Source organism: Caldanaerobacter subterraneus, from assembly GCF_004345675.1.
Classification (GTDB): Bacteria; Bacillota; Thermoanaerobacteria; order Thermoanaerobacterales; family Thermoanaerobacteraceae; genus Thermoanaerobacter; species Thermoanaerobacter subterraneus.
Genome location: NZ_SLWU01000002.1, coordinates 1 through 115343 on the forward strand (window position 1 = coordinate 1; position 115343 = coordinate 115343).

The 115343-nt window shown below is 37.9% G+C and carries 118 protein-coding genes, 1 other RNA gene, 8 pseudogenes and 1 other annotated feature (1 of these 128 running past the window's edge); of the genes and pseudogenes, 118 read left to right on the plus strand and 9 right to left on the minus strand.

Going from position 1 to position 115343, the window contains the following annotated elements; all coding sequences use genetic code 11:
- The 15 genes and pseudogenes from EV203_RS00730 to EV203_RS00805 form a co-directional block, all read left to right on the plus strand.
- Window positions 1-155 (plus strand): annotated as a pseudogene (locus EV203_RS00730) (IS200/IS605 family accessory protein TnpB-related protein); the annotation flags it as partial.
- A 139-nt stretch (window positions 156-294) separates the two neighbouring features.
- A pseudogene (mnmE, locus tag EV203_RS00735) lies at window positions 295-1399 on the plus strand (tRNA uridine-5-carboxymethylaminomethyl(34) synthesis GTPase MnmE); the annotation flags it as partial.
- 9 nt (window positions 1400-1408) lie between these two features.
- Window positions 1409-3310 (plus strand): tRNA uridine-5-carboxymethylaminomethyl(34) synthesis enzyme MnmG, encoded by a 1902-nt coding sequence (gene mnmG / locus EV203_RS00740; RefSeq protein WP_011025458.1) that lies wholly within the window; start codon window positions 1409-1411, stop codon window positions 3308-3310.
- 116 nt (window positions 3311-3426) lie between these two features.
- Entirely contained in the window at window positions 3427-4020 is a 594-nt protein-coding gene (locus EV203_RS00745; protein WP_011025462.1) for an IS607 family transposase, read from the plus strand.
- Window positions 4001-5438: pseudogene (locus EV203_RS00750) on the plus strand (IS200/IS605 family accessory protein TnpB-related protein). The gene EV203_RS00745 and the pseudogene EV203_RS00750 overlap by 20 nt, the downstream one beginning before the upstream one ends.
- A 131-nt stretch (window positions 5439-5569) precedes the next feature.
- Window positions 5570-5808 (plus strand): annotated as a pseudogene (locus EV203_RS00755) (RsmG family class I SAM-dependent methyltransferase); the annotation flags it as partial.
- Between the two features lie 171 nt (window positions 5809-5979).
- A complete protein-coding gene (locus tag EV203_RS13650; RefSeq protein WP_022587753.1) occupies window positions 5980-6120 on the plus strand; it encodes a hypothetical protein in 141 nt (46 codons plus the stop codon).
- Between the two features lie 226 nt (window positions 6121-6346).
- Window positions 6347-7597: a 2-hydroxyacyl-CoA dehydratase subunit D gene (locus tag EV203_RS00765; protein WP_132038877.1), complete on the plus strand. Its 1251-nt coding sequence runs from the start codon at window positions 6347-6349 to the stop codon at window positions 7595-7597.
- A 22-nt stretch (window positions 7598-7619) separates the two neighbouring features.
- A complete protein-coding gene (locus EV203_RS00770) occupies window positions 7620-9242 on the plus strand; it encodes an acyl-CoA dehydratase activase (RefSeq protein ID WP_132038878.1) in 1623 nt (540 codons plus the stop codon).
- Window positions 9243-9610: 368 nt separating this feature from the next.
- Window positions 9611-10204, plus strand: coding sequence for an IS607 family transposase (locus EV203_RS00780; protein ID WP_132038879.1), 594 nt, complete (start codon window positions 9611-9613; stop codon window positions 10202-10204).
- Window positions 10185-11620, plus strand: a pseudogene (locus tag EV203_RS00785) (IS200/IS605 family accessory protein TnpB-related protein). The gene EV203_RS00780 and the pseudogene EV203_RS00785 overlap by 20 nt, the downstream one beginning before the upstream one ends.
- Window positions 11621-11762: 142 nt before the next feature.
- Window positions 11763-12629, plus strand: coding sequence for a DUF1002 domain-containing protein (locus tag EV203_RS00790; RefSeq protein ID WP_132038880.1), 867 nt, complete (start codon window positions 11763-11765; stop codon window positions 12627-12629).
- A gap of 727 nt (window positions 12630-13356) precedes the next feature.
- Window positions 13357-13683 carry a UPF0236 family protein gene (locus EV203_RS13655; RefSeq protein ID WP_243700546.1) on the plus strand — a complete coding sequence of 109 codons (327 nt, stop codon included), beginning with the start codon at window positions 13357-13359 and terminating at the stop codon, window positions 13681-13683.
- A gap of 184 nt (window positions 13684-13867) precedes the next feature.
- Window positions 13868-15526, plus strand: coding sequence for a hydantoinase/oxoprolinase family protein (locus EV203_RS00800; protein ID WP_243700548.1), 1659 nt, complete (start codon window positions 13868-13870; stop codon window positions 15524-15526).
- 18 nt (window positions 15527-15544) lie between these two features.
- Complete coding sequence (locus EV203_RS00805; RefSeq protein WP_132038882.1) at window positions 15545-16852, plus strand: histone deacetylase family protein; 1308 nt, start codon at window positions 15545-15547, stop codon at window positions 16850-16852.
- A 126-nt stretch (window positions 16853-16978) separates the two neighbouring features.
- Here the strand turns inward: EV203_RS00805 and EV203_RS00810 are convergent, their stop codons facing one another.
- Window positions 16979-19057 carry a phospholipase D-like domain-containing protein gene (locus tag EV203_RS00810; RefSeq protein ID WP_132038883.1) on the minus strand — a complete coding sequence of 693 codons (2079 nt, stop codon included), beginning with the start codon at window positions 19055-19057 and terminating at the stop codon, window positions 16979-16981.
- Window positions 19058-19347: 290 nt separating this feature from the next.
- Here EV203_RS00810 and EV203_RS14390 point away from each other — a divergent pair.
- The 4 genes and pseudogenes from EV203_RS14390 to hflX form a co-directional block, all read left to right on the plus strand.
- A pseudogene (locus tag EV203_RS14390) lies at window positions 19348-20430 on the plus strand (peptidoglycan-binding domain-containing protein); the annotation flags it as partial.
- Window positions 20431-20499: 69 nt separating this feature from the next.
- Window positions 20500-20619, plus strand: a pseudogene (locus EV203_RS14395) (stage II sporulation protein D); the annotation flags it as partial.
- A gap of 354 nt (window positions 20620-20973) precedes the next feature.
- Window positions 20974-21594: pseudogene (locus EV203_RS14400) on the plus strand (SpoIID/LytB domain-containing protein); the annotation flags it as partial.
- Between the two features lie 96 nt (window positions 21595-21690).
- Window positions 21691-22926, plus strand: coding sequence for a GTPase HflX (gene hflX / locus EV203_RS00820; RefSeq protein WP_132038950.1), 1236 nt, complete (start codon window positions 21691-21693; stop codon window positions 22924-22926).
- Here the strand turns inward: hflX and EV203_RS00825 are convergent.
- A complete protein-coding gene (locus EV203_RS00825) occupies window positions 22916-23398 on the minus strand; it encodes a DUF3189 family protein (RefSeq protein ID WP_022587762.1) in 483 nt (160 codons plus the stop codon). The two genes, hflX and EV203_RS00825, sit on opposite strands and share 11 nt — an antisense overlap.
- Window positions 23399-23592: 194 nt before the next feature.
- Between EV203_RS00825 and EV203_RS00830 the strand changes: the two genes are divergently transcribed.
- From EV203_RS00830 to EV203_RS00840, 3 genes are all read left to right on the plus strand, one after another.
- Window positions 23593-24021, plus strand: a complete 429-nt coding sequence (locus tag EV203_RS00830; RefSeq protein WP_022587764.1) for an NUDIX hydrolase — start codon at window positions 23593-23595, stop codon at window positions 24019-24021.
- A gap of 92 nt (window positions 24022-24113) precedes the next feature.
- Window positions 24114-24761 (plus strand): YigZ family protein, encoded by a 648-nt coding sequence (locus EV203_RS00835; RefSeq protein WP_022587765.1) that lies wholly within the window; start codon window positions 24114-24116, stop codon window positions 24759-24761.
- Between the two features lie 32 nt (window positions 24762-24793).
- Window positions 24794-25189, plus strand: a complete 396-nt coding sequence (locus tag EV203_RS00840; RefSeq protein ID WP_132038885.1) for a CoA-binding protein — start codon at window positions 24794-24796, stop codon at window positions 25187-25189.
- Window positions 25190-25211: 22 nt separating this feature from the next.
- On the opposite strand, the gene EV203_RS00845 is transcribed toward EV203_RS00840, so the two are convergent.
- Both EV203_RS00845 and EV203_RS00850 read right to left on the minus strand, forming a co-directional pair.
- A complete protein-coding gene (locus EV203_RS00845) occupies window positions 25212-25565 on the minus strand; it encodes a sulfite exporter TauE/SafE family protein (protein ID WP_132038886.1) in 354 nt (117 codons plus the stop codon).
- Window positions 25562-25918: a sulfite exporter TauE/SafE family protein gene (locus tag EV203_RS00850; protein WP_132038887.1), complete on the minus strand. Its 357-nt coding sequence runs from the start codon at window positions 25916-25918 to the stop codon at window positions 25562-25564. The genes EV203_RS00845 and EV203_RS00850 overlap by 4 nt, the downstream gene beginning before the upstream one ends.
- Window positions 25919-26047: 129 nt before the next feature.
- Between EV203_RS00850 and cysK the strand changes: the two genes are divergently transcribed.
- Window positions 26048-26968 (plus strand): cysteine synthase A, encoded by a 921-nt coding sequence (gene cysK / locus EV203_RS00855; RefSeq protein WP_132038888.1) that lies wholly within the window; start codon window positions 26048-26050, stop codon window positions 26966-26968.
- Between the two features lie 12 nt (window positions 26969-26980).
- Window positions 26981-27718 (plus strand): YebC/PmpR family DNA-binding transcriptional regulator, encoded by a 738-nt coding sequence (locus tag EV203_RS00860; RefSeq protein WP_132038889.1) that lies wholly within the window; start codon window positions 26981-26983, stop codon window positions 27716-27718.
- A gap of 18 nt (window positions 27719-27736) precedes the next feature.
- Here EV203_RS00860 and EV203_RS00865 read toward each other — a convergent pair whose 3' ends face one another.
- A complete protein-coding gene (locus tag EV203_RS00865) occupies window positions 27737-28183 on the minus strand; it encodes a chemotaxis protein CheW (RefSeq protein ID WP_132038890.1) in 447 nt (148 codons plus the stop codon).
- Window positions 28184-28292: 109 nt separating this feature from the next.
- On the opposite strand from EV203_RS00865, the gene EV203_RS00870 reads away from it, so the two are divergent.
- The 20 genes from EV203_RS00870 to EV203_RS00965 all read left to right on the plus strand — a co-directional run bounded on the left by EV203_RS00870 (window position 28293) and on the right by EV203_RS00965 (window position 46749).
- Window positions 28293-28859, plus strand: a complete 567-nt coding sequence (locus EV203_RS00870; RefSeq protein ID WP_132038891.1) for a hypothetical protein — start codon at window positions 28293-28295, stop codon at window positions 28857-28859.
- Window positions 28860-29053: 194 nt separating this feature from the next.
- A complete protein-coding gene (ruvC, locus tag EV203_RS00875; protein WP_022587778.1) occupies window positions 29054-29551 on the plus strand; it encodes a crossover junction endodeoxyribonuclease RuvC in 498 nt (165 codons plus the stop codon).
- Window positions 29548-30111, plus strand: a complete 564-nt coding sequence (gene ruvA, locus EV203_RS00880; protein ID WP_011025515.1) for a Holliday junction branch migration protein RuvA — start codon at window positions 29548-29550, stop codon at window positions 30109-30111. Before ruvC ends, ruvA begins: the two co-directional genes overlap by 4 nt.
- A gap of 10 nt (window positions 30112-30121) precedes the next feature.
- Window positions 30122-31138, plus strand: a complete 1017-nt coding sequence (gene ruvB / locus EV203_RS00885) for a Holliday junction branch migration DNA helicase RuvB (RefSeq protein WP_132038892.1) — start codon at window positions 30122-30124, stop codon at window positions 31136-31138.
- Entirely contained in the window at window positions 31131-31343 is a 213-nt protein-coding gene (locus EV203_RS00890; RefSeq protein ID WP_132038893.1) for a DUF2905 domain-containing protein, read from the plus strand. The genes ruvB and EV203_RS00890 overlap by 8 nt, the downstream gene beginning before the upstream one ends.
- A 68-nt stretch (window positions 31344-31411) precedes the next feature.
- The gene (gene queA / locus EV203_RS00895; RefSeq protein WP_132038894.1) at window positions 31412-32437 is read left to right on the plus strand and encodes a tRNA preQ1(34) S-adenosylmethionine ribosyltransferase-isomerase QueA; all 1026 of its coding nucleotides are present in this window, start codon (window positions 31412-31414) and stop codon (window positions 32435-32437) included.
- Window positions 32438-32453: 16 nt separating this feature from the next.
- The gene (gene tgt / locus EV203_RS00900) at window positions 32454-33581 is read left to right on the plus strand and encodes a tRNA guanosine(34) transglycosylase Tgt (RefSeq protein WP_132038895.1); all 1128 of its coding nucleotides are present in this window, start codon (window positions 32454-32456) and stop codon (window positions 33579-33581) included.
- 3 nt (window positions 33582-33584) lie between these two features.
- Window positions 33585-33890, plus strand: a complete 306-nt coding sequence (gene yajC / locus EV203_RS00905; protein ID WP_011025519.1) for a preprotein translocase subunit YajC — start codon at window positions 33585-33587, stop codon at window positions 33888-33890.
- Window positions 33891-33991: 101 nt separating this feature from the next.
- A complete protein-coding gene (locus EV203_RS00910; protein ID WP_407636727.1) occupies window positions 33992-34366 on the plus strand; it encodes a TIGR04086 family membrane protein in 375 nt (124 codons plus the stop codon).
- Window positions 34367-34418: 52 nt separating this feature from the next.
- Window positions 34419-34559, plus strand: coding sequence for a six-cysteine ranthipeptide SCIFF (scfA, locus tag EV203_RS00915; protein ID WP_022587783.1), 141 nt, complete (start codon window positions 34419-34421; stop codon window positions 34557-34559).
- 72 nt (window positions 34560-34631) lie between these two features.
- Window positions 34632-36041, plus strand: coding sequence for a thioether cross-link-forming SCIFF peptide maturase (scfB, locus tag EV203_RS00920; RefSeq protein WP_132038896.1), 1410 nt, complete (start codon window positions 34632-34634; stop codon window positions 36039-36041).
- Entirely contained in the window at window positions 35998-36555 is a 558-nt protein-coding gene (locus EV203_RS00925) for a gamma carbonic anhydrase family protein (RefSeq protein WP_011025522.1), read from the plus strand. Before scfB ends, EV203_RS00925 begins: the two co-directional genes overlap by 44 nt.
- A 23-nt stretch (window positions 36556-36578) precedes the next feature.
- On the plus strand, window positions 36579-37814 hold the full coding sequence (gene secD, locus EV203_RS00930; protein ID WP_132038897.1) for a protein translocase subunit SecD: 1236 nt from the start codon (window positions 36579-36581) through the stop codon (window positions 37812-37814).
- A gap of 12 nt (window positions 37815-37826) precedes the next feature.
- On the plus strand, window positions 37827-38738 hold the full coding sequence (gene secF, locus EV203_RS00935; RefSeq protein WP_132038898.1) for a protein translocase subunit SecF: 912 nt from the start codon (window positions 37827-37829) through the stop codon (window positions 38736-38738).
- Between the two features lie 52 nt (window positions 38739-38790).
- The gene (ubiB, locus tag EV203_RS00940; protein WP_132038899.1) at window positions 38791-40458 is read left to right on the plus strand and encodes a 2-polyprenylphenol 6-hydroxylase; all 1668 of its coding nucleotides are present in this window, start codon (window positions 38791-38793) and stop codon (window positions 40456-40458) included.
- Between the two features lie 19 nt (window positions 40459-40477).
- Window positions 40478-42919 carry a single-stranded-DNA-specific exonuclease RecJ gene (recJ, locus tag EV203_RS00945; RefSeq protein WP_132038900.1) on the plus strand — a complete coding sequence of 814 codons (2442 nt, stop codon included), beginning with the start codon at window positions 40478-40480 and terminating at the stop codon, window positions 42917-42919.
- On the plus strand, window positions 42916-43437 hold the full coding sequence (locus tag EV203_RS00950) for an adenine phosphoribosyltransferase (protein ID WP_132038901.1): 522 nt from the start codon (window positions 42916-42918) through the stop codon (window positions 43435-43437). The genes recJ and EV203_RS00950 overlap by 4 nt, the downstream gene beginning before the upstream one ends.
- 50 nt (window positions 43438-43487) lie before the next feature.
- Window positions 43488-45644 carry a RelA/SpoT family protein gene (locus EV203_RS00955; RefSeq protein ID WP_132038902.1) on the plus strand — a complete coding sequence of 719 codons (2157 nt, stop codon included), beginning with the start codon at window positions 43488-43490 and terminating at the stop codon, window positions 45642-45644.
- A 10-nt stretch (window positions 45645-45654) separates the two neighbouring features.
- On the plus strand, window positions 45655-46104 hold the full coding sequence (dtd, locus tag EV203_RS00960) for a D-aminoacyl-tRNA deacylase (protein WP_043884177.1): 450 nt from the start codon (window positions 45655-45657) through the stop codon (window positions 46102-46104).
- A gap of 15 nt (window positions 46105-46119) precedes the next feature.
- Window positions 46120-46749, plus strand: coding sequence for an MBL fold metallo-hydrolase (locus tag EV203_RS00965; RefSeq protein ID WP_009610923.1), 630 nt, complete (start codon window positions 46120-46122; stop codon window positions 46747-46749).
- Between the two features lie 29 nt (window positions 46750-46778).
- Here EV203_RS00965 and EV203_RS00970 read toward each other — a convergent pair whose 3' ends face one another.
- The 4 genes from EV203_RS00970 to EV203_RS00985 are packed head-to-tail and all read right to left on the minus strand — an operon-like array spanning window position 46779 to window position 50323.
- Entirely contained in the window at window positions 46779-47987 is a 1209-nt protein-coding gene (locus tag EV203_RS00970) for an ABC transporter permease (protein WP_009610930.1), read from the minus strand.
- A gap of 12 nt (window positions 47988-47999) precedes the next feature.
- On the minus strand, window positions 48000-48695 hold the full coding sequence (locus tag EV203_RS00975) for an ABC transporter ATP-binding protein (protein ID WP_438838072.1): 696 nt from the start codon (window positions 48693-48695) through the stop codon (window positions 48000-48002).
- Window positions 48692-49864: an efflux RND transporter periplasmic adaptor subunit gene (locus EV203_RS00980; protein ID WP_132038903.1), complete on the minus strand. Its 1173-nt coding sequence runs from the start codon at window positions 49862-49864 to the stop codon at window positions 48692-48694. The genes EV203_RS00975 and EV203_RS00980 overlap by 4 nt, the downstream gene beginning before the upstream one ends.
- A gap of 18 nt (window positions 49865-49882) precedes the next feature.
- Window positions 49883-50323 (minus strand): MarR family winged helix-turn-helix transcriptional regulator, encoded by a 441-nt coding sequence (locus tag EV203_RS00985; protein ID WP_011025531.1) that lies wholly within the window; start codon window positions 50321-50323, stop codon window positions 49883-49885.
- Window positions 50324-50445: 122 nt separating this feature from the next.
- Window positions 50446-50646, plus strand: a binding site (T-box leader).
- Between the two features lie 52 nt (window positions 50647-50698).
- On the opposite strand from EV203_RS00985, the gene hisS reads away from it, so the two are divergent.
- The 74 genes from hisS to steA form a co-directional block, all read left to right on the plus strand.
- Window positions 50699-51952, plus strand: coding sequence for a histidine--tRNA ligase (gene hisS / locus EV203_RS00990; RefSeq protein WP_132038904.1), 1254 nt, complete (start codon window positions 50699-50701; stop codon window positions 51950-51952).
- 14 nt (window positions 51953-51966) lie between these two features.
- On the plus strand, window positions 51967-53745 hold the full coding sequence (aspS, locus tag EV203_RS00995) for an aspartate--tRNA ligase (RefSeq protein WP_132038905.1): 1779 nt from the start codon (window positions 51967-51969) through the stop codon (window positions 53743-53745).
- A gap of 66 nt (window positions 53746-53811) precedes the next feature.
- A non-coding RNA gene (ssrS, locus tag EV203_RS01000) (6S RNA) lies at window positions 53812-53994 on the plus strand.
- A gap of 94 nt (window positions 53995-54088) precedes the next feature.
- Window positions 54089-54355, plus strand: coding sequence for a metal-sensitive transcriptional regulator (locus EV203_RS01005; protein ID WP_132038906.1), 267 nt, complete (start codon window positions 54089-54091; stop codon window positions 54353-54355).
- A gap of 86 nt (window positions 54356-54441) precedes the next feature.
- On the plus strand, window positions 54442-55113 hold the full coding sequence (trxA, locus tag EV203_RS14405; protein WP_132038907.1) for a thioredoxin: 672 nt from the start codon (window positions 54442-54444) through the stop codon (window positions 55111-55113).
- Between the two features lie 237 nt (window positions 55114-55350).
- On the plus strand, window positions 55351-56391 hold the full coding sequence (ord, locus tag EV203_RS01015; protein WP_132038908.1) for a 2,4-diaminopentanoate dehydrogenase: 1041 nt from the start codon (window positions 55351-55353) through the stop codon (window positions 56389-56391).
- Window position 56392: 1 nt separating this feature from the next.
- The gene (ortA, locus tag EV203_RS01020) at window positions 56393-56704 is read left to right on the plus strand and encodes a 2-amino-4-oxopentanoate thiolase subunit OrtA (RefSeq protein ID WP_011025561.1); all 312 of its coding nucleotides are present in this window, start codon (window positions 56393-56395) and stop codon (window positions 56702-56704) included.
- Complete coding sequence (ortB, locus tag EV203_RS01025) at window positions 56691-58100, plus strand: 2-amino-4-oxopentanoate thiolase subunit OrtB (RefSeq protein ID WP_041587151.1); 1410 nt, start codon at window positions 56691-56693, stop codon at window positions 58098-58100. Before ortA ends, ortB begins: the two co-directional genes overlap by 14 nt.
- Window positions 58097-58480 (plus strand): ornithine aminomutase subunit alpha, encoded by a 384-nt coding sequence (locus tag EV203_RS01030; protein ID WP_011025563.1) that lies wholly within the window; start codon window positions 58097-58099, stop codon window positions 58478-58480. Before ortB ends, EV203_RS01030 begins: the two co-directional genes overlap by 4 nt.
- A complete protein-coding gene (gene oraE, locus EV203_RS01035) occupies window positions 58461-60665 on the plus strand; it encodes a D-ornithine 4,5-aminomutase subunit OraE (RefSeq protein ID WP_132038909.1) in 2205 nt (734 codons plus the stop codon). Before EV203_RS01030 ends, oraE begins: the two co-directional genes overlap by 20 nt.
- Window positions 60649-61992, plus strand: coding sequence for a GlmL-related ornithine degradation protein (locus tag EV203_RS01040; RefSeq protein ID WP_132038910.1), 1344 nt, complete (start codon window positions 60649-60651; stop codon window positions 61990-61992). Before oraE ends, EV203_RS01040 begins: the two co-directional genes overlap by 17 nt.
- A 16-nt stretch (window positions 61993-62008) precedes the next feature.
- Entirely contained in the window at window positions 62009-63073 is a 1065-nt protein-coding gene (orr, locus tag EV203_RS01045) for an ornithine racemase Orr (RefSeq protein ID WP_132038911.1), read from the plus strand.
- A 90-nt stretch (window positions 63074-63163) separates the two neighbouring features.
- Complete coding sequence (locus EV203_RS01050) at window positions 63164-63613, plus strand: RrF2 family transcriptional regulator (protein WP_011025566.1); 450 nt, start codon at window positions 63164-63166, stop codon at window positions 63611-63613.
- 29 nt (window positions 63614-63642) lie between these two features.
- Window positions 63643-64737, plus strand: coding sequence for a tRNA 2-thiouridine(34) synthase MnmA (gene mnmA / locus EV203_RS01055; RefSeq protein ID WP_132038952.1), 1095 nt, complete (start codon window positions 63643-63645; stop codon window positions 64735-64737).
- A gap of 83 nt (window positions 64738-64820) precedes the next feature.
- On the plus strand, window positions 64821-64985 hold the full coding sequence (locus EV203_RS13355; protein WP_162828797.1) for a hypothetical protein: 165 nt from the start codon (window positions 64821-64823) through the stop codon (window positions 64983-64985).
- Window positions 64976-66001, plus strand: a complete 1026-nt coding sequence (locus EV203_RS01060; protein WP_132038912.1) for an AI-2E family transporter — start codon at window positions 64976-64978, stop codon at window positions 65999-66001. The genes EV203_RS13355 and EV203_RS01060 overlap by 10 nt, the downstream gene beginning before the upstream one ends.
- Window positions 66002-66117: 116 nt before the next feature.
- The gene (gene alaS, locus EV203_RS01065; protein WP_132038913.1) at window positions 66118-68754 is read left to right on the plus strand and encodes an alanine--tRNA ligase; all 2637 of its coding nucleotides are present in this window, start codon (window positions 66118-66120) and stop codon (window positions 68752-68754) included.
- A 45-nt stretch (window positions 68755-68799) separates the two neighbouring features.
- Window positions 68800-69054, plus strand: coding sequence for an IreB family regulatory phosphoprotein (locus EV203_RS01070; RefSeq protein WP_031314153.1), 255 nt, complete (start codon window positions 68800-68802; stop codon window positions 69052-69054).
- A 45-nt stretch (window positions 69055-69099) separates the two neighbouring features.
- Entirely contained in the window at window positions 69100-69519 is a 420-nt protein-coding gene (gene ruvX, locus EV203_RS01075; protein WP_011025572.1) for a Holliday junction resolvase RuvX, read from the plus strand.
- A 68-nt stretch (window positions 69520-69587) separates the two neighbouring features.
- Window positions 69588-69878, plus strand: coding sequence for a DUF1292 domain-containing protein (locus EV203_RS01080; RefSeq protein WP_132038914.1), 291 nt, complete (start codon window positions 69588-69590; stop codon window positions 69876-69878).
- Window positions 69879-70072: 194 nt separating this feature from the next.
- Window positions 70073-70510, plus strand: coding sequence for a Fur family transcriptional regulator (locus tag EV203_RS01085; protein ID WP_011025574.1), 438 nt, complete (start codon window positions 70073-70075; stop codon window positions 70508-70510).
- 86 nt (window positions 70511-70596) lie between these two features.
- A complete protein-coding gene (locus tag EV203_RS01090; RefSeq protein ID WP_011025575.1) occupies window positions 70597-72261 on the plus strand; it encodes a ribonuclease J in 1665 nt (554 codons plus the stop codon).
- 23 nt (window positions 72262-72284) lie between these two features.
- Window positions 72285-72755 (plus strand): QueT transporter family protein, encoded by a 471-nt coding sequence (locus EV203_RS01095; RefSeq protein ID WP_011025576.1) that lies wholly within the window; start codon window positions 72285-72287, stop codon window positions 72753-72755.
- 81 nt (window positions 72756-72836) lie between these two features.
- Window positions 72837-73883, plus strand: a complete 1047-nt coding sequence (mltG, locus tag EV203_RS01100) for an endolytic transglycosylase MltG (RefSeq protein ID WP_132038915.1) — start codon at window positions 72837-72839, stop codon at window positions 73881-73883.
- A 12-nt stretch (window positions 73884-73895) separates the two neighbouring features.
- Window positions 73896-74534, plus strand: coding sequence for an O-methyltransferase (locus EV203_RS01105; protein ID WP_132038916.1), 639 nt, complete (start codon window positions 73896-73898; stop codon window positions 74532-74534).
- Between the two features lie 3 nt (window positions 74535-74537).
- Window positions 74538-75761: a peptidase U32 family protein gene (locus EV203_RS01110; RefSeq protein WP_009610701.1), complete on the plus strand. Its 1224-nt coding sequence runs from the start codon at window positions 74538-74540 to the stop codon at window positions 75759-75761.
- A gap of 45 nt (window positions 75762-75806) precedes the next feature.
- The gene (locus EV203_RS01115) at window positions 75807-77405 is read left to right on the plus strand and encodes a peptidoglycan D,D-transpeptidase FtsI family protein (RefSeq protein WP_132038917.1); all 1599 of its coding nucleotides are present in this window, start codon (window positions 75807-75809) and stop codon (window positions 77403-77405) included.
- Between the two features lie 72 nt (window positions 77406-77477).
- Window positions 77478-78173 (plus strand): RNA polymerase sporulation sigma factor SigK, encoded by a 696-nt coding sequence (gene sigK / locus EV203_RS01120; protein WP_011025579.1) that lies wholly within the window; start codon window positions 77478-77480, stop codon window positions 78171-78173.
- Between the two features lie 61 nt (window positions 78174-78234).
- A complete protein-coding gene (locus EV203_RS01125; protein ID WP_011025580.1) occupies window positions 78235-78735 on the plus strand; it encodes a YqeG family HAD IIIA-type phosphatase in 501 nt (166 codons plus the stop codon).
- Window positions 78725-79567, plus strand: a complete 843-nt coding sequence (gene aroE, locus EV203_RS01130) for a shikimate dehydrogenase (protein ID WP_022588220.1) — start codon at window positions 78725-78727, stop codon at window positions 79565-79567. The genes EV203_RS01125 and aroE overlap by 11 nt, the downstream gene beginning before the upstream one ends.
- A gap of 17 nt (window positions 79568-79584) precedes the next feature.
- Window positions 79585-81255 carry a type II secretion system ATPase GspE gene (gene gspE, locus EV203_RS01135; protein ID WP_011025581.1) on the plus strand — a complete coding sequence of 557 codons (1671 nt, stop codon included), beginning with the start codon at window positions 79585-79587 and terminating at the stop codon, window positions 81253-81255.
- A 5-nt stretch (window positions 81256-81260) separates the two neighbouring features.
- Window positions 81261-82310 (plus strand): type IV pilus twitching motility protein PilT, encoded by a 1050-nt coding sequence (locus EV203_RS01140; RefSeq protein WP_132038953.1) that lies wholly within the window; start codon window positions 81261-81263, stop codon window positions 82308-82310.
- Window positions 82311-82320: 10 nt separating this feature from the next.
- On the plus strand, window positions 82321-83532 hold the full coding sequence (locus EV203_RS01145; protein WP_132038918.1) for a type II secretion system F family protein: 1212 nt from the start codon (window positions 82321-82323) through the stop codon (window positions 83530-83532).
- Between the two features lie 30 nt (window positions 83533-83562).
- Window positions 83563-83889 carry a competence type IV pilus major pilin ComGC gene (locus tag EV203_RS01150; protein ID WP_132038919.1) on the plus strand — a complete coding sequence of 109 codons (327 nt, stop codon included), beginning with the start codon at window positions 83563-83565 and terminating at the stop codon, window positions 83887-83889.
- Between the two features lie 55 nt (window positions 83890-83944).
- Window positions 83945-84703: a prepilin peptidase gene (locus EV203_RS01155; RefSeq protein ID WP_132038920.1), complete on the plus strand. Its 759-nt coding sequence runs from the start codon at window positions 83945-83947 to the stop codon at window positions 84701-84703.
- Window positions 84704-84707: 4 nt separating this feature from the next.
- The gene (locus tag EV203_RS01160; RefSeq protein WP_132038921.1) at window positions 84708-85166 is read left to right on the plus strand and encodes a pilus assembly FimT family protein; all 459 of its coding nucleotides are present in this window, start codon (window positions 84708-84710) and stop codon (window positions 85164-85166) included.
- Between the two features lie 10 nt (window positions 85167-85176).
- Window positions 85177-85848 (plus strand): type IV pilus modification PilV family protein, encoded by a 672-nt coding sequence (locus tag EV203_RS01165; protein WP_132038922.1) that lies wholly within the window; start codon window positions 85177-85179, stop codon window positions 85846-85848.
- On the plus strand, window positions 85839-86348 hold the full coding sequence (locus EV203_RS01170; protein WP_022588228.1) for a PilW family protein: 510 nt from the start codon (window positions 85839-85841) through the stop codon (window positions 86346-86348). The genes EV203_RS01165 and EV203_RS01170 overlap by 10 nt, the downstream gene beginning before the upstream one ends.
- On the plus strand, window positions 86338-86988 hold the full coding sequence (locus EV203_RS01175) for a pilus assembly PilX N-terminal domain-containing protein (protein WP_132038923.1): 651 nt from the start codon (window positions 86338-86340) through the stop codon (window positions 86986-86988). Before EV203_RS01170 ends, EV203_RS01175 begins: the two co-directional genes overlap by 11 nt.
- Window positions 86989-87013: 25 nt before the next feature.
- A complete protein-coding gene (locus tag EV203_RS01180; protein ID WP_011025589.1) occupies window positions 87014-87274 on the plus strand; it encodes a late competence development ComFB family protein in 261 nt (86 codons plus the stop codon).
- 10 nt (window positions 87275-87284) lie between these two features.
- Entirely contained in the window at window positions 87285-88226 is a 942-nt protein-coding gene (pilM, locus tag EV203_RS01185) for a type IV pilus assembly protein PilM (RefSeq protein ID WP_009610695.1), read from the plus strand.
- Window position 88227: 1 nt separating this feature from the next.
- Window positions 88228-88761, plus strand: a complete 534-nt coding sequence (locus tag EV203_RS01190) for a PilN domain-containing protein (protein ID WP_132038924.1) — start codon at window positions 88228-88230, stop codon at window positions 88759-88761.
- Window positions 88762-89487, plus strand: a complete 726-nt coding sequence (locus EV203_RS01195) for a type IV pilus inner membrane component PilO (protein WP_132038925.1) — start codon at window positions 88762-88764, stop codon at window positions 89485-89487.
- Window positions 89488-89501: 14 nt separating this feature from the next.
- Window positions 89502-90017, plus strand: a complete 516-nt coding sequence (locus EV203_RS01200; protein WP_011025591.1) for a shikimate kinase — start codon at window positions 89502-89504, stop codon at window positions 90015-90017.
- Window positions 90018-90023: 6 nt separating this feature from the next.
- The gene (locus EV203_RS01205) at window positions 90024-90890 is read left to right on the plus strand and encodes a TIM barrel protein (RefSeq protein ID WP_132038926.1); all 867 of its coding nucleotides are present in this window, start codon (window positions 90024-90026) and stop codon (window positions 90888-90890) included.
- A complete protein-coding gene (proB, locus tag EV203_RS01210) occupies window positions 90887-92005 on the plus strand; it encodes a glutamate 5-kinase (RefSeq protein WP_009610697.1) in 1119 nt (372 codons plus the stop codon). The genes EV203_RS01205 and proB overlap by 4 nt, the downstream gene beginning before the upstream one ends.
- Window positions 91995-93239, plus strand: a complete 1245-nt coding sequence (locus tag EV203_RS01215; RefSeq protein ID WP_011025593.1) for a glutamate-5-semialdehyde dehydrogenase — start codon at window positions 91995-91997, stop codon at window positions 93237-93239. Before proB ends, EV203_RS01215 begins: the two co-directional genes overlap by 11 nt.
- Window positions 93240-93268: 29 nt before the next feature.
- Window positions 93269-93715, plus strand: coding sequence for a type II 3-dehydroquinate dehydratase (aroQ, locus tag EV203_RS01220; protein WP_011025594.1), 447 nt, complete (start codon window positions 93269-93271; stop codon window positions 93713-93715).
- Between the two features lie 4 nt (window positions 93716-93719).
- Complete coding sequence (locus EV203_RS01225) at window positions 93720-94787, plus strand: M24 family metallopeptidase (protein WP_011025595.1); 1068 nt, start codon at window positions 93720-93722, stop codon at window positions 94785-94787.
- An 18-nt stretch (window positions 94788-94805) separates the two neighbouring features.
- Window positions 94806-95363 (plus strand): elongation factor P, encoded by a 558-nt coding sequence (gene efp / locus EV203_RS01230; protein WP_011025596.1) that lies wholly within the window; start codon window positions 94806-94808, stop codon window positions 95361-95363.
- Window positions 95364-95410: 47 nt separating this feature from the next.
- Entirely contained in the window at window positions 95411-95887 is a 477-nt protein-coding gene (locus EV203_RS01235; protein ID WP_132038927.1) for a CD1247 N-terminal domain-containing protein, read from the plus strand.
- Window positions 95888-95981: 94 nt separating this feature from the next.
- On the plus strand, window positions 95982-96974 hold the full coding sequence (gene spoIIIAA, locus EV203_RS01240) for a stage III sporulation protein AA (protein WP_132038928.1): 993 nt from the start codon (window positions 95982-95984) through the stop codon (window positions 96972-96974).
- On the plus strand, window positions 96971-97483 hold the full coding sequence (gene spoIIIAB / locus EV203_RS01245) for a stage III sporulation protein SpoIIIAB (RefSeq protein WP_132038929.1): 513 nt from the start codon (window positions 96971-96973) through the stop codon (window positions 97481-97483). Before spoIIIAA ends, spoIIIAB begins: the two co-directional genes overlap by 4 nt.
- 12 nt (window positions 97484-97495) lie before the next feature.
- On the plus strand, window positions 97496-97693 hold the full coding sequence (gene spoIIIAC, locus EV203_RS01250; protein ID WP_011025599.1) for a stage III sporulation protein AC: 198 nt from the start codon (window positions 97496-97498) through the stop codon (window positions 97691-97693).
- Window positions 97694-97701: 8 nt separating this feature from the next.
- Window positions 97702-98088 (plus strand): stage III sporulation protein AD, encoded by a 387-nt coding sequence (spoIIIAD, locus tag EV203_RS01255; RefSeq protein WP_011025600.1) that lies wholly within the window; start codon window positions 97702-97704, stop codon window positions 98086-98088.
- 10 nt (window positions 98089-98098) lie between these two features.
- Complete coding sequence (spoIIIAE, locus tag EV203_RS01260; protein ID WP_132038930.1) at window positions 98099-99253, plus strand: stage III sporulation protein AE; 1155 nt, start codon at window positions 98099-98101, stop codon at window positions 99251-99253.
- A gap of 10 nt (window positions 99254-99263) precedes the next feature.
- Window positions 99264-99782 (plus strand): stage III sporulation protein AF, encoded by a 519-nt coding sequence (spoIIIAF, locus tag EV203_RS01265; RefSeq protein ID WP_132038931.1) that lies wholly within the window; start codon window positions 99264-99266, stop codon window positions 99780-99782.
- A gap of 17 nt (window positions 99783-99799) precedes the next feature.
- Window positions 99800-100375 carry a stage III sporulation protein AG gene (gene spoIIIAG / locus EV203_RS01270; protein WP_011025603.1) on the plus strand — a complete coding sequence of 192 codons (576 nt, stop codon included), beginning with the start codon at window positions 99800-99802 and terminating at the stop codon, window positions 100373-100375.
- Between the two features lie 12 nt (window positions 100376-100387).
- A complete protein-coding gene (locus EV203_RS01275; protein ID WP_132038932.1) occupies window positions 100388-100921 on the plus strand; it encodes a SpoIIIAH-like family protein in 534 nt (177 codons plus the stop codon).
- Window positions 100922-100993: 72 nt separating this feature from the next.
- On the plus strand, window positions 100994-101404 hold the full coding sequence (locus tag EV203_RS01280; protein WP_132038933.1) for an Asp23/Gls24 family envelope stress response protein: 411 nt from the start codon (window positions 100994-100996) through the stop codon (window positions 101402-101404).
- Between the two features lie 98 nt (window positions 101405-101502).
- Window positions 101503-101925, plus strand: coding sequence for a transcription antitermination factor NusB (nusB, locus tag EV203_RS01285; protein WP_011025606.1), 423 nt, complete (start codon window positions 101503-101505; stop codon window positions 101923-101925).
- Entirely contained in the window at window positions 101915-102748 is an 834-nt protein-coding gene (locus tag EV203_RS01290; RefSeq protein ID WP_132038934.1) for a bifunctional 5,10-methylenetetrahydrofolate dehydrogenase/5,10-methenyltetrahydrofolate cyclohydrolase, read from the plus strand. The genes nusB and EV203_RS01290 overlap by 11 nt, the downstream gene beginning before the upstream one ends.
- Complete coding sequence (xseA, locus tag EV203_RS01295; protein ID WP_011025608.1) at window positions 102729-103943, plus strand: exodeoxyribonuclease VII large subunit; 1215 nt, start codon at window positions 102729-102731, stop codon at window positions 103941-103943. The genes EV203_RS01290 and xseA overlap by 20 nt, the downstream gene beginning before the upstream one ends.
- Window positions 103927-104154, plus strand: a complete 228-nt coding sequence (gene xseB / locus EV203_RS01300; protein ID WP_011025609.1) for an exodeoxyribonuclease VII small subunit — start codon at window positions 103927-103929, stop codon at window positions 104152-104154. Before xseA ends, xseB begins: the two co-directional genes overlap by 17 nt.
- Window positions 104147-105031 (plus strand): polyprenyl synthetase family protein, encoded by an 885-nt coding sequence (locus EV203_RS01305; RefSeq protein ID WP_132038935.1) that lies wholly within the window; start codon window positions 104147-104149, stop codon window positions 105029-105031. The genes xseB and EV203_RS01305 overlap by 8 nt, the downstream gene beginning before the upstream one ends.
- Before the next feature lie 716 nt (window positions 105032-105747).
- Window positions 105748-106335, plus strand: coding sequence for a hypothetical protein (locus EV203_RS01310; protein ID WP_009610259.1), 588 nt, complete (start codon window positions 105748-105750; stop codon window positions 106333-106335).
- A 9-nt stretch (window positions 106336-106344) separates the two neighbouring features.
- The gene (gene dxs / locus EV203_RS01315) at window positions 106345-108213 is read left to right on the plus strand and encodes a 1-deoxy-D-xylulose-5-phosphate synthase (protein WP_132038936.1); all 1869 of its coding nucleotides are present in this window, start codon (window positions 106345-106347) and stop codon (window positions 108211-108213) included.
- Window positions 108210-109007 carry a TlyA family RNA methyltransferase gene (locus tag EV203_RS01320; RefSeq protein WP_009610256.1) on the plus strand — a complete coding sequence of 266 codons (798 nt, stop codon included), beginning with the start codon at window positions 108210-108212 and terminating at the stop codon, window positions 109005-109007. Before dxs ends, EV203_RS01320 begins: the two co-directional genes overlap by 4 nt.
- A 38-nt stretch (window positions 109008-109045) precedes the next feature.
- A complete protein-coding gene (locus EV203_RS01325) occupies window positions 109046-109897 on the plus strand; it encodes an NAD(+)/NADH kinase (protein ID WP_009610251.1) in 852 nt (283 codons plus the stop codon).
- Between the two features lie 18 nt (window positions 109898-109915).
- Entirely contained in the window at window positions 109916-110371 is a 456-nt protein-coding gene (locus EV203_RS01330) for an arginine repressor (protein WP_011025613.1), read from the plus strand.
- Window positions 110372-110387: 16 nt separating this feature from the next.
- Window positions 110388-112088, plus strand: coding sequence for a DNA repair protein RecN (gene recN / locus EV203_RS01335; protein ID WP_009610246.1), 1701 nt, complete (start codon window positions 110388-110390; stop codon window positions 112086-112088).
- A gap of 119 nt (window positions 112089-112207) precedes the next feature.
- Window positions 112208-113494: a SpoIVB peptidase gene (spoIVB, locus tag EV203_RS01340; RefSeq protein WP_132038937.1), complete on the plus strand. Its 1287-nt coding sequence runs from the start codon at window positions 112208-112210 to the stop codon at window positions 113492-113494.
- Between the two features lie 84 nt (window positions 113495-113578).
- Window positions 113579-114361 carry a sporulation transcription factor Spo0A gene (gene spo0A, locus EV203_RS01345; protein WP_009610257.1) on the plus strand — a complete coding sequence of 261 codons (783 nt, stop codon included), beginning with the start codon at window positions 113579-113581 and terminating at the stop codon, window positions 114359-114361.
- A 96-nt stretch (window positions 114362-114457) separates the two neighbouring features.
- A protein-coding gene (steA, locus tag EV203_RS01350) for a putative cytokinetic ring protein SteA (RefSeq protein ID WP_009610243.1) crosses the window boundary here: on the plus strand, window positions 114458-115343 show its 5' portion. The gene runs 236 nt beyond the window's last position; 886 of the gene's 1122 nt are visible here — the first part of the coding sequence; it begins with the start codon at window positions 114458-114460; the stop codon falls past the right edge of the window.

A 115343-nucleotide genomic window follows, 5' to 3' on the forward strand; every position in this document is an offset into this window, starting at 1 on the left:
TGCTAGAACCTCTGGATGGAACAAGTTTTAGTGCCTATGATTTCTGGCGAGTTCTCAAGGTAGCGGTGGTGACTCCACTCTCTCCTGAGAAGGTAAAAAGAGACTTCTCTGTCCTGAAGGAGTTACTAATTCAGGGCAAGTGGGGAGGCCCGTAAGGGCGCGAGTTCCTGCTTCTTGGGGCAGGGGCTATGGCTTTCCCAAATACCGCCTGCTGGGGATGGGGAAAGCCTGAAGGGCGGACTACAAATACCCCAGCTATCTAAACTGTGCATTTTTGTACAGTTTGGGTAACCAGGTATAGTGGTTACCTCAAAAATTCTGGAATTGGTGTTAAAGCAGGGAGCTCGCTTGGCTGAGCCAGGGGAGTTTACTAAGAGGGCTTTTTTAAATGGAAGAATAGACCTTTCCCAAGCAGAGGCGGTAATTGACATAATTACTGCAAAGACAATGCTGGCAAACAAATACGCCCAAAAGCAATTGTCTGGATACCTAGGACAAAAGATGAGAAAATTAAAGGATAGAATGATGGAATTGCTTGCTCATCTTTTAGCTTTAATCGATTTTCCTGAAGATGATGTGGATAAGCTGGAAAGGTGGCAGATGTTAGAAAGTGCTAAAGAGATATTGAAAGAGATAGAAAAATTAATTGCTTCTGCCGAAAGTGGAAGAATAATAAGAGAAGGGCTTAAAACAGCTATTATTGGCAAGCCTAATGTAGGGAAGTCTTCACTTCTAAATGCCCTTTTAAAAGAAAATAGGGCGATTGTGACAGATATTCCCAGCACTACAAGGGACATCATCGAGGAGTATCTAAATGTGAAGGGGATCCCTATAAGACTAATTGACACAGCGGGGATTAGAGACACTGATGAGTTGGTGGAAAAAATAGGAGTTGAAAGGAGTAAGGAAGTTCTAGGGGCGGCGGATTTAGTTTTATTTGTAATTGATGCCTCTAGAGAACTTTCAAAAGAAGATTATGAGATTTTTGATATTTTGACCGGAAAAATATTATCTTTGTTCTCAATAAGATTGACCTGCCAAAAAAAATTGCTGAAGAAGAATTAAAAAATCTTACCAAAGATGGTATAATAGTAGAGGTTTCTACTGTTAAAAAATTGGGTTGGAAAAATTAGAAGAAACCATTTATAATTTAGTATTTAAAGGAAATGTTACAATAGGGAATGAAGAAATAATTACCAATGCAAGGCATAAAGAGGCTCTCATAAATGCCAAAAAATACATGGAAAGCGTGGTAGAAGCCATTGAAAAAGGCTACAGTGAGGACCTCATCACAATTGATTTAAACAGCGCATTGAATGAAATTGGAAAAATCACCGGTGAGACAGCTACAGAGGATGTAATAGACCAAATCTTTGAGAGATTTTGTGTAGGAAAGTAGGTGGTGTTTATGAGGTTTGTTGCTGGAGAATACGATGTTTGTGTAGTTGGTTTGGGACATGCTGGCAGTGAAGCTGCCTTGGCCTCTGCTAGACTTGGACTTAGTACTGTGGGGTTTGCCACAAATCTGGATGCGATAGCTCTCATGGCCTGTAATCCTTCCATTGGAGGTCCTGCAAAGGCTCAGCTAGTGAGGGAAATTGACGCTTTGGGAGGCCAGATGGCCATAAACACTGACAAGTCTCTTTTGCAGATGAGGACATTAAATACCAGTAAAGGGCCGGCTGTTCGCTCTTTAAGGGCCCAGGTTGACAAAAAGCTTTATCAGATGAATATGAAACACACCCTTGAAAGGCAGGAAAATCTCGATATTAAGCAGGCAGAGATTGTGGACATATTGGTGGAAGACAATAAAGTTACGGGGGTTGTTACAAAATTAGGTGCCATTTACAAATGTAAAGCCTGCATTATAACTACAGGTACTTTCCTAAAAGGAAGAGTGATAATTGGAGAAGTGGACTTTGAAAGTGGTCCCAGCGGTCTTTTCCCGGCAAGCGAGTTATCTGAGGCTTTAAAAAGATTGGGATTTAAATTGATGAGATTTAAGACAGGGACTCCTCCAAGAGTGGACAAGAGAAGTATTGACTTTTCTAAGATGGAAATACAGCCGGGAGATGAGGTTATAACTCCCTTTTCTTTCATGCACGATAAAATAGAAATTGAACAAATGCCCTGCTGGCTCACTTATACCAATGAGAAGACTCACAAAATAATAAGAGATAACATTCACAGAGCTCCTCTTTTTACGGGGGCCATAACGGGAGTTGGAGTCAGGTATTGTCCCTCCATTGAAGATAAAGTTGTGAAGTTTCCTCACAGAGAAAGACATCAGATTTTTATTGAGCCAGAAGGCAGGGATACCTATGAAATGTACGTGCAGGGAATGTCCTCCAGCCTTCCTGAGGATGTCCAGTTAGAATTTTTGAGGACAGTTCCAGGGCTTGAAAATGTGAGGGTAATGAGACCTGCTTATGCCATAGAGTATGACTGCATAGACCCAACTCAATTAAAAGCTACTTTAGAGTCTAAGTGGATAGAGGGCCTTTATTTTGCTGGTCAAGTAAATGGGACATCTGGATATGAAGAGGCGGCGGCTCAAGGGTTGATGGCAGGAATAAACGCTGCCATGAAAATTTTAAACAAACCTCCTGTAGTTTTGGACCGCTCTCAAGCCTATATAGGCATTCTCATTGATGACTTAGTCACAAAAGGTACAAATGAACCCTACAGAATGCTAACCTCAAGGGCAGAATACAGATTGTTATTAAGACAGGACAATGCAGATTTTAGATTGACTGAGATAGGAAAAGAAATAGGGCTTGTGACAGAAGAAAGGTATGAGAAATTTTTGAGGAAGAAAATACAGTTAGAAAAAGAGATGAGAAGGCTTTCCACAGTCATGGTGAGGCCGACAGAAGAAGTCAACAACTTTTTAATTTCCAGAGGAAGCACTCCTTTAGTTTCGGGTGTAGACCTGTACACTTTATTGAAGAGACCCGAAGTTGACTACAAATCTACTAAATTTTTAGATCCAGATAGACCCGATGACATTTTAGATAGCGTTGCAGAGCAAATCGACATAAACATAAAATATGAAGGGTATATTTTGAAGCAGTTGAGACAAGTGGAACAGTTTAAGGCGATGGAGAATAAAAAAATTCCAGAGGACATAGATTACTACCAGATCAGTGGACTCAGCAATGAAGCTAAAGAAAAACTGTCAAAGATAAGACCTACTTCTGTTGGACAGGCATCCCGTATTTCAGGAGTTTCACCTGCAGATATTTCTGTACTTTTAATATATTTACAACAGATGAGAAAAAAGAAGTCCAATGAATCCAGAATCAGTTGAAATGCTATTGAAATGGAATCAAAAGATGAACTTGGCGGCGAGTACTGAGGAAGAGGAGGTTAAAACAGTTGAAATTAATAGCAAAAAATGATATAATTTTAATTAGGTGATGATAAATGTTATTAACTATAAAAAAGGTTAAAGAGCTGTATGATATAAGCAGAATTACATTAATAAACTGGGAAAAGGAAGGATTAATAACCCCAGTTAGAACACCAAAAGGAAGAAGAAGGTACAAAAAAGAAGATATAGAGAAGTTATTAGGCATGCTGGAAGAAAAACCGAAACCTAAAGTAGTTTTGTATGCAAGAGTGTCCACAAAGAAACAGGAAGAATATCTTAAGAATCAAATTAGAAGGCTTGAAGAGTATGCTAATTCTCAAGGGTGGCAGTATGAAGTTATATCCGAAATAGCAAGTGGGGTAAATGAAAACAGGAGAGGTTTATTAAAGCTTCTAAACAAAATCAAAAGAGGGGAAGTTGAAAAAGTTGTAATAGAATATCCTGATAGACTAGCGAGATTTGGCTTTGAATATCTCAAATTTTTCATGGAAAGCTTTGGGGTGGAACTTATAGTTTTAAACGGAAAAGAAAACGAGGAAGATGCAAATAAGGAACTAGCAGAGGACTTAATAGCAATAGTAACATCTTTTGCGGCAAGAATTTACGGACAAAAAGGCGGTAAAAAACATGGTAGTAATACAGGCTGAACTTGTGTTTTTAAGTCAAGAAGACAAACAAATAGTATTAGACTTAATGAGAAGATGGTCTTCATGCATGAGATTTGCATACAAAAGACTTTTAGAAGGTTATGATAGAAACACATTAAAAAGAAACCTTCAAGAAATGTTTGATTTAAACTCGAGATATGTAGATGACGCAATAATGAAAGCAAGAAGCATATTAGAATCTGCCAGTGAATTAGGAAGAAGCCCAAAGAAAGTCATTTTTGGTGGAAAAAAGCTGTTTAAAAAACTCCAAAAACGCCATATAAATGGAAAAGCATATGAAAAATTAAAAATTAGGTGGCAGGAGAAGAGAAAAGGAAACCTTTATTCAAGAGGGGATAAAAGCAAAAAAGGAAATCTCAATACAAGGATGGAAATAAATGAGAATGGCACTTTCTTAAGGATAAATGTAGGAGAAAGAAAATATGTATATGCAAGAATACAGGCAGGATGGAAGAAGAATAAAAACAAGGAAGAGATCCTGCAGGGAATTTCCAAATCGAATATACCATACTCCGTAGAGCTAAAACTTAAAAATGGCAGCATATACGCTTATTTTACTATTGAAGAAGAGTATCCGGAAATAATGATAAAAAAAGACAAAGGAGTTATAGGTATAGACACCAATGCATATCCAGACAACATATCATGGGCAGAGACAGATGAAAAGGGGAATCTAATAAGCTATGGCAGTATACCAATGCCAGAGCTTGCAAGCGGAAATAAAAACAAAAGAGAATATTTCAGATGGCAGTATGCTCATGAAATAGTAAAAATAGCAAAAGAAAAAGGAAAAGCAATTGTAATTGAAGAATTAGAAATAAAAGACAAAGGTAAAAGAGGAGACTTTTCAGGGAGAAAATCAAGAAGGATAAGGCATAACTTTAGCTACAAATCACTTTTAAAAAAGATAAAAGTTTTAGCAAAACGAGAAGGAATAGAAGTTATAGAAGTTAATCCTGCTTATACATCAATAATAGGCATGTTAAAATATGCACCGCAGTACATGATAACAAAAGATGTGGCAGCAGCCTATGTAATAGCTAGAAAAGGATTGGGACTGCAAGAAAAGATACCGGATAATTACATAAAGTTTCTCAACAAATTAACTACAAAAGAATTAGAAGAATTAGAAGACCATGTAGAAAAAACAGTTAAAAATAAGCATTTAAAGAAAAAACATTTAAAGGAGATAAGAAAAGCAATAAAAATGATACAAAGCCTTGAGAGTGAGCCAGGAAGGGTGCTAGAACCTCTGGATGGAACAAGTTTTAGTGCCCATGATTTCTGGCAAGTTCTCAAGGTAGCGGTGGTAACGCCACTCTCCCCTGAGAGGGTATTAAGAGATGTCTCTGCCCTGAAGGGTGTATTACATTCGGGGCAAGTGGGGAGACCCGTAAGGGCGTGAGTTCCTGCTTCTTGGGGCAGGGGCTATGGCTTTCCCAAATACCGCCTGCTGGGGATGGGGAAAGCCTGAAGGGCGGACTACAAATACCCCAGCTGTCTAAACTGTACACTTTTGTACAGTTTAGATAACCAGGTAGTGATAAAACATTTTTTAGGCAGTTTATCTTTGGTAAGATATAATAAGATAAAACGCCAAGAAAAGGTTATAGATACAGGGACAGGAGCTGGATTTCCGGGAATTCCTTTAAAAATAGTTTTTCCTGAAATTAGACTTACTCTCTTCTTGAAGCATCTAAGAAGAAAGTCAATTTTTTGAATGTCGTTTCAAAAACGCTCTTTTTTAAGGATGTTGACATAGTCCATTTGATTGTAGTAAAAAAGTTGATGTTCTGTCTCCAAAGTATTCTCGAAGAGAAAAAGTCATAAGGACAAAGCCTTTGTAGTATGAGCGCTTATTTTTTAAATTTGGTAGGCGCTTTATTTTTTATCTTAAGTCTGATAGTGTAAAATTTCAGTAGGTAACGAAGCAGGAAAATGAGGTATAGATATAAAAAAGACCTCACTGGGGAAAAATTAAAAATCAAAACAAAGGAAAGTGAGGTCGGGGATGAAATAAAAAAGATAATACAGCCAGTGCAACAGGAGAAAAAAGAAAATACAAAGAAGAAGACATAGGAGAGTGGTTAAGAGTTTCATTACCGATACTGGAAGGTCCATTTGTGAGTAAGCCATGGATAAGATGCGTTTTTAAAAGTTATTAGCGGTGAGGTCGGCTACAAAAATTTTTACTTACAAAATCTTGACACGCACTTTTGTATTTGACGCGGCTACAAAATTTTATAAAAATGTGGTAACATTAATTAAAAGATCAAAAAAGAAGAGTTTACGGGGCAGTGATAAAATGGATACAGTAAAGATTTATGCCAATATTATAAAAGAGAATATGGACAGTCCGGAAAAAGTAAATAAGCTGATAAACCTTGGTCTTACCACTGCTTATTATTATGTGAGCTTTTTCAAAGACAGGAGGATTCCCAAATCTCTTCATTACCTAAATAAATACTGTATAAAAAGCATAAAAGACTCTCTAGCAAATCCTCAAAATTCTGCTTGGGTAAACCTCTTTGCACCCTCTGAATTTTTGATTGCCATGGACATAAAACCCTTATTTATTGAAGCATATTCTTCTTTCATGTCAGGCTTCTTCATTGAAGATTATCTTATTGATACTGCCGAATCGAGAGGCATGTCAAATACTTTATGCAGTTACCATAAAACTTTTATAGGAGCCAGTGAGCTTAATATTCTCAAAAAACCTAAATTTATGATGACTACTTCTATGATCTGTGATGCGAATATACCTACTTTCAAGTATCTTTCAAAAAAACACGGGGTTCCACTGTACATTATTGATATTCCCTACAAATATTCTAAAAACGCCGTAATGTATGTAAAAAAACAGCTTTTGGAAGTGGCGGAAAAGCTTGGGGAAATTTTTAATAGAAAGCTTGATATTGATAAATTGAGGGAAGTTGTAAAAACGGAAAATAAAACAAGAGCACTTATGAGAGAATATTTAAATTATGCGGGAGAAAAAAGATTTATACCTACTATGACCTTTGAAATGTATATGCTCTTTGCATCCCATGTATTCATTGGAAGCAAGGAAGTATTACATTTTTATGAGATGTTAGTGGAGGATATAAAAAGAGCTCCTGAAAGAAGTGGAAAAAACATATTTTTTATACACCTTCTTCCTATATTTGAGAAAAATTTTAAAGATTACTTTAACTTCAGCGATAAATTTCACATTGCTGGTAGTGACTTAAATTATGATTTTCTTGATGAAATTGATGAAAACGACCCTTTCAAGGGAATTGCTGAAAAGCTTATCTTAAACTCTTTTAATGGTGAAATAAATAGAAGAGTTGCAAGAATCAAAGAACTGATAGAAAAAATAAAACCGGACGGCATTATACAGTTTTGTCATTTGGGCTGTAAACAGTCGATGGGTGGAACGTTTATAATTAAAAATCTTGCTTCAGAATTGGGTATTCCATTTCTTTATTTAGATGGGGATTGTGTAGACAAAAGAAATAATCAAGAGGGACAGAATAGGACAAGGCTCGAAGCCTTTCTTGAAATGCTTTAGCAATCTTTCTGGAGGTGAAAAATTGATAGGGTACATTTGTAAATACACACCTGTAGAAATAATCGAAGCCTTTGGAGAAGAACCGGTAAGACTTGAGTCAGGATATAAGTCTCATGAGCGTGCTGAAGCACTGATTCATTCAAATATGTGCAGTTTTGCAAAAGGGGTTTTGGAAAATATAATTGAAAATAATATTGAAGAGGTTATATTAACTGCGTGTTGTGATAGTATAAAAAGGCTTTATGATGTATTAAAAGATAAAGTAAAATTTATCCATCTTCTGGACCTGCCTAGAAAAAAAGATCCTCTCGCAATAGATCTTTTTTACAATGAAATAATTGAATTTATAGAAGCGTATCAGGCCTTTAAAAACAAGAATTTTGCTGAAGAGAATTTGCTAAAAATTCTAGAAAGCAAGTCTTTTAATAAAGAAAAACAATCTGCTGAAAGCATTGCTATATTAGGTGCGAGGCTTAAAGATGATGTTATAGAAAAAATCAGAAATTCTTGTACAGCAAAGGTAATAAATTTTACCTGCACAGGTGAAGAAAGAGTATTCAATATCGAAGCAAAAGATAATTTATTAAAAAGCTACGCGGAATCGCTTCTTAATTTAACACCTTGTATGAGAATGGCAGAAGATCGAAGCAAGTTAATCAATAAAGAATTCAAGGGGATAATATACAACACCATAAAGTTCTGTGATTTTTATTCCTATGAGTATGCTGAGCTCAAAAGCAAAGCAGACCTCCCACTTTTAAAAATTGAAACTGACTATAACGATTCAAATAGCGGACAGATTTTAACAAGAATAGATGCTTTTTTGGAATCAACCGGTATTAAAAAGATGGAAAAACAGAAAGCCAAGAAAGGGTATTTTGTAGGAGTGGATAGTGGCTCTACTTCTACAAATGTAGTCATAATCGACGAAAACAAAAACATAATATCATATTCTATTATTCCAACAGGTCCTAAAGCTCTAGAAAGTGCTTTTAAAGCTTTTGAAATTGCTTTAAAAAATGCAGGACTTCAAGAAAAGGATATTACATCAATAGTAGCAACAGGGTATGGAAGAGTAAGCATTCCCTTTGCAGATAGAATTGTAACTGAAATTACCTGTCACGGAAAAGGCGCGTTTTTTATAGACAATACTGTTAGAACTGTTATAGATATAGGCGGACAGGATAGCAAAGTGATAAGGTTAGATGACAGCGGCAATGTCATTGATTTTGTAATGAATGACAAATGTTCAGCAGGGACAGGTCGGTTTCTTGAAGTAATGGCGAGAACATTAGGCATTTCAATAGAAGAAATGGCAAAAGTGCATAAGGAAGTAAAAGAAAATATCACGATTACCAGTATGTGTACTGTATTTGCAGAATCAGAAGTAATATCTCTTATTGCGCAAAATAAGGATCAAAGGGATATAATACATGCCCTCAATAAAGCCGTTGCTTCAAAAGCTATTTCCCTGGTCGACAGAATAGGGAGAAAAGGAAAATACATGATGACAGGGGGCGTTGCCAAAAATCAGGGAGTAGTTTATGCCATCGAAAGCAGGCTGGGCGAAAAACTTATAATTCCATTTGAACCTCAGATTATCGGAGCGCTTGGAGCAGCGCTAATTTCACTTGAAGGTAAATGAGGGTATCACTATAGGCTTTACTCATGTATTTATAGAGATTGAATTTTTAAAATTTGATCAAGTCCAAATTTTTGCGTAGAATCCCTATGGTTAGAATACGAACTTTTAGTTAGGTTTTTGGTTCGTTTCTATTTCTACTCTAACCAGAAGGTGAGGAATGGCTCAACCCCTTTTTACACAATTATATAAACTTAACTGGCTTCTTTTCCAGGGAGACTCATTCTATATTCTACAACAGAAGACTTTTTAAAGTATTTTTGGCATTACTTCCTTAAAAAATTGCCTGAAATTAAAGTGACGCTATAGGGAGGTCAAAACAGTTGAAATTAGTAGTAAAAAATGATATAATTTTAATTGGGTGATGATGAATGTTATTAACTATAAAAAAGGTTAAAGAGCTGTATGATATAAGCAGAATTACATTAATAAACTGGGAAAAGGAAGGATTAATAACCCCAATTAGAACACCAAAAGGAAGAAGAAGGTACAAAAAAGAAGATATAGAGAAGTTATTAGGCATGCTGGAAGAAAAACCAAAACCTAAAGTAGTTTTGTATGCAAGAGTGTCCACAAAGAAACAAGAAGAATATCTTAAGAATCAAATTAGAAGGCTTGAAGAGTATGCTAATTCCCAAGGATGGCAGTATGAAGTCATATCCGAAATAGCAAGCGGAGTAAATGAAAATGGAAGAGGCTTATTAAAGCTTTTGAACAAGATAAAAAGAGGAGAAGTTGAAAAAGTTGTAATAGAATATCCTGATAGACTAGCGAGATTTGGCTTTGAATATCTTAAATTTTTCATGGAAAGCTTTGGGGTAGAGCTTATAGTTTTAAACGGGAAAGAAAACGAAGAAGACGCAAATAAAGAACTGGCAGAAGACTTAATAGCAATAGTAACATCTTTTGCGGCAAGAATTTATGGACAAAAGGGTGGCAAAAAACATGATAGTAATCCAGGCTAAACTCATTTTTCTAAATCAAGAAGACAAACAAACAGTATTAGACTTAATGAGAAGATGGTCTTCTTGTATGAGATTTGCATATAACAGACTTTTAGAAGGAGAAAAAAGAGCAGATTTAAAAAGAAAGTTACCCCAGGTATTCAATTTAAACTCAAGGTATGTAGATGATGCAATAATGAAAGCAAGGAGTACACTGGAATCTGCGAAAGAACTAGGTAAAAGTCCAAGAAAAGTCATTTTTGGCGGAAAAAAACTGTTTAGAAAACTTCAAAAACATCATTTAAATGGTAAAGCATATGAAAAATTAAAAATTAGGTGGCAGGAGAAGAGAAAAGGAAATCTATATTCAAGAGGGGATAAAAGCAAAAAAGGAAATCTCAACACAAGAATAGAAGTAAATGAAAATGGTACTTTCTTAAGGATAAATGTAGGAGAAAGAAAGTATGTATATACAAAGATACAGGCGGGATGGAAGAAGAATAAAAACAGAGGAGAGATGCTTCAAGAAATCTCCAAATCAAATATACCATACTCTGTGGAGCTAAAACTCAAAAATGGCAGCATATACGCCTATTTTGCTATTGAAGAAAAATATCCAGAAATAAAGATAACAAAGGACAAAGGAGTTATAGGTATAGACGCCAATGCATATCCAGACAACATATCATGGGCAGAAACAGATGAAAAGGGGAATCTAATAAGCTATGGGAGTATGCCAATGCCAGAGCTTGCAAGCGGAAATAAAAACAAAAGAGAATATTTCAGATGGCAGTATGCTCATGAAATAGTAAAAATAGCAAAAGAAAAAGGAAAAGCAATTGTAATTGAAGAATTAGAAATAAAAGACAAAGGTAAAAGAGGAGACTTTTCAGGAAGAAAATCAAGAAGAATAAGACACAATTTTAGCTATAAATCACTTTTAAAAAAGATAAAAGTTTTAGCAAAACGAGAAGGGATAGAAGTAATAGAAGTCAATCCTTCTTACACCTCAATAATGGGGATGTTAAAATATGCACCGCAGTACATGATAACAAAAGATGTAGCAGCAGCCTATGTAATAGCAAGAAGAGGATTAGGACTGCAAGAAAAGATACCAGATAATTATATAAAGTTTCTCAACGCATTGACTGTAGATGAATTAGAAGAATTAAAAGAGCTGTAAAGAAAACAGTCAGAAACAAGCAGTTGAAGAAAAAACACTTAAAAGAAATAAATAAAGCAATAGAAATTTTACAAAGCCTTGAGAGCAAGCCAGGAAGGGTGCTAGAACCTCTGGATGGAACAAGTTTTAGTGCCTATGATTTCTGGCGAGTTCTCAAGGTAGCGGTGGTGACTCCACTCTCTCCTGAGAAGGTAAAAAGAGACTTCTCTACCCTGAAAGGATTACTAATTCAGGGTAAGTGGAGAGACCCGTAAGGGCGCAAGTTCCTGCTTCTTGAGGCAGGGGCTATGGCTTTCCCAAATACCGCCTGCTGGGGCTGGGAAAGTCTGAAGGGCGGACTACAAATACCCCAGCTATCTAAACTGTACAGTTTTGTACAGTTTGGGTAACCAGGGTATGAGAAAAGTAGTAAGCTTGTTCTTAATAATACTTTTTTCTACACTTGCTTTAATTAATCCTATCTATGCCACTGAAAGAGAAATAGTAACTTTAGGTTCAGATCTTACGCCTTCTCAACAACAGGAAATGTTAAAATATTTTGGTGTTGAGGGCAAGCAAGTAAAAATTATAAAAGTCACAAATGAAGAGGAGAGGAAATATTTAGAAGGTTTAGTGCCAGGTAGGGAAATAGGGACTCGTGCTATTTCTTCTGCTTATTTGCAGCTATTACCGGAAGGGGAAGGAATTTTAGTTGATACCCACAACATAACATGGGTTTCTAAAGAAATGTACGCAAATGCAATGATAACTGCAGGAATTAAAGATGCAAGGGTTGTGGTAGCTGCTCCTTTTAAGGTATCAGGAACCGCAGCCCTTACCGGAATAATGAAAGCATTTGAGGAAGCCACAGGTAAAAAGTTAAGTGAAGAGGCGAAAAAGACTGCTAATGAGGAGTTAGTGATTACGGGTAAATTAGCAGAAAAAGTGGGTGAAGAGAAGGCAGCTGAACTTCTTGAAAAAGTGAAAAAAGAAGTAATTGAGAAGAGGTTGACGAATGAAAATGAAATTGCCAATGTGATAAAGGAAGTTGCCAGTAAGCTCAATATTAACCTAACAGAAGACCAAATATCTCAAATTGTTCAGCTTATGAAAAAAATAAATCAGCTTAATTTAGATATTGAAACAGTAAAAAAGCAATTAGAAAAAATCGGTGCAGATGTGGAGAAGATAAAAAAAACAGTTGAAGAAAATAAAGGCATATTACAAAAGATTTTAAAGGCTATTCAGGGTTTTTTGGATTGGCTCTTTTCACTATTTAGGTAAAGGGAAGTTAAACTGTATTGAGGTGAAATAATGAAATATCTTATGTTTCCTTTCCCTATTTTTTATTTTTTAGCTTTTTAATATATTTTTCACCTCTTAGAATTAAGCTTGAAACCAAAAAAGATGAAGAAGTTATTTCCCTGAAAATAAAAACTAATATATTTTTTGTAAAATTGCTGAACTTTAAATTGTAAGTGGATTCAGAAGCTAAAAAGATTTGGATAAAGGTTTTAAGGATAAATTTTGCCAGAAGTGAAGGATAGAAAAGAGAGAGAGTCTCTACAAAAAAGCCTAGACTTCCACTGTTTGATGTAAGAAAAGTGGATTTTTTTGAAATTTTAAGAGTTTTGAAAGATATGCTTAAAGGCACTGTGGTTTATAGATTATACTTAAATATAAAAATTGGCTTAGAGAATACAGCGTGTACTGCTATTTTGACTGGATCTTTATGGGGATGGCAATACAGCCCTTACGTCCATATACAATAGTGCAAATTTTGTTACTGTTCCGCAAGTTTATATTACCCCTTGTTATGGGGAAAGCAAAATAAATGTAAGATAGTGTAAAATTTCAGCAGTAACAAAGCAGGAAAATGAGGTATAGATGATGTTGAAAAAAGACCTCACCGGGGAAAAATCAAAAATCAAAACATAGAAAAGGTGAGGTCTAATATGTTATTAGATGTTCGACACAAGTGGGTATAATCCTGCTTTTTGTTCAAGGCTTAATGAAAATAATAAGGGAGAGTAAAGATGTTTATGAATTGGAGAGAAGGATACATGAACTTACACAAAAAGTATCAAGACAACTTCTTGAGTGGGCAGCAGAGGAGATGGATAAAAAGTTGATGGAGGACCGAGGCAAAAGAGTGTGGGAAGTAGTGGGATTTAGAGCAAAGCAGAAGGAAAAAAGAAAGTACACGGAAGAAGACATAGAAGAATGGTTAAAAGTTTCGTTACCGATACTGGAAGGCCCATTTGCGAGCAAGTCATGGATAAAATACGTTTTAAAGGTTATTAGCGGTGAGGTCGGCTATAAAAATTTTACCTCATAAAATCTTGATACGGACTTTAAAACATCTTTTATTGCATGGATAAGTAAATGTATAGTATAATGAAGGCAAGAGACGGAAAAATTTTCTCTGGGAGAATACAAAATACAAAAAACATTAAAATATAAAATGGCGTGATATTATTATTCCAAAGAAAGGAGGTTTTTAATTGATCATCGGCCTTGATATGGGAGGAACTAATATAGACGGAGTTATCGTAGAAAAAGGCAAGATTATAAAAACCATAAAAAAACCTACAAATAGAGAGAATTTATTTAACTCCATCTGGACTGCCCTTAAAGAACTGCTTTCAGGATATGATAACACTAAAATAGAAAGGATAAATTTAAGCACCACTGTATCTACCAACGCCATAGTTGAAAATAAACTTTCTCCTGTAGGAATGATTATTCAACCTGGTCCAGGTTTGCCTTATGATTTTTTAGCCTGCGGTGATGAAAACGTATTTATATCTGGATATATTGATCACAGAGGTGAAATAATTAAAGATTTTAATTTGTTTGAAATAGAAAATGCCATTAAATTATTCAAAGAAAAAAATATTAAAGCTTATGCTGTAGTCACTAAATTTTCTATTAGAAATCCTAGCATTGAAATAAAAATAAAAGAAATTTTGGAAAATGAAATACCCAACTCTTTTGTTACCATGGGACATACTATATCAGGCAAGTTAAATTTCCCTCGCAGAGTGTATACTTCTTATTTAAATTCAGCAGTGCACAGTATTTTTAATGAATTTTTAAATAATATTAAAAAATCCCTAGAAAAAGAAGGAATAAATGCACCAGTATTTATATTAAAAGCCGACGGCGGCACTATGAATATCTCTACAGCAGAGAAAAAACCAGTAGAAACTATCCTATCTGGTCCTGCTGCCAGCCTTATGGGAATTAATGCTATGCTTCCTACCAATGAAGATGCAATATTACTAGATATTGGAGGTACTACTACAGACATATTTTTCCTTGCCGATGGAGTTCCTTTATTTGAACCGTGGGGAATAAGAATAGGTAAATATAAAACTTTAATAAGAGCAATTTATAGTGTTTCCATAGGTTTAGGTGGAGATAGTAGTATTTGTGTTAGAAATGGCAGGATAAAAATAGGCCCCCAAAGAGAAGGAGTGCCTTACGCTTTTGGTGGTCCCAAACCTACTCCTACAGATGCCATGATAACCTTAGAGTTGATAGATGAAAATGCATTTCGCCTCACTCACGATAATGTTAAAAAAGCTTATGAAGCAATGACTTTATTGGGAAGAGAGTTAAATTTATCAGCAAAAGATATGGCAAAATTAATTCTCAGCACTATGGGAGATATTATTAAAAATAAAGTAGATGAACTTTTACATGAAATAAATAGCCGTCCCGTTTATACTGTAAAAGAATTATTGTACGGGAAAAAAATTAAACCTAAGCTGATAAATATAATTGGTGGTCCTTCTAAAGTATTAGCCCCTGTACTTGAAGAAAAGTTTAATTTACCTTGCTATTACCCTAAAAACTATTCTGTAGCCAACGCTATAGGTGCAGCTTTAGCACGACCAACTACCGAAATTACAATGTTCGTTGATACTTCTAAAAAAACACTTTCTGTACCTGAATTAGGATTATATGAAAAAATAAGTGGAAATTATACTCTTGATAAAGCAAAAGAAAAAGCTTTAGAATTAGTCAAAAAATCTGCTCTATCTCTGGGCGCTTCTATTGAGGAAATAGAAGCTGAAATAGTAGAAGAAAGTAGCTTCAATATGGTAAGAGGATTTTATACTATCGGAAAGAACATGCGAATTAAAGCTCAGGTAAAACCAGGACTTATCCAATAAATTGAGAGGTGAATGAGAATGATTAAAGCTAAAAATAGATTGGGCATTGTATTCTTTCCTGCTTTTGACTGGGCTATTAGTCCTACTCATCCAGAAAGAGAAGAAAGACTCCTTTATACTCAAGATCAAATTTTTGAAGAAGGAATTGAAGACATTGAAGGAGTTAAATTTTATAATCCAATTATTGCTGAAGAAAAAGATATTAACAGAGTACATTTTGTAGTGCCAGATGTAAAATCTGTAGTTACTCAATCTCACCTCATATCCGCCGGTGGAGCTATTAAAGCCCTTCAAGCAGTGATGGAAAAAGAAGTAGATAAAGCCTTTGCTTTAGTTCGTCCCCCAGGGCATCATGCTCAGAGAGTAGTTTATGGAGACAGAGGTTTTTGTATAATCAATGTGGAAGCAGTAATGCTAGAAAGAATAAGGCAAGAATATGGAAATTTAAGAGTCGCCATTGTAGATACAGACTGTCACCACGGTGATGGCACTCAAGATATCTATTGGAACGACAAAGATACTTTGTTTATTTCTCTCCATCAAGACGGAAGAACTCTCTATCCTGGAACAGGATTTATAGAAGAATTTGGAGGCCCAGCTGCTTATGGGTACAATATAAATATCCCCTTACCTCCTGGAACAGGAGAAGAAGGTTTTCTATACGTATTAGATAATGTGGTAATACCTATTTTAGAGGAATATAAACCTGATATAATAATAAACTCTGCTGGCCAAGACAACCATTATACAGACCCGCTTACCAATATGAACTTTACAGCTCAAGGATATGCAAAATTAAACGAACGACTAAATCCTGATGTTGCAGTTCTTGAAGGAGGCTATTCTATTGAAGGAGCTTTGCCTTATGTTAATTTGGGAATAATATTAGCTATGGCAGGTATTGACTACTCTAGAGTGCGTGAACCAGATTATGATGAAGAGAAATTAAAACAGCCAAAAGATATTACAGAATATATCAAAAAATTGTCAGAAATAGTATATAACCGCTGGAAAAATAAAGATGACTTGCGATTAAAAGAATTTAAAGATGTGAATTATGTAAAAAGACCTAGACGAGTGTATTATGATACAGATGGTATATTAGAAACACAAGTTCAAAATTTTAAAATATGTAACAAGTGCTCTGGAGTAAATACAATTGAGTCAAAAAGTGATAGAGGATATCATATATTTGCTATAACTATTCCTAGAGATGCCTGCCCTAATTGTATTGATGAAGGATACAAACTGTATAAAAATGCTTCTTCTCATTATACAAATGTGTATTTACAAGATAGAGTAAATGACGAATATTATTCTAAATAAAAACACTATCTGGTGTTAGTATATTATTGTAATAATAAGTCTCAAAAAAGTTCAAAGACTAAAAAAATCAATAAAAGCGCTAAAAATTAACTCAAAAAGCGCCCAAGGAGATTATGGGCGCTTTTTTCAAGATTTTACTAATCCTTTTATCAACCTTATGACAGGATTTAGCTTTTTCTTTTCTCCGATGTATTCAAAAAATTCTTTTTCGTTTAGTATAAGGATATGGCTGGATTCGTTTATGCAGCCGGGGCCCAGCATATTTAGAGCGAAGTCTTTTTCTTTAGGATCTTTGAAAAGCTCGTTTATTTCTACGTAGATTGTGCCATCAGGCCTTATTTGAAAGAGTTCTTTGTGATGTTTATATTTTTCCTGCCACCATCTTTTTCCTCTCTCTTCGTAGTCGTTAAAAGGCTTTTTGGGGAACCATTCGGGGAGGTCCATTTTGCATTCTCTGTAGTATTCTTCAAAAATTTTTCTAGCCGCGTATAGGTAATCATTTCGCAAATACAGAGGTTCTCCCTCTCGTATTAGTTCTCCCATTCTATAAGTAAAATCTTTGAAAAGGGTACTATTTATTCCTCTTCTAATTTTAGTGAGATGCTCCTGTGATTCTAAATTGTATCTTTTGTCAAACTCGCTATCTATCTGCAAATAGTAAATTCTTCTTAAGATTTGCTGGGGTACATTGAATTCGTTCATATTAGTAGTGCAGATCATTACAGGATGCTTGCCTTTCGCATTGTTACTTACATTTTTTATGATATTTTCACCAGTTCTACCTGTAAAAAAGGAAATTGGCATTTCATCAACTAAAATTGGGGCCAGATATTCACTGCCAAAAAATCCTTCTAAAAGTTCTCTGTCTGCTACATTTCCTTTTCTTATGGTGTCGTATGAGATGAAATAGGGTGGGTAGTTTCCTAAAAGCATTCCTATTATTTCTAAGGCAGTGGTTTTTCCAGAATAAGCCCTTCCTCCGAGGACTAAGAAAATAGGCACATTGGCTCTGTAACTCTCTCCTCCATATTGTATAACTAAATCTTCTCTAATCTTCCACAAATAGACAGACATAAAGGCGTAAAGTATAGCTTCCATAACTTTCCCCAGGTGTTTATCTTCTTTTGTAACGGTGAATTTTCTATAAGCTTCAACAAATTCTGTTATTAAAGAAATGTGAGTTTTGATTTCGTCTTTTTCAGCTTTTTGGGAAAATTCTGCTGTTTTATTGTCTTCTGATACAATATAGATTAGGTCATTTTTGTCCCAATATATTAACTTTTGGCAAACTTGCAATTGGTCTTCTTTTAGTGAGTTTGACACCAGAGTATCTACTACTATATTCATTTTTCTTATCTCTTGAGGGGGTTTAAGTCTATAGACTTTTCCATCTTTTTTTGTGATTGCGGCGATGATTTGGGTCTTTTGCCTTACTTCATTTGCCTGAAGTTCAGCTTGATACTGGATATTCTGAGGGGATGCCTTCCATTCTTCAAAAATTTCTTGAGAAAGAGGAACGATGTGGTAAAGGTTTCTTGCGATTTCATTGGTAACTATATTTGCTTTTTCTTCTTTATCCAATACAATTGTTTGGGCTTTTTCCTGCTTTATCTTTTTCTTTATCTCCTCTGGTACAAAGTCAAAGCTATTTGAAAAAAGCTTCTTAAACCACTCTAAATATATTTTAAAAATCTCAGGCTGGTTATCAAATATTGCTATGTTTTCATACTGTTTTTCTCCACTAAAGGCTCTTTCAGTGAGATTGGCAGATCCTATTATCACGCGAGTATTGCCAGTATCAGGATTTTCTAAAAGATAAAGCTTTGTATGTATTGGCAAATTAGTATTGCAATACCTTATTTTTACTTTATCTTCCGAGACTTTGGTTTGCAACTCAGCATCAAATTCTTTGATGAAGTCAATTCTTTTATTTACATCTATTAAAAGGGAATAAACGCTGTTAAAATTTATTGCCTGTTCTGCTGAATCAATGCCGAGTATAAATTCTACTTCTTCAAATCCTTTTACAACTTTAGCGAAGAACTTGGGGGAGGAAACGTATGAAATTGCCATAAACTTTTTAAATCTATGGGAATCAAAAATTTCCTCAATCGATAGATTTGCTTGTTCACCGTTGAGCACTATAAAAAGGGTGCTTTCCTTTCCCTTTACGGAGCCTATATCTAAAGTCATCTGTTCTGCCATTAAGATACCCCCTAACCTTTGCTTCACAGTCTATTTTATCATAATTTTGAGATAATTGCTCAATTTTTTAAAAAATATTTGGAAATTCTACAAGAAAAGAAGGATTTAGGCTTTTGTTGTAGAATTATTAAAATACAGAAGAAAAATGTCGAATATTCTAATCGAAGAGTTCATTAAAGAGAGGAGAAATTGTGATGGAAAAGAAAAAAGTAGCAGTTTTCTTGCTCTCTTCCTCCTTGGTATTATCTATGGCTAATAATGCTTATGCTGCTACAATACTGAAGTATGGGATGAGATCTCCTGAGGTGAGAAAGCTTCAGGAAAATTTGAATAGACTGGGATACTTCGTAACTTCTACTCCTACAGACTATTTTGGACCGGCTACTTTAAATGCTCTTATAAAATTCCAGAAGGATTCTAATTTGGTGCCTGATGGAATATACGGACCTTCTACAGAGAAAGTTCTTTTGGAAAAACTGAATGCTTTTTCTGGTAAAAATGTAAGTAGTCCTCCTCAAACTTCTAATACATCTAATTCATCAGCTACTCAAACAGTCGCACAAGCTACATTTTCAAGGACATTGAGATATGGGATGCAGGGAGAGGATGTAAAGTTTCTGCAGAGTATTTTAAACAAGCTGGGCTTTGATGTAGGGACACCTGATGGCATATTTGGTTTTAAGACTCAAAATGCTGTGGTGCAATTTCAGAAGGCGAATGGATTAGTGGCAGATGGAATTGTAGGGCCCGCAACTCAAAAAGTGTTATTGCAAAAAGTTAATGCCCCTTCTCCTTCAAGAGGAGATGAAAAAAGGGAAGAGGTTCAGACGACATTGCCCTCTAGCTCTAATGGAAGTGGAAAAGGTATTTCTAATGGAGATGGAAATGCTATTTTCAATAAGGTATTGAAATACGGAATGATAGGAGAAGAAGTGAAGCTTTTACAGCAGTATCTGAATAAATTGGGATTTGATGCTGGTGTCCCTGATGGAATATTTGGTGGAAAGACGAGACAGGCAGTTATAAATTTTCAGAAGTCAGCAAATCTTGAGGCAGACGGGATAGTAGGTCCTATGACATGGCAGGCACTTATTTCGAGGTTGAATGTGACACTTCCTTCCAGAGGAGATGTAAATAGAGATAATCCCCAAAATCAAAAAGAAGACCAGATACAATTTCCTACTCCTTTTACAAGGGAATTAAAGGGAGGACTCCAGGGAGATGATGTGAAGCTATTGCAAGGAATGCTTTCAGAACTTAAATATTATGATGGAGATGTAACTGGTACATATGACGATGTCACTTCAAATGCAGTAAGATCTTTCCAACAGTATTATTCTTTAAATCCTACGGGAATTGCGGATGTCGACACGTTAAAAAAACTGTTAGAAGTGGATGCGCAAGTGAAGGCGGTCAAGGGATTTTATGTTCAAGGGAAAGGCGGATATGGCCACGGTGTTGGAATGACGCAGTTTGGCGCAAAGGGGATGGCAGAACAGGGATTTAAGTATGACGAGATAATAAAATACTATTACACAGGAGTGGATATAAATAAGGTAGACACTTCCAATGTCAATGTGAAAGTAAAAATTAGCTTGGATGTTACAAGTCAGGATATAAAGATTACAAGCAGTCAGCCATACAATGTCATATACAAAGTAAAGGACGATAGCACAGGTCAGATAATTGAAAAACAGGAGACTTTTTTGCCTGATTCTGTAACTTCTATAAATTACCTAGATGGCAATATTTTAATTGCAAATTCACAATCTCCTGAAATAAGAACTTCAGTAGATATGGTCAAAATTGTACCTACTAACGATGGGGTGCTATTTTACGTTAACAAGGCAAGGCCTTATGAGGGAGAATTTAGGATATATCCAAATCCAAACTCTATCCCTTCTGGTTTGGACTTAATAAATGTGCTTCCGATTGAGGAGTATTTGAGGGGAGTAGTGCCAGCAGAGATGTCGCCTTCTTGGCCTGAAGAGGCGTTAAAAGCTCAAATTCTTGCAGCTAGAACTTATGCCTTAGTGAGGATAAAAGATGAGAATATTTTTGACGTTTACGACACAACTCTTTCGCAAGTTTACAAGGGTATTTCTATTGCTGACCCCAAGATTGACCAGCTGATTGAGTCTACAAAAGGGGAGGTAGTTACATACGGCGGAAAATTGGCGGATACTGTTTACAGCGCTTCTGCAGGGGGCTATACAGTAGATTCATTTTTTGCCTGGAAAAAAGATGTTCCGTATTTGAAGGGCAAACCTGACCCTTATGATACTTCTAAATACGCTACTTATTGGTGGAATGTGAGCATTTCTAGAAGTCAAATAGAAAAAGCATATCCTCAAATTGGCGCTGTTTTAAATGTTGAGATTACTAAGAAGATGTTTGACAGACCTGTGGAGATTAAAATCACAGGGACCAAAGGAATTATCACGGTAGGAAATGATGATTTTAGGAAGGCTATTGAAGATGCAGCAGGGCAGAAGCTTTTTGCTTCAGAGTATTTTGATATTGTGATTCAGAATTAAGTCAAGGAGCCTCCGAAGAGGAGGTTTTTTATATAAGTTGCTTTTTTGCAAAAGATAGAATATATTATAATTACAAAACTTTGGGTTGGTGATTGTATGGAAGAACTTACAAGAGATAAGGAAAGAGCTATTTTAGTCGCTATTATTTCTTCTCCTGAGGATGAAGAAACGCTTAATGAATTAAAAGAGCTTGCAGTGACTGCCGGAGCTGAAGTGATTGGGATACTGACCCAAAAAAAGAAGGGGATAAACAAGGCTCATTACATTGGCAAAGGCAAACTGGAAGAATTGAAGATGTTTGTGGAGAATCAGCAGGCTGATTTGGTGATTGTAAATGACGAACTCACAGGGACCCAGATAAAAAATCTTGAGGATGCTTTAGGCGTCAAAATCGTAGATAGAACTAACCTCATATTGGATATATTTGCCAAAAGAGCTCGCTCAAAAGAGGGAATGCTTCAAGTAGAGTTGGCTCAGCTAAAATATCGTTTGCCAAGACTTGTAGGCTTAGGAGGGCAGCTTTCCAGGCTGGGAGGAGGAATAGGGACAAGAGGGCCGGGGGAGACAAAATTAGAAGTTGATAGAAGACATATCAGGAATAGGATAAAGGCTATAGAGGAGAAGTTAGAAGAATTAGAGAAACATAGAAATTTGCAGAGGCAAAGAAGAAAGAAAAATCAAATTCCCGTTGTGGCAATTGTGGGTTACACCAATGCAGGAAAATCGACTTTGTTAAATGCTTTGACAGGTGCTGATGCTTATGTGGAAGATAAATTATTTGCCACATTAGATCCAACTGCTAGAAAGCTTGTACTTCCTTCAGGCAGAGAAGCCATTTTGACCGATACAGTTGGGTTTATAAGAAAACTTCCGCATGATCTGGTGGAGGCCTTTAAATCTACCTTGGAAGAAGTGAAGTATGCGGATTTGCTGCTGCATGTGATTGATGTAACATCTCCTGACATGGAAGAAAAGATAAAAGTTGTGGAGAAGGTGCTTTCTGATTTGGGAGCAATTGAAACTCCCAGGATAAATGTCTATAACAAGATAGACCTTTTAGAAATTGTACCTTCAGGGAATAACAGAGATATTTACATATCTGCAAAAAATAAAATAGGGCTTGACAGGCTTTTAGAGGCTATTGAAAGAGAGCTTTTTAAAGAGACAGAGGTGGTGAGTTTTTTATTCCCCTACGAAAAAACGAGAGAGTATAATTATTTAAAAGAGAGAGGGAAGGTGATTGAGGAAAAATTTGATGAAAAAGGGATATCAGTAAAAGCTGAGGTTACGGGTGAGATAAAAGAAAGGCTTAGGAATTTTATTATCTCTTGATGGCGTTGTATTCTGCTTTTTCCTGTGCTTTAACGTTTTTTACTATTTGTACAATTTTTTTGTAAGATTTTTGTGTTCCGTAAGTTACAAGAGGCCTTCCCAGCACAGGAAATTTTAGTGCGATTGAGAGGAATCCTCCAATTTTCATCAACCAATTTGTAGCGGCAGTTGTGTCTACTAATAAAAGACCTTCGTTGGTGTTAAAAAGATGGTAGTATAGGTCTTTTAAAGCTGGTTCTATGAGCTTTTTTGCATTTTTTACTCCCATGGAGTATACATTATTGCCGTATTCGTCAGTTCCAATTAAGACTATATGACCTGGGTCGTTTTGTCCGTTTAATTTATCAAAAAGAGGTATGCCTTCTATCTGCTCTCTAGATGGGGTCTTGTCTTCGGGCAGTTGACCTGTGTGGATATAAGCTGCTATGACAGAAGTATGTGTGCCTCCATAACAGTGATAGATTATGTGCATATAAAACTCTCCTTCCTTTCTCTTGCAGTACTTATTGTCTGTGATTTTTGCTTTTTTATACTGGAAAAAAGTAATTTTAAATGTATAATTATGGTGACCGGTGGAAAAATAAAAATAAAATTAAAAATTAAGCAGGAATTTGAGAGTTTTTAAAGAATATTATAATAAAAGAAAATGTTTTAGGGGGCTTGAAAATGTTAATAAGAGAGTGCGCTGGAGGAGTTGTATTCAAAGGAGACAGTGTATTTATCCTCAAAAATGAAAAGGGGGAATGGGTGTTACCCAAAGGGGTCATTAGAAATAATGAACTCCCCATTGACGTGGCCATAAGGAGAGTGTGTGCTGAAACAGGTCTTAAGTCAGTTGAAGTCCTTTCTACTGCTGGTGAGACCAGCTATGAGTTCTATTCTGTAACCCGTCAGCGTCCCGTCTTTAATAAAATCACCTGGTATCTCATGACGACGAGTGAAGAGGAATTTAATATAAGCAAGGAGGACGGCTTTGTTGATGGAGGATTTTTCCCCATAGACAAGGCATTGGAGATGATTACCTACAGTCAAGATAAATCGCTTGTAAACGTTTCTTACTTTAAATACAAAACTCTCACAAAAGCGCTGGCTTAAGGTTGTAAAATAGGAAGGACTTTGATTTTTAAAGCCGGCAACGGCTTTATTTTTTGGCTATAATTTGGTATAATGACAAACGGGGTGTTAATTTGGGCAAAATTTATAAGACTCTTCTTGGATACGGAGTTGCAGAAGTTGAGATAAAAAAGTCAAAATTTATAGGGCATGCAAGTCCTGTAGCCTCTGAGGAGGAGGCTATAAAATTTATAGAGAAAATAAGGGCTGAACACAGACTTGCTACGCACAATGTGTACGCCTACGTAGTAGGGGAAAATGATGAAATACAGCGGTTTAGCGACGATGGTGAGCCTTCGGGAACAGCTGGTATGCCTGTCTTAAACGTGATAAAAAAACAGGAACTGAAGAATGTAGTTGTTGTGGTTACAAGATATTTTGGAGGAATATTGTTGGGAGCAGGTGGTTTAGTCAGGGCATACACAAAAGCAGCTAAGATGGGGATCGATGCGGCGGGAATAGTAGAAAAGATTCCGGCTAAGGAGATTGAACTCACTTTTGATTATAATCTGCTTGGGAAAATTCAGAATGAACTTTTAAGAAGAGATTATTTGATAAAGGATATCTCTTATGCGGATAAGGTTATTATTACATTGCCTGTCGTAGAAGAGAAAGTTTCAGAGTTTAAGAATTTTATCACTGACTTGACTGCCAGTCGCTGCGATATAAGAGTAAAAGAAGATGTGTACCTTTTTAAAAAGGATGGAAAATACATTTTGTAAGGGGAGATGGAGAAGGTTAGGAGGTATTGAAAATGGATTGGGACTATGTAGAGGACGCTATGAAGAGAAAAGTATGGGCAGTTGTAGGTGCGCTTCCTCGCGAGACAAAGTACGGTTTTCAGATTTATAAAACCCTCAAATTAAATGGATATACTGCTTATCCTGTAAATCCTAAGTTTGAAGAAGTAGATGGAGACAAGTGTTATGATTCTCTTTCTAGTTTACCTGTAGTTCCAGAGGTCGTGGATATGGTTGTTCCACCTACAAGAGGAGAAAAATACGTAGAAGAGGCTGCTAAGTTAGGAGTAGAATTTATATGGTTTCAGCCGGGATCTGAAAGTGAAGAATTGATTGAAAAGGCTAAAGATCTAGGATTAAAGGTTATACACAATACTTGCGTGATGTTAGAAACTGACAAGAGAAAATAAGAGGGGATTTCTCCTCTTATTTTCATTTTCGTGGCTTTGAGAGGATTTCATATGTGCCTATTAAAAATAGCAAAATTGCAAATATTTTCTTAAGAAGAATTGCTTTAGTTACAATAGCTATATTGGCACCTACTAGGCTACCTATTATTCCACCTGTGATTATGAGTGGAAGTATGGAGTATTTTATGTTTCTCTTTTTTAAGTGATATATAAGGGCAATTACAGCTGTGGGAATAAAGGAGAGTAAATTTACGCTCTGAGCTGTATGCTGTTCTACGCCCATTATTATAGTGAGAGCAGGAATAAGTATTGTGCCTCCTCCTATCCCCATTCCACCAATAATTCCTGAAAAAAGGCCAATTAAAAATAGCTTCATTGTACCCACATCCTGAAGGCGGCGGTTATCATTATTACACCGAAGATTTTCCTTAAAAATGGAATTGAAATTTTGTTGAGAAAATATGCTCCTATAATTCCACCAAAAGTTTCTCCTATGGCTACATTGAGTGTGAGGGGGAGGTCTATTATTTTGCTTTGAAGGTAGATGAAGCTACTTATTACTGTTAAGGGAAGGATTATGGAAATTGCTGTGGCATGAGCCTTATGGTCCTCTATGCCTAGCAAAAATACCAGGGCAGGGACTATCAATGTTCCTCCACCAGCTCCCAAAAGCCCGTTTATGAAGCCTGTTGCAGTTCCTATGAGAAAAAGTTTTTTGTTTTTTGACATTCTATCACCTTGCCATCTTTTTGCTATTAGTTTTCCTCTAAAAATTTTAACTATTCGAATTTCCATTTGACAGATTAAGTTTTGTCAGTTTAAAATGGGTATAGCAATGTATGTATGGAGGTCTTTAAAATGGTGGCAAACAATATTCTTGATTTGATAGGGAAAACCCCTGTGGTAAAGTTAAATAAGGTGCCTGATAAAAATAGCGCTGAAGTGTACTTGAAGCTTGAGTTTTTTAACCCTGCCGGCAGCGTCAAAGACAGAATTGCCCTTGCTATGATAGAAAAGGCAGAAAAAGAAGGGATATTAAAAAAAGACAGTGTGATTGTGGAACCCACCAGTGGAAATACAGGAATAGGGCTGGCAATGGTGGGGGCTGCAAAAGGATATAAAGTTATAATAATCATGCCTGACACCATGAGCATGGAAAGGCGGATGCTTTTGGCTGCTTACGGGGCAGAGGTGATTTTGACTCCTGGAAAACTGGGCATGGAGGGAGCTATTAGAAAAGCGGAAGAGTTAGTTAAGCAGAACAAGAACTATTTCATGCCCCAGCAGTTTGAGAATTTGGCAAATCCTTTAATTCATGAAGAGACTACTGCAAAGGAAATAATAGAGGATTTTAAGGAAGGTTTAGATGCTTTTGTAGCGGGTATAGGTACAGGAGGGACTATTACAGGAGTTGGTAGAGCCCTTAAAAAAGTTTTTCCAGATATAAAGATTGTGGGGGTAGAACCTTACTCTGCCGCAGTTTTATCTGGAAGAGAACCGGGTCCCCACAAGATTCAGGGAATTGGAGCAGGCTTTATACCCAAAGTCTTGGATAGAGAAGTGCTAGATGAAGTGATACCAGTGAAAGATGAAGATGCCTTTGAAATGACTAGAATTTTGGCCAAAAAAGAAGGTGTTTTGGCAGGGATTTCTACTGGTGCTTTTTTGTGGGCAGCGCTTAATGTAGCTAAGAAATTAGGAAAAGGGAAGAAAGTCCTTGCAATAGCGGCAGACAGCGGAGAGAGGTATTTAAGTACGCAGATTTTCAGAGAATATTAAGGAGGGATGTTTATGGCTGGACATTCCAAATGGGCTAATATAAAGCACAAAAAAGAAAAAATGGACGCTAAAAAAGGGAGAATCTTTACTAAACTTACAAAAGATATCATAAAGGCGGCAAAAGAAGGAGGGGGAGACCCCGAGACTAACAGTAAACTGAAATTAGCAATTGAAAGGGCAAAAGCCTTTAATTTGCCCGGTGAAAATATTCAAAGGGCTATTAAAAAGGGTACTGGTGAATTAGGAGGAGCAAAGCTTGAAGAGGTAATTTACGAAGGATATGGCCCGGCAGGTACAGCTATAATTGTTGAGGCTTTAACCGACAACAAGAACCGCACAGCAGGTGAAATAAGGCATATTTTTGACAGAAATGGCGGCACTCTAGGGGCTGCTGGATCTGTCACATGGATGTTTGACAAAGTAGGGGTTATAGTAGTGGAAAAAACTGATTCCGTAAATGAAGAGGACTTGATGATGGTGGCGATAGAGGCCGGAGCAGAAGATTTTTCGGCGGACGAGGGAGAATTTGAGATTATAACTGACCCTTCTAATTTCCAAGAAGTAAGGGAGGCTATAGAAAAAGCAGGATATAAAATTTCTGAGGCAGAAATTACAATGCTTCCTAAAAACACCATTAAGCTAAGTCCTGAAGACTATGAGAAATTCGAGAAATTGATTGACAAACTTGAGGACAATGACGATGTTCAGAATGTTTACCACAATGTAGAATTAGAAGATGAGGAGGAATAAAAAGAAAGAGATAGAAAGCTAAATATGCTCTATCTCTTTCTTTTCTTTTTCTGTAAGTATTTTATGTAAGTCAAGGTTGATAATCAACCTTCCGTTTAGGTTGATGATAGAAGTTATGTACTCTCTTCCAATTCCTTTTATTATGTCTGGCGCTTCTTGTATTGTGGAATCTTCAACTCTTAAAACTTCTGTCACTGAGTCTACTATGAACCCTACAGGCCTTTCTGTGACATTTACCACAATTATTCTGTTGTTTTCATTTTTTTCTGATGTGGGCAGATTAAATCTTTTCTTGAGATCTATTATGGGGATTACTGTGCCCCTTAAATTGGTTATGCCTTCTACAAAAGAAGGTGCATCTGGCACTTTGATGATGGTCTGAAGCCTTATGATTTCTACCACCTGATTGATGTCTACACAAAAGTCCTCGTTGTTTAATTTAAATACTACAATCTGTTTTGGCATTTCCCATCTCCTCCTTCCTAGATATTATTCGATATTTTTTGACAAAATCCTGCAAGAAGAATAAATTTTTTAAAATTGGTTATAATTACATAAAACAGGAGGAGATGTTATGAAAAAGATAATTTCCTATAAGATGGTTGCTATATATATTTTTGCTATATTTTTGGGAGCGATGACAGGATATTTCATAAGCGTTAAACAGAATGAAAAGGAAAGGGAAGCGAAAAGCGCAAAGTATGAAAAACCATTTCCCATTCAGCAGGAAGCTCTTGCTAAAAGAGCAGATTTTTATAAAAAGTTAATTTTTGAGACCAGGTATCTTGAAAATGGTGAAGTTGTACGAGAAGAGCAAAAGCTTACTCCTTCCCTTTACGGCAAGTCAAAAGAGGAATTGGAAAAGATATATTCTGGATGGAGGGTTATAAAATTTGACGATGAAGAGATAGTCTTATGTAGGGAAAAAGAAGGTTTGCCGCCAGATTATTACATAATTTCTGTGCTTGACGGTTATGTGGTTTTGCTCAAAAGCGATGGAAATGGACATAAAGAAGTTGTAGAAAAGACGGACATTTCTATTGAAAGTTTGACGCCTTTTGACAGGGAAAGAGTTATGGAGAATATAGTTACAAAAGATAAGGATGAAGCTTATCAGATACTGGCAAATTTAAGCTCTTAAAGGAGTTTTCCTTCGGGAGACTTCAGAGCGAAGTTTAAAAAAACTCTATCTAGATTTATAAAAAAGTCCCTGTTTTTGAAGGTAGGAAACAGGGACTTAATTTTGTCTTTGAAAGGTCGATTTCTCCTTCGGGAGAACTTTTTCTTGTTTATAAACTCTATTGATGTTAAAATAAATAAAAGGAGAGGAGAAGAATGAGGGTATTGGGAATAGATCCGGGAATTGCCACATTGGGATATGGAGTCGTTGAGTATAAGAACAACAAATTTTTTCCCATAGCTTATGGAGCCATCACTACAGATGTGGGAGTTGACAAGGCGTTTCGTCTTTACACTCTATATAAAGGACTTGAAGATATTATAAAGCTTTATCGTCCAGAGATTGTAGCGATTGAAGAGCTTTTCTACAATAAAAATTCTAAGACGGTAATTACAATTGGAGAAGTTAGAGGGATTTCAATACTGGCTGCTGTAAATTCAGGAGTAAAAGTGTATGAGTATACCCCCCTACAGGTGAAACAGGCAGTAGTTGGGTATGGGAGAGCGGAAAAACAGCAGGTTCAGCAGATGGTAAAGGTGCTTTTAAATCTTGATGAGATACCAAAGCCAGATGATGTGGCTGATGCGCTGGCCGTTGCCATTTGCCACTGCCACAGCAATAATATGTTGGAAAGACTGGGGTATGGGCGATGATTGAGTACATAAGGGGAATTATTGAAGACATAGGACCAGATCATGTGATAATCGACCTTATGGGCATAGGTATAAAAATTTTTGTGCCCTTTTCTACTATGAAGGAGTTGCCTCCCAAAGGAAATATAACAAAGCTTTACACATACCTTTACGTCAGGGAAGATGGATTTCAGATTTTTGGCTTTAAGAGAAAAGAAGAGCTAGAACTTTTTGAGAAATTACTTTCTGTGAGCGGCGTAGGACCTAAAGGTGCTCTTTCTATTCTCTCTGTTGTGCCAATAGAAAGCTTTATAAAGGCAGTAAACAGCGGTGATTACAAAATTTTAACAGCAGCTCCTGGCATAGGAAAGAAGACAGCAGAGAGGATCATATTAGAGCTCAAGGATAAAGTGCCCAAAGAGGTTGTAGTCCCGAAAGAGGACAGCCTGTTAAATGAGGCTTTAGAGGCTTTGCTAGCATTGGGTTATACTAAAAGTGAGGCTATTTACGCTCTTTCTGATGTAAACTGTGAAAGTGTGGAACAGGCTGTCAAAGAGGCGCTGAAAAAATTGGCGAAATAGGGTGAAGTAAATGGAAGAAAGGATATTGACTCAAAATTTTACTCAAGAGGATGCGACGGAATACAGTCTCCGTCCCAGGTGGCTTTCTGAGTACATAGGACAGGAGAAAATAAAACAGGAGCTAAAAATCTATATAGAAGCAGCTAAAAAAAGAGGAGAACCACTAGACCATGTGCTACTTTACGGCCCTCCTGGGCTTGGGAAGACTACTTTAGCTACAGTTATTTCCAATGAAATGGGAGTAGGCATAAAAATAACTTCAGGACCTGCTATAGAGAGGTCTGGGGATTTGGCGGCAATTCTGACAAATTTGCAGGAGAACGACATACTCTTTATAGACGAGATTCACAGATTAAACAGAAGCGTTGAGGAGATTTTGTATCCTGCTATGGAAGATTTTGAGCTTGACATAGTAATAGGGAAGGGACCAAGTGCTAGGTCTATAAGGCTTAGCCTTCCTAAATTTACGCTTATTGGAGCTACTACAAGGGCAGCTCTCATGACTTCTCCTTTAAGGAGTAGATTTGGAGTCATAAATCGCCTTGATTATTATTCAGTAGAGGAATTAAAGGAAATTATAAAAAGGTCAGCTAATATTTTGAATATTGGTATTGACGAAGATGCAGCTTTTGAGATAGCTAGAAGGTCCAGAGGAACTCCCAGAATAGCTAACAGGCTTTTAAAAAGGGTGAGAGATTTCGCAGAAGTGAAAGGAAATGGCTATATTGATTACAATACGGCAAATATAGCTTTAAACATGCTTGGGGTCGATGAAATGGGCTTAGAGGAAATTGATAGAAAGATCTTGATTGCAATAATAGAGAAGTTTGGCGGAGGACCTGTTGGAATTGATGCTATTGCTGCATCAGTTGGTGAAGATGTGGATACAATAGAAGATATGTACGAGCCTTATCTCATGCAGATAGGATTTTTAAATAGAACTCCAAGAGGGAGAGTAGTTACAAAACTGGCCTATCAGTATCTTAAGTACCCTTATGTTGAGCAGAGGAGGATTGAGGATGTTTGACAACTTTGGCAAAATGTTAATATTTATGGGAGCAATTTTAATCGCCATAGGACTTCTTTTTTCAGCAGGTTCAAAAATTGGTTTGGGCCGTTTGCCAGGAGATATAGTTTATCACAGGGGAAATTTTACTTTTTATTTTCCATTGATGACAAGCCTTTTATTAAGCGTATTTTTAACACTTCTTTTCTGGCTTTTTAGAAGGTAAGTATTGAAAATTTTTTGATTTAACGGTATAATCACCATATGCATTCTTGAAAAGGGATGGAGTAGGGTATGAAGCGAAGTGAATTCTACTTTGATTTGCCGGAGGAGTTAATTGCTCAAGAGCCATTAGAAGATAGGGCAAGTTCCAGATTGATGATTTTAGATAGAAGGACAGGGGAGATAAAGCACGACATTTTTAAAAACATAACTAAATATCTAAAAGAAGGGGATTGTCTGGTTTTAAATGACACAAAAGTAATTCCTGCAAGGCTCATTGGACAGAGGGAGGATTCTGGAGGAAAGGTAGAGCTTTTGCTTTTGAGAAGGACTTCAATGAATGAGTGGGAGGTTTTAGTGAAACCAGGCAAAAGGGCAAAGGTGGGCAAAAGGGTGGTATTTGGAAATGGAGAGCTTGTGGCAGAAATAATCGATACCACAGAGGCGGGAGGGCGCATAGTAAGATTTTACTACGATGGGGTGTTCGAAGAGGTATTGGACAGGTTGGGTGAGATGCCTGTTCCTCCTTATATAAAGAAAAAGCTAAAGGACAAGAATAGGTATCAAACGGTATACGCCAAGTATGAAGGCTCGGCTGCAGCACCTACAGCAGGTCTTCATTTCACAGAGGAATTGCTGGATGAAATTCGAAATATGGGAGTAAAGACGGTTTTCATAACTCTTCACGTGGGGTTGGGCACTTTCAGGCCTGTTAAAGAGGAAATAATAGAGAACCACAAGATGCACGAGGAGTTTTACATTGTTACAGAAGAAGCCGCAAAAGCCATAAATGAAGCTCGAAAAAATGGAGGCCGCATAATAGCTGTAGGGACTACTTCTACTCGCACTTTAGAGACGGTTGCAGATGAGAGCGGATATATTCATCCAAAAAGCGGATGGACAGATATTTTTATATATCCTGGATATAAGTTTAAAGCGATAGACGGGATGATTACAAATTTCCATCTGCCTGAATCTACCCTCATAATGATGGTTTCTGCTTTTGCAGGAAAAGAGAATATAATGAGGGCGTATAAAGTGGCTATTGAGAATAAATACAGGTTCTTTAGCTTTGGAGATGCAATGCTTATCATATAAAGGACAGGAGGTAAAAATGGCTGCGATAAAGTACAGAGTTATAAAAAAAGATGCAAGGACCAAGGCAAGATTGGGAATTCTTGAAACCCCCCATGGAGTTATAGAGACGCCAGTTTTTATGCCTGTAGGTACGCAGGCTACAGTGAAAGCGATGACCCCTGATGAGCTAAAAGAAATGGGCGCTACAATTATTTTAGGAAACACCTACCATCTTTATTTAAGGCCAGGCCACAAGATTATTGAAAAAGCAGGTGGTCTTCACAAATTCATGAACTGGGATAGGGCTATTTTAACAGATAGCGGCGGATTTCAAGTTTTTAGTTTAAGCTCTTTGAGAAAAATTACAGAAGATGGCGTGGAATTTAGGTCTCACATTGACGGGTCAAAACATTTTTTTACTCCTGAAAAAGTGATAGAGATACAGAATTCGCTGGGGTCTGATATAATCATGTCTTTTGATGAATGTGCCCCTTATCCTGCTGACTATGACTATGTAAAAAGGTCTATGGAACTTACAATAAAGTGGGCGGAGAGGGGGAAAAAAGCCCATAAAAATACGGATAGACAGGCTCTTTTTGGCATTGTGCAAGGGGGAACTTATAAAGATTTAAGAAGAGAATGCGCAGAAAGGTTAGTTGATATGGATTTTCCCGGATATGCTATTGGGGGTTTAAGTGTTGGTGAGCCAAAAGACCTTATGTACGAAATTATAGATTTTACTACTGATTATTTGCCTCACGATAAACCGAGATATCTGATGGGGGTGGGAACGCCCGAAGACCTTATAGAAGGTGTGATAAGAGGGGTTGACATGTTTGACTGTGTATTGCCTACGCGAATTGCCAGAAATGGAACTGTATTTACAAGCAGAGGCAAATTGATAGTGAGAGATGCGCCGTATGCTGAAGACTTTTCGCCACTGGATGAGGAATGCGACTGTTACACCTGCAAGAATTATTCTAGAGCTTATTTAAGGCATCTTTTTAAGGCGAAGGAAATTTTGGCGGCGAGGCTTGCTACCTACCACAATCTCTATTTTTTAATTAAATTGATGGAGAAAATAAGGGAGGCCATAAGGCAAGATCGCCTGCTGGAATTCAAAGAAGAGTTTTTAAGAAAATACTATGGGAACAGGGAGGAATAGTGAATGAACGAAACTACTTATGTACTCATTCAATTTGCGATTTTAATTGCAATTTTTTACTTTTTACTTATTTTGCCACAGCAGAGAAGGCAGAAAAAAGAGAGAGAAATGCTGGATTCTTTGAGGCCTGGAGATGAAATTATAACTAAAAGCGGTTTTTATGGAAAGATACTCAATATAAAGGACGATGTGATAACTCTTGAAATGGGAGCAGACAAGGTAAGATTAAAGATTGCTAAATGGGCAGTAGGTGGAGTTGTGAGCAGAGCAGAATCTAACAACAATAAAGGAGATAAGGAATCAAAGTAGGGTGCGGCTAGTCCGCATCTTTTTTGTACTATGTTTTTGTTTTTTGGCATAGATATTAGTGAGAAGTGAAAGGGGGTAGGAGGTTGAGAAGGCACTTTGTGATGGATAAAAGGAGTGGAATCAATTTTTCAGGCATTTTAATTGGAGTTTTAGTCTCTTACATAATTACACTTCTTTTTTTCATAATCTACGCCCTTCTTTTAACTTTTACTTCTGTTTCGGAGATGGCTTTGCCTAAATTCACAATCTTCGTCACTATTACAGGAGTGGTATTGGCAGGAGCCCTATCTGCAAGGAATACTGCCAGCAAAGGCTGGTTAAATGGCGGAATTGCAGGAATTTTGTACATTGCAGTGATGGCACTTTTAGGAACTTTTTTGGTGAAGGAATTTGGACCCTCATCTTCGCTGGCTGTAAAGTTTTTATGGGGAGCTTTTCTGGGCTCTTTGGGAGGGATGATAGGCATCAATTTATAACTTTCCTTCCTTCTTTTTATGTGTTATAATAAAGCGGGAGGAGGGAAGGAAGATGAGGAGAATTATAACAATTAACAAGCCCACATTGAGAGAGAGCCTTAAAAAACCTGGTTGTGGAGAATGCCAGGCATCCTGTCAGTCTGCTTGTAAGACTTCCTGCACTGTAGGTAATCAAGAGTGCCAGTATAACTAACTTTAATACATAACCACCTTAAAATGGCAGTAAGTATTTACTGCCATTTAAACTTGCAATGGAGGTTTAAAAATGGCTGCGACAATGCATAAATTTAAAAGATTGGGACTTAACATAGTGGTTGACCCAGTAAGTGGTGCCATACATGTGGTGGATGATGTAGTGTATGATGTATTAGATTATTACGAAAACCATTCTCGCGAGGAAATTGTAAATTTGCTAAAAGATAAGTACAAAGAAGAAGATATTTTAGAGGCGATTTCAGAAGTCGATGAGTTAAAGGAAAACGGACTTCTTTTTACTGAGGATATATACAAAGATATAGCAATTTCAAGAGCGGATTCTGTGATAAAGGCAATGTGTTTGAATGTAGCTCATGACTGTAATTTGAGGTGCAAGTATTGTTTTGCTTCTACTGGAGATTTTAAAGGTGGAAGAAAATTGATGGACTTTGAGACGGGGAGAAAAGCCATAGATTTTTTGATAAAGAGTTCTGGTAAGAGGAGAAATATTGAAATTGACTTTTTTGGCGGTGAACCCCTTTTAAATTTTGAAGTTGTTAAGCAATTAGTGGAGTATGGCAAACAGAAGGCAAAAGAGAACAAGAAAAATATCAAGTTTACAATAACTACAAATGCAGTTCTTTTAGACGATGAAAAGATAGAGTACTTCAATGAAAATTTTTCAAATGTGGTCTTAAGTTTAGATGGCAGGAAAGAAGTAAACGACCGGATGAGAGTAAGGGCTGATGGAAGCGGCACCTATGATGTTATTGTGCCAAAAATTCAAAAGTTTGTTAAGACACGGGGTAAAAAGGAATACTATGTTAGAGGGACTTTTACTGCTAAAAATCTGGACTTTGTGGAGGATGTGCTTCATATAGCCGATTTGGGAGTGTATGAAATTTCAGTAGAACCTGTTGTAGAAAAAGAGGACAGGGACTACACTTTGAAGGAAGAGCACTTAGATAGAATTTTTGAAGAATACGACAGATTAGCAGAAGAGTATATAAGGCGCTATGAGGAAGGGAGACCTTTTGCTTTTTATCATTTTAAGATAGACTTAAAAGGTGGGCCCTGCATAAAGAAAAGATTACAGGGTTGTGGTGCGGGATTTGAATATATAGCTGTAACTCCTGATGGGGAGATTTACCCATGTCACCAGTTTGTAGGGATTGAGGAATTTAAATTGGGAACTTTAGATGAAGGAATTACAAATATAGAGTTGCAGAGAAAATTCATGGAAAGTGATATTTACAAAAGGGAAGAATGCGCTAATTGCTGGGCGAGATTTTATTGCAGCGGTGGGTGCTTTGCAAATAATTATAATATTAACGGAGATATTAACAAACCTTATAAACTTGCCTGTGAAATGCAAAAAAGGCGCATTGAAAATGCCATTGCCATAAAGGCTTACCTTACATTGAGGGGTGAAAAAGGTGATTATCAAAGAGTACAAAGGGATAAAGCCGCAAATAGATGAAGAGGCTTATATAGCCGAGACTGCTGAGATTATTGGGGATGTGGAAATAAAAAAGAACGTAAATATCTGGTATGGAGCGGTTTTAAGAGGGGATGTTGATAAGATAGTGGTGGAGGAAGGGACAAATATACAGGACAACTGTGTAGTGCATGTGACAGATGGACATCCCTGCTATATAGGAAAATACTGCACAATAGGGCACGGAGCAATTGTCCACGCTTGTAAAGTGGGGAATAACGTGTTGATAGGAATGGGAGCAATTATTCTGGATGATGCAGAGATAGGGGATAATTGCATAATTGGAGCTGGTGCTTTAGTGACAGGAGGCAAGAAAATTCCTCCAGGGAGCCTCGTCATAGGAAGCCCTGCTAAAGTAGTGAGGCAGCTCACAGAAGAGGAGATAGAAAGCATCCATAAGTCCTACGAACACTATGTAGAATTAGCAAAATTGCATTTTTCTGAGTTTGGGCAATTGACCGTTTACAATAAAAGTAATATAATAGAAAATAGTTAGTCAAACGACAAAGGAGGATTTAGATGAGAAGTCGAGGCTTTATTAAATTTTTTTCTGTAATTTTGGTCTCAGCAATGGTGGCGTATGTGGCTTTTTTTGGAATTAAAGCGGGTAATTACTCTATTTCACCAATTCAGGATCGCATACGACTGGGACTTGATTTAAGAGGAGGCGTATATGTATTAGAAGAAGCTCAGGGAAATGTGACACAAGATGCTATAAATAAGGCTATTGCTGTTATAAGAAATAGAGTAGATGCTTTAGGAGTGACGCAGCCTGTCATAGCGCAGCAAGGTTCTAACAGAATCCGTGTGGAGTTGCCAGGTATGAAAGACCCAGATAAAGCGATAGAGATAATTGGTAAGACTGCGCAGTTAAAGTTTGTGGGCCCAGATGGGAAGGTTATCTTGACAGGAGCAAATGTAAAAGATTCTAAAGCAGTGTATGCTCATACTGAAACAGGAATACAGCAACCACAAGTTACGTTAGTACTTGATGCAGAGGGCACGAAAAAGTTTGCAGAAGCAACACAGAAGTTTTTGGGACAACCTATTGCAATACTGTTAGATGATAAAGTTATCTCAGCACCTACTGTCAAAGATGTGATAACGACAGGAAATGCAGTAATTACTGGCTTGAAAGATTTCCAAGAAGCATCTGAATTGGCTACTCTTATAAGAGCTGGTTCTTTGCCTGTAACGCTAAAACCTATAGCTTATAGTTCAGTAGGTGCAACATTAGGGCCCAATGCTTATAATGCCAGTGTAAAAGCTGGTATATACGGCGTGCTACTTATTTTACTATTTATGGCAGCTTTTTATAGATTGCCAGGAGTAATGGCAGATATAGCCCTTTTAATATACATATTGATAAATCTAATAATTTACTCTTTACTTAATATAACTTTAGACTTACCTGGTATTGCAGGCTTCCTATTGTCAATTGGGATGGCTGTTGATGCTAATGTTTTAATTTTTGAAAGATTTAAAGAAGAATTAAGAGCTGGTAAAAGCATACGAGCTGCTTTAGATGCAGGTTTTGCAAGGGCCTTCAGAGCCATTTTTGATGCTAATATGACTACTATTATTGGTACTATTATACTTTTTTACATGGGCTCTGGAAATGTGAAAGGTTTTGCTTTAACACTTCTAATAGGTGTCATATCCAGCTTATTCACAGCTATAACTGTAACGAGATTTTTGTTACATGCGCTCCTTGATATGGATCTGACAAAGAATATAAAACTTTATGGAGCATAGGAGGGGAATTAAGTGAACCAACACGGATTTCATATAGATGTCATTGGCAAAACGAAGATTTGGTTTGCAATATCAGGGATCATAATTTTAATCGGCGTAATAGCCATGCTTGTAGATGGATTTAATTGGGGAATAGATTTTACTGGTGGAACAATAATGGAATTTAAAATTGGCAAACCTTTTGACACAAAGGATATAATTAAAATTTTAAATGAATATAAAGTCAAAGACTACCAAATACAAAAAGTAGGGACAAAAGGTGATCATGTTTCAATAAAGACGAGCCCTATTTCTCATGAAACGCAGCTTTCAATAATAAAAGATATCGAAAAAAAGTACAACTTAACAGAAGATGACATAATAATGTCACAGCAGGTGGGACCTTCTTTAGGGAGAGAAATAAAATTGGGAATGATAGGAGCTGTATTGCTGGCTTCTATTGCAATGTTTGTCTATTTAGGATTTAGATTTGAATTTACAATGAGTGTGGCGGCAGTGATTGGTTTACTCCACGATGTGCTTATACTAATTTCTGTATATACTATTTTTAACATAACGATGAATGCCCCTTTTATAGCAGCAGTTTTAACTGTATTTGGCTATTCTGTTAATGATACTGTTGTAATTTTTGACAGAATAAGGGATAACTTAAAAATCATGAGAAGATCGGATTATGCAAAAATTGCAAATGACAGTGTAAATCAGACTCTTACAAGGTCAATAAATACAACTTTGACTACGTTAATTATGCTTATTTTAATGTATTTCTTAGGACCTAAGGCATTGAAAGATTTCGCATTGCCTTTGCTTATTGGGATAACTTCGGGAACGTATTCTTCGATATTTATCTCTACTCCTCTTTGGGTATTAATTAAGAATAGAGAAAAGAGGAGAAAAACCTCTAATAAACCTATAAAAGCCTAAGTTTTAAATAATACCAAAAACGTAGTGGCATAATATCTCTTGAGGTGAAAAAATGAATTTGCTTTTTGTTTTTAGAAATAAAAATATTACCAAAAGGTATAAAGAGATATTAAAGATTTTAACTAAAAATGGTTTTGGTTTTATTTCTGATATTTTATTAAAAGGTAGACATATACCTTTTTATATACTGAAAAGTCATGATTACATGGGAGCTGGAGAGAGAATTCGGAAAACATTAGAAGAATTGGGGCCAACTTTTATAAAATTGGGGCAACTTTTAAGTACAAGAGCAGACCTTATACCTCACGACATTTTATTGGAACTGGCAAAACTCCAGGACAAAGTCGCACCTGAAAATTTTAATTCTATTAGAGGAGTTTTGGAAAGTGAGTTAAAAGGAGATATTAAAGAATTTTTTAGCTATTTTGAGGAAGAACCTATTGCTTCTGCTTCTATCGGACAAGTGTACAGAGCAAGGACGAGAGAAGGAAAAGAGGTAGTTGTCAAAGTTCAAAGGCCAGAAGTTGCAGAAAAGGTCAATGCTGATGTTGTAATCCTTAAGAGTATTGCTAAAGTCTTAAACGACCGAATAATTGATTCTCCAATAGATTTTGTAGAAATAGTAGAGGAGCTGACAGATTCTTTATTGAATGAATTGGATTACACCCAAGAAGGAAATAATGCAGATAGGTTTAGAGAAAATTTTAAGAATGAAAATTATATATATATCCCTAAAGTGTATTGGGAATACACCACAAAGAGAGTACTTACAATGGAATATGTAGAAGGGATAAGTGTTAAAAATAAAGATCTGTTAATTAAAATGGGATATGACCTTAAACGAATAGCAAGAAATGGTGTGTGGGCTATTTTTTTACAAGTATATAAGTATGGCCTTTTTCACGGTGACCCTCATCCAGGGAATATCTTAATAACGAAAGAGGGAAAGATATCTTATATAGATTTTGGAATTGTTGGATATCTTGATAAGTCGTCACGGGAAGTTCTCATAGAACTCTTTAAAGCCTTTGCAGAAAATGATACAGAAGAAGTCATAGAGATTTTGTCAGATATTGGTGCTATAAGGTCTGACACAAATCTGAGAAGCTTAAAAGCCGATTTAGGCCGGATAATAAATTATTTTTACAATACTCCTTTGCGCAACATAAGTGTGAATGATTCTATGAAAAAAATTATGGCTATTGTTCATAGACATAAATTGATGTTGCCACCAGGATTTACTCTCTTTCTAAAGTCATTAGCTACGGTTGAGGGGGTAGGGAGAGACTTAGATCCGGACTTTAGCATTTCAGATGTGGCAAAAGACTTCGTCAAACAGATGTACCTTCAAAAAATTGATGTAAAGGAAATAATCAAAGAAAACTCTAAGGAATTGCACAAAGCTTTAGTAATACTTAGAAAACTTCCTTTTAGATTGCAGAGCATAATGACAAAGCTTATAAAGGACGATATTAAAGTTAGGATAAATATAGATGAAAGTGAGAGCTTAAGATATGATTTGAATATCATGATAAACAAAGTAATTGTGAGTATAATAGCTTCAGCTTTGATTGTTGGTTCATCACTCGTTTTGACTTATGGTGGTGGATACAAAATTTTTGGATATAATGCCATTGGTTTTTTTGGATATATGATTGCCACTCTGTTGTGTCTATGGGTATTTTATCGCATTTTTATAGTAGACAGAAGAAAAAAATGAAAACTTATGGGTGAGTTGGATGACCAAAATTTATAAGTGGGTTATAAAAGAAAATGACCCTCAAAAGGTGGAGGAGATAACAAGAAAATACTCTTTATCGAGAGTTGTTTCAGAAGTACTTGTTTCTAGGGGAATTACAGAGGTAAAAAATTTTTTAGAACCCCAATTAAGTGATTTGTTATCTCCTTTTTTGTTAAAAGGGATAAAAGAAGCCAGAGAATTGATAAATAAACATCTCCAAGAGGGCAATTTAATTACGATTTATGGAGACTACGATGTAGATGGGATTACTGCTACTTCTCTTATGTACCTTACTCTTAAAAAGTTGGGAGGGAAGGTCGATTTTTATATTCCTGAAAGAATATCAGAGGGTTATGGAATAAACGAAGAGGCTATAGAAAAAATTGTCCAAAAAGGGACAAAACTTGTAATCACTGTTGATTGTGGAATTACTGCTGTTAATGAGGTAAAAAAAGCTAAATCTGTTGGGTTGGAGGTGGTAATCACTGACCACCACAGCATACCTGAAGAAATTCCACAGGCAGATGTGGTAGTAAATCCTCATTTGCCTGGCGCTTATCCTTTTAGCGATTTAGCAGGGGTGGGGGTTGCATTTAAATTAGCCCAAAGTCTTATTGGTGAGAAGGCTTTTGACTTTTTGGATATTGTTTCTTTAGGTACTATTGCTGATATTGTACCTCTGGTAGGAGAGAACAGAATAATTGTCAAAGAAGGTCTAAAAAAATTAAATGAAACGCAAAACCTCGGTTTAAAAGCTCTTATAAAGGCTTCAGGGTTACAGAATGTGCGGATTGATGAATATCACGTAGGTTTTATTCTGGCACCTCGCCTAAATGTTGCAGGAAGGTTAAAAAGCGCAGAGGCAGCTGTTAGGTTGTTGATAAGTGAAGATGAAAAAGAAGTGGAAGAGATAGCAAGATATCTTAACGAAGAAAATTCTAGAAGGCAGAATATTGAAAATAATATTTTAGAAGAAGCTGTTAAAAAAGTAGAAGAGTCCGTCGATTTGAAAAAAGATAAAGTGATAGTTTTATGGGATGAAAAATGGCATCCTGGAGTTATTGGAATTGTATCTTCTAGAATAACTGAAAAATATGCCAGACCTTCTATCCTGATAAGTCTGAAGGAAGAAGAGGGTAAGGGTTCAGGTAGAAGTATTGAGGGGTTTAACCTTTACAAAGGATTGGAATATTGTAGAGATTTATTGGTTAAATATGGCGGTCATGAGATGGCGGGAGGACTGACTATTAAAAAAGATAACTTAGACCTTTTTAAAAAGAAAATAAATGAATATGCTGATATTGTGTTGAAAGATATAGACCTTATTCCTACTTTAAAAGTAGATGCTAGGGCAAAAGAAGAAAAAATAAATATAAAGGTGGCAAAGCAACTTCAAGAATTAAAGCCCTTTGGGGTTGACAACCCCCGACCTATCTTGCTTTTTGAGGGGCTCACTGTTGAAAAGATTTTTGAAGTGAATAACGGAAAGCACGTAAAAATCATAGGGCGGAAGGATGATTTTGTTTATGAACTGTTGATTTTTGACCTTTCTTCCAAAGAAATAAAGGTAGGAATAGGGGATGTCATAGATGTTGTTGGAACTGTAGACATAAATAATTGGAATGGGATAGAATCAGTAGTTATAAATGTGAAAGATTTAAGGATTAGATTTCCGCTTTTTGCATATTATAAAAATCTGAGCAGAGTTTTAATTTCTTCTAAATCCCAAAGGAAGAGAGTAAACAAAAGCTTAGGAGATATTATTGATAAAAGAGGTATGCAGGACAAAGAGAGATATGTACTGAGGCTTTTTAAAAGTGACAGAAAAACCCTTGTGTTGGTAAGCACTGAGATAGAGCTGAGGTCTTTACTTAGGTACCTTAAAATAGAGAAATTTTACAATTTTTCCGTATCTACTAGATATTGTCAAGGAAAAAATGTCATACTGTTTTTCCCGCACTCTTTTAAGCCTTGTGACTTTTATGATGATATAGTGATGTATGACATTCCTTTTGACAAAGAGTTGTTTTACAACATCATTTCTCTCTCTGATAAAAAGAAAGTTCATTTAATTTTCAGAAAAGAGGACGTATATAATAATTTAAGGGTTTTTGATGAGATTTTTCCTCGGCGAGAGGATTTTATAAGGCTTTATAAGTTTGTAGATGAAGGGAATAACATTTTCTTTAAAGGTCATTTGCATCCTGATTTGAATTTGAATCCTATAAAATTCAGAATTTGCTTAGAAGCAATGAAAGAAACAGGATTGATAAATGTAGAAGAACGTGATAATATTTTAATGTTGAGCAAAAATTTTGTAGCTGAAAAGGTTAATCTAGAAGAAACCGAAATTCTGCAGAAGATAATCTCGGCTAAAAGAGAATTTATTAAGTTTGCCAAGTCCATCTTTAAACCGAATTTTAAGGAGGTTTTACAATGACGCTAGAGGACATTAAAGAAATGATACGAGAAATACCAGATTTCCCCAAGAAAGGAATAAGGTTTAAGGATATAACGCCTGTTTTAAAGGACGCTAAGGCATTTAATTATTCTATAGAAATGCTAGCAAAGGCCTTAGAGGGCAGAAAATTTGACCTTATAGCTGCCCCTGAAGCAAGAGGATTTTTATTTGGAGCTCCTCTTGCCTTCCGGTTAGGAGTGGGATTTGTTCCGGTGAGAAAACCCGGGAAGTTACCTGCTGAAACCTTAAGCTACGAATATGAACTAGAGTACGGCCTGGATTCTCTTGAGATACACAAAGATGCGGTAGTTAAGGGGCAGAGAGTTGTGATAGTGGATGACCTTCTGGCTACAGGGGGAACTGTTTACGCTTCAGCCAAGCTTGTAGAAAGCTTGGGAGGAGTAGTGGATTCTATTTTGTTTTTGACGGAACTGACATTTCTAGATGGTAGAAAAAAGCTTGACGGATATGATATAATTTCATTAATAAAGTTCTAAATATCTTTAAAGTGGCATTTTGCCACTTTAAATTATAAGGTGTGATGACTGTGATAGAAAAAGTAATAAATAGAGTAAAACAATACATGGGGGAAAATGCAAATTTAGACCTTTTATATAAAGCCTACAACTTTGCAGTGAAAGCCCATGAGGGGCAGGTAAGGAATTCAGGGGAGCCTTACATTGTGCATCCTGTAGAAGTCGCATACATTCTTGCTGATTTGGAGCTAGACCTTACTACAATTGTTGCAGGGCTTTTGCACGACGTGATTGAGGACACAGGTGTTACTTATGACCAGTTGATGGAAGAATTTGGAAAAGAAATTGCTGACCTGGTAGATGGGGTTACCAAATTGGGAAAGATAGAGTATAAAAGCAAAGTTGAGCAACAGGCTGAAAACATGAGAAAAATGTTAATAGCGATGGCAAAGGATATAAGGGTGATACTCATAAAATTAGCCGACAGGCTTCACAACATGAGAACTTTAAAGTATTTGCCTCCTGATAAGCAGAAGGAAAAGGCAGAGGAGACATTAGAAATTTATGCGCCTATAGCCCACAGACTGGGAATATCAAAAATAAAATGGGAATTGGAAGATCTGTGCCTGAGGTATTTGCACCCTGAAGAGTATTACGACTTAGTAGAAAAAGTTGCTGCAAAGAGAAAAGAGAGAGAAGAATTTATACAAAACATAATAGCCACTATCAAGCAAAAATTAGATGAGATGGGTATACCAGCGGAAGTAGATGGGCGGCCAAAGCATTTTTACAGCATATACAAAAAAATGAAGACTCAAAATAAGACTTTTGAAGAAATTTACGACCTTTTAGCTATAAGAATAATTGTAAATACGGTAAAAGACTGCTACGGCGTGTTGGGAATAGTGCATACCTTATGGAAGCCAATTCCAGGGCGTTTTAAAGATTACATCGCTATGCCTAAGCCAAATATGTATCAATCTCTTCATACCACAGTTATAGGCCCAAAAGGAGAGCCTTTTGAAGTACAGATAAGGACGTGGGAGATGCATAAAACTGCTGAATACGGTATTGCAGCCCACTGGCGCTATAAAGAAGGGAAGACCACAGAAGACGAGTTTGACAAAAAGCTTGTATGGTTAAGGCAGCTTTTAGAATGGCAGAAGGAATTGAAAGACCCTAAAGAGTTTATGGAAACTTTAAAGATAGACCTTTTTACAGACGAAGTTTTTGTGTTTACTCCAAAAGGGGATGTCATCAGCTTGCCGGCAGGGTCTACTCCTATCGATTTTGCGTACAGCATACACACTGAAATAGGTCACAGGATGAACGGTGCCAAAGTAAATGGGAGAATAGTTCCTATAAACTATCAGCTTAAGACGGGAGATATTGTGGAAATACTAGTAAGTCCTAATAAAGATAGAGGGCCTAGTAGGGATTGGCTGCAGATTGTCAAGACTTCTCAGGCGAGAAACAAAATAAGGCAGTGGTTTAAAAAAGAGAAAAGGGAAGAGAATATAGCTCGCGGAGAAGAAATGTTAGAGAAAGAGCTGCGGCGCCAGGGGATACAGCCTTCAATGATTAAGACAGAAATATGGGAAGAAGTGTTAAAGAAATTAAACATCCATACAATGGAGGACTTATACGCTACAATAGGTTATGGCGGACTTACGTTAAACCAGGTAATTCCAAGAATTAAAGAGGAATTAAAGAAATCTCAAAAGAGCATCGCTAAAGTACAAGCTCCAGCAAAAGAAGAGAGAAAGAAAGAGAAAAAAAATGGCGCTGGGGTTATTGTAAAGGGCGTTGACAATGTCATGGTGAGATTTGCTAAGTGCTGTTCTCCTGTGCCGGGAGATGAAATAGTTGGATATGTGACGAGAGGAAGAGGAATTTCCATTCACAGGAAAGATTGTCCGAATGTGAGAGACCTCCTGTATGACAAAAACAGAATAGTGGAAGTGGAATGGGCACAGGATAGAAACATGGCCTATCAAACAGATATTCAGATTATGGCAAATGATAAGTTTGGGCTTTTGACAGAAGTTACTGGAGTTTTGGCAGATGCTAAAATAAATGTAAAAGCTATAAACGCCAGGACTACTAGAGACAACATAGCCATTATAAATCTCACTTTAGAGATTACTTCAAAAGAGCAATTAGAAAAGGTGATGAACCGCCTTAAGTCTCTAGAAGGAGTAATGGATGTGTACAGATTAAGTGCATAGGGGTGATTTTGTGAGAGCTGTTGTACAAAGAGTAACTCGCGGAGAAGTGAGGGTAGACGGCGAAGTTGTGGGGGCTATAGGGAAAGGGTTTGTGGTTTTAGTGGGAATTGCTGAAGATGACACGGAAGAAGATATAGCTTATATGGCAGACAAACTGGTGAATTTGAGGGTTTTTGAAGATGAAGAGGGAAAAATGAATTTATCCCTTCTTGATGTGGGAGGAGAAATGCTTTTGGTTTCTCAATTTACCCTTATGGGAGATGTGAGAAAGGGTAGAAGGCCCAGTTTTACTTCTGCAAAAAGGCCTGAGGAAGCACTTCCTTATTTCAATAAGCTTGTAGAAGAAGTCAGAAAAAAGGGAGTAAAAGTGGAAACTGGTAAATTTCAAGCTATGATGAAGGTATTGATTGAAAATGATGGCCCAGTCACTATTTTGATTGACTCAAAAAAATTATTTTAAGTGGAGCTGAGATCTATGGAAGTAAAAAGGTACGTGGTGGGACCTTATGGAGCAAATTTATACGTTGTCTGGGATAGAGATACAAGAGAGGGAATAATAATAGACCCTGGAGAAGTGTATGACGAGATAAAGAACTATATAAAAGAAAATGGTATAAAGGTAAAGCACATCCTTCTTACTCACGGGCATTTTGACCATATAGGCGGAGTAGAGGAGATCAGAGCCTTTACAGGAGGAAAAGTTGCGATTTCAGAAGAAGATGCTCCGATGCTTTTAGACCCTTCTCAGAATTTATCAGAGATGGTCTTTAAAAAGGTGATTTGCTCACCAGCTGATATAATTCTAAAAGACAAAGATGTACTAGGCTTCGGAAATTATTCTTTAGAAGTTATCTCTACACCAGGGCACACCAAAGGAAGTGTATGCTTTAAGATTGGAGATGTATACTTTACAGGGGATACTTTATTTAGGGGTTCTATAGGAAGACACGATTTTCCTGGAGGAAATTTTGAAACTCTCATGGCTTCAATAAAAGAAAGGCTTTTAACTTTAAAAGATGAAACAGTGATATACCCGGGCCATGGTGATTTTTCCACAATAGGAAGGGAAAAAAGGCTTAATATGTTTTTGAAAAATTTAGTATAAAAAGCAAGAGGAATTTATCCCCTTGCTTTTTATTCATATCTCAATGCTACTATTGGGTCTAGTTTTGCTGCTTTTTGAGCAGGGTATATTCCAAAGAATATTCCAACTGCGGTGGAGAAGAAGAAAGCGATAAGTATCGCGTTTATTGAAATAATTGGTTTTATGTCGATAAAGGGGCCTACGATATTAGCTAAGAGGTATCCCAGCAAAATTCCTATTGCTCCTCCTATAAGGGATATGGTAACAGACTCTATCAAAAACTGTATCATTATATCTTTTCTCCTTGCACCTACTGCCTTTCTTATCCCTATTTCTTTGGTGCGTTCAGTTACAGAGACAAGCATTATATTCATAATTCCTATTCCGCCTACCAAGAGAGAAATACCCGCAATCGCACCTATCACAGTTGTAAATATCCCAAGGATTCTGTTAAATTCCTCTAAAAAACTTATAAGATTTTCTGTCTTGTATTTGTCTTTGTTGTGGTGTAATGATTCTATTAAACGCACTGCCTGGGAAGAAGCTTCTTCTAATTGGCTTTGGTCGTAAGTCATTACATAAATTTGAGATATGTTTATGTCAGGGAAAATTTTTTGTGCGTAAGTTATAGGAATTGCAGCGATTATGGGTATTTGATCAGCTATTGATCCACCTAAGCTTTTTAAATTTCCACTGTCTATGACGCCAATTATCTTCGCTGTATCAAAATAATAATAGGTGCCTATTTTAATACTCTTTCCTACACAGTCTTCATAACCAAACAGTTCTATAGCTGAGTCTTTATCAATGAGTATTACATTTCTTCCTAATAAGATGTCCTTTTCATTTAGGAATCTCCCGTGAATTACTTTGAGGCTGGAAATATTGCCATAGTCAAAGTCTGTTCCTATAAAAAGAGCTCTTTTAGTGTATTTTTCAGTTTTAGCAAGTCCCATTTTTTCTGCTACTGGTGCAGCGTATTTTACAGAAGGCAATCTTTTTCTTATCATTTCTACATCTCTTAAGGTTAACCTATCGCCCTCTCGAATGTCCACGTCGTTTCTCATTTTTATAGAAAATACATTTACGCCTATTTTTTCAAACTCTCCTAATATTGCCTTTTGCCCTCCTGCTCCCAAAGACACAATTGTTATCACAGAAGCGATTCCTATTATGATACCCAACATTGTTAGGAAAGTTCTGAGCTTATTACTTAAGATACTTTCAATGGCTACTTTAAAGGCTTCCCAGATATACATTATTCTCACCTGTCAATAAGTTATTCTATTTGAAACCAAACTGTCTTCTACAATGAGCCCATCTCTTAAGCGAACTATTCTTTTTGCATGATTTGCAATGTCTTGTTCATGTGTGACCATGATAATTGTAGTACCTGCTTCGTTTAATTGGTGGAAAATCTTCATTATCTCAATGCTGGAAGCTGTATCGAGGTTTCCTGTAGGTTCATCTGCCAGAAGAAAAGAAGGGTTCATCACTATGGCTCGGGCGATTGCAACTCTTTGCTGTTGACCTCCAGAGAGTTCATTAGGCTTGTGATAAATTCTATCAGATAGCCCAACTATTTCTAATGCTTTTAGTGCCCTTTCTCTTCTTTCTCTTGATGGTATTTTTGCGTATAACATTGGAAGTTCTACATTTGCCAACGCGTTTAATCTGTGCAAGAGATTGAAAGATTGGAACACGAAACCTATCTGACGGTTTCTTAAATAAGCCAACTGGTCATCACTTAAAGTAGAGACCTCTACTCCATTTAGTTTATAGCTTCCAGCAGTTGGCCTATCTAAAAGTCCAATTATATTCATTAAAGTGGATTTGCCAGAGCCTGAAGGCCCTACTATTGCCACGTATTCTCCTTTGTCTATTTTTAGGGATACTCCTTTTAATGCTTCTACTTGCACTTTTCCTAGGCTGTAGACTTTTTTTATTCCTTCAAGCTCTACCATCATTCTTTACCGCCTTTCGTCATTACTTTCACTCCATCCTTTATGGCAGCGCTCGGATTTAGTATGACCTTATCTCCCACATTTGCTCCTTCTAAAATTTCTGTTTCAAGGTCTGAGACAAGGCCTGTTTTTACTTTTCTCTGCTTTGCTATTCCATTTTCAACCACATACACAAATTCGTTGCCGTTCTTATCAGTTACGATTGCTTCTGAGGGTATTTTTATTGTGTCTTTCTTTTCTCCAATCTTTATGTCTACATCTACTTTAAATCCAGGTTTTATTGTGCCATCGTTATTTAGAATATCTACATAGACTTTAACTACGCTGTCTCCTCCTGTTTGGCTCATCACTTTTACAGCGGTAGGGCTTATTTTATTCACTTTTCCTTCAAAAGTTTTGCCTGCAAAGTGTATGTAGGCTTGCTGTCCTTCGCTTAAGCTTACCGCGTCATAAGGGTTTACATCTAACACTACTTGCAAATTTTGCAAATCTTCTACTGTTATTGCGGGGAACTGGGTTGAAGTGAAATAATTATTTTCTTTTGCGTTTAAAGAAGTTACCGTTCCATCAAAGTCAGCTGTCACGTATTTTTGCATTTTGTTCATGTTCTGCTGTATGCTTTTTAAGTTTAACTCAGCAATTTCTACCTGCTTTTCCTGAAGCTTAATCTGGTCATCAAGGCTTAAAGAGGAAGTAGGCTGTTGAAACTGTGCTTGAGTCTGATGAGGTATTGACTGCTCTGAAGCGGGAGCTTGCTGTGGTAAAGAAGGAGTTGGAATTTGACTTTGTTCAGTTTGTTTCTGCTTTAAATTTTTTAATGCTTCTAACTGTATTTGCGCCATTTCCAGTTGCTTTTTTGCAATTTGGTATTGAATAGAAAGGTCCTGCGTTTCTAACTCTAAAAGTCTATCCCCTTTTTTTACTTGATCACCGACAGAAACATACACTTTTAAGACTTTTGTAGGTGAAAATATGTAAAATTCCTGTTTAGACTTTGATTCTACTACGCCACTGGTAGAGAAAAGAGAAACGAGGTCTCCTTTTTCCACCTTAGAAACAGTGACTTCGACTGCAGAGCCTGCCTCTTTGTTCTTTACAGAGATAAAGTAGATAGAAGCTACCACAATAATTAAAACTACAATCCAAATCCAGATACTTTTTTTATTTTCCATAGACACCACCTTTGATTTTTATAATCCTTCTTTAATCTTTTGGAGGATGCTTTTTAAGGCCTCTATCTCTTCAGGCGAAAGTTTACCAAATATTGGCATCAGCACTTTTTTTCTAAATTCTACTAAATGTTCGTGTATATTTTCTCCCTTTTCTGTGAGAGAAATTTGGACCTTGCGCCTATCATCGATGTCCAAATCCCTTTTCACCAATCCCTTTTCTACTAGTTTATCGACTATTGTTGTCAGGGTGCTTGGGGATATTCCGAGTTCAGAGGCTACATCTTTCATGTACATCGGAGTATGTTTATTTTCGCTTAGCACCATTATCACTTGCTGTTCGCCTAAAGTTAAATTTTCCTGAAGTTCAGAAAGGTTATTTGCCCTTAATTGGTTGTTGAGTTTCTGGCGTATAGTTCGTAACAAGTCATACAATAGTTTGCTATTTTCTTCCTTGCTCATAAACTTTCACCTCAAAAATATTTCGTACATCAAAATATTAGTTCATCGAAATTGTTTTGTCAAGATGGAATTTACCATTGACAGCAATTTATAGGATGGGGTATAATATCAAATAAAATAAGGAAAATGCGATGAACAGGAGAGTAGCAATAGCAGGTATACAGGGAGAAGATACCGCGACTGAGAGTATCTTTATACTCATGCTATTGCGAAGGACACCTGGGAGCTGACTGGCCGACAATGTAGGCCAGATCCGTGAACCTGCGTTAAGGGAATGAGTACCAATCAGGGTGGCACCACGGGATTAACCTCTCGTCCCTGCGTTCTGCAGACGAGGGGTTTTTAAATGTAAGAAGATAAAAAGGAGTTGGTGAGATGCTTACAAAAGCTCCAAGAGGTACTAAGGACGTTTTGCCCTCAGAATCCTATAAATGGCAGTATGTGGAGAATCTGATGAGGGAAATATGCGAATTTTACGGGTACAAAGAAATACGCACCCCTGGATTTGAGCATACAGAACTTTTCTTAAGAGGGGTTGGGGAGTCTACTGACATTGTGAGAAAAGAGATGTACACTTTTAATGATAGGTCTGGAAGGAGCATTACTCTAAAAGCAGAAGGAACTTCTCCTGCAGTTAGAGCTTTTATAGAGCATGGACTTTACGCAGAGACGCAGCCTACAAAGCTTTACTACATAACCCCTGTGTACAGGTATGAAAAGCCTCAAGCAGGAAGGTTAAGAGAGCACCATCAGTTTGGGGTGGAGATTTTCGGGGCAAAAAGCGCTTCTGCTGATGCAGAAGTCATAAGCATTGCCATGACTCTTTTAAAAAAGTTAGGCCTTAATAACCTGGAACTTAGAATAAATAGCGTGGGGTGTCCTGTTTGCAGGAAGAATTACAACAAGGTGTTGAAGGAGTTTTTGAAAGAACACCTGGATGAGCTCTGTGACGATTGTAAGGTGAGATACGAAGTCAATCCTTTAAGAGTGCTTGACTGCAAAGTGGAAAGTTGCAGAAGGGTTACAGGGGAGGCACCTCTTATTACGGATTATCTTTGTGATGACTGCAGAAACCATTTTGAAGAGCTAAAGAAGTATCTGGATGCTATGGGATATAATTACATAGTCGATCCCAGAATAGTGAGAGGGCTTGACTATTACACAAAAACAGCTTTTGAGATAATTTCAAAGGATATAGGAGCACAGGGTACAGTATGCGGAGGAGGAAGGTATGACGGCTTGATAGAGGAGATTGGCGGACCTTCAATGCCTGGGGTAGGCTTTGGTATGGGAATAGAGAGGCTTCTTCTGACTTTGGAGCAGAATGGCATTGAAATTACTAAGCCAGAGGGACCAGACCTTTTTATAGCTTACATTGGCGATGAAGCGAAGCTTTTTACTTTTACCCTTGCGAATAAACTCAGGTTTAACGGTTTAAAGGTAGAGATAGACCATATGGAAAGAAGTTTAAAGGCGCAAATGAAATATGCCAATAAATTAAATGCCAAATTTGCTGTGGTGATAGGTGAAGAAGAACTCGAGAGCAAAAAAGTGAAATTGAAGAATATGGCTACAGGAGAAGAGACAGAAATTTTAATTGATGAAATAGAAAAAGCGATAAAAAATTGAATGGAGGGAGTTTAATGGGAGAACAACTTGGCGGTCTTAAAAGAACCCATATGTGCGGAGAGCTCGGGGTTAAAGATGTGGGAAAGTCTGTCGTAGTGATGGGATGGGTCAACAGCAGGAGAGACCACGGAGGATTAGTTTTTATAGATTTGAGGGACAGAACAGGAATTGTGCAGATAGTATTCAGTGAACAGGTTTCTAAAGAGGCTTTTGAAAAGGTGCAAAGCGTGAGAAGTGAATATGTATTGGCAGTGGAAGGGGAAGTAGTAAAAAGACTTCCTGAGAATGTAAATCCCAAAATACTCACAGGAGAAATAGAAATTTACGCCAAAAATTTGAAGATTTTGAGCAAGTCTGAAACACCTCCTTTTCCAATAGAGGATAGGAGCAATGTATCGGAAGCGGTAAGGCTCAAATACAGGTACCTGGACTTGAGAAGACCTTCAATGCAGAAGAATTTAATCACTCGCTTTAAGCTTACGCAAGCCGTGAGGGAGTTTCTCAATGACAATGGCTTTATTGAAATAGAAACTCCCATGCTGATAAAGAGCACTCCTGAAGGCGCAAGAGACTACCTTGTGCCAAGCAGAATTTATCCTGGCAAGTTTTACGCACTGCCTCAGTCTCCGCAAATATTCAAGCAGCTTTTGATGATTGCAGGATTTGACAGGTATTATCAGATCGCCAGGTGCTTAAGAGATGAAGATTTGAGAGCTGACAGGCAGCCAGAGTTTACGCAGATAGATATTGAAATGTCCTTTGTAGAGGTGGAAGATGTCCTCGATATAAATGAGAAAATGATAAAGCATGTATTTAAAAAGGTTTTGGATATAGACCTTGATATTCCTTTTAGAAGGTTGACTTATCAGGAAGCAATGGAGAGATTTGGTACTGACAAACCTGACTTGAGGTTTGGAATGGAACTTAAAGATTTGTCCGACATACTAAGAGAGTCAGAGTTTAATGTGTTTAAAAATGCTTTGAAAAATGGCGGTTCAATAAGGGGTATAAATGTAAAAGGAGCTGCTTCAATGACAAGAAAGCAGCTGGATGAACTAGTAGAATTCGCTAAAAACTTTGGGGCAAAAGGCCTCTTGTGGATGCAAGTTTTGGAAGGGGAAGTGAAGTCACCTGCTACTAAATTTTTGACTGAAGGAGAATTGAATAAAATTTTGGAAAGACTTGAAGCAGAAGTGGGAGATTTACTTCTCATAGTGGCGGATAAAGATGAAGTGGTTTTTGACACTTTAGGGCATTTGAGAGTTGAAATGGCAAAAAGATTTAATCTTATTGACGAAAGCAAATACGAGTTTGTATGGGTAGTGGATTTTCCGCTTTTAGAGTATGACGAAGAAGAAAAGAGGTATGTTGCAAAGCACCATCCATTTACATCACCTAAAGATGAAGATATAGACCTTTTAGAAAAAGAGCCTCTAAAAGTTAGAGCGAAAGCCTACGATATAGTATTAAACGGCACAGAAATAGGCGGTGGAAGCATAAGAATACATGATACTGAATTGCAGAAGAGGATGTTTAAAGTGCTGGGATTTAGCGAAGAGGAAGCATGGAAAAAATTTGGATTTTTAATGGAGGCTTTCAAATACGGTGCTCCTCCTCACGGTGGAATAGCGTATGGGCTTGACAGGCTTGCAATGATAATGACAGGAAGCGACACCATAAGGGATGTGATTGCATTTCCCAAAACTCAAAACGCTGTGTGCCTGATGTCAGATGCACCATCGGAAGTGTCTGAAAAGCAGCTTAAGGAACTTCACATCAAGATAGACCTATAAACGTTTACCAGTTGAAAAATAGAGGGTTTTATGATATTATTTATATAGGCAAAGGAATAAAGCGAAAAAACCCTGTGGTGTTCGTGTGACCCGGTGAAAGGTTGAGCCAACACCAAAAATAAGGGAGCCTGGGCTTTGGCAGTGGATTGTAGGCCGCCTCGTCGCGGAAACATGAAGCTGCCAAGAGGGCACCCACTTTGTGAGGACGGGTTCAAAACCTACCGGTAGGCACGGCACTATGGGGTTTTTTGTTAATTAAAAAAATAACGAAAAGCTATTGACATATCTATGAAAAAATTTTATACTATTCTTTGGATACCCCACTGGGGTTGGGAGGTATAGTATGTACGAAGAAAGTAGAGAAGACCTTTTAAGGCGGCTGAAGAAGATAGAGGGTCAGGTAAAAGGCATACAGAAGATGATAGAGAATGATGCTTACTGCATTGACGTCTTAATACAGGTGGCTGCTGTTCGTTCTGCTATAAACAGCGTAGCTAAAATCCTGCTAAAAAGCTATACTAGTAACTGTATAAAAGGAGCCATGTGCGCTGAAAAGCAGGAGGAGATGGTGGACGATTTAGTGGAGACTTTTATAAAGTTCATGAGGTAGTTTTAAAAAGCATTTTGCTTTTAAAATGCATAAAGCAATTGCTTTGTACAAAAATAAAAATGAAATAAAAGTATAGGAGTGGTTTTATGGCAGAAGTGGTTATAACAAGTGAAAACTGGGAAGAAGAAGTTGTAAACTCAGATGTGCCAGTTTTAATTGACTTTTGGGCAGAATGGTGCATGCCCTGCAGGTTGGTTGCTCCTATTATTGAGGAACTAGCAAAGGAGTATGAAGGCAAAATCAAAGTGGGCAAAGTCAATGTAGACGAAGAAGATGAACTTGCAATGAAGTTCAGAATAATGAGCATACCTACAATTGGGCTTTTCAAAAACGGTAAAATGGTAGGAAAGCTAATAGGTGCAAGGCCAAAAGCCGACTTTGTGAAATTTATAGAAAAGTATTTGAATGAGGATACATTCCAGAAAGAAGAATCACTAGAAGTAGAAATTACATACGACAACTGGGAAGAAGAAGTTGTGAATTCAGACGTACCAGTTTTGATAGATTTCTGGGCAGAATGGTGTGCGCCCTGTAGGTTAGTCGCTCCTATTGTAGAAGAGCTGGCTCATGAATACAAGGGCAGATTGAAAGTAGGAAAAGTTAATGTGGATGAAGAACAGGAATTAGCGATGAAATTCAGGATAATGAGCATTCCTACTATCGGACTATTTAAGAAAGGCAAGATGGTTGATAAGATAATAGGAGCAAGGCCAAAAGCTGATTTTGTAAGGTTTATAGAAAAACACCTAAACAATTAAAAATCCTGCCTCGGGCAGGATTTTTAATTTTGCTGTGTGAATAAATATGAAAGGAATTGCTTAATTTTCCAAAAAATTTAGAAAATCGAAACATAATAAGGCATACTCTAGTAAAACGGAGAAAAACCGAAATTTTTTTTGGTTTTCTCCGTTTTTTGATTGTTAGAAAGGCTTTTATTTAGGCAAAGTAAATGTATACAATAAGATTAGAAGAAAAATTTTTATTGAGGTGATAAAATGGAAAACATAAAAGTAGTCGTGTGGGGCCTTGGGGCAATGGGAAGCGGCATTGCAAAGATGATTCTTTCCAAAAAAGGAATGGAAATTGTAGGTGCTATTGACACTGACCCTAACAAAATCGGGAAAGATTTAAATGAGCTTTTAGGCACGAATTCTAAACCGGTATATGTCACTTCAAATCCCGATGAAGTTATAAGAAAAGGAAGTGCTGATATAGCCGTAATTGCAACTTCTTCATATGTAGAAAAGGTTTTCCCCCTCATAAAAAAAGCAGTGGAGAACGGGATGAATGTCATAACTACTGCTGAAGAGATGGCATACCCTTGGGCTCAGCATCCTGACCTGGCAGATGAAATTGACAGGCTTGCAAAAGAAAACGGTGTGACAGTGCTCGGCACTGGTATAAACCCGGGGTTTGTGCTGGATTATCTCATTACAGCTTTAACAGGAGTTTGTATGGAAGTTGAGTCAATTAAGGCCTCCAGAATAAACGATTTATCACCTTTTGGAAAGGCTGTGATGGAAGAACAAGGGGTTGGCCTTACGCCAGAGGAGTTTGAGGAGGGCGTAAAAAAGGGCACGGTTGCGGGGCACATAGGTTTTCCTGAATCGATTACAATGATTAGCAAAGCCATAGGATGGAAATTATCAGGAATTGAGCAAGTGAGAGAGCCAATAATTTCTAAAACTCACAGGGAAACTCCTTATGCAAAAGTAGAACCTGGATACGTTGCCGGGTGTCGCCAGATAGGTTACGGCAAAGTGGATGGTGAGGTAAAAATAATTTTGGAGCACCCTCAGCAGATACAGCCTGAAAAGGAAGGGGTAGACACAGGAGATTACATTGAGATCAAAGGCACGCCTAATATAAAGCTATCTATAAAGCCTGAGATCCCTGGCGGGATTGGAACCATAGCTATTTGCGTCAACATGATACCCCATGTGATAAATGCAGAACCAGGGCTTGTTACTATGCTTGATTTGCCTGTGCCCAGAGCTATTATGGGGGATGCAAGGGATATGATAAGGAGGAAGTGATATGGCCAAAAAGGGAGACTGGGTCAAAATCAAACAGATTGTCCTTGAACCTCACGAGAGGGCTGAAAATATCCCGGAAGATACTAAAAAGACGCCTCTTACCATGTGGGTGAAGGGCATACTTATGGAAGATGCTGAAATTGGCCAAAAAGCGAAGATCAAAACATTTACAGGAAGAATAGTAGAGGGAATTTTGGTAGAAGAAAATCCCCGGCACATCCACGACTTTGGGAGTCCAGTTCCGGAGCTTATAAAGGCTGGCATGAAGGCAAGAGAAATATTGTACGGCGGTGAAGGCAATGAGCAGGTATAAGGAGATAATGGCAAGGAAAAATGAGATTATGAAAAAATCTCTAGGAATAGACTATGAAAGATTTGAATCAGGCAGTATTGCTTTTGACTATGAGAGAATGATGAGAGAGACAGGTTACAGCTTAGAAGAGATAATTAAGATACAAAGAGAAGCCAATGTGGGCAATACTCCTTTAATAGAATTGAAAAATTTAACGGAGCTTGCAAGAAAAGTGTCTCCAACCGGCAAAGCCGCCAGAATATTTATTAAAGATGAAGCCTGCAATCCTTCAGGAAGCTTTAAAGAAAGAAGAGCTAGCGTTTCTGTGTATCATGCGAAAAAGCACGGTTACAAAGGAGTCATAGCAGCTACAAGCGGAAATTACGGTGCGGCAGTTGCCTCTCAAGCGGCAATGAAAGGGCTAAAGTGCATTGTGGTACAAGAGGCATATGACAGCAGAGGTATAGGTCAGCCGGAAATCCTAGAAAAAGGGAGAAAATGCGAGACCTTTGGTGCAGAGGTTGTACAGCTAACTGTTGGACCAGAATTATTTTATGTAAACTTGATGCTTTTAGAGGAGACGGGATACTTTAATGCTTCTCTTTACACGCCTTTTGGGATTGCGGGTATTGAAACATTAGGGTATGAGATAGCAAATCAGGTAAAAGAGAGGACGGGCAAATTCCCTGATGTAGTGGTTGTGACTCACGCAGGGGGAGGGAATTTGACAGGTACTGCAAGAGGCCTTATAAAGGCAGGGGCTTTAGATACGAAGGTGTACGGAGTGAGCGTTGATTTGACAGGGCTACACATGGCTTCAGACACTGATTTTAACAGAAAATCCTTTACAACAGGCCATACCGGTTTTGGCATACCTTTTGCGACATGGCCGGATAGGGCGGATGTACCGAGAAATGCTGCAAGGCCTTTGAGATACATGGACGGGTATTACCTTGTAAAGCAGGGAGAAGTATTTTACATGACAGAGCTTCTTGCTCAGTTAGAAGGATTAGAGAGGGGACCTGCTGGCAATACCTCGTTAGCTGCAGCTTTTAGCTTGGCACAGCAGATGGAAAATGACCAGATAATAGTTGTTCAGGAGACAGAATACACTGGGGCAGGTAAAAACCCAACTGCTCAGCTGACTTTTGCTAAGCAAAATGGAGTTCAGGTGCTTGTAGGAAATCCTGATGAGGAAGTTCCGGGTAAAAACATAATTCTTCCTGAACATCCTTCAATGGTCAAAGCGAGAGAAGTGAAACTTGATAATTTGAAGAAATCTTACATTAGAAACTGCATCCAGCACTTTGGAATGCCAAATGAAGAAGACATAAAATTTTTGGCTGAGGATACCAAGTCCAGTGAAGATTTTGTGAGAAGGACAATTGAAGAATTAAAGAATGGAGGGTTAGTATGAGAAGGGAAGACGATTTTGAAGTGAGAAGTAAGCACTTGCAACACATGACAGATGAAGAATTAGATGCCTACTTTTGGGAGTTGGCGGAAAAAATTGTGGATCCTTTGATAGAGCTGGCTTATTATCACACTTCTCCTTCCATTGAAAGGTCTGTGCTTCTGAGAATGGGATTTTCCAGCATTGAAGCTAAGGAAATTGTCAATAGAATTGAGGAAAGAGGGCTTCTTTCAAAGGGAGCAGGGCATATAGTGCTCAAGGTGGCAGAAAGAGCAAAAACAGACTATCTCACAGCAGGAAGAGGCCTTGCAAATGGCCAGTATCTAGATGTGTTGGATGAGATTGCGAGGGAGGCGAGAGAGAATGAAGCTGGAGAAAGATAAAAAGATTGACATAGAAGAGATTTTAAAAGACCTTGACAAATATGTTCCTAGAAGAAGAGGATGGCACTGGAGGGAAGGGGTAGGAAGGCGCAAAATTGGAGATTTTGAGTATTACCAGGTCTCTGAGCCATTGAAAAATAGCATTCCACTGCCTGCTGCAAAGTATTTTGGAAATATTGACCCGCAACCAGACTGCGTGATCACCACTGAAATTGCTTCAGGAAGATTTGAAGACGACATAAGGCGAATGAGAATGGCGGCATGGCACGGTGCAGACCACATAATGGTGATAAGGACTTTGGGGCAGAGCCATTTTGACGGATTGATAGAAGGAACTCCTGAGGGAGTGGGAGGAGTCCCAATCACCCGCAAACAAGTTAGAGCGACGAGAAAAGCTCTTGATTTGATTGAGGATGAAGTAGGAAGACCTATAAATTTTCATTCATATGTCAGTGGAATTGCAGGGCCTGAAATAGCTGTAATGTTTGCGGAAGAGGGAGTAAACGGCGCTCATCAGGACCCACAGTATAACGTTTTGTATAGAAATGTAAATATGGTTCGCTCTTTTGTGGATGCGGCAGTTGCCAAAAAGATTATGGCAGATGCTGACATGCTCCAAATTGACGGAGCTCACAACGCAAATGCGACTGCAAAATATGGATGGAAAGTAATGCCAGAACTTTTGGTGCAGCACGCTATAAATACCATGTATTCTCTGAAAGTGGGAATGAAGCCTGAGAACATAGCCTTATCTACTGTGCCGCCAGATGCTCCGCCAGCACCCTGTATAAGGCTTGACCTTCCTTACGCGGTAGCCTTGAGGCAGCTTTTCAAAAATTACAAGATAAGGGCGCAGATGAATACCAAATACATTGAACACGATACAAGAGAGGCGACAGTTACACATGTTTTAAACCTTTTAATATCCCGCTTGACATCTGCTGACATCCAAAGTACAATTACTCCCGATGAGGGAAGAAACGTTCCGTGGCATTACAACAATATAAACGCTATAAACACAGCAAAACAGGCATTGATTGGAATGGACGGCCTTACGGAAATGGTAAAACTCAATTTTGACGGAGAATTGGGGAAAAAAGTAAGAGAGCTCAAGATGAGGGCAATACTTTTCATGGAAGAAATACTAGAAGTTGGTGGATATTTTAAAGCAGTGGAAGCAGGATTTTTTGTAGATTCTGGCTATTATCCTGAGAGAAACGGTGATGGCATTGTAAGGACTATAAACGGAGGAATTGGAGCTGGCACAGTGTATAAGAGAGATAAGGACTACATGGCCCCTGTATGCTCTCATTTTGGGTACAACAACCTGCCGGAAGGCCTTAACAAGCCCTGTGATTTAATAGATGGGTGCACTTTGTGCAAGAGAGAGAAGATTCAGTATATAGACGAACTGGACGAAACTGACAATGTGCACAATAGGTTAAAAGAGACGTTTGAATATAGAAAAGGAGACAAGATAAAACCTGAAGTTGAATGGGCTGGAGATGGCGTAATAAGCATGAACCTCTTTTTGCCTGTGGATGAGAGGACTGCAGAATATGCTGCTATTAAGTACGCTGAAAAATTAGGGCTTACTGATATAGCAGTTTTAAGTAAGCTTCCAATGCACCCTGCAGAGGGAACATATGTGGAAATAAGGGGTCGTGTTCAGTTTGCCATTGATAAAAATGAGTTAGTAATTCCGCCTGAAGAGAAGATACTATCAGATGAGGAAATAGAAGAAGACATAAAGAGAAAGCCAATGAAGGTTGTAGCGGCAACCGTAGGAAATGACGAACACTCTGTCGGTTTAAGGGAAATCCTGGATATAAAGCACGGGGGAATTGAGAAATACGGCATAAAAGTGGTATACCTGGGTACGTCAGTTCCTGTAGAAAAGCTTGTAGATGCGGCAATAGAAGAAAACGCTGATGCCATTTTGGTGAGCACCATAATAACGCACGACGATGTGCACATCAAAAACATGAAAAAAGTACACGACCTGTGTGTAGAAAAGGGCATAAGAGACAGAGTGATACTGGTAGGGGGGGGAACGCAGATTACAAATGATTTGGCTAAAAGCGTAGGATTTGATGCCGGATTTGGCAGGGGCACAAAAGGAAATCAGGTAGCAAGCTTTTTAGTTAAAAGGAGAAGGGAAATGGAAAATGAAAAGGACAGTTGATGTTCTGGTAGCTGAGATTGGAAGTACAACTACAACTGTAAATGCTTTTAACTTAGAGGGCACACCGATCTTTCTAGGGCAGGGCATGGCACCTACTACTGTGCTAGAAGGAGATGTAAATGTTGGGCTCAAGGCTGCCATTGAAGATTTGAAAGGTAAAATAGGGGATTTTGAGTACAAAGAAATGCTCGCCTGTAGTAGCGCTGCAGGCGGGCTTAAAATGACTGTCCACGGTCTTGTCTATGACATGACTGTAAGAGCAGCAAAAGAAGCGGCTTTGGGGGCAGGTGCCAATATAAAGCTTATCACTGCAGGAAAATTGAGAAGAACCGATTTGGAAAAAATAAAAGAGATAAAACCTAATATAATACTTTTGGCAGGTGGAGTGGATTACGGAGACAGAGAGACAGCCCTTTATAATGGCGAAAAGTTAGCAGAACTGAAACTGAACGTGCCTGTGATATACGCTGGAAACATAGAGAACAGGGAAGAAATAGCTTACATCTTCAAAGAAGCAGGTCAAGAAGTGTACATTGTAGACAATGTATATCCTTCTATTGATAAACTGAATGTTGAACCCACGAGAAAAATGATTCAACAGGTGTTTGAAAAGCACATCATCACGGCTCCGGGGATGAGCAGGGTAAAAGAATTGGTCACAGGTAATATCATTCCGACTCCTGGAGCAGTGATGGAAGCCTGCATACTGCTTTACAATGAAATAGGAGATCTTATGGCATTAGACATAGGAGGAGCCACTACAGATGTCCACTCTGTTACAGAAGGAAGTGAAGAGATACAAAAGATGACAGTAAATCCGGAGCCATTGGCCAAAAGGACTGTAGAAGGGGATTTAGGGGTATTTGTAAATTCCAGAAATCTTTTTGAACTCTGGGGAGAGGAGATATATAAAAAATTTGCCAATGCTGAAGAACTTATAAAAAACATAAAGCCAGTTCCAACAACAGATGAAGAGAGGGAATTTGTTCTCTTTCTTGCAGCTAAAGCTGTAGAAATAGCAGTAAAGCGCCATGCTGGCAAAATGGTCAGCTATTTTGGACCCACTGGAAAGAGCTTTTACGTTGAGGGAAGAGATTTGACAGCAGTAAAGTGGATTATAGGAACTGGAGGAGTGTTCACAAGAATTAAAGGTTCAGAGGAATTGCTCAAAAACATAAATGACAAAGCTCCTGGGAAGGAGCTCTATCCTTCTTCTTCAGCAAAAGTTTTAATTGACAGAGATTATATCATGGCGGCCTGCGGAGTTTTATCTAAAAAATACCCTGAAGAGGCTTTGAGACTGCTGAAAAATAGCCTTGGAATTTAAAAGTGAGGGAAGATAGATGTATCCTTTATTGAGAATAAATTTAGAAAAGCTTCGCCACAACGCCCATATTATTGTTGAACTGTGTAGAAAAAGAAATATAAAAGTATTGGGGGTCACAAAAGTTTTTTGTGCTATTCCCAAAGTAGCTGAGGAACTTGTGAAAGCCGGAGTAGACATGTTAGGAGATTCCAGGATAAAGAATTTAAAAAAATTGCAGCACATACCTGTGCCTAAAATGCTTCTTCGGATTCCAATGGAAAGCGAAGTAGAAGAGGTTGTAAAATACGCTGATATAAGTTTAAATTCAGAGATAAGCACAATCAGAAATTTATCAGAAGAGGCTATAAGGCAAGGCAAGGTTCACGATATAATACTCATGATAGATTTAGGGGATTTAAGAGAGGGAGTGTTAAAAGAAGATGCCCTTTCAGTTGCTGAAGAGATACTAGAACTCAAAGGAGTGAGGTTAAGAGGTGTTGGAACTAATTTGACCTGCTACGGTTCTGTTATTCCTACCCCTGATATACTGGAAGAACTTATCGAAGTAAAGGAGGCCATTGAGAAAAAATTCGGTCAAAAATTAGACATAGTTTCGGGGGGTAATTCGAGTAGCTTGTATCTTGTTCAGAACGGACTTATTCCTCGTGGCATTAATCAGCTGAGAATAGGAGAGGCAATCGTTTTAGGTAGGGAAACCGCTTTTGGGGATAGGATTCCCCACACTTATGATGATGTGTTCACATTGGAGGCTCAGATAGTAGAGCTTAAAGAAAAACCCTCTTATCCAAGGGGAATTTTAGGCATGGATGCCTTTGGTGAAAGGCAAGTTTATGTAGATAGAGGTACAATGAAAAGAGCCATATTGGGAATTGGCAGGCAGGATGTCAATATTAACGATTTGATTCCTGTAGAAAGCTGTATAGAGTTAATTGGCTCAAGCAGTGACCATCTGATTGTGAATGTGACCAATTGCGATTATCCTTACAAAGTTGGGGATGTAGTGAAGTTTAAGCTAAGATATGGAGGAATTCTTTCTTGCTCTACTTCAGAATATGTAGAAAAAGTTATTGAAGAGGCGTAAGCCTCTTTTTATGTTGACAATAACTTTGTTACATGGTATGCTTTTTATTGAAATCCGGGTGATATAGTAGGAATTCAGGGGTGAGGAACTATGAAGCTTTCTACAAAGGGACGATATGGGATTCAAGCTATGTTTGAATTGGCCCTATATTACGGGGAAGGACCTATCTCTTTAAAGACTATTGCAGAAAATGAAGGGCTTTCTGAACATTATCTGGAACAACTTATGGCAATTTTGAGAAAAGCAGACCTTGTAAAAAGCGTAAGAGGTGCTCAAGGAGGGTATATGCTGGCAGCTCCGCCGGATAAAATAACTGTAGGCGATGTGATAAGGACTCTAGAAGGTTCTCTTGCCCCTGCAGATTGTGTAGTGGAAGACACTCCTTTTGAATGCAGCAGAGCAGGAGGCTGTCCTACAAAGCTCGTTATGGAGAGAATAAGAGACAGCATAAATAAAGTTATAGATTCTATCACTTTGCAAGACATGGTGGAAGACTACAGAAGGCTTAATCAAAAAAGCGCTTTTATGTACTACATTTAATGTCGCTAAAAGGAGGATTTTTATATTACATGGAGGTAAACAACAGAGTTGTAGTTGGAATGAGCGGAGGAGTAGATAGTTCAGTCACTGCATACCTTTTAAAAGAGCAGGGATTTGAAGTTATAGGAGTGACAATGAGAGTTTGGGTAGACCCTTACAGCAAAGCTCAAGACGATGACAAAAGCTGCTGTTCCTTGAAGGCAATACACGATGCAAAGGAAGTTGCTAAGATTTTAGGGATTCCCCATTATACTGTGAACTTGAGCGAACCTTTTTATAATAAAATTGTAAAATATTTCATTGAAGAATATTTAAAAGGGCGAACACCGAACCCTTGTGTTTTTTGTAACAGGCTCATAAAATTTGGAGACCTTCTAGAAAAAGCCCACGAATTGGGAGCTTATTATATAGCTACAGGACATTATGTGAGGAAAGAATACGATGAGGACAGAAAAAGGTATTTATTAAAAAAAGGCTTAGACTCTAAAAAAGACCAGAGCTACATGCTCTATCGCTTGACTCAAGAACAGTTAAAACACGCACTTTTTCCCCTAGGTAACTATACTAAAGAAGAAGTGAGGGCTTTAGCTGAAAAAATAGGACTTCCTGTTGCTGACAAAAGAGAGAGCCAGGAAATCTGTTTTATTCCAGACAATGATTATAAGGCTTTTATAAAAAGACAGATTAAAAAAGATGTAAAGCCAGGAGAATTTAGAGACATCCACGGTAATTTCTTAGGGTATCACAAAGGAATAATAAACTATACAATTGGGCAGAGAAAGGGCTTAGGTTTATCTTCCGACAGGCCTTTGTATGTTGTGGACATAGATCCAGAAAACAATGTAGTCATCGTCGGACATCAGGAAGATGTCTGGGGTGAAGAGCTGATATCTTCAAACAATAATTTCATTTCAATAGAAAAACTGGAAGAAGAGATAAAAGTTACCGCTAAAATACGGTATACTGCCAAAGAAGATGAGGCGATAATAAAGCCGTATGGCGATGATAAAGTATTAGTAAGATTTCTAAGACCACAAAGAGCGATAACTCCTGGACAATCTGTGGTATTTTATGATGGCGATGTAGTAGTAGGAGGAGGAATAATTGAGAAAAAAGTAAGATGAGCACCCTTGGGGTGCATTTTTTTATTTATAGAGAGGAACACTATAATAAGCAAAAGTCTTTGAAAGGTAGAAGGAGGGATTGGATGAGCAACAGAGATAAGTATTTAAAAGGATTTTTGGCAGGAGTTATAGCTGCAGCTTATGTAATTCCAAAGATGGACCTTAAAAAGTACAGGCGTTACAAGGACATGTTTGAGAAAAATTTTTCAAAAGTGTGGAGGGTAGTTAAACAGATAAAATTGAGATGAAAAACAAGGTTTACATTATATGGTTTTTGATTGTATTAGGGATTTTTTATATTTTCATAAAAAACTGGGTGAGTATCAAAAGCATACTTTCCCCTTTTTTTGTTTCTATACTTATGGCGTATCTTTTGAATCCATTTGTAAGATACTTTACTTCAAAAGGTTTTACACTAACTTTTTCTATACTGACAGTGTTTTTCATAGTGGCAGCAGCAATTTTGATTTTTTCTTACTACGTTTTTCCTATTTTAATAGGAGAACTAGCTTCTTTTGTGAAAGTGGTTCCAGAATATTTGCGAGAATTAAATTCGCTTTTAAATCATTTTAAATTTAATTACCTTTCTAATCTTCCACCTAATATTGAAAATGCTGTAGAAAAAAATTTAAATGCGCTAACTGCAGGAGTTGCTTCTTCTGTTGATACATTTTTTAAATCTGCAGTTGGAATGCTAAAAGGATTTGTAGACATTGTAATTATTCCAATTCTTACCTTCTATTTTTTGAAAGATAAAGACATTTTTTTGACGCAGGTTGAGTGTTTGATTCCATTAAAATACCGAGAAAAAATTTTTTTACTGCTTTTTAAAGTGGACAGGATATTGAGCAAATACTTGAGAGCGCAAGTTTATTTGTCTATTTTTGTAGGAACGCTTACAGGTTTAGGGTTGGCTCTCGTAAAAGTAAGATATGCTTTTTTGTTGGGAGTGATAGCAGGTATTTTAAATATAATTCCGTATATTGGGCCAATTCTTTCTATCCTTCCAGCGGTTGCGATTGGGCTTATGGATTCAATTTTTAAAGGCTTGTGGGCTTTTGCCATCTGCCTTCTAATACAGCAGGTTGAAAATGTGTTTGTGACTCCTAAAGTGATGGGAGATAGTGTTGGACTACACCCTGTTACAGTAATTTTTGTGCTTATTTTAGGAGAAGAACTTTTTGGAGTATGGGGGCTTTTATTCTCTGTGCCTGTTGCGGCAATTTTAAAGGAGGTTTTTACAGAAATTTTTTTAGACAAATAAATGCCATTATTGACTTGTTTTTTTCAATCTTGTATAATATACTCAAAAACAACGGGGTACAGCCCGTCCCCCTGCCTGTTCGGGACGGTTTTATTGTATAAAAGGGGAGGATTTTTATGGAAAAGCTCGGGATGAATGAAATCAGGGAAAAATTTTTGAGCTTCTTTGAGAGCAAAGGGCATTTAAGGCTTCCAAGTTTTTCTTTAGTTCCTAAAAATGATAAAAGTTTGCTCTTAATAAACTCTGGTATGGCGCCTTTAAAACCCTATTTTACGGGGAAGGAAACGCCACCAAGCAGAAGAGTTACTACCTGTCAGAGGTGTATAAGGACGCCTGACATTGAAAGAGTAGGGAAAACTGCAAGGCATGCCACTTTCTTTGAGATGCTCGGAAATTTCTCTTTTGGAGATTATTTTAAACAAGAGGCTATTCCTTGGGCTTGGGAGTTTGTCACTGAAGTTTTAAAGCTTCCTGTTGACAGGCTGTGGGTAACCATTTACGAAGAGGATGATGAAGCTTTTGAAATATGGAATAAGATAGTAGGGCTTCCGCCGGAGAGAATAGTGAGAATGGGCAAAGAAGATAATTTCTGGGAGATAGGTACAGGTCCCTGCGGGCCCTGTTCAGAGATTTATTTTGACAGGGGAGAAGAAAAAGGATGTGGCAAACCCGATTGCGGAATTGGGTGTGACGATTGCGACAGGTATGTGGAATTCTGGAACTTAGTTTTCACTCAGTTTAACAAAGATGAGCAGGGCAATTATCACAGACTTCCCAATCCCAATATAGATACAGGAATGGGGCTTGAGAGAATAGCAGCAATAATGCAGGGAGTAGATACGATTTTTGATGTGGACGTGATAAGAGGCATTCGCGACTTTATATCAGACCTTGCAGAGGTAGAGTATGGCAAAGATGCTGATAAGGATGTGTCTATAAGGGTTATCACAGACCACATAAGAGGCATTACCTTTATGATTTCCGATGGAATCCTCCCCTCCAACGAGGGAAGGGGCTATGTGTTAAGAAGACTTCTTAGAAGAGCTGCAAGGCATGGCAAGCTTTTGGGATTAAATGATGCTTTCCTGTACAAAGTAGTAGATTCTGTTGTAGAAAATTACGGAGGAGCTTACCCGGAAATAATTGAGAGAAAAGATTATATAAAGAGGATTATAAAGCTGGAAGAAGAGAGGTTTAAAGAGACGGTAGATCAAGGGCTTGCCATCTTACAGGATTATATAAATGAACTCAAAGCCCAAGGGAAGACTGTATTAGAAGGTGCAAAAGCCTTCAAACTTTACGACACTTATGGATTCCCCTTGGATTTGACAAAAGAAATACTGCAAGAATCAGGCATTACAATTGATGAGGAAGGATATAAAGAAGAGCTTGAAAAGCAGAGGATAAGAGCTAGAAGCAGCAGAAAAGAAGACAATAGCCTGTGGGAGCAGGACATATACTCCACTTTGGGAGATATTTCTACGAAGTTTGTGGGATATGAGGTTTATGAAAGTGAGGCTAAAGTGTTAGCTATCGTGAAGGACAATGAAGTGGTAGAGCAGGCAGAAGCAGGGGACGATGTAAGTATAATTTTAGATGTGACGCCTTTTTATGCTGAAAGTGGCGGACAGGTAGGAGATAGCGGGGTCATTGAAGGAGAGGACACATTAATAAAAGTGAATGACTGCAAAAAGGTAGGGGACAAGTTCATACACATTGGCACTGTGGAGAGAGGATTAATTTCGGTTGGAGATAAAGTAGTAGCTAAGATTGATGTCTCAAAGAGAAAAGGTGCTGCGAGAAACCACACTGCTACACACCTTCTCCACAAAGCTTTGAAAGAAGTTTTAGGTGACCATGTCAATCAGTCGGGTTCGCTTGTCGCATACGATAGATTGAGATTTGATTTTTCGCACTATCAGGCAGTCTCAAAAGAGGAGCTTAAAAAGATAGAAGAAAGGGTTAATGAAAAGATATACGAGCAGCTTCCTGTAGTAGTTGAAGAGAAAAATTACGAAGATGCCTTGAAAGAAGGAGCTGTAGCTCTCTTTACAGAAAAGTACGGGGACAAAGTAAGAGTTGTGAAAATTGATGACTACAGCATGGAACTTTGCGGGGGTACACATGTAAAGAATACCAGCGAAATAGGAATTTTTAAAATTGTATCAGAAAGCGCAGTAGGAGCTGGATTAAGGCGAATAGAGGCTTTAACAGGTATAGAGGCCATCAAATATTTAAATGAGCAGAAAGAAATATTAGATAGAGTTTCTGAAACTTTAAAGGCGCAGGAAAAAGAAGTAGTTTCAAAGATAGAGAACTTGCAGCAGTCATTAAAGGACAAAGAAAGAGAAATAGAGGGTTTAAAGACAAAGATTGCAAGCATTTTAGCAGAAACCCTGATAGATTCGGCTATTTCTGTAGATGGCGTCAAAGTCATAGCTTCCAGAGTGGAAGATTACGATATGGAGGCTTTAAAGACTTTAGGAGATATTCTTAAAGATAGGTTGAAGAGCGCAGCTGTGATTTTAGCTTCTTCCTCTAAAGATAAAGCCTTGTTTGTAGGAATGGCCACAAAAGATGCTGTAGAAAAAGGCGTAAACATGGGAGCAGTTATTAAAGAGACATGCAGCATAGCCGAGGGGAATGGCGGCGGAAGAGCAGAAATGGCCCAGGGAACAGGCAAAAATATTTCAAAGGTGAAAGAGGCTCTGGAAAAAGCTATTGAAATTGTAAAAGGACAGTTAAAGGCTTGACTGTGGCCTTCTTGATGGGGTATGATAGAGTCAGAGGTGATTGCATTGGTTGAAAAAAATGAGCAGACCATAAAGTACACTGTGTCTAAGGACAAAAAATCTGTGAAAGAGATTTTAGAAGCAGTTTACGAGGCGCTTTCAGAAAAAGGGTACGACCCTGTCAACCAAATAGTTGGGTACATTCTCTCTGGAGACCCTACTTACATCACTAGCCACAAAAATGCTAGAAACCTCATAAGAAAAATAGAAAGAGATGAGCTGGTGGAAGAACTTCTAAAAAGTTACTTGAGCAAAGAATAAATGCCTCACCTCGCGTGAGGCATTTTTTTAAGGACGGGGTGTAACTTGAGAGTATTGGGATTGGACGTAGGAGACAAGACCATTGGAGTGGCAATAAGCGATGTTTCTTCAACAATTGCCCAGGGGATTACAACTATAAGAAGAAAAAGTTTTGTAGAAGATGTGAAAGCAATAGAGGAAATTGTGAAAAAATATAGCGTAGAAAAAGTTGTGGTGGGTCTTCCAAAAAACATGAACGGTTCAATAGGACCTCAGGGGGAAAAAGTCATTAAGTTTGGAGAAAAATTAAGAGAGGTGTTAAGAATTCCTGTTGTATTTTGGGATGAAAGGCTTACTACCCTTCAGGCGGAAAGGTTTTTGATAGAAGGAGTGGACATGTCAAGGGGAAAGCGGAAAAAGGTGATTGACAAACTTGCTGCTACTATAATACTCCAGAGCTATCTTGACTCTCAAAAAAATTCCTAAAAAGCCTTGACAGCTGGCTGGAGATGTTATACAATTACATTATCTTGGTAGAATTGAGGTGAAAGTTTATGGAACCAGAAATTATTCAGTTGATTGACGAACATGGCCATCCGGTAGATTTTGAGCTCGTAGCCTCCTTTGATGTGGATGACAACAGATATGCAGTTGTGGTGCCTGTGGATGGAGATGGAGAAGAAGCCTATATCCTGAGGGTAGAGCAGGACGAAGATGGCAATGACATTTTCGTAGCGATTGAGGATGAAGATGAGTTCAATGATGCTGTCGAGGCGTACAATGAGCTGATGGAAGAGTATGAAGATTATTATGATGAAGAAGATTTTGATGATGATGATGAGTGATTAAATTTTGATGAATAAAGGGATTGGGAATTAAGGTATACCCTTTTTGGGTATATCTTAATTTTATTTTGTCTGTTTTCAATTGAAATTAAAGACGGCGAATAATAGTTGATATTTTTTGAGAAAAACTTGTTGACAATTGAAAATGAATATCATAAACTATTTGTAGTTGAAATAATTTGGTGGTGAAAAAAGTGAATGAATTTGATAAACTTAAGGAAAAATTGAAAGAGAAGGGTTTTAAGTTGACTACGCAGCGGCGGGTAATTCTGGACGTGATAATGGAAAATAAAAATAAACATCTGTCTTCAGAAGAGATATACGACCTTGTTAAGCGGAAGTATCCTGAGATAGGCTTGGCTACAGTTTACAGGACTCTACAGCTTTTTGAGGAACTGGGACTTGTATATAAATTGAATTTTGATGAGGGACGGAACAGGTATGAGCTTTACCAGGAAGATGCTCATCAGCACCATCACCTGATATGTTTAAAGTGCGGAAATGTCATAGAAATGGAAGGAGATTTGCTGGAAGACTTGGAGAAGCTGATTGAGAAGACGAAGAATTTTGAAATTGTTGACCACAACGTGAAATTCTACGGTTATTGCAGTAATTGTAGAAATAAAGTATAATTTATATTAACTGGTGTAAGGTACGGGTCTATTTTTATTTAAAGGGGAGAGGGGTAAAAAAATATCTAACGAAAGGAGAAAGGTATTTGGCGCACAAGGCAAAACTGAAGATAATTCCTTTGGGCGGATTAAATGAAATTGGCAAAAACATGACTGTATTCGAGTATGGAAATGATATCATAGTTGTAGACTGTGGCCTCGCTTTCCCTGATGATGAGATGTTAGGAATTGACCTTGTCATTCCCGATATTACTTATTTATTGAAAAACAGGGAAAAAGTTAAAGCAATTGTGCTCACCCATGGCCACGAAGACCACATAGGGGCTCTGCCCTACGTGTTGAAACAGCTCAACGTCCCAATTTACGGCACGAGACTTACAATTGGGTTGGTTGAGTACAAATTAAAAGAGCACGGACTTTTGAGAGACAGTAAGCTAATCACTGTAAAACCCAGAGAGACAGTTGAGATCGGCCAGTTTAAAGTAGAGTTTATAAGGACTTCCCACAGCATTGCAGATTCAGCAGCTTTGGCTATTCACACGCCTGTAGGTACGGTTTTTCACTCAGGGGATTTCAAGATCGATTTTACGCCTATAGACGGGGAAGTGCCGGATTTGCACCGGTTTGCACAATTGGGAGAAAAGGGCGTACTGGTGATGCTGTGTGACAGCACGAACATTGAAAGGCCGGGCTATACGATGTCTGAAAGAACAGTAGGGGAGACTTTTGATAATCTTTTCAGAAAGGCTGAGCAGAGGATAATTGTAGCCACTTTTGCTTCAAATATTCACAGGGTTCAGCAGATAATAAATTCCGCACAGAAGTACGGAAGGAAAGTGGCCATATCAGGAAGAAGCATGGTAAATGTTGTGAATGTAGCCATGGAGCTTGGATATCTGACAGTGCCAGAAGGGCTTTTGATAGATTTGGATGAGGCGAATAAACTTCCCCACAACAAAGTAGTGATAATCACCACAGGAAGTCAAGGTGAACCGATGTCGGCACTTACCAGAATGGCCTCTTCTGAACACAAAAAAGTGGAGATTGTCCCTGGAGACACTGTCATAATCTCGGCTTCTCCAATTCCGGGAAATGAAAGATTGATCTCAAGAGTTATAAATCAGCTTTTCAAAAAGGGTGCCAATGTGATATATGAAGCTTTAGCAGATATACACGTTTCTGGACATGCATGCCAGGAAGAGATCAAACTTTTGCACACCCTTATAAAGCCGAAATTTTTCATACCTGTTCACGGCGAGTACAGGCACCTGGTGCAGCACGCAAAACTTGCTGAAAGCCTTGGAATGCCGCCGGAGAACATCTTTGTAGTGGACAACGGTACAGTGCTGGAATTTACGAAAGATTCAGGTAGAATTGCAGGTACAGTCACAGCCGGTAAGGTATTGGTGGACGGATTGGGAGTTGGAGATGTGGGCAATATAGTCCTGCGGGACAGAAAGCACCTTGCCCAGGATGGCCTGTTAGTTGTGGTTGTCACGATTTCCAAAGAGACTGGAGCGGTGATAGCAGGGCCAGATATTATTTCACGCGGATTTGTGTATGTGAGAGAGTCTGAAGATTTGATGGAGGAGTCCAAGAACATCGTACGAGAAGTCCTTGCAAAATGTGAAAAAGAAGAAATCAACGAGTGGGCTACTATAAAATCCATGATAAAGGATAATTTAAGCAATTTCCTCTATGAGAAAACTAAAAGGAATCCAATGATACTGCCTATTATAATGGAAATTTAACACAAAGAATGGAGAGAGGAAAAATGGGTAAAATTGATGTAAAATACATTGCGAAAGCGGGAGTTATTGCAGCAATTTATTTTGCAGTGACTTTTTTGCTCGGCAGTGTCTCCTATGGCCCTATTCAGTTTAGGCTTTCAGAGGCTTTGGTGGTTCTGCCGATGATAGAGCCGGCGGCTATCTGGGGTGTTTTCATTGGATGTCTTTTAGCAAATATAGGGAGTCCCTTTGGCATTATAGATATTTTAGGAGGGAGTTTTGTAACCCTTATAGCTGCGTACCTTACATCAAAGGCAAAAAAGTTTTATCAGGCTATTTTGCCTCCCATTATTTTGAACGCTTTGTTTGTTTCAATATGGGTGAGCTATTTCCTAAAAATGCCTTATTACATTGTGGCAATTGACATTGCATTGAGTGAGGCAATTGTGACAGGTGTATTTGGGTATGCTGTTTTAATTGCCTATAAAAGGATTAAAGACAGATACTCACTGTGACAAGTAAGCTTTTAGGCTTACTTGTTTTTATTTTCAATTAATTGTATAATTTATGTATACCCCTCTAAGGAGAGAAATAAGATGAATAAAGTCGAAACAAAAGGTAAAAGCAAATTTTTTATACTTGTGATAGTTTTAATTTTTCTTTTTGTTTCTGCTTCTTTTTATTATCAAAGCCTTTTTAAACCAGTGTCTACAAGGGCATCAGAGGAAGTGGTTGTGAATATACCCAGTGGCTATTCTACTCACCAGATAGCAAAGCTTTTGAAAGAAAAAAATTTGATTAAAAATGAGTGGTTTTTTGCATGGCGGGCAAAAATATTAAAAGCAGATGGTAAGCTGAAGGCTGGGAAATATTTATTAAGTCAGAATATGACAGTTGACCAGATTATTGAAAAAATAGCAGCAGGAAAATCTGAAATGGATGTTTTTAAAGTCACAATTCCCGAAGGGTATACTGTTAAAGATATAGCGAAAAAATTGGCTCAAATAGGGCTTGTCGATGAGAAAAAATTTTTAGAAGTAGCGCAGAATGGCGATTTTGAATATAGTTTCTTAAAAAACATACCGAAAGATAGGCCCAATAGATTAGAAGGTTACCTTTTCCCCGATACCTATTTTATTCCTGTAAATGCTGATGAAAAAGAGATAATAAACATGATGTTAAAAAGGTTTGAAGAAGTGTACAACACTGTAATCAAAGACAACGCTCAAAGAATGGGGATGACTCCCGATGAGATTGTGATTGTTGCATCAATTGTAGAAAAAGAAGCTGTGTTAGACAAGGAGAGGCCTATTATTGCAGGAGTTATTTACAACAGGCTGAAGAAAAAGATGAAGCTGGAGCTTTGTCCTACTGTTGAATACGCTTTAGGAACTCATAAGGAAGTGCTTTCATATCAGGACTTAAAAGTCGATTCCCCTTATAATACCTATGAACATTACGGGCTTCCTATTGGACCTATTTGCAATCCCGGACTTAAATCCATTGAGGCTGCTTTAAATCCTTCTAAACATGACTATTATTATTTTGTGGCCAGAGGAGATGGAACACACATCTTTAGCAGAACTTATCAGGAGCATTTAAAAGCTCAAAGAGAAGTGGAAAGGGAGCAAAATAAAAAGTGAAGGGTTGAGGCGATGGAGATAACCTATCGTGATATACAGTTTATAAGGTCTTTTCACGAGGAGTTGTATGAAGACTTAAAGCCATTGAGAAAATTTGCAGAAGAAAATTACATTCCTATAGCAAAACCTGAAGTAGCAGCTTTTTTGAGCTTTATGGTGAGGCTTAAAAAGCCTCTTAATATACTGGAGATAGGAACAGCCATAGGATATTCCACCATAATAATGGCAAGGGCCTATCAAAACTCTAAAATTGTTACAATTGAAAGGGATATAAACCTTGCTGAGATTGCAAAGAAAAACTTTAAAAGAGCTAAGATAGAGGGAAGGATTGATTTAATCTGCGGAGAGGCAGAAGAGGTACTGGACAATCTGACGAAGGAGTACGATTTTATCTTTGTGGATGCGGCAAAGGGCCAGTATTTGGAGTTTTACAAAAAGATAAGAGAATTTGTTCCACAAGATGGGATTGTCCTCTGGGATAACATCCTGTACAAGGGTTATGTAGTTGGTGAAGAACATGTAAAGCACAAGAGAAGAACGATTGTGTACAGGATGAGGGAGTTTATAGAAGTGTTGAAAAAGGACAAGAATTTTTACACGGTGATTTTGCCTTTAGGAGATGGGTTGGCTTTAAGCATTAGGGAGGAGTGATTTATGTTAGAGCTTTTGGCGCCAGTTGGAGATTTGGAAAGGCTAAAGGTTGCTGTAAAATACGGAGCAGATGCTGTTTACTTTGGAGGACAAAATTACAGCTTAAGAGCCTATGTGGGGCTTACACTTGATGAGATAAAAGAGGGTGTTAGATATTTAAAAAAAAGCAACAGAAAAGCCTATATCACCATAAATATTTTTCCCCACAATAAGGATTTAGAAGAGCTGCCGGAATACATTAAAAAAGTTATAGACCTCGGAGTAGATGCTGTTATTGTCTCTGATTTGGGAGTTTTTTCTATAGTTAAGGAAATTGCTCCTGAGATAGATGTACACATAAGCACTCAGGCTAATACTGTAAATTACTTGACTGCAAATTTCTGGCACAGATTAGGTGCAAAGAGAATAATTTTAGCAAGAGAGCTTTCTTTAAAGGAAATAAAAGAGATAAGGGATAAGACGCCTCCTTCTTTAGAATTGGAGGCTTTTGTGCACGGTGCTATGTGCATATCCTATTCAGGGCGATGCCTTTTGAGCAATTACCTGACAGGAAGAGACGCCAACAAAGGGGAATGTGCGCAGCCCTGCCGGTGGAAATATTACCTGATGGAAGAAAAAAGGCCGGGAGAGTATTTTCCTATTGAAGAAGACGGGCGAGGCACTTATATTTTAAATTCAAAAGACCTGTGCATGATAGAGTACATTCCTCAATTGGTAGAAGCTGGAGTTACAAGTTTTAAAATTGAGGGGAGAAACAAGAGCGCATATTACGTTGCGGTGGTTACACGGGCTTATAGGAAGGCAATTGACGATTACCTTGAAAAAGGGAAGGATTACGTTTTTGACAGGAGCCTTCTTGAGGAAGTGGGGAAGGCAAGCCACAGAGGATTTACCACAGGCTTTTATTTTGGCAGGCCGGGGGCAGATGCTCAAAATTATGAGTCTTCTAAGTACATCCGCACCCATGACTTTGTGGGCATTGTCAAGAGATATGACCCTGAGACGAGGATAGCGATTGTGGAGCAGAGGAACAGAATGTTTGTTGGGGATGAAGTGGAAGTTATAGGGCCTAAGGTTCAATTTAAGCAGAAAATTGAGAAGATGTGGGATGAGGAAGGAAGAGAGATCGAAGTAGCTCCGCACCCCCAGATGATAGTGAAAATTCCTGTTGTTAATCCTGTTGAAGAGCTTTATATTTTAAGAAGAGAATCTAAAAATAATGTTTAAAAAAGCTCCTTTTGGGAATACTGGTTCCTGAAAGGAGCTATTTTTATGGAGAAAAGGATAGTTTTTTTGCGCATAGTTTTGGCCCTTATGATTTTTATATTGGCTGGAAGGCTTTTTTACATACAGGTAGTAAAATATAATTTTTATTCTGAAAAAGCAATGGAACAGAGAATTAAAAGCTTTAAAATTTCAGAAAAGCGCGGAGATATATACGATAGAAACATGATACCTTTCACAGATAGAGACTACAAAGAGTATGTCTTTGCAATACCCAAAATGATAAATGATAAAAAAAGGGCAGCAGAAATACTCAGTGAGATTACAGAAATTTCTTCCGAAAAGATTAGAGAAGATTTAAAGAGAAATAAAGACTATATCAGATATGAGATAAGAAGGGATGTAGATTTTTCTCTTCCTGTTGGAATTTTTAAACTCGAGCTTCCACAGAGGTATTCTTCAAACTCTCTTGCAAGGCATGTGATAGGATATCTTGGAGATAAAAAGATGGGGTTGGAGGAATCTTTTGATGAGGTTTTGACTACAGATGCCAGCGACAGCATTGCAGTCTTTACTGATGGCAGCAGAAATGACTATATAAAGGGATTAGGTGTAAAAATACAAACCGTTCACGACAAAGTTTTTGGTGTAAAAACCACTCTAGACTACCATATACAGAAGGTGGTGGAAGATGTACTTGACAGGCGTAGGATAGAAGGAGCAGCAGTTGTACTGGAGGTAAAAACAGGGAATATACTAGCGATGGCGAGTAGGCCTAATTTTGACCAGAACAGGATAGAAGATTATTTAAAAAGCTCTAATGAAGAGTTTATAAATAAGGCTGTATCTGGCTATCCCCCTGGATCTATTTTTAAAATCATAGTTGCTGCGGCAGCTTTAGAATCTGGGAAAGTCAGCTTAGAAGATACTTTTTACTGCAGTGGAAGCTATGATATAAATGGAGTTGTCTTTCACGATTTTAAGGGAGAGAGCCATGGCTTGATAAATATAGTCAAAGGTTTTGCAGTTTCCTGCAATACAACTTTTATAAGGATAGGGGAGATAACAGGTGCAAAAGCTATTTTAGACATGGCAAGAAAATTTGGGATAGAGAAAGACGATGGTCTTCCAATACCGGAGCAAATAGGAAGGCTTCCAAAGCTTTCTGACACATACGGCGCTGGCATTGGAAATCTTTCGATAGGCCAGGGAGAAGTTTTGATGACTCCGCTTCAAGCTGCCGATATAGTAGCTACAATTGCGAATGATGGTATAAGGAATGTACCGCGTCTTGTGGAGGCAGTGGTGGATGAAAAGGGAGAGGAGGTTAAGAGATTTCCGCCTCGAGAATCATATAGAGTGTTAGAAAGTAACACAGCCAAAATTTTGAGGTATATGATGAGGCAAGTGGTGGTTGACCCGGAGGGGACAGGCAAAAGAGCAGAGACTTTTTGCAAAAGTGCTGGAAAGACAGGTTCTGCAGAGGTCAACAAAGAATTAAATATATATCATGCCTGGTTTGTAGGCTTTGTGCCTTATGAAAATCCCAAGTATTCTATTGCTGTATTTGTTAAAAACGGAGACACAGGGGGAATAAAGGCCGCTCCTATTTTCAAAGAAATAGCCGAAGAGATAATTAAATACTGATGTACAGGCACCTTTTTCAGATAAAACCATATAATAAATGTGTAATTTATTAAAAAAGAAGAGGTGGCGGCCGTGTGGGAAGTTATTGCTGCACTTGTAGGAACCATAGTAAAGGAGATACTGAATTTAGGTTACCTTACTAACACCAATTCTTTTCCAAGCCCTTTATCCCCTGAAGAAGAGAGAAAGTACTTGGAAGCGTACAGAAGAGGAGACGAAGAGGCAAGGAATATATTGATTGAGAGAAATTTAAGACTGGTCGCTCATGTGGTAAAAAAGTATAGCGGGACAGGAAGAGATTTAGATGACCTTATTTCTATAGGGACAATTGGACTTATTAAAGCCATAGATACTTATGACTTTGAAAAAGGCACACATCTTGCCACATATGCTGCAAAGTGCATAGAAAATGAAATCCTCATGTCCATAAGGGCAGAGAAAAAGATGAAAGGAGAAGTTTTTCTTCAAGACCCAATAGGGGTAGATAAGGAAGGAAATGAAATCTCACTAATGGATGTACTTGGGACAGATGAGGATGAGGTATCTGAGCAGGTGGAAAAGAAGATACAGATTAAAAAGCTTTACAGTAAGTTAAACAGCGTCTTAAAAAACAGGGAGCGCATGATAATAGAAATGAGATATGGGCTTTACAATGGAAGAGTGAGGACTCAGAGGGAAATTGCGAAAATGCTTGGAATTTCTCGTTCTTACGTATCGAGAATTGAGAAGAAAGCCTTGAATAAGCTTTATAAAGAGCTTTCAATGTGAACTGTCTTATTGACAGTCTATTTTTTTGTAGTATATAATTTTAACTAAATGAGGTGGGCTTATGTATGAAAAACTAATTCCTGACATGATTGTAGAAAGTGTACATAAAATCGACTTGAATTTGCTAAAAAAGAAAGGTATTACTAGCCTTGTGCTGGACATAGATAACACTCTTTTGCCAAAAAAAGCAAAATTTCTTGATGAGGACACTGTTGAATGGTTGGAAAGAGCAAAAAACGAAGGGTTTAAAATTTGCTTAGTTTCAAATAATACGAAGAAAAGAGTAAATGAGCTCAAAGAAAAAACTGGAATTCCAGGTATTGCCTGGGCAATTAAACCGAGAAAGGGTGCTTTTAAAAAGGCCCTAAAACTTTTAGGAGCAAAACCTCATGAGACAGCCTTAATTGGAGATCAAATATTTACTGACATTTTAGGAGGAAAAAGGGTCGGACTTTATACTATCTTGGTAAAACCTTTGTCTGATGAAGAGCTTGCCTGGACTAAGATTATGAGAAGAGCTGAGAAAATCATTTTAAAGAGGATTGAAGGATATGAAAATTGACAGCACCACAAAGGTCTTTGGACTTATTGGGCATCCAGTCAAACACAGTCTTTCTCCTTTGATACATAACTCTTCTTTTGAAAAGCTCAATTTCAATGGAGTGTACGTGGTCTTTGATGTAGCCCCTGAGTTATTAGAAAATGCTGTAAAAGGGCTAAAAGCTTTAGGTATAAAGGGATTTAATGTGACTGTCCCTCATAAAGAGAGCGTAATGAATTATTTGGATTTTGTCACGGAAGAGGCAGAAAAAATTGGAGCTGTGAATACAGTTGTCAATGAAAATGGGATTTTAAAAGGCTACAATACAGACGTACAGGGATTCATAGATTCCTTAAAAGAGTTGAAAGAGGATGTAAGAGGAAGAAAAGCCTTTGTACTGGGGGCAGGAGGAGCATCAAAAGCTATATGTTTTGCCCTTGCAAGGGAAGGAGTAGAATCAATTGTAATAGCCAATAGGACTTTAAATAAAGCGAGAGCGCTGGCAGAATACATAAGGGAAGAATTTAAGGTGAAATGCGATTACTGCAGTATAGAAGAAGTGGAAAAATTTAATGAAATTGATATTCTCATAAACACAACTTCTGTGGGGATGCATCCTGAAGTGGGGAACTCTCCAGTTTCTGAGGAGGTAGTGGCAAAGGCAAATTTTGTGTATGATTTAATATACAATCCTTCTGAGACGCTTTTTTTAAAGTACGCAAGAAAAAACGGTGTAAAAAGCGCAAATGGCCTCTCAATGCTTGTGAATCAGGCTAGCTATGCTTTTTACCTCTGGACAGGAGAGTTTTTTGACAAAGACTTTGTGTATGAGAAAATAAGGGGAGAAATGTAGAGGGAAGAGGTATTTTTATGGCTAAGAAAAAACTTGGAGAACTTCTTGTGGAAGTGGGACTTATCACGGAAGAACAACTGAAACATGCCATGGAAGTGCAGAGCAAAACAGGGGAAAAATTGGGGAAAGTCCTTACAAAGCTCGGGTATGTGACAGAAAATCAGATATTAGAAGCCCTTGAATTTCAGCTGGGAATACCCCATGTGGACCTTCAGAAATACTACATTGACCCTGAGGTTGCAAAGCTTGTTCCTGAATCTGTAGCCAAGAGGCATCTCCTCATCCCTGTTAAAAAAAGTGAAGACGGCCTTTATGTAGCAATGGCAGACCCCCTCAATATTTTTGCCTTGGATGATGTGAGAATTATAACTAAACAAAATGTGAAACCTTTGATTGCATCGGAGAGCAGCATTCTAAAAGCTATAGATAGAATCTATGGCAAAGAACAGGCAGAAAAAGCGGCTCAGGAATTTAAAAAGGAGTTTAAAGAAGAGGAAAGCCTACCTCAAGAAGTGCTGGAAGAAATCCAAAATGCTCCTGCTGTAAGATTTGTCAATTCTATAATTGAGCAGGCTGTGAAAAGCAGAGCCTCAGATATACACATTGAGCCGACAGAAAAGGATTTGAGAATTCGCTTCAGAATAGATGGGCAGTTGACAGAAGCAATGAGGACTATAAAAAGCACGCATGCTCCTGTTGTGACTAGAATAAAGATAATGGCCAATATGAATATCGCCGAAAGAAGGCTTCCACAAGACGGGAGATTTGATTTCACGGTGTCAGGCAGAACCGTAGATGTAAGGGTTTCCTCCCTTCCTACTGTGTTTGGCGAAAAGATAGTTTTAAGGCTTCTTGACAAGGAAAACTTTGTGATGACAAAAGAACAACTTGGATTTGATGAGGAGGATTTGCCTCTTTTTGATAAACTGATAAAAAGACCCAATGGAATTGTGCTTTTAACAGGTCCTACGGGAAGTGGTAAAACTACTACTCTTTATGCAATGCTAAGAGAGCTCAATAAGCCCAATGTGAACATAATAACAGTAGAAGACCCTGTTGAGTATTCGCTGGAAGGCATAAATCAAGTGCAGGTAAATGAAAAAGCAGGGCTTACATTTGCTACTGCACTAAGGTCCATCTTAAGGCAGGACCCTGATATAATAATGATTGGGGAGATAAGAGATACAGAGACAGCTGAGATCGCCATAAGAGCGGCGATAACAGGTCATTTAGTGCTTTCGACGCTGCACACCAACAACGCTGCAGGTGCGATAACGAGACTGATAGATATGGGGATTGAGCCTTATTTGGTGGCTTCTTCTGTAGTGGGAGTGATAGCTCAAAGGCTTGCTAGAAAGGTGTGCGACAATTGCAAAGTTCCCTATAAGGCTTCAAAGGAAGAAAAAGAGATTTTGGGGATTCCGGAAGATGAAGAGGTCACTCTTTATAAAGGCAAAGGCTGTCCTGTCTGCAACAGGACAGGCTACAGAGGGCGTATCCCTATATACGAGATAATGACTGTGACTTCTGACATAAGAGAACTCATAAATGCAAAGGTTTCCTCAGATGTGATTGAAGAAAAAGCTATAAAAAATGGCATGAAGACTTTGAGAGAAAGCGCAAGAAAGCTCATTTTACAGGGCAAAACTACTGTCGAAGAGATGGTGAGACTAACTTATGAGGAATGATGAGGATGGAGACCATTGAACTTTTGAAATTGGTTGTGGAGAAAAAAGCTTCAGATTTACACATAACAGTAGGAGTTCCACCTGTTGTAAGAATTAACGGCTATCTTCAAAAATTAGAAGGAGAGCCTTTTACACCTAAAGATACAGAGGAGATAGTCAAAGACCTACTTACGAGCGAGCAGCTAAAAAAGCTGGAGGAAAATGGGGATATTGACCTTTCCTATTCTGTGACAGGTTTGGGAAGGTTTAGAATAAATGTGTACAAGCAAAGAGGAAGTTACAGCCTTGCCATAAGGTCTGTTGCCTTGAGAATACCTACTATAGAAGAGCTGGGACTTCCACTCATACTTAAAGATTTGGCTTTGAAAACGAGGGGATTGATACTTGTTACAGGACCTACGGGAAGTGGGAAGTCCACCACACTGGCGGCTATGGTGGACTGGATAAATTCTAAAAGGACTTGTCACATTCTTACATTGGAGGACCCTATAGAGTATTTGCACAAGCACAATAAAAGCATAGTAAATCAAAGAGAAATTGGGCACGATGCTACATCCTTTGCATCGGCTTTAAGAGCTGCATTAAGAGAAGACCCGGATGTGATACTTGTCGGTGAGATGAGGGATTTGGAGACAATACAGATCGCAATAACTGCTGCCGAGACAGGCCATCTTGTTCTTTCCACTCTTCACACAATAGGAGCTGTAAAAACGATTGATAGGATTATTGATGTTTTTCCGCCTCATCAGCAACAGCAAATAAGGATACAGCTTTCCAACGTATTAGAAGGAATCATATCTCAGCAGCTTATTCCTAAAAAAGACGGAAGCGGAAGAGTTGTTGCCACAGAAGTGATGATTGCAACCCCTGCTATAAGGAATCTCATAAGGGAAGGGAAGACTTACCAAATACAGTCGGCAGTTCAAACAGGTGGTAAATTTGGAATGATTACTATGGACATGTTTATTTTGCACCTTTTAAAATCAGGGGTTATCTCTTTGGAAGATGCTTTAACTTACTGCGTTGACCAGGAGAGCTTTTCACGCATGATATAGGGGTGATTTTATGCCTTTGTACTTTTACAAAGCAAGGGACATGGGGGGGAACTTAATTACAGGGACTTTGGAGGTAGATTCAAAGTCCCAGTGCATAGACATATTGAAGGGGAGAAATTATTACATAATTGACATAAAAGAGGAAGTAGTCAAAAAAGACATTCTAGATTTTAGCTCTTTTAAAAGGGTAAAAGTCAAAGACATTGCAGTTTTTTGCCGCCAGTTTGCTACTTTGATAAATGCAGGAATTCCTATTCTGACTTCTCTTGCGACAGTGAAAGAACAGGTTAGTAATAAAAAGCTCAAAACGGCTTTATCAGAAGTGTACGAAGAAGTGCAGAAAGGACGTACCCTTTCTGATGCTATGAGAAAGAGAGAAGACGTTTTTCCAATGCTTTTGTATAACATGGTGGAGGCGGGAGAAGTCAGTGGTACTCTTGACAGGATAATGAATGAGATGGCAGACCACTATGAAAAAGAAAATGACCTCAATCAGAAAGTAAAATCGGCACTGACATATCCCGCAATTGTGAGCATTGTGGCAGTTTTTGTCGTAGTGTTTTTATTGACAAATGTGCTTCCAATATTCGTGGCGATGTTTGAGAATGCAGGAGTCGAGCTACCTCTTCCTACGAGAATTTTGCTCTTAATTGCTAGCTCAATATCTAACTATTGGTATTTTTACATAGGATTTATTTTCCTTATGGTTTATGGTATATATAATTTTGTAAAGACTTCTCAGGGAAGGCGAATTTTTGACAGAATGCTTCTAAACATGCCTATTTTTGGAGTACTTAATAGAAAGATAATAACATCAAGGTTTGCAAGGACTTTAGGGACTTTGATTGGAGCAGGCATCCCGCTTGTCAGTGCACTGGAGGTAGTAGAGAAGGTAGTGGGCAACACAGTAGTTGCAGAGGGCATAAAAAGGGCAGAGGAAGATGTGAAAAAGGGTCTACCTTTATCTGAACCTTTGAGGAGAATTGGCGTTTTCCCACCCATGGTGATTCAGATGATAAGTGTAGGAGAAAGCTCTGGCGCTTTGGATACTATACTTGAGAAGACGGCTAGCTTTTTTGACAGAGAAGTTGACACAGCAGTATCCCAGATGACAACTTTGTTAGAGCCGATTATAATCCTAATGCTTGCAACAGTGGTAGGCTTCATAGTCGTCTCAATAATAATGCCACTGTTTGAACTATACAATTTCATTGGAAGGTAAATTCAAGGGGAAAGGGGGTGAAAAAGGAGTATGGAATGGTTTGTAAAGGCACTCAATAAGGATGAAAGAGGTTTTACACTGATTGAGTTGATTGTTGTAATCGCAATTTTAGGAATACTAGCAGCAATTGCTGTGCCGAGAGTGACAACGTCATTGGCAAATGCTAAAGCAAAAGCTGATGAGGCAAATTTAAAGATATTACAAAATGCAGTAGAGAGATATTATGTTGAACATGAAGGAAAATATCCACAGTCATTAAATGAGCTTGTTCCTAACTATATTGACAAAGTACCAAAAACTCAGGATGGAAAAGATTTTAACTACAATCCTTCTACTGGCGAAGTTACTTTACCATAACTTCAGGGCACGTTTTTGTGCCCTCCTTACTATTTTTTAGGAGGCAATTTTAATCATGAAAATGCTAATTTACATACTCATATTTCTATTCGGCACAATTATAGGAAGTTTTTTAAATGTGGTCATATATAGAGTTCCCAGAAAAGAGTCCATAATATACCCTTCCTCCCATTGTCCCAGATGTGGTCATGAATTAAATGGTATTGATTTAATACCAATATTGAGTTATATTTTACTTAAAGGAAGATGCAGGTACTGTGGAGAAAAAATTTCAATAAGATACCCTGTTGTGGAGCTGCTTACAGGAATTGTATTTGTAATAATTTACTCTAAATTTGGGTTGGACGTGAAGGCTTTTTATTACATGTTTCTTTCTTCTGTGCTGATTTCAGCAAGTTTTATAGATCTGGAACACAAAATCATACCCAATAGCATAATAATAGCTGGATTTATAGGTGCTTTAATTTTTAGACTACTCATGTATAGTTATGGCTTTTTAGACTACATTCTGGGGCTTTTACTGGGTGGGGGAATACTCCTTCTCATCTCTTTTCTCTCAGGAGGGGAAATGGGGGGAGGAGATGTAAAATTAATGGCTCTTATAGGCTTTTTTATAGGATGGAAGCTTGTGCTTTTAAATTTGTTGCTGGGTGTTGTGTTGGGAGCTTTGGCAGGTGTTTTACTTGTACTTTTTAAGATAAAGAGCAGAAAGGACTACATACCTTTTGCACCTTATCTATCTTTAGGATGGCTTATTTCAATCTTATACGGATATGAGATTTTAAATTACTATTTAAAACTCATAAGGGGCTAAGCTTATGAAGGGGGAAGAGGGGCTAACTTTAATAGAGCTTGTAACAGTTTTGGCACTTTTGTCCATTATAGTTCTTATAGTTATCCCTTTGACTGACTTTTTTGATACGACAAAGTCAAATGTAAGGCTTACTCTTATTGCACGTGAGGTTGTAAATGACTTAAGGTACATACAGCAAAAAAGTATTTTTGAAGGAGAAATATTGCGCTTTGAAAGCGATGACACAGGGACGAGGTATTACATAAAGAGAAAAGATGACAATGAAAATATCAAGATAAAAAATTTACCTGAGGGAATTAAGATAAGTAAAAAAGATGGGGGAAAGGTAGAAATATACTTTAATCAGATGGGGACTCCTATTGGAGCTTGTACAATAACTTTAAAAAATGATAAAGGAAGCGAGATTTACATAAGTGTGGCGGTAGTAACAGGGCGCATTATGATAAGTGGGAAGAACTATTAGGAGTGATTTTATGAAGATTTTAAAAGATAAGAAAGGCATGACTTTAATAGAGGTTCTTGTCTCAATAGCTGTGTTTGCAGTAGTGGCAATACCTCTTTTAGGCATTTTTAGTCAATCTGTTATTACTTCTGCTGATTCTAAGATAAAGACAAAAGAAGCCACTATTGCGCAGACAATTGCAGAAAACATAAAAGCGGGAAATGTATCAAACCTTGATGAAATAATAACTAAGTATAAAGAAGAAGGTTTTATAGCCTATGTTGAACAGCAAACTTCCACAGGAGAACTTTCTCAGTATCAGATTAAAGTAGGGAAAATTGATTCAAACACTCCTATGTATACACTTTATATTATGGCGCCTGCAACAGAAATTACTTCTCATGTTCCTGTAGAATTACCCTCTGAGGAAAGCTCAGGTGGAGGTAGTAGCAGTAGTGATGATGTAATAAAGCGTATATGGGACTTAATAAAAATAGGAATAATTGCTGCATGGACTGTTTTATTTTTGGGGGTTGTTATAGTTACATTGGGGTGGAATGAGATTACTAAAACAAAAATTTTGACTATAGCAGATACTATTGTTAACATGATAAAAAATGGAGTTACTAGTTTAAAAGCAATCGGGACAAAAGCTTCAGAAATCGCTGGTGTTAAGGTTCCATGGTGGTTAAAATGGTGGTAAGAAAAGAAGAAGGATTTACCCTTATTGAACTTATTGTGACATTGGCAATATTGGGGATTGTGATAGGGGTTTATTCATCTTTATATTATTCGGGGTACAAGTCATTTTCAAGTACACAAAATAGCGTAGACGTGGAACAAAATGTTAGGTTTGCTATGAATTATATTGTATCTTTATTAGAAAAAGGGCCTTCTGAAGTCGAAATTATTGATAATGGCCGTGGTCTATCGATAAAACAGGTATTAACAGATAGAGGGTATCGTGATTATACAATAACGCTAGAAAAACCTATTCTTTATACCCATATCAAAGAATCTGACACGGACAGTAGAGGTAGTAAGCTTCAATTAGCTGTTAATATTTATGATTTTATGGTGACTAAAAAAAGTAACAACATGATAAATATCCAAATAATTGGACAAAGTGATGATAATGGATCAAACAGATTTTCTCTTTCTACAGACGTTTTTTTAAGAAAGAGTGATATAAATGTTCAATGAGAGGGGTTCTGCTTTAATTTTTACTTTAATGGTAATTTTGATTCTCACAGTTTTAGCTGTAGCAATTTTAGAAGTAACTATTACCAATTACAAAATTTCCCATGCTTATGCAAACTCTATCTCAGCTACTTATGCAGCAGAAGCTGGCCTTGAACGAGTAAAAAATGAATTTAACATAGCTTTACAAGATGCTTATCAAGGAAAAGGCAAAGGAAAAGGGAAAGGTGAATTTTGGATAAATATAGTTACTAACAAAAATACAACTAAGATTCAATATAAAAAAGGTGCAAAAGATTTATTAGATAATGGACTTGACATCCCATTAGGGGAGTGGATTTCATTGGGTGATTCAGGACAAGAGTATAAAATTGACAGTATAGAAATAGTTCCTCCTTCAATTAATTTTGAAAATGAAGGAGAGCAAATTTTAACCTATAAAGTACGTGTATGGACGGAAGGTAGGATGAACAAAATCGTACGCTATGGTTATGCGGAAATTGAATTTGAAATTAACGTGATTATTCAAAAGATGGGCAATGATAACAGCGCCAATACTAAGGTGTACCTGAAGGAAAAGGTATCACCGTTTTCACCGATAATAAAGAAGTGGGTAGTAGATTCAACTCCTGTTGAATATTAATCAAGGATAATAAGGAGAGGATTTTATGCAACTTAAAAATTACATGGAAGATGCGGTTGAACAGATGATGGACAGGGTTTTGAAGGACATTGACGTGTGTAAATGCGAAAGGTGCAGGATGGACATAAAAGCTTTAGCTTTAAATAATTTACCTCCTAAGTATGTCGTTACAGAAGAAGGAGAGCTTTATGTGAAGACTAATGAACTTGTGAGGCAGTTTGAAGTGGACATAATAAAGGCTATAACTATGGCTGCTATGAAAGTGAAAGAAAATCCTCGCCATTAGGGGTGCAAAAATGCTGGGAATTGAGATAGGAAATGCTAATATAAAGATAGTTTTAAAAGATAGGAAAAATAGACTTTTAGGAAGTACATATCTTGTGAAGACTCCTTCTAATGTTATAACAGATGGCAAAATAATGGACATAAACACAGTTGCTGAGGCAATCAGAGAGGTTTTAAGGGAAAACAATATAAGAGAGAAAAGGGTATGCTTTTCTATTTCAAGTTCACAGAACATTTTAAGAGAAATTACGCTGCCTAAAATGAAGGAAGAAGAAGTTGAAAAAGCCCTAGAGTATGAGGTAGAGCAGTATATTCCTGATACATACAATTATGTAATTGACTTTAAATTTTTACCCCCTTTGGAAGGCAATGATGAAAAATTGAGAGTACTTGTAGCTTCTTCCCCAAAAGAAATAGTCGAAAAATATGTAAAGCTTTCAGAAGCTTTGAAGTTGTACTTGGAAGCTATTGATATTTACGCAAATTCTTTATACAAAGCTTTTAAAAAAGTCGGAGAAAAAGATGGCACAGTTGCAATAATAGATTTTGGTTCTTCTACCACAAATGTAACTTTAGTATCTCATGGAAATTTTGTTCTCAATAAGCTTTTGGAATTTGGCGGCAAAAAATTGACTCAAGCAATCGCAAGTTCTTTTAATTTGGAGTTTGATACAGCGGAAGAGTATAAAAAGACAAGGGAAATTGAAAATATTGAGGAGATTCTTAGGGAAAATTTTTCCGAAGAGTTTCAAATGGTAAGCCGAATATTTGACTTTTTCTATGCCACATACCACAAAACTGTAGATAAGATTTTATTGATAGGTGGAAATGCAAGATTGAAGGGTTTAAAAGAGTATGTGAAGGACTATTTTAAGGTTGAAGTTATCGTTCCAGAGGAAGAAAAATATCTATACTTCTTGCCTGCCTATGGCTGCCTTTTAAGGGGGGAATAAGTTGAAGGACATAAACCTCATACCGCCAGAATTAAAAGAAGAAAGACAAAAGAAGAAAAAAGTGGCTTTAAAACTTTTTTTCGCCACCTTTCTTTTAGGCTTTATATCCCTCTTAATAGCTTTGCCTTTGGCCTATATGAACAAGCTTTATGGTGAGCTTAAAATTGTCAACGAAGAGCTCAATAAATACAGGAATGTATCAGAGCTTCAGCAGAGTATAAAGGACATGTCTTTATATTTAGAAAAGAAAAAAAGCATAATTGATAAGGTGAATAAGGGAAAAATAGATTTAGCCAAGCTTTCTGAAGATGTCGCTTCTAACCTTCCTCAAGATGTTTCGATAACTCATTTGAAATATGACAACAAGGTGCTTGAAATTGAAGGGGAAGCTCTTCATGAGGGCGATGTTGCAGTTTTTATGCTAAATTTGAGAAGCATAAATTATGTCGAAGATGTAAAAGCCCTTTTAATAGAGCTTAATGAAAAAAATGTATACAAATATGTGGTTCAAGTAAAGGTCAGGGTGGTATCATAGATGAAACTTACAAAGAGAGAAAAATTTTTAATCTATTTTGCTCTGGTTTTTGCATTTTTTGCGATTTACTATCAATTTTATCTGATTCCAAAGCTTTCAGAGATAGACAATTTATCACAAGAGATAAAGCTTAAAAGGCAAATTCTTTCACAGGTCTCTTCTTTAAAAGGAGAAAATTTACAAAAAAGTCTGGCGAAGTGGGAAAAAGAAGTCGAAGAATTGAACGCAATACTTCCAGATGAAAAAGACGCTGAATTTGCAATTCTTGATTTGCAAAGAATGGCAAGTGATTCCGGCGTAAAAATAAGAAGTATTAATTTTGAAAATGCAAGTCAAGAGGAAAAAAATAAAGAACAGAAAGAAGAATTTGCAGTGACTCCCATATCAGTTACAGTTTTTGGAAGCTATGATGGGCTTATTTCCTTCATGAAATCTTTACAGGAGTCTAGGAGGCTTCTAACTATTCAGTCTTTTGAAATGCAGAAAGACCAGAATTCTGAAAATTTGTTTTTAAATGTATTGCTTTTTGCCTATTCTATGAAAGACAGCGGAGCAAAAAAGGCGGAGATAAATGCGCCAAAAGGGAAAGCCAATCCTTTTCAACCATTGGAGGGAAAAGCTAGTGGGGAAAGTATTACTGAAAGTCCCCCTCCAGTAGATGTGAACAAAGTAATATCTGATACTTTAGAAAAAATCTTGAAAGAGGCTATACCTTCCAAACCATAAAAGGGGGATGGTGAATGAAAAACATAGTTTTGACAGGATTCATGGGGACAGGAAAAACTACTGTAGGGAAAAAAGTGGCAACTACTCTTCATTTTAATTTTATTGACACTGACAAGCTGGTTGAGAAAATGGCAGGCATGAGTGTGGCGGAAATATTTGAAAAGCACGGGGAAGAATATTTTAGAAAGTTGGAAAAAGCGGCTGTCATAAAAGCCTCTCGCCTAAAAAATCACGTAATAGCTACAGGAGGCGGGGTTGTATTAAACCCTTCAAATATTGTACAATTAAGAAAAAACGGAGTAATAATCCTCTTAAAAGCAAGGCCGGAAGTAATTTTGAGGAATATATCCAAAACAAAAGATAGGCCTCTTCTTGCGGTGGAAGACCCTGAAAAGAGGATAAGAGAGCTTTTAGAGGAAAGAGAGCCTTTTTACAGATTTGCAGATTACACTATAGACGTCTCTGACAAGACAATAGAGGAAGTCGCTGAAGAAGTCATAAGAGCGTATATAAAGCTTAAGGGGAGATGATGAAATTTGGAGATTAAGTTTGGGCCTTCTGGAATCTCGCAGAGCTTTTACGACGAGGGACATAAGTCTTCTGCTGAGATGCCAGAATGGCTTCATAAAATGGGACTTGAGGCTTACGAATACTCTTTTTCTAGAGGAGTGAGAATAAGCGAAAAATTAGCTTTGCAGCTTAAAGAGAATGCAGAAAAATTTAATATTACAATTACAATCCACGCTCCTTATTACATAAATCTTGCGGCGGCAAAAGAGGAAAAGATAAAAAATTCTAAAAGGTACATAATTGAAAGTTTGACCGCAGGGAATTTGATGGGAGCAAAAAGAGTTACGTTTCACCCTGGTTCTGCTTCTTTGGACAGAAGAGAAGCACTTGATAGGGCAAAAAGAGTTTTGAAGGAGGTTATAAAAGAAGCTGATGACTTGGGACTGGGTCATATAACCTTGTGTCCCGAGACGATGGGCAAGAAAAATCAGCTGGGCACTTTGGAGGAAGTCTTGGAACTCTGTCAGCTAGATGAGAGACTTCTTCCTACCGTGGATTTTGCCCATTTGCATGCTCGAGACAATGGAAGGTTTAAATCTATAGAAGATTATGAAGAAGTTTTAAACACGATAGAAAAATATCTAGGAAAAGATAGGGCAAAAGTTATACACGTCCACTTCAGCAGAATTGAATTTACAGAGCAGGGGGAAAAGAAGCACTGGACATTGCTTGATAAAGAATACGGGCCTGAATTTGAGCCGCTGGCTCAGCTTTTTTATGAAAGAAATATGGAGCCCATAGTTATTTGTGAATCTCGTGAGAGGATGGCAGAAGACGCATTAGAACTTAAGAGAATATACCAAGAGGTGGCAAAAAGGGTGTCAAAAACATGAGGATTGTAGTTAAGGTTGGGACTAGTACTTTGACTCATGAAAATGGGAAATTGAATTTAGAAATAATGGAAAAACTAGTAAGACAAATTGCAAATTTGTCAAATAAAGGAGAAGAAGTTATACTTGTGACGTCTGGGGCGATTGGAGCTGGAATGGGAAAATTAAACTTGACAGAAAAGCCCAAAAACCTTCCGCAAAAGCAGGCCCTAGCAGCCATTGGTCAAGGTCTCCTTATAGAGATTTACGAGAAATTTTTCAACGAATACGGGAAAATAACTGCCCAGCTTCTTTTGACGAGGGAGGACTTTAGTGACAGAAAAAGGTATTTAAATATGAGCTACACCCTCTCTAACCTTCTCAAGTGGGGAGTCATACCTGTGATAAATGAAAATGACACTGTGGCAGTAGAGGAGATAAAGATTGGGGATAATGATACCCTGGCAGCCCTTGTGGCAAGCCTTGTTGAAGCAGACCTTTTGATTATTTTGACTGATATCGATGGCCTTTTTGACAAGGACCCGAGAATTTATAAGGATGCTAAGGTTATAGAAGTGGTTGAGGAGTTTTCTGATGACCTTTTTAAAATAGCTGGCGGGGCAGGTACAAAAAGAGGAACAGGAGGAATGTACACAAAGATTCAGGCAGCCAAGATATGCTACAATTCGGGAGTTAAAATGGTGATTGCAAATGGCAAAATTGACAATGTATTAAATAGAATTGCAGCAGGAGAAAAAATTGGGACTACTTTTCTTCCCATGAAAAATCCTATAAGCAGCAGAAAAATCTGGATTGCTTTCAATGCAAAGGTGAATGGTTTTTTGTTTGTAGATGAAGGGGCAGCAAAGGCTTTAGTAAAGCATGGAAAAAGCTTACTGCCAAGCGGTATTGTAAAGACAGAAGGCCAGTATGACGTTGGGGACTGCGTGGCAGTGGTGGACCACCAGGGCAGGGAAATAGCTAGAGGGCTTGTCAACTATTCTTCTGAGGAAGTCGAAAAAATAAAAGGCTGTAAGACCCATGACATAGAGTCAATATTGGGGTATAAGTACTACGACGAGGTTATTCACAGGGACAATCTCGTAGTTCTTGAGAGAGGTGAGAAGTATGGAGGTTGAAGTAAAGGCTAAAAAGGCGAAAGAAGCGTCAAGAAAAATGGCTGTACTTGACACAGAAACTAAAAATAGAGCTCTTATAAATATGGCAGAAGCTCTTTTGGAAAATGCAGATAAAATCTTAAAGGCCAATGAAAAAGACGTTTTAGAGGCAGAAAGGAGAAATTTAAAAGCCTCTCTTGTGGACAGGCTAAAATTGGATGAAAAAAGGATAAAAGCTATGGCAGAAGGCTTAAAAGAAGTGGCTTCTTTGAAAGACCCTGTCGGAGATATAGAGGAGATGTGGATAAGGCCCAATGGACTTCAAATAGGAAAGATGCGCGTCCCCATAGGCGTCATAGGCATGATATACGAATCCCGCCCCAATGTCACTGCTGATGCTGCAGGCCTTTGCCTTAAAGCAGGAAATGCCGTGATTTTAAGAGGAGGAAGTGATGCTATAAATTCTAACATCGCTATTGCTTCTATTCTGGCAGAAGCTGCTTACAAAAGTGGTATTCCGGAAGGAGCGATACAGCTTATTGAAAACACTGACAGGGAAGAAGTAAATAGGATGATGAAGTTAAACGGCTTGATTGACCTTATCATCCCAAGAGGTGGGACAAGCCTTATCAAAAACGTCATTGAAAATTCTACTGTACCTGTTATAGAGACGGGAGTCGGGAATTGCCACATTTTTGTGGATGAGAGTGCAAATTTTGAAATGGCAAAGGACATAATTGTAAATGCGAAGGTTCAAAGGCCTGGGGTGTGCAATGCAGTAGAGACTGTTTTGGTGCATAAGGGTATAGCAGAAAGATTCCTGCCTGTTATGGTAAAAGAACTGTCATCTCATGGGGTAGAAATAAGAGGCTGTGAGCTTACAAAAAGGATATGCCCTGATGTAAAAGAAGCCACAGAAGAGGACTGGGCGACAGAGTACCTTGACCTCATATTAGCGGTAAAAGTTGTAGAGAATATAGATGAGGCATTAGAGCACATTTCTAAGTATTCTACAGGTCACTCTGAGAGCATTGTAACTGAAAATTACACTAATGCCATGAGATTTTTAAAATCTGTAGATTCTGCTGCAGTATATGTGAACGCTTCTACTAGATTCACTGATGGAGGAGAATTTGGATTTGGGGCGGAAATAGGCATAAGCACTCAAAAAATGCACGCAAGAGGGCCTATGGGGCTTAAAGAGCTTACGACCTACAAATATGTGATTTTGGGCAGTGGACAAATAAGGAAGTAAGGTGTATTATAGTAACGTGAGGTGATATTATGAAAAGGGTGCTTGTAATTCACGGCCCCAATGTGAATCTTACTGGAAAGAGGGAAAAAGAAGTCTATGGAGAAATCACTTTTGAAGAGATAAACAACATGATAAAAAGAGAAGCTGCGAAACTCGACATTGCAGTAAAAATTCAGCAGTCCAACAGTGAAGGAGAGATAATAAACCTCATTCACTCTGCCGAAAATAATTTCGATGCCATAATAATAAATCCGGCAGCTTATACCCATTACAGCTTGGCTATAATGGATGCAATTGCCTCTGTTTCTGTGCCTGTGATTGAAGTGCACATATCCAATATTTTTGGAAGGGAGGAATTCAGAAAGGTATCTGTCACTGCTTCTCGCTGCAAGGGAGTGATTACGGGCTTTGGACCGTATAGCTACATACTGGCTCTTTACGCTGTGAAATTTTTAGAGGATTCAATTGGGGGGTAGAATAGTGAAGACTAGGCTTAGCAATTTGCGGAAGTTAATGAGAGAAAAAGATATAGAAGCTTTTGTAATTTACAAATTTGTAAATGTTACCTACATAACAGGTTTTACTGGGGATGACAGCGTAGCCTTGATAACTGATGATGCCGCTATTTTTATCACTGATGGGAGGTATACGGAGCAGGCACAAAAGGAAGTCAAAGATTTTGAGATTGTGGAACACAAAACGGGAATAAAGGATGTCTTGAAAGAATACATTAAGAAATTGGGAATAAAAAGATTGGCTTTTGAAGAAAATGTGACATACGGGCAGTACAGAGAATTAAAAGAAGCTTTAGAAAGGGTAGAGCTTATACCTCAGGCAGGTTTAGTTGAGAGTTTAAGGATGGTAAAAGATGAAGAAGAGATAAATCTCATAAAAAAGGCGCAGAGCATAACTGATAGAGCTTTTGAGCACATTTTGAATTTTATAAAACCTGGCATGACAGAAAAGGAAGTAGCACTGGAGCTTGAATATTTCATGAAAAAGAATGGAGCAGAGGACCTAGCCTTTGATACTATCGTGGCTTCCGGTAAAAGGTCTTCTCTCCCCCATGGAAAAGCTTCAGATAAGGTGATTGAAAAAGAGGACTTTGTCACGATCGACTTTGGATGCAAAGTCTCAGGCTACTGCTCTGACATGACAAGGACTATAGTAGTTGGGAAAGCCAGTGAAAAGCAGAAAGAGATATACAATGTGGTGTTAGAAGCACAGCAAAATGCCCTTAAAAATTTAAAGGCAGGAATTACTTCTAAGGAAGCCGATTATTTAGCGAGGTCTGTGATAGAAGAAAAAGGCTATGGGCCGTATTTTAGCCATTCCTTGGGGCATGGAGTGGGGCTTGAGGTACATGAAGGACCGAGCCTGACTTTCAGAAAAGAAGAAATTTTAAAAGAGGGCTCGATTGTCACAGTAGAACCGGGAATATACATACCTGATTTCGGTGGCGTAAGAATCGAAGATATGGTATTATTAAAAGAAGATGGTGTTATAAATTTAACCAATTCACCTAAACATTTGATTGAAATAAACTAAAGTGATGGAGGGATTTTTTTGATAGCAGCAGGGGATTTCAGAAAAGGAGTAACTATTGAGGTTGACGGCCAGATTTTTACAGTTGTGGACTTCATGCACGTAAAGCCCGGGAAAGGCGCAGCATTTGTGAGGACAAAGCTCAAAAACATAATGACTGGTGCTGTCATAGAAAGGACTTTCAGCCCTACTGAAAAGTTCGAAGAGGCTCAGATCGAGAGAAGAGAAATGCAATACCTTTATAACGACGGAGAATTTTATTATTTTATGGACACAGAGACTTACGAGCAAATTCCTTTAAGCTATGACAAAGTGGAAGAAGCTATGAAGTACATAAAAGAAAATATGATAGTTACTGTAAAATTTTATAAAGGTGAAGCTTTTTCAGTAGAGCCTCCGACATTTGTGGAGCTGGAAGTCATAGATACAGAGCCGGGCGTCAGAGGCGATACTGTGACAGGCGGATCGAAGCCGGCAACTGTAGAAACTGGTGCTGTCATCCAGGTACCACTTTTCATAAATGTAGGCGACAAAATAAAAATCGATACGCGCACTGGAGAATACATAGAAAGAGTATAAACGGAGCAAATTTTCAAATACTATTTTGTGAAGGAGGGTAGTTTAAAATGGAGTACTTAAACGAAAGAGTGTCTTACTTGAGAGGGATAGCAGACGGCTTAGGTATAGATGACAGCACTAAAGAAGGCAAATTGATTCTGGCAATTCTTGATGCCCTTGAGGATTTTGCAGACGCTATAGAGGAGCTAGAAGCTTCTCAATCCGAACTCAATGACTATGTCGGAGAGCTGGATGAGGACCTTTCAGAAATTGAAGACCGCCTCTACGGAGATGAGGATGAAGACTACGACTACGAGGATGAAGAGGACGAGGATTACGAATACGATTATGACGAAGACGAGGAAGAGGACGAAGATGAGGATTACGAAGAATACGTGGAAGTGGAGTGCCCTAATTGCCATATGTTGATGAGCGTAGAAGAAGAGCTTTTGGAAGATGAAGATGCAGAACTAGTTTGTCCTCACTGCAATGCTACTATAAAAGTAAAAGATTTAAAAATTGTAGATGATGACGACGAAGACTGAGAAAATCTCCCCACTGACAAAAAAGTCAGTGGGGATTTTTTATTCATAAATAAAAAACCGAAGAAATATAATTGTTACAAGAGGAGGGACAGGTATGAACGGAAGAAAAGGCATCGAAGGCATGCTTTACGCCTTTCCGCCTTCTGTGCGGAAAATATTATCTAGTCTTTCACAGGATGTACTTCAGAAAATAGAAGAAGTTAGACTGAGAGCAAACAGACCCCTTGCAGTTTACTTAGAGGGAAGCGAAAAATTTGTCTCTACATCAGGGGAACTTTCAAACTCTTCTTCGTCTTCCTACATAGTCACTGTTGATGACTGTGAAAAAGCGTTTCAATTGGTGTCCCAGTCCTCTCTATATGCCTTTGAGGACGAGATAAAAAGTGGATATATAACCTTAAAAGGAGGGTACAGAGTAGGGCTTGCGGGAGAATGCGTATTAGAAAATGGCAGCATAAAAATTATAAAAAATGTGTCAGGATACAATTACCGCATTTCAAAAGAGGTATTAGGAGCAGCAGACGAAATAATGGAATATTTGATAGATAGACAAGGCAATGTTTACAATCTCTTGATAATTTCTCCACCCCAATGTGGCAAGACCACTTTATTGCGAGACATCGCTAGAGCTTTAAGCGATGGTTTTATGGGATTTGGTGGAAAGAAAGTGTGCATAATAGATGAAAGGTCTGAAATTGCTGGTTGTTATAATGGGGTACCGCAACTTAATGTGGGCATTAGGACTGATGTCTTAGACAGGTGTCCTAAGGCTGAAGGTATGATAATGGCCATAAGGTCTATGTCGCCACAGGTTGTGGTGACAGATGAGATAGGAAAAAAGGAAGACATAGAAGCTTTAAGGCATGTGTTAAATGCAGGAGTCAAAATAATCACTACCGTTCACGCTAAAGATATTGAAGACCTTAAAAAAAGGCCGCTTTTAAAAGATTTAGTAGAGGGGAAGTATTTTGAAAGGTACATAATTTTGAGCAACCGATTTGGGGCAGGCACTTTAGAAGAGATACTGGATGAAAATTTGAAAATGGTGTTTAAAGGTCCTTATAAGAAGGGGCTGAAGAAAAGTTGAAGCTGATAGGGGTCATTTTGACTATTTTTTCTACAACTTCTATAGGATATTTGATGGCTATGAAATTTAAAGCAAGAAGGTGGATTCTCAAGAGCCTAATAAGTGCCTTGAATCTTCTGAAATTGGAAATAACTTACTCAAGAACGCCCCTTGAGAGAGCCTTAAAGAAGGTAGCTTTGTCTTCAGACAAGACAGTAGGGGAACTGTTTCAAAGGGCTTCTTTGCATCTAGGGGAACAGAGCGGATTGACTGCAGGAGAGGCATGGGAAAAAGCTTTAAATGAATGGGAAAGAGGATATCTTTCAAAAGAGGAAAAAGAGATTTTAAGGGCGTTTGGGACTATTCTGGGAATTTCCGATGCAGGAAATCAGGAAAAGAATTTTAATCTCACAATGGACCTTTTAAAAAGGCAGCTTAATCTGGTCGAAGAAGAAGGTAAAAAGAACGAAAAATTGTACCAGAACCTAGGGTTTCTCTTGGGGCTTGCAATAGTCATATTGTTTTTATAGAGGAGGATTACAATGAACATAGACATAATCTTTAAGATTGCGGCAATAGGAATTTTAGTGACTGTTTTAAATCAAATTCTCATACGATCCGGGAGAGAAGAACAGGCTATGATGGTGACTCTAGCAGGAATAGTAGTAGTCCTCATGATGGTAATCCACCTTATAAACAATCTTTTTAACACTGTAAAGACCATATTTCATCTGTATTAGGTGATAGAATGGAGATATTTCAGATTGTAGTCTTGGGAATTGTGGTTCTCATCATATTGACAGTGCTCAGAGAGACAAATCCTGAAATTGCTGTAATTTTAAGCCTTGTAACAGGTATTATAATTTTTGTATCAATTTTACCAAAGTTGAGCAGTGTAGTAGAGGTTTTAAATAGTCTTGCGAGAAAGAGTGGCCTTGATACGATATATTTCGTTACAACTTTAAAAATTATAGGAATTGCTTATATAACTGAATTTGGCTCACAGCTCTGTCAGGATGCTAATGAAAAAAATCTGGCTTCAAAGATTGAAATTGCGGGAAAAGTAATGATAATCTTTTTGTCCATTCCCATAATAATAGGGCTTGTAGAGGCCATACTTTCTATAATGCCGTGAGGTGTAAAAATTGAAAAAGCTAGTTTTTGTTCTAGCGTTAGTCATAACTTTATTTGGCTGTGCAAGGGCTGATGTGATAAAAGAGGGAATAGAGGAGCTGGGTAAAGAGGATACGTACCAGATTGACCGCTTTGTGAAAGAGCTTAACCAGAAGACTGGGAACGAATTTCCTCTTATCGATGTAAAAACGTATTTGTTGGAGGTTTTAGAAGGCAAACAGCCTTTTGAGGTCAAGAAAATCTTTGAGGGAATTTTAAGGGTATTTTTTAAAGAGCTTTACTCTTCTTTTAATCTGTTGATACAGCTTCTTGTCTTAGGCGTTATAGGAAGCATATTGATGAATTTGCACAGTTCTTTTGAGAGTGAAAGCGTATCAGAGATTGCCTTTTTAGCTATTTACATAGTTTTTATAATCATTGCTGTCAAAAGCTTTAGCGAGGCCATGAGCATAGGGAAGCAGGCGATTGACAGCATGGTAGACTTTATGCAGTCTATCTTGCCTCTTTTGATAACATTGCTGGTATCTGTTGGGTCATTTACTTCTGCTGCATTTTTAAAGCCCCTTGTGATAGTTACAGTGCAGTTCACAGCCCATGTGATGAGGGACTTTGTCATTCCAATAATTCTCTTTATGACTGCTATGAAAATAGTAGGAAACATTTCCGATAAGTTTAGCTTAAACAAAATGGGAGACTTTTTGAAGACATTGTCTACTGCTTCTATTTCTGTTTTGCTCAGCATATTCTTGGGAGTTATAACTATACAGGGTTTGTCTTCGTCTATAGCAGATGGAGTTATATCTAGAACTGCTAAGTATACTGTGGGAGCTTTTCTGCCAGTTGTCGGAGGACTTTTGGCAGACAGCGTAGATGCGGTGATAGGAGCTTCTCTTTTAATAAAAGGAGCTATAGGAACGTACGGGCTAATGATAATCATTGCGATTGCTGCTTTTCCTTTGATAAAGATTTTTTCACTTGCGTTGATATACAGGTTTGTTGCTGCACTAATTGAGCCAATTTCTGACAAGAGAATAGTGAGTTCTTTATCTGAGGTGGCAAATTCCTTGACTTACATATTGGCGGTTTTGGCATCTGTCACTGTTATGATGTTTTTTACAATAACTGCGATAATAGGGACTGCTAACATAACTACCATGCTGAGGTAGGTGGTGCTTTTTGGAGTTCTTTAAAAACTGGGTTGTACAGGTAGTCAACATAGCGATTTTGGCAGTGATTTTAGAAATGCTGATACCTTCTTCTAGCTTAAAGAAATACGCAAAAGTCGCTATTGGCCTTGTTATAATGGCAGTTATTTTAAATCCCATTCTCGGATTTTTAAAAACAGCTCCTTCCATAGAAGCTCAGGTATTTAAAAGCGATTACTTGTTAAAAAACTCTGCTTTTGAAGGCCTTTCTGAAAAAGCGAAAGAGCAGACGAAGATTCTCATAGCAAAAGAGTACAAAAACAGGCTTTCACAGCAGATAAGAGAAAAACTTGAAAGCCTGTACAACTTAAAAGGAGTTGAGGTGGAAATTTTTATGGTAGAAGATTTGGACAAAAAAGAGTTTGGAAAAATCAATTCTCTAATCTTGCACGTGAAAGGTGAAAGAAATTTCAACAAAGAAGAAGTAAAAAAATTGATAAGCGCATTCTATAATGTCCCTCTGAAGAATATAACTATAAAAGAGGAGTAGGGAAAGGGGGTACTTTGGTGGACTTTACCAAACTTAAAGATAAATTTTTAAAGGACAACAAAAAGCTTTTAGAAAATTTGACAGTTATCTTTTTGATAGGTTTAATTCTTCTGATAGGAGCCAGTACCTTTTCGAAGCCCCGCCCTTCTAATGAAAGTGACAATAAAGAGTTGGTTTTGGCAGAGAAGCAGAATGAAGATTACGCAAAGAGGTTGGAGAGGGATTTAAAGAGCATACTTTCAAAAATTGAAGGGGTGGGGAATGTAGAAGTTTTAATAACATTAAATTCTGATGAAGAAGTGGTAGCGGCTATGGATGTGGTTCAGTCCAGCACTACTACCAATGAAAAGGACAGCAACGGCACAGTGAGGGAGGTCGTGCAGACAGAATCTAACAATAAAATAGTGACGTCTCAAAACCCTTCTGGACAGAATGCCCCTATTGTATTAAAGCGTCTGATGCCTGAGATAAGGGGTGTAATTGTGGTGGCCGATGGGGCAAAGGACCCCAGGCTAAGATATGAAATTTCTTCGGCAGTGCAGACAGCTCTGGGAATTCCTGCTTACAAGGTGAAAGTAATATCTTCTAAGTGAGGAGGTATTTTTATGGTGTATATGAGAAAAAGACTTATAGCAATTGTATCTTTGATTTTGCTGATAGCAACAGCTTTTGTTTTAAATTACGGTTATACAGAAAAGAAGGTAGATAATGCTAAAAACTCTTCTACACAGGAAGTAAGTCAAAAAGCCGTTGAAACGAGTGCTTATACACAGGGTAAATATATCGCTTCAGGCATATTCACCGCTTATAGAGAGGAAAGAGAGATAAACAGGAGCAGGAGTATAGATGCTTTAAAAGAAATAGTTGAAAACAAAAATACAAGTCAGGCCACAAGAGACGAAGCCCAGAAGCAGATTATAAAACTTACAGAAATTACAAATCAGGAGATGATCATAGAAAATCTCATAAAAGCGAAGGGATTTCAAGATGCCGTTGTGATGATAGACAATGGGATTGTGAATGTGATAGTGCAAGCGGATAAATTGTCGGAAGAAGAAGTTGCACAGATTGTGGAAATAGTCTCCAGGCAAACAGGCGCTTCACTGGACAATATAAAAATTATGACTCGGTTGGACTAGATTGTTTTTAAGCGACAGATTATGGTATAATGTATTTGAAGCTCTTGCTTTTACTTTTAAGGGGGTGAGTTTATGGAGGAAAATGTAAAAAATTTTGAAAATCAAGAGCTGGGTTCTGTCAAGATTTCAGAAGAGGTAGTTAGCATAATCGCTGGTTTGGCTGCCACAGAAGTACCAGGTGTTGCTGGAATGAGCGGGGGAGTTGTAAACGGCATTTCAGAGATTTTAGGCAGAAAGAATTTGAGCAAAGGAGTAAAGGTTGAGGTAGGAGATAAAGAAGCAACTATAGACTTGTACTTAATTGTGGACTATGGCGTTAGAATCCCTGAGGTCGCTTGGAATGTACAGGAAAATGTTAAAAATGCTGTTGAGAATATGACAGGGCTTAAAGTTGTAGAGGTCAATATACATGTGCAAGGGGTCAGCATGGAAAAAGGAAACAAAAAACAGCAAGAAGCCGCAGAAAAAGAAGAAGAAAATTAAATTTTCTAAACTAACCCTCTGCTAGTCAGAGGGTTAGTTTAGGTGAAGTTATGGCACAATAAAAAAGAAAAGGTTAGATTTTGCAAGGAGTTGAGAAAATGAACAGAACAGAAGCTAGAGAATGGGTTGTAAAAATGCTGTACCAGTACGACGTCTCAAAACTTCCTCTTGAAAAAATATTTGAAAATTTTTACGAAGAACATGACCCTGGTGAACAAAAGGAGTACATAGAGGGCACTGTCAGAGGAACTGTTGAGCATCTGGAGGAAATTGACCGAGAGATAGAAAAATACTCTAAGGATTGGCCGCTTTATCGAATGCCAAGGATAGATTTGGCAATTTTAAGATGCAGTATGTACGAGATGCTTTACGGCAACATTCCTGTCAGCATATCCATAAATGAAGCGGTAGAAATAGCAAAAAAATATAGCACTGACGATTCTCCCTCTTTCATAAACGGGCTTTTGGGAGCATTCGTCAGGGAAAAAGGATTAGAGGAAGGTGAAGCGAATGATAATTGATGGAAAAGAAATTTCTAATAGAATAAAAGAAGAAGTTAAAAGGGAAATACAGGAATTTGGTTACAAACCTAGATTGGCAATATTGATGGCAGGAGATGACGAATCCTCAAAGGTCTATGCCAACTCCAAAGTGAAGGCCTGTGAGAGCGTAGGGATAGAAGCAAAAGTGTACTATTTTTCAGAAAAAGAGGAAGATAAATTTTTTGATACTTTAGAAAAGTTAAATGAAGATAAAGACACCCACGGGATAATGATAGAGATGCCTCTTCCAAAGGGCTTTGATGTAGACAAAGTTTACGATACGATAAATCCGTACAAAGATGTTGATTGCATATCAAATTACAATATGGGCAGGCTTTTTGCTGGAAAACCTCTTTTTGTTCCCTGTACGCCGAAGGCTATTATCCATATATTAGAAAATACAGGGGTTGACTTGGAAGGAAAACATGCCGTGGTGATAGGAAGGAGCAATATTTTAGGAAAACCAGTTGCCAAGCTTTTGCTGGACAAAAACTGCACTGTGACAGTATGCCACTCTAAGACAAAGGATTTAGCTTATCATACGAAACAGGCAGATGTTTTGGTGGTAGCAGCAGGAAAGATGAATCTGGTTAGAGGGGACATGGTCAAAGAGGGAGTAGTTTTAATAGATGCAGGGATAAACGTACATGAAGGTAAGATATACGGCGATGCCGACTTTGAGTCAATTAAGGACAAGGCTTCTTACATAACCCCTGTGCCGGGGGGAGTTGGACCTGTAACTACAGCCATGATTCTCAAAAATACCCTGGAGGCTTTTAAATATGCAGTTAAAAGCCTTTAGTGTTAGTGAAGTGACGGAATATATAAAGAAAGTTATGGACAACGACATAATATTGAGAAATGTGAGAGTGAGAGGGGAAATTTCTAATTTAAAATACCACTCTACAGCAGTGTACTTTACCTTAAAAGACGAAGGAGCAGCTTTAAAATGCGTAATGTTTAACGACTACAGCAGGTCCCTTGAATTTACTTTGCAGGATGGAATGTCTGTAATTGCTACAGGCAGGATAACAGTGTACGAAAAAGGCGGACTTTACCAGCTGTACGTTCAGTCTGTGCAGATGGATGGAATAGGAGCTTTGTACATTGCTTTTAACAAACTAAAAGAAAAGCTCCAAAAAGAAGGCCTATTTGATTTAGATAAGAAAAAACCTATTCCAAAGCATCCGAGGAAAATTGCTGTGGTCACCTCTCCGACAGGGGCTGTAATACGCGATATAATAACGATTTCACGGAGGAGAAATCCGACTGTTGATATAATGGTAGTGCCTGTTTTGGTGCAGGGGAGCTCTGCTGCGGATGAAATTTCAAATGCTCTTCGCATTTTAAACAAGAGGAAGGATATCGATGTTATAATAGTGGCAAGAGGAGGCGGGTCTTTAGAGGAAATCTGGCCTTTCAATGAGGAGAAGGTGGCTCGCAGTATTTTTGCCTCCCGCATTCCTGTGGTTTCTGCTGTAGGGCATGAGACGGATTTCACTATTGCTGATTTTGTAGCGGATTTGAGAGCCCCTACTCCCTCTGCTGCTGCCGAATTGGTGGTTCCAGACATAAAGGTGTATCAAAGGGAGTTGTTCTTATTAAAGACAAAGATAATGAATTTGATGAAAGCTCAAGTGCTTCACAGCAAAAAGGAATTTGAAGGATTAAAAAGAGCACTTTATTTAAACAACCCCATTAAGAAGAACGAAGTTTTAAAGCAAAGAGTAAAAAACCTAAAAAAATCTCTAACTAAAGAGATGCTTTCCATTTTCAATCAAAAAAAGAATGAGCTTTTGGTGCTCAACGAAAAGTTAGATTCTTTAAGTCCGTTGAAAGTCTTGACAAGGGGATATACTATTGTGCTTAATAAGGAAGGACAAGTGATCACTTCCTCTAGAAAAGTGAAAACTTCTGAAGAAGTGGGCATCCTCTTCAGTGACGGAAGGGCTACGGCAGTGGTGAAAGAGGTGAAAGAAGATGGAGAAAGAATTTAATTTTGAAGAAGATTTGAAAAGGTTAGAGGAGATTGTAGATACGCTAGAAAAAGGCAATTTGATGCTGGAGGAGTCTTTTAATTTATTCAAAGAAGGAGTGGAAATATCAAAAAGACTAGAAAAAATGTTAAAAGAAGTGGAAGGAAAGATAACCATGCTGATAAGTGAAGATGAGGAAATTGAGTTTAAAGAGGAGGAAAATAATGTTTAAAGAAAAATTCAAAAATTTACAACAGATGGTGGAGGAAGAGCTTCACAGGATACTGGATGTACAGGAGAAGCCGGAGATAATATACGAGGCGATGAGATACAGCGTTTTTGCAGGGGGGAAAAGATTGAGGCCTGTTTTGTGCCTCTCTGCCTGTGAACTTTTGGGAGGGGATTTAAAAAAAGCTTTGCCAGTAGCCTGCTCTATTGAACTCATACACACTTATTCTCTTATCCACGATGACCTTCCTGCTATGGATAATGATGATTTGAGAAGAGGCAAGCCTACAAATCACAAGGTATTTGGAGAGGCCATAGCCATTCTTGCCGGGGATGGACTTTTAAACCTGGGATATGAGGTTTTGATAAGGCATGCTCTGGAAAATCCCGAAGATTATGAGAAAATTTTAAAAGCTGCGAATGAAATAGCTACTGCTTCAGGTTGTAAGGGAATCATAGGAGGGCAGGTAGAAGATATACTTTCTCAAAACACAGAACTTACCTATGAAGAGCTAAAATACATCCACGAACACAAGACCGCAGCTTTGATAGAGGCTTCTGTCTGTGCAGGAGCCCATATGGCTGGGGCTAGTGAAAAAGAAGTGGAGCTTTTGAGAGAATACGCTGGGCTAATAGGGCTGGCATTTCAGATAAAAGACGACATACTGGATGTAATAGGAGATGAAAAAACGCTTGGCAAAAAAGTGGGGAGCGACAGGGAAAAAGGCAAGTTTACTTTTGTCAACATATTCGGCGTTGAAAAATCCCAAGAAATGGTAGAGGAGCTTACAGATGAAGCTATAAAGATTTTGGACACTTTTGGCGAAAGGGCACAGTTTCTTAAAGACCTCTTTAATTATTTGATTGAGAGAGTAAACTGAAGATTGAAAGAGCATTGACAATGTATCAGGATAGAAACTGATTTTTTTGACCTTAAGAGACTGTAGCAGGCTTTTACGGTTTTAAGCGGTGTTTGATATTGTAGACTTTCTCTGTTATAATGTAATTACCTTGAAAAGATAGGCGAAGTGGTGCAGTATCCTAGTCAGAGGTGCCAATCCTGAAGACGGGCCTAAAAACCCGTCAAGGGCACATCGATGAAGTTCCTGGTGCTGGCTTCTGACGCCCAGTTGGGGGCTGGTGCTGGGAGTTAAGGAGGGGGGGCGATCCACAAGGGCATGTGGGCGTTGACCCTTCCTCCGCGGAGACCTACTGCTGTGGCTCTCTTCGAGAGCTATGGGGTAGGCAGAACCTGTCTCGTGGCCAGCAAGCTGCGGACAGTGTAGCCCGCCTTGAGTGATCCGGGGGGAAATCAGCCATTGGCTGATGAAACCCGGGTTGCAAAAGAGGCTAGGGATTGGGCCCTCTGGTGAGGAAAGCTCCTAGGCTGTGCCCGAAAGGGCGGCATATTGGGGATTACAGTGCGGTCTAAGTGGCAGTCCAGTCCTGCCTATGGCGACAAGGCAGAAGCGGGCTTAAAGGGGAACCGCTGAACGGCGACGTTCAGTGCCTGCTTGGGAAATCCTACTGGACCTAAGCCGCAAGGTTTACCCAATATGCTACCACTTCGCCTTTTTCTAGGAGGTCTTTTTTTATTATGAAAAATAAAAACATAAATACGAATTATAAGTGGATTTTACATATAACTATTATAACCTTTTTTCTTGCCACTATATTAAATTTTTTTTCTGATGTTGCATTAAAAGAGAGCAATCTCCTTGTAGCCTTTTGTATTCTTGGTTTTATAGTGTTAATTGGTATAATTTTTGATATAATAGGTACAGCAGTAATTTCAGGCAGAGAAGAACCTTTTCATGCAATGGCGGCTAAAAAAGTATTTGGAGCAAAGGAAGCCATAAAACTTCTTAGAAATGCTGATATTGTGGCTAATTTTTGTAATGACGTAGTAGGAGATATTGCTGGAATTGTTTCTGGTGCTGCTCTGATGGCAATAATTGCAAAATTAGCTTTTGAGGGGCCCAAAAGTTCTATTTATACTGCGATTTTGGGAGGTTTGTTATCTGCCATTACGATCGGAGGAAAAGCAATTGGTAAAAATATAGGTATAAATAAAAGCCAGTCTATTGTTTATACAGTTGCAGTAATTTTTGCTTGGATAGAAAAAAACACGGGTATAAAGGTTTTGCCGAATTATAAAAATAATAGAAGGAAAAAAAGAAAGTGAGGGTTTTGTATGCTTGAACAGATTAATAGCCCTTACGATTTAAAAAAACTTGACATAAAAGACCTTCCAAGACTTTCTGAAGAGATAAGGCAGTTTATAGTTGAAAAAGTTTCAAAGACTGGAGGACACTTAGCTTCGAACCTAGGGATTGTCGAACTCACTCTTGCACTTCACTACGTTTTTAATTCTCCTGTTGACAAAATAATTTGGGATGTCGGTCATCAGTGTTATGTACATAAAATGATTACAGGGAGAAGGGACAAATTTGATACTTTAAGGCAGTTTAATGGGCTTTCTGGTTATACTAAGAGGACAGAGAGCATTCACGATATATTTGGAGCAGGCCACAGCAGCACCTCACTGTCGGCAGCATTGGGAATTGCAACTGCTAGGGATTTAAAGGGAGAAAAATATCATGTTATAGCAGTGATTGGTGACGGGGCCTTGACAGGCGGTATGGCTCTGGAAGCTTTGAACAACATTGGAAGGTCTCGGAAGGATGTCATTGTAATTTTAAATCATAATGAGATGTCTATTTCTGAAAATGTAGGAAGCCTTTCTCTTTATTTGAGCAAATTAAGAACTGACCCCACTTACAATAAGGTGAAGCAGGAGATTGACAATCTGTTAAATATCATACCTCCAATAGGCAAAAGCCTTCACAAGTATATTGAAAAAATCAAAGATTCTATAAAGCAATTGGTAGTTCCAGGGATGTTTTTTGAAGAGCTGGGTTTTACTTATTTAGGACCTATTGACGGTCATAATGTGGAAGAACTCATTGAAGTTTTAGAAAGGTCTAAAAAAATGAAGGGGCCTTTGCTTATACATGTTGTTACAAAAAAAGGGAAAGGATATATGTTTGCGGAAAAAAGGCCAGATAAATTCCACTCTGCAGCTCCTTTTGACATAGAAACAGGTAAATTTGTAGGAGAAGGAAAAGACAGCTATTCTGACGTTTTTGGCAAAACCCTTGCTGAAATGGCGCTAAAAGACGAAAAGATTGTTGCGATAACAGCAGCCATGCCAGAAGGCACTGGGCTTATTCATTTTGCGAAGTTAATACCGGATAGATTCTTCGACGTGGGAATAGCCGAACAACACGCTACTACTTTTGCTGCAGGGCTTGCTGTTGAAGGATACAAGCCTTATTTTGCTGTATATTCCACTTTTTTGCAAAGAGCTTACGACCAGGTGATTCACGATGTGTGTATACAAAAACTTCCAGTAGTTTTTGCTGTTGACAGAGCAGGGATTGTCGGGGAAGACGGAGAAACCCATCAAGGGGTGTTTGATATATCTTTCTTAAGGGCAATTCCAAATATCGCTATAATGTCACCAAAAGATGCCAATGAATTGGTTGAAATGGTAAAGTTATCGAGAAATTTAGATTTTCCTGTAGCCATAAGGTATCCAAGAGGTAAAGCGGGTGAGTATGATATTTCAAGAAAGCCAAGTTTTCCATTTGGCAAAGGAGAAGTGCTTCTTGAAGGAGAAAAAATAGCCGTATTTGCTCTGGGCAGAATGGTGTCAAAATCAATTGATGCGGCGGAAATTTTAAAAGGCCATGGTATCAATCCTTTTGTCGTAAATTTGAGATTTGTTAAGCCTCTTGATGAAGAACTCATTTTAGAAATTTCTAATAAAGTAGACCTCGTCGTGACTGTGGAGGACAACGTTATAGCGGGAGGAGTAGGCAGCGCTATATTGGAGCTTTTGAACGATAAGAAAGTCTATAGGCCTGTGCTACGCTTAGGATTTCCTGATAAATTCATAGAACATGGAGATGTAGAAAGCTTGTTTAAAAAGTACGGTTTAGATTCTCAGTCAATAGCCGATACTATTTTACAAAGGTACAAGGAAATGAGGGGATCATGAAGGAGAGAATAGATGTACTTCTCGTAAAAAGGGGCTTTTTCTCTTCAAGAGAAAAGGCAAAAGCAGCTATAATGGCAGGAGAAGTGTACGTAGACGGCAAAAGAGCCGAAAAAGCTGGAGAAATGGTAAAAGAAGATTCAAAAATTGAAGTAAAAGGTAATTCTCTTCCTTATGTCAGCAGAGGAGGACTTAAACTAGAAAAAGCTCTTCAACTCTTTGGCATTGATGTCAGGGGTAAAATTGCCTTAGATGTAGGCGCTTCTACTGGTGGTTTTACTGACTGCCTTTTAAAGCACGGGGCACAGAAGGTGTACGCTGTTGATGTCGGTTACGGACAGCTTCACTGGAGTTTAAGAAATGATCCGAGAGTTGTCGTAATGGAAAAAACTAACATAAGATTTTTAAATGCACTTCCCGAGATGGTGGATATAATAACTATAGACGTTTCCTTTATTTCACTTGAGATTGTAGTGCCTGCTGCTGATAAATTCTTAAAAAGCGAAGGAGAAATAGTGGCTTTGATAAAGCCCCAGTTTGAGGCCGGAAGGGAAAAAGTAGGGAAAAAGGGGATTGTAAGGGATAAAGATGTGCACAAAGAAGTGCTTGAAAAGATTATAAAATTGTTTAAAAATATAAACTACGGAGTATGCGGAATTACTTATTCGCCTATAAAAGGAGCAGAGGGAAATATTGAGTACTTGATCTACGGAAAAAAGGGAAAATGCGATGAAAAGGAAATAGAAGTTGAAAAAATAGTTGAAGAAGCCTTTAAAAATTTGTGGCAGGAAAAATGAATTTTGTGTAGAATAATGATAAATGTGGTGATATAATAATGAAAAAAGTCGGGGTAATTCCAAATATAAATAAAGACAAGGACTTAGAGGTTACAAAATCTGTAGTAAATTGGCTTTTAGATCATGGTTCTGAACCCTATTTAAATGAGATAGTGGCAGCCAGAATCGGCTATGAAAAACACGGCAAAAAAGCAAATGAAATATACAGCAAATCTGACTTTCTCATCGCTTTAGGAGGAGATGGAACGATACTTAATGTAGCGCGCCTTTGTGCTCCTTTTGGCACCCCAATTCTAGCAGTGAATTTGGGACATTTAGGCTTTTTGACAGAAATAGATGCATCTGAACTTTTCCCTTCACTAGAGAAAATATACAAAGGGGAGTACGCAATAGAAAAGAGAATGATGTTAGAAGCTAATGTGGTTAAAAATGACATGGAAGTTATAAATTTCAGGGCTTTGAATGACATAGTTATAACAAGAGGAGCTTTTTCAAGAATGGCCCGCATTAAAGCTTATGTAAATGATAACTACGTAGACACTTACTTAGCAGATGGGGTTATTGTAGCAACACCTACTGGCTCTACAGCCTATTCTCTTTCTGCTGGAGGGCCAATCGTATATCCCACAGTGGAAGTCATCATCATAACGCCAATTTGTCCACACACTTTGTACTCCAGGTCTATAGTTGTCTCTCCTGATGATGTGATACGCCTTGAGATAGCTGAAGAAAACCAGGATTTAATGATAACTACTGATGGACAGCAAGGCTACAAGATAGATTATAGAGATGTAATATACATAAAGAAAAGCAATGAATACACTAATCTCATCAAAGTGAAAAACAGCAATTTCTTTGATTTGCTAAGAGATAAGCTTACAGAAAGGTGAAAAGAGGTGAAAGGAAGAATGATGAAGTTGGCAAGGCATGCCAAGATTTTAGAGATAATTTCTGAAAAAGAAATAGAGACGCAGGAAGAGCTGGCAGCAGAACTTCAGAAGAGAGGAATAGATGTCACACAGGCCACGGTGTCTAGAGATATTAAAGAGCTTCGCCTCATAAAAGTTCTTACAGAAGATGGAAAAAGATACAAATATGCGCCAATGACAAAAGTAGATACTAATATAAGTGAAAGACTTATGACTTTACTTTCTGAGTCCATAGTCAATGTGGACTATGCTGGAAACATCATAGTCATAAAAACGTTATCAGGCAGTGCTTCAGCAGCAGCCGAAGCAATTGATACTCTTAATTGGAAAAATATTGTAGGTACTATAGCTGGAGATAATACTATTTTTGTCCTTGTGAGGAACCAAGAGGATATTCAAGAACTGGTGGAGAAGTTCAGAAAACTCATGAAGTAGTTCTGGAGGTTTTGCCATGCTTTTAAACTTAAGCATACAAAACGTGGCTATAATAGACAAGCTGGAAGTGGAATTTAAAGAGGGGTTTAATGTTCTTACTGGTGAAACTGGTGCAGGTAAGTCTATAGTGATTGACTCTGTACTTTTATTGATTGGTGCTCGAGCTAATAAAGATATAATACGTTCTGGAGAAGAAAGGGCTTTAGTTGAAGGAGTGTTTCTAGTAGATTCTAACAAAGACAAAATTGCAGAGTTATTAGAAGAAGCAGGAGTTTCGCAGGAAGAGGACGATACCCTTATAATAAGCAGGGAAATAACTAAAAGTGGCAGGAGTTATTCGAGGGTAAACGGAAAAATAGTACCTCTTTCTTTTTTGGACAAAATCGGGGCTTTACTTGTAGACATCTTAGGGCAGCATGAGCATCAGTTTCTTCTAGATTCCTCTCAGCACCTATTTATCCTAGATAATTTTGGCGATGAGGAGTTTAAAGCATTAAAAGAAAGATTTAAACAACTGCTAGAGGAATACAGATCTGTTGTGAAGGAAAAGACAAGCCTTTTTAAAGATGAAAGAGAAAAGGAACAGATGATCGATTTATTAAGGTATCAGATTCAGGAAATAGAAAGCGCTAACTTGAGTGAAGAGGAAGAGCAACAACTTATAGAGAGAAGAAATATTTTAATGAATTATGAAAAATTATTCAATGCTGTAAATTCATCCTATAAGATACTGTATGAGGGAAATGGAGGGTTTTCTGTACTCGATAATCTCCACAAAGTGGTTAAAAATTTAGAGACAGCCTTTTCTATAGATGGGAAACTTAAAGGATTAAAAGAAAAACTGGAAAATATTTTATATGAAACAGAGGATGCTGCACTTCAGTTAAGAGACTATTTGGGCGCTATTGACTTTAATCAAAAGGCTTTAGAAGAGATAGAAGAAAGGCTTAATCATATAAACTTTTTAAAGAGAAAATACGGACCTACAATTTCTCATATTTTATCTTTTAAAGAAGAGAAAGAAAAAGAACTGGACAAAATCCTTCATTTTGAAGAAAGACAGAAAGAATTAGAAGAAAAAGAAGCTAAGTTATGGGAAGAGATTAATAAAATGGGCAGTAAAATTCATGAAAAGAGAAAAACTTTAGCTTCCCATATCGAGGAAGAGATAAATAAAGTTTTGAAAGAGCTCAACATGCCCAACGCCTCTTTTAAAGTGGATATAACAAAAGAAGAGAGTCCAAATGAAAATGGATTTGATAGAGTGGAATTTTTGATTTCTACTAATATTGGAGAACCTTTAAAACCGCTTTCTAAAATTGCATCAGGTGGAGAACTATCTAGAATTATGCTTGCTTTAAAGACAATTTTGGCTTCTTCTGATGGAATTCCTACACTAATCTTTGACGAGGTAGATACGGGAATAAGTGGCAAGACAGCACAGCTTGTGGCAGAAAAGATGGCTTATCTTTCTAGAAGGCATCAGCTAATTTGTGTAACCCATCTTCCTCAGATAGCCTGTATGGCAGATGCCCATTATTTTATTTCAAAAATTTCCAAAGGCGACAGAACTTATATTAAACTTACAGAGCTTGACTATGAAGGCAGAATAAAAGAGTTGGCGCGAATTATGGGAGGAGAGAAAATAACTTCTACAATTCTTGAGCACGCGAAAGAACTTTTAGAAATGGCTTCAAAATTTAAAAATTCCCTTTAACTTCATCCTCATCTCGCTTCCTTTTGCTATCGGGATAATTTATTTACAGTATATAAGCACTTCAAAAGGGTTAATTTAAATGTAGATTCAGCTGAAGTTTTGAAAAAGGAAGTGAGATGATGAATAGGAAATTAATAAAGCTGGTTTTATTTGCCCTATTGAGCTTTTTTTTAGTATTTGCAAACTACTTTACACCTATTCAGGAGCTAGCAAAAACACCCTCTAATTTCAAAATTTTTCAGGGTGATAAGCTAAGTTACAATTTTAAATTTCCTTTTAAAATTACGTTTGAAATTGACAAAGAAGGGCTTTTGAGAATAAATGGAAAAGATAAGATAACCATTGAAGCAGTAAACACTGGAAAAGCAAATTTAGATGTAAAATTATTTGGATTTTTACCTTTAAAACACATAAATGTTGATGTAGTGCCTACGATAAAAGTCGTACCTGGAGGGCAAGCAATAGGAGTGAAACTTAATACAAAAGGAGCCCTAGTGGTAGGTTATTCGGACATAATGGGAGAAGATGGGAAAATTTACAGCCCGTATAAAGAAGGTAAAATTCAGATTGGAGACATAATTTTAGAAGTAAACGGAGTCGAGATAAAGCAGGCGGAAGATATTACAAATATTGCTAATAAACTTCAAGGCAAGGCTTTGAAGCTCAAAATTAACAGGAAAAATGCCATACTTTACACTGTCATTCATCCTGTAAAATCTAAAGAAGATAAGCAGTATAGAATTGGATTGTGGGTGAGGGACCATACTGCGGGGATTGGCACTTTGACGTTTTATTATCCTTCGCAAAAGGTGTACGCTGCATTAGGGCATGCTATAACTGACATTGATACGGGACACATGTTGTCAGTGGAAAACGGAGAAATAATGAATACTCGCATTACATCTATTGACCAAGGTCGCAGAAGCAAGCCAGGAGAATTGAAGGGGGTGTTTTTTGAAGAGATAGATGCGATAGGAAATATTTTAAAAAATACTCAGTTTGGCATATATGGCTACATGTACAAGGACTTTAAGAATGAATTCTATGGAGAGATTCCTGTCGCTTATCAAGGACAGATAAAAGAAGGACCTGCTAAAATACTTGCTACCATTGATAATAAAGGAGTACAGGAGTTTGACGTAGAAATTGTGAAAAAGGTGTATCAAGAGTCACCTACTCCAAAAGGCATGATAGTAAGGATTGTAGATAAGAACCTCTTGGCCAAGACTGGAGGAATAATACAGGGTATGAGCGGAAGCCCCATAATTCAAAATGGAAAACTTGTAGGAGCTATAACTCACGTGTTTGTCAATGACCCTTCAAAAGGCTATGCTGTTTACGCAGAATGGATGATAAATGAAGTGAATAACTTGCTCAACGATAAGCAGGTTTTTATAAATGAATAAAAATTTTTACCAAAAAGGAGGAAATTCAACTATTATGTAGAATAAATATTATATACTAATATTAGCAACGGGAGGTAAGAGTAATTGATTAAGAAGATTAGAATAGCCATTGCAGACGACAACAAAGAATTTGCTAACATTTTGGCTGAGTATTTGTCTGCTCAGCAGAACATTGAAGTGGTAGGGGTTGCCAATGACGGCAACCAAGCTATTGAGATTATAAAAAATCAATCGCCAGACCTTTTGATTTTAGACATTATAATGCCATATCTAGATGGCATAGGTGTGCTGGAAAAAATAAATGAAGAGCAGCTTAAGAAGCCCAAAATTCTCATTCTGTCTGCAGTAGGGCAGGAGAAAATTACGCAAAGAGCCATAGCATTGGGAGCAGATTACTACGTGCTCAAACCTTTTGACCTTGCAATGCTGTCAAAGAGGATCTTAGAACTGATGGAACCCGACTTGGACATTGTGTCAAGGACGGTTTTCCCTGTTGTGAAAGCGAAGAAAGATTACGATTTGGAGGCTATGATTACGGAGATCATCCACGAAGTCGGAGTACCTGCCCACATAAAGGGATATATGTATTTAAGAGATGCGATTTCTCTTGTGATAAGCAATATGGAGTATTTGAATTCAGTCACAAAAATGCTGTATCCCAAGATAGCTGAAAAGTACAATACTACGCCGAGCAGAGTAGAGAGAGCTATAAGACACGCCATTGAAGTAGCGTGGAGCAGAGGAAGGACAGAAGTTTTAAATGAACTTTTTGGCTATACTATAAACGATGAGAAAGGAAAACCCACCAACTCTGAATTTATTGCTCTTATCGCTGATAAGTTGAGGCTTGGAATGAAAGCAGGATAATTTTCTATTTCCTGCTTTTTATTTTTTGTTTATTTTATGTAAATTTTTTTTGTGTTATAATAGACAGGGAAGTTATACTCCGGCAGGTGAGTATTTATGCAGATAACAGGATTTGTAAAATTGGATAAAAGGACCAAAAACCTTGTCAAAAGGCTAAATCCTGGTGAGATAGCCGTAATCGACCATAGGGATTTGGACGAAGTAGCAGCTGAATCTCTTGTTGAGAAAAAAGTGCTGGCTGTCATAAACGCAGATAAGTCAATAAGTGGAAGGTATCCCAATATGGGACCTTCTATTTTGTGTGAAGCTGGAATTCCAATAATTGATGATGTAGGAAAAGACATATTCGACTTGCTCAAAGAAAATGATAAAATTACTATAGTAGACAACGAGATATACAAAGATGGGGTTTTAATAAAAAGGGGAAAACTTCTCACCAAAGAGGTGGTTGAATATAAACTTCAGGAGAGCAGAGAAAACATTGGAGAAGAGCTGGACAAGTTTATTGAGAACACATTAGAGTACGCTAAGAGGGAAAAGTATTTCATTCTAGGGGGAGTTGAACTTCCTCCTACAAAGGTCCGCTTCAAAGGAAGACATGCTCTTGTAGTGGTGCGCGGAAAAGACTATAAAGAAGACCTTTTTACTATAAAACAGTATATCACTGACGTAAAACCAATTCTGATAGGAGTGGACGGAGGCGCGGATGCTCTTTTAGAATTCGGGTTAGTTCCTGACATAGTGATAGGAGACATGGACAGTGTAAGCGATGAAGCTTTAAGAAAAGCCAAAGAAATTATAGTCCACGCTTATCCAGATGGCACAGCGCCAGGGCTTGAGAGAGTGCAGAAGCTAGGACTTAGTGCAGAAGTTTTTAAAGCACCAGGGACCAGTGAAGACATAGCGATGCTTTTGGCTTTTGAAAAAGGAGCAGATCTCATTGTAGCAGTAGGAACTCATTCTAGCATGATTGATTTTTTAG

Coding starts and splice junctions, on each gene's coding strand:
- mnmG (WP_011025458.1), top strand. CDS start 1,409: ATGAGGTTTGTTGCTGGAGAATACGATGTTTGTGTAGTTGGTTTGGGA.
- EV203_RS00745 (WP_011025462.1), top strand. CDS start 3,427: ATGTTATTAACTATAAAAAAGGTTAAAGAGCTGTATGATATAAGCAGA.
- EV203_RS13650 (WP_022587753.1), top strand. CDS start 5,980: ATGAGGTATAGATATAAAAAAGACCTCACTGGGGAAAAATTAAAAATC.
- EV203_RS00765 (WP_132038877.1), top strand. CDS start 6,347: ATGGATACAGTAAAGATTTATGCCAATATTATAAAAGAGAATATGGAC.
- EV203_RS00780 (WP_132038879.1), top strand. CDS start 9,611: ATGTTATTAACTATAAAAAAGGTTAAAGAGCTGTATGATATAAGCAGA.
- EV203_RS00790 (WP_132038880.1), top strand. CDS start 11,763: ATGAGAAAAGTAGTAAGCTTGTTCTTAATAATACTTTTTTCTACACTT.
- EV203_RS13655 (WP_243700546.1), top strand. CDS start 13,357: ATGAAAATAATAAGGGAGAGTAAAGATGTTTATGAATTGGAGAGAAGG.
- EV203_RS00800 (WP_243700548.1), top strand. CDS start 13,868: ATGGGAGGAACTAATATAGACGGAGTTATCGTAGAAAAAGGCAAGATT.
- EV203_RS00805 (WP_132038882.1), top strand. CDS start 15,545: ATGATTAAAGCTAAAAATAGATTGGGCATTGTATTCTTTCCTGCTTTT.
- EV203_RS00810 (WP_132038883.1), bottom strand. CDS start 19,057: ATGGCAGAACAGATGACTTTAGATATAGGCTCCGTAAAGGGAAAGGAA.
- hflX (WP_132038950.1), top strand. CDS start 21,691: ATGGAAGAACTTACAAGAGATAAGGAAAGAGCTATTTTAGTCGCTATT.
- EV203_RS00825 (WP_022587762.1), bottom strand. CDS start 23,398: ATGCACATAATCTATCACTGTTATGGAGGCACACATACTTCTGTCATA.
- EV203_RS00830 (WP_022587764.1), top strand. CDS start 23,593: ATGTTAATAAGAGAGTGCGCTGGAGGAGTTGTATTCAAAGGAGACAGT.
- EV203_RS00840 (WP_132038885.1), top strand. CDS start 24,794: ATGGATTGGGACTATGTAGAGGACGCTATGAAGAGAAAAGTATGGGCA.
- EV203_RS00845 (WP_132038886.1), bottom strand. CDS start 25,565: ATGAAGCTATTTTTAATTGGCCTTTTTTCAGGAATTATTGGTGGAATG.
- EV203_RS00850 (WP_132038887.1), bottom strand. CDS start 25,918: ATGTCAAAAAACAAAAAACTTTTTCTCATAGGAACTGCAACAGGCTTC.
- cysK (WP_132038888.1), top strand. CDS start 26,048: ATGGTGGCAAACAATATTCTTGATTTGATAGGGAAAACCCCTGTGGTA.
- EV203_RS00860 (WP_132038889.1), top strand. CDS start 26,981: ATGGCTGGACATTCCAAATGGGCTAATATAAAGCACAAAAAAGAAAAA.
- EV203_RS00865 (WP_132038890.1), bottom strand. CDS start 28,183: ATGCCAAAACAGATTGTAGTATTTAAATTAAACAACGAGGACTTTTGT.
- EV203_RS00870 (WP_132038891.1), top strand. CDS start 28,293: ATGAAAAAGATAATTTCCTATAAGATGGTTGCTATATATATTTTTGCT.
- ruvC (WP_022587778.1), top strand. CDS start 29,054: ATGAGGGTATTGGGAATAGATCCGGGAATTGCCACATTGGGATATGGA.
- ruvA (WP_011025515.1), top strand. CDS start 29,548: ATGATTGAGTACATAAGGGGAATTATTGAAGACATAGGACCAGATCAT.
- ruvB (WP_132038892.1), top strand. CDS start 30,122: ATGGAAGAAAGGATATTGACTCAAAATTTTACTCAAGAGGATGCGACG.
- EV203_RS00890 (WP_132038893.1), top strand. CDS start 31,131: ATGTTTGACAACTTTGGCAAAATGTTAATATTTATGGGAGCAATTTTA.
- queA (WP_132038894.1), top strand. CDS start 31,412: ATGAAGCGAAGTGAATTCTACTTTGATTTGCCGGAGGAGTTAATTGCT.
- tgt (WP_132038895.1), top strand. CDS start 32,454: ATGGCTGCGATAAAGTACAGAGTTATAAAAAAAGATGCAAGGACCAAG.
- yajC (WP_011025519.1), top strand. CDS start 33,585: ATGAACGAAACTACTTATGTACTCATTCAATTTGCGATTTTAATTGCA.
- EV203_RS00910 (WP_407636727.1), top strand. CDS start 33,992: ATGGATAAAAGGAGTGGAATCAATTTTTCAGGCATTTTAATTGGAGTT.
- scfA (WP_022587783.1), top strand. CDS start 34,419: ATGAGGAGAATTATAACAATTAACAAGCCCACATTGAGAGAGAGCCTT.
- scfB (WP_132038896.1), top strand. CDS start 34,632: ATGGCTGCGACAATGCATAAATTTAAAAGATTGGGACTTAACATAGTG.
- secD (WP_132038897.1), top strand. CDS start 36,579: ATGAGAAGTCGAGGCTTTATTAAATTTTTTTCTGTAATTTTGGTCTCA.
- ubiB (WP_132038899.1), top strand. CDS start 38,791: ATGAATTTGCTTTTTGTTTTTAGAAATAAAAATATTACCAAAAGGTAT.
- recJ (WP_132038900.1), top strand. CDS start 40,478: ATGACCAAAATTTATAAGTGGGTTATAAAAGAAAATGACCCTCAAAAG.
- EV203_RS00950 (WP_132038901.1), top strand. CDS start 42,916: ATGACGCTAGAGGACATTAAAGAAATGATACGAGAAATACCAGATTTC.
- EV203_RS00965 (WP_009610923.1), top strand. CDS start 46,120: ATGGAAGTAAAAAGGTACGTGGTGGGACCTTATGGAGCAAATTTATAC.
- EV203_RS00970 (WP_009610930.1), bottom strand. CDS start 47,987: ATGTATATCTGGGAAGCCTTTAAAGTAGCCATTGAAAGTATCTTAAGT.
- EV203_RS00975 (WP_438838072.1), bottom strand. CDS start 48,695: ATGATGGTAGAGCTTGAAGGAATAAAAAAAGTCTACAGCCTAGGAAAA.
- EV203_RS00980 (WP_132038903.1), bottom strand. CDS start 49,864: ATGGAAAATAAAAAAAGTATCTGGATTTGGATTGTAGTTTTAATTATT.
- EV203_RS00985 (WP_011025531.1), bottom strand. CDS start 50,323: ATGAGCAAGGAAGAAAATAGCAAACTATTGTATGACTTGTTACGAACT.
- hisS (WP_132038904.1), top strand. CDS start 50,699: ATGCTTACAAAAGCTCCAAGAGGTACTAAGGACGTTTTGCCCTCAGAA.
- aspS (WP_132038905.1), top strand. CDS start 51,967: ATGGGAGAACAACTTGGCGGTCTTAAAAGAACCCATATGTGCGGAGAG.
- EV203_RS01005 (WP_132038906.1), top strand. CDS start 54,089: ATGTACGAAGAAAGTAGAGAAGACCTTTTAAGGCGGCTGAAGAAGATA.
- trxA (WP_132038907.1), top strand. CDS start 54,442: ATGGCAGAAGTGGTTATAACAAGTGAAAACTGGGAAGAAGAAGTTGTA.
- ord (WP_132038908.1), top strand. CDS start 55,351: ATGGAAAACATAAAAGTAGTCGTGTGGGGCCTTGGGGCAATGGGAAGC.
- ortA (WP_011025561.1), top strand. CDS start 56,393: ATGGCCAAAAAGGGAGACTGGGTCAAAATCAAACAGATTGTCCTTGAA.
- ortB (WP_041587151.1), top strand. CDS start 56,691: ATGAGCAGGTATAAGGAGATAATGGCAAGGAAAAATGAGATTATGAAA.
- EV203_RS01030 (WP_011025563.1), top strand. CDS start 58,097: ATGAGAAGGGAAGACGATTTTGAAGTGAGAAGTAAGCACTTGCAACAC.
- oraE (WP_132038909.1), top strand. CDS start 58,461: ATGAAGCTGGAGAAAGATAAAAAGATTGACATAGAAGAGATTTTAAAA.
- EV203_RS01040 (WP_132038910.1), top strand. CDS start 60,649: ATGAAAAGGACAGTTGATGTTCTGGTAGCTGAGATTGGAAGTACAACT.
- orr (WP_132038911.1), top strand. CDS start 62,009: ATGTATCCTTTATTGAGAATAAATTTAGAAAAGCTTCGCCACAACGCC.
- EV203_RS01050 (WP_011025566.1), top strand. CDS start 63,164: ATGAAGCTTTCTACAAAGGGACGATATGGGATTCAAGCTATGTTTGAA.
- mnmA (WP_132038952.1), top strand. CDS start 63,643: ATGGAGGTAAACAACAGAGTTGTAGTTGGAATGAGCGGAGGAGTAGAT.
- EV203_RS13355 (WP_162828797.1), top strand. CDS start 64,821: ATGAGCAACAGAGATAAGTATTTAAAAGGATTTTTGGCAGGAGTTATA.
- alaS (WP_132038913.1), top strand. CDS start 66,118: ATGGAAAAGCTCGGGATGAATGAAATCAGGGAAAAATTTTTGAGCTTC.
- EV203_RS01080 (WP_132038914.1), top strand. CDS start 69,588: ATGGAACCAGAAATTATTCAGTTGATTGACGAACATGGCCATCCGGTA.
- EV203_RS01095 (WP_011025576.1), top strand. CDS start 72,285: ATGGGTAAAATTGATGTAAAATACATTGCGAAAGCGGGAGTTATTGCA.
- mltG (WP_132038915.1), top strand. CDS start 72,837: ATGAATAAAGTCGAAACAAAAGGTAAAAGCAAATTTTTTATACTTGTG.
- EV203_RS01105 (WP_132038916.1), top strand. CDS start 73,896: ATGGAGATAACCTATCGTGATATACAGTTTATAAGGTCTTTTCACGAG.
- EV203_RS01110 (WP_009610701.1), top strand. CDS start 74,538: ATGTTAGAGCTTTTGGCGCCAGTTGGAGATTTGGAAAGGCTAAAGGTT.
- EV203_RS01115 (WP_132038917.1), top strand. CDS start 75,807: ATGGAGAAAAGGATAGTTTTTTTGCGCATAGTTTTGGCCCTTATGATT.
- EV203_RS01125 (WP_011025580.1), top strand. CDS start 78,235: ATGTATGAAAAACTAATTCCTGACATGATTGTAGAAAGTGTACATAAA.
- aroE (WP_022588220.1), top strand. CDS start 78,725: ATGAAAATTGACAGCACCACAAAGGTCTTTGGACTTATTGGGCATCCA.
- gspE (WP_011025581.1), top strand. CDS start 79,585: ATGGCTAAGAAAAAACTTGGAGAACTTCTTGTGGAAGTGGGACTTATC.
- EV203_RS01140 (WP_132038953.1), top strand. CDS start 81,261: ATGGAGACCATTGAACTTTTGAAATTGGTTGTGGAGAAAAAAGCTTCA.
- EV203_RS01145 (WP_132038918.1), top strand. CDS start 82,321: ATGCCTTTGTACTTTTACAAAGCAAGGGACATGGGGGGGAACTTAATT.
- EV203_RS01150 (WP_132038919.1), top strand. CDS start 83,563: ATGGAATGGTTTGTAAAGGCACTCAATAAGGATGAAAGAGGTTTTACA.
- EV203_RS01155 (WP_132038920.1), top strand. CDS start 83,945: ATGAAAATGCTAATTTACATACTCATATTTCTATTCGGCACAATTATA.
- EV203_RS01160 (WP_132038921.1), top strand. CDS start 84,708: ATGAAGGGGGAAGAGGGGCTAACTTTAATAGAGCTTGTAACAGTTTTG.
- EV203_RS01165 (WP_132038922.1), top strand. CDS start 85,177: ATGAAGATTTTAAAAGATAAGAAAGGCATGACTTTAATAGAGGTTCTT.
- EV203_RS01170 (WP_022588228.1), top strand. CDS start 85,839: ATGGTGGTAAGAAAAGAAGAAGGATTTACCCTTATTGAACTTATTGTG.
- EV203_RS01175 (WP_132038923.1), top strand. CDS start 86,338: ATGTTCAATGAGAGGGGTTCTGCTTTAATTTTTACTTTAATGGTAATT.
- EV203_RS01180 (WP_011025589.1), top strand. CDS start 87,014: ATGCAACTTAAAAATTACATGGAAGATGCGGTTGAACAGATGATGGAC.
- pilM (WP_009610695.1), top strand. CDS start 87,285: ATGCTGGGAATTGAGATAGGAAATGCTAATATAAAGATAGTTTTAAAA.
- EV203_RS01195 (WP_132038925.1), top strand. CDS start 88,762: ATGAAACTTACAAAGAGAGAAAAATTTTTAATCTATTTTGCTCTGGTT.
- EV203_RS01200 (WP_011025591.1), top strand. CDS start 89,502: ATGAAAAACATAGTTTTGACAGGATTCATGGGGACAGGAAAAACTACT.
- proB (WP_009610697.1), top strand. CDS start 90,887: ATGAGGATTGTAGTTAAGGTTGGGACTAGTACTTTGACTCATGAAAAT.
- EV203_RS01215 (WP_011025593.1), top strand. CDS start 91,995: ATGGAGGTTGAAGTAAAGGCTAAAAAGGCGAAAGAAGCGTCAAGAAAA.
- aroQ (WP_011025594.1), top strand. CDS start 93,269: ATGAAAAGGGTGCTTGTAATTCACGGCCCCAATGTGAATCTTACTGGA.
- EV203_RS01235 (WP_132038927.1), top strand. CDS start 95,411: ATGGAGTACTTAAACGAAAGAGTGTCTTACTTGAGAGGGATAGCAGAC.
- spoIIIAA (WP_132038928.1), top strand. CDS start 95,982: ATGAACGGAAGAAAAGGCATCGAAGGCATGCTTTACGCCTTTCCGCCT.
- spoIIIAC (WP_011025599.1), top strand. CDS start 97,496: ATGAACATAGACATAATCTTTAAGATTGCGGCAATAGGAATTTTAGTG.
- spoIIIAD (WP_011025600.1), top strand. CDS start 97,702: ATGGAGATATTTCAGATTGTAGTCTTGGGAATTGTGGTTCTCATCATA.
- EV203_RS01275 (WP_132038932.1), top strand. CDS start 100,388: ATGGTGTATATGAGAAAAAGACTTATAGCAATTGTATCTTTGATTTTG.
- EV203_RS01280 (WP_132038933.1), top strand. CDS start 100,994: ATGGAGGAAAATGTAAAAAATTTTGAAAATCAAGAGCTGGGTTCTGTC.
- nusB (WP_011025606.1), top strand. CDS start 101,503: ATGAACAGAACAGAAGCTAGAGAATGGGTTGTAAAAATGCTGTACCAG.
- EV203_RS01290 (WP_132038934.1), top strand. CDS start 101,915: ATGATAATTGATGGAAAAGAAATTTCTAATAGAATAAAAGAAGAAGTT.
- xseA (WP_011025608.1), top strand. CDS start 102,729: ATGCAGTTAAAAGCCTTTAGTGTTAGTGAAGTGACGGAATATATAAAG.
- xseB (WP_011025609.1), top strand. CDS start 103,927: ATGGAGAAAGAATTTAATTTTGAAGAAGATTTGAAAAGGTTAGAGGAG.
- EV203_RS01305 (WP_132038935.1), top strand. CDS start 104,147: ATGTTTAAAGAAAAATTCAAAAATTTACAACAGATGGTGGAGGAAGAG.
- EV203_RS01310 (WP_009610259.1), top strand. CDS start 105,748: ATGAAAAATAAAAACATAAATACGAATTATAAGTGGATTTTACATATA.
- dxs (WP_132038936.1), top strand. CDS start 106,345: ATGCTTGAACAGATTAATAGCCCTTACGATTTAAAAAAACTTGACATA.
- EV203_RS01320 (WP_009610256.1), top strand. CDS start 108,210: ATGAAGGAGAGAATAGATGTACTTCTCGTAAAAAGGGGCTTTTTCTCT.
- EV203_RS01325 (WP_009610251.1), top strand. CDS start 109,046: ATGAAAAAAGTCGGGGTAATTCCAAATATAAATAAAGACAAGGACTTA.
- EV203_RS01330 (WP_011025613.1), top strand. CDS start 109,916: ATGATGAAGTTGGCAAGGCATGCCAAGATTTTAGAGATAATTTCTGAA.
- recN (WP_009610246.1), top strand. CDS start 110,388: ATGCTTTTAAACTTAAGCATACAAAACGTGGCTATAATAGACAAGCTG.
- spoIVB (WP_132038937.1), top strand. CDS start 112,208: ATGAATAGGAAATTAATAAAGCTGGTTTTATTTGCCCTATTGAGCTTT.